This is a genomic window from Shewanella sp. H8 (assembly GCF_040285065.1).
GTDB lineage: Bacteria > Pseudomonadota > Gammaproteobacteria > Enterobacterales > Shewanellaceae > Shewanella > Shewanella polaris.
Genome location: NZ_CP157213.1, coordinates 2,652,884 through 2,768,226, shown reverse-complemented (window position 1 = coordinate 2,768,226; position 115,343 = coordinate 2,652,884). Strand labels below are relative to the sequence as shown.

General features: G+C 40.4%; 99 protein-coding genes and 7 tRNA genes (2 of these 106 running past the window's edge). 73 read left to right on the top strand and 33 right to left on the bottom strand.

Features of this window, described 5'->3' with window-relative positions; genetic code table 11:
- The 5 genes from ABIS04_RS12030 to ABIS04_RS12010 all read left to right on the top strand — a co-directional run.
- On the top strand, positions 1-150 hold the 3' portion of the coding sequence (locus ABIS04_RS12030; RefSeq protein ID WP_350431210.1) for a hypothetical protein. The gene continues 102 nt to the left of window position 1, outside the view; only the last 150 of its 252 coding nucleotides appear in the window; its start codon lies off the left edge, out of view; its stop codon occupies positions 148-150.
- 282 nt (positions 151-432) lie between these two features.
- A complete protein-coding gene (locus tag ABIS04_RS12025; protein ID WP_350431209.1) occupies positions 433-690 on the top strand; it encodes a type II toxin-antitoxin system Phd/YefM family antitoxin in 258 nt (85 codons plus the stop codon).
- Entirely contained in the window at positions 678-977 is a 300-nt protein-coding gene (locus ABIS04_RS12020; RefSeq protein WP_350431208.1) for a type II toxin-antitoxin system RelE/ParE family toxin, read from the top strand. Before ABIS04_RS12025 ends, ABIS04_RS12020 begins: the two co-directional genes overlap by 13 nt.
- 514 nt (positions 978-1,491) lie before the next feature.
- A complete protein-coding gene (locus ABIS04_RS12015; RefSeq protein WP_350431207.1) occupies positions 1,492-1,710 on the top strand; it encodes a hypothetical protein in 219 nt (72 codons plus the stop codon).
- A gap of 185 nt (positions 1,711-1,895) precedes the next feature.
- On the top strand, positions 1,896-2,249 hold the full coding sequence (locus ABIS04_RS12010) for a hypothetical protein (RefSeq protein WP_350431206.1): 354 nt from the start codon (positions 1,896-1,898) through the stop codon (positions 2,247-2,249).
- Between the two features lie 350 nt (positions 2,250-2,599).
- On the opposite strand, the gene ABIS04_RS12005 is transcribed toward ABIS04_RS12010, so the two are convergent.
- The gene (locus ABIS04_RS12005) at positions 2,600-3,535 is read right to left on the bottom strand and encodes a LysR family transcriptional regulator (RefSeq protein ID WP_137226696.1); all 936 of its coding nucleotides are present in this window, start codon (positions 3,533-3,535) and stop codon (positions 2,600-2,602) included.
- Between the two features lie 124 nt (positions 3,536-3,659).
- On the opposite strand from ABIS04_RS12005, the gene ABIS04_RS12000 reads away from it, so the two are divergent.
- From ABIS04_RS12000 to ABIS04_RS11980, 5 genes are all read left to right on the top strand, one after another.
- Positions 3,660-4,685, top strand: coding sequence for a zinc-binding alcohol dehydrogenase family protein (locus ABIS04_RS12000; protein WP_350431205.1), 1,026 nt, complete (start codon positions 3,660-3,662; stop codon positions 4,683-4,685).
- A gap of 76 nt (positions 4,686-4,761) precedes the next feature.
- Positions 4,762-5,052: a putative quinol monooxygenase gene (locus tag ABIS04_RS11995; RefSeq protein ID WP_350431204.1), complete on the top strand. Its 291-nt coding sequence runs from the start codon at positions 4,762-4,764 to the stop codon at positions 5,050-5,052.
- A gap of 139 nt (positions 5,053-5,191) precedes the next feature.
- Positions 5,192-6,661 carry an ATP-binding cassette domain-containing protein gene (locus ABIS04_RS11990; protein ID WP_350431203.1) on the top strand — a complete coding sequence of 490 codons (1,470 nt, stop codon included), beginning with the start codon at positions 5,192-5,194 and terminating at the stop codon, positions 6,659-6,661.
- 193 nt (positions 6,662-6,854) lie between these two features.
- Positions 6,855-7,400, top strand: coding sequence for a thioredoxin family protein (locus tag ABIS04_RS11985; protein WP_137226701.1), 546 nt, complete (start codon positions 6,855-6,857; stop codon positions 7,398-7,400).
- Positions 7,401-7,686: 286 nt separating this feature from the next.
- Positions 7,687-8,343, top strand: a complete 657-nt coding sequence (locus ABIS04_RS11980; protein WP_350431202.1) for a nitroreductase family protein — start codon at positions 7,687-7,689, stop codon at positions 8,341-8,343.
- Between the two features lie 140 nt (positions 8,344-8,483).
- Here the strand turns inward: ABIS04_RS11980 and ABIS04_RS11975 are convergent, their stop codons facing one another.
- Positions 8,484-9,773, bottom strand: a complete 1,290-nt coding sequence (locus tag ABIS04_RS11975; protein ID WP_350431201.1) for an alpha/beta fold hydrolase — start codon at positions 9,771-9,773, stop codon at positions 8,484-8,486.
- 221 nt (positions 9,774-9,994) lie between these two features.
- Between ABIS04_RS11975 and ABIS04_RS11970 the strand changes: the two genes are divergently transcribed.
- From ABIS04_RS11970 to ABIS04_RS11930, 9 genes are all read left to right on the top strand, one after another.
- Positions 9,995-10,639, top strand: a complete 645-nt coding sequence (locus ABIS04_RS11970) for an MBL fold metallo-hydrolase (protein WP_137226704.1) — start codon at positions 9,995-9,997, stop codon at positions 10,637-10,639.
- A gap of 120 nt (positions 10,640-10,759) precedes the next feature.
- Positions 10,760-11,779, top strand: a complete 1,020-nt coding sequence (locus ABIS04_RS11965) for an XdhC family protein (protein WP_350431200.1) — start codon at positions 10,760-10,762, stop codon at positions 11,777-11,779.
- Positions 11,780-11,790: 11 nt separating this feature from the next.
- Positions 11,791-12,399: a nucleotidyltransferase family protein gene (locus ABIS04_RS11960; protein ID WP_350431199.1), complete on the top strand. Its 609-nt coding sequence runs from the start codon at positions 11,791-11,793 to the stop codon at positions 12,397-12,399.
- 25 nt (positions 12,400-12,424) lie between these two features.
- On the top strand, positions 12,425-12,877 hold the full coding sequence (locus ABIS04_RS11955) for a (2Fe-2S)-binding protein (RefSeq protein ID WP_350431198.1): 453 nt from the start codon (positions 12,425-12,427) through the stop codon (positions 12,875-12,877).
- 2 nt (positions 12,878-12,879) lie between these two features.
- Complete coding sequence (locus tag ABIS04_RS11950) at positions 12,880-15,123, top strand: molybdopterin cofactor-binding domain-containing protein (protein ID WP_350431197.1); 2,244 nt, start codon at positions 12,880-12,882, stop codon at positions 15,121-15,123.
- Between the two features lie 254 nt (positions 15,124-15,377).
- Positions 15,378-16,823: a methyl-accepting chemotaxis protein gene (locus tag ABIS04_RS11945; protein ID WP_350431196.1), complete on the top strand. Its 1,446-nt coding sequence runs from the start codon at positions 15,378-15,380 to the stop codon at positions 16,821-16,823.
- Between the two features lie 301 nt (positions 16,824-17,124).
- The gene (locus ABIS04_RS11940) at positions 17,125-17,796 is read left to right on the top strand and encodes a hypothetical protein (RefSeq protein ID WP_350431195.1); all 672 of its coding nucleotides are present in this window, start codon (positions 17,125-17,127) and stop codon (positions 17,794-17,796) included.
- Positions 17,797-17,798: 2 nt separating this feature from the next.
- Complete coding sequence (locus ABIS04_RS11935) at positions 17,799-20,132, top strand: EAL domain-containing protein (protein ID WP_350431194.1); 2,334 nt, start codon at positions 17,799-17,801, stop codon at positions 20,130-20,132.
- A gap of 55 nt (positions 20,133-20,187) precedes the next feature.
- Positions 20,188-21,408 carry a hypothetical protein gene (locus ABIS04_RS11930; RefSeq protein ID WP_350431193.1) on the top strand — a complete coding sequence of 407 codons (1,221 nt, stop codon included), beginning with the start codon at positions 20,188-20,190 and terminating at the stop codon, positions 21,406-21,408.
- Between the two features lie 275 nt (positions 21,409-21,683).
- Here ABIS04_RS11930 and xthA read toward each other — a convergent pair whose 3' ends face one another.
- From xthA to ABIS04_RS11885, 9 genes are all read right to left on the bottom strand, one after another.
- Positions 21,684-22,502 (bottom strand): exodeoxyribonuclease III, encoded by an 819-nt coding sequence (gene xthA / locus ABIS04_RS11925; RefSeq protein ID WP_350431192.1) that lies wholly within the window; start codon positions 22,500-22,502, stop codon positions 21,684-21,686.
- Positions 22,502-22,801 (bottom strand): YciI family protein, encoded by a 300-nt coding sequence (locus tag ABIS04_RS11920; protein ID WP_350431191.1) that lies wholly within the window; start codon positions 22,799-22,801, stop codon positions 22,502-22,504. The genes xthA and ABIS04_RS11920 overlap by 1 nt, the downstream gene beginning before the upstream one ends.
- Positions 22,802-22,835: 34 nt before the next feature.
- Entirely contained in the window at positions 22,836-23,387 is a 552-nt protein-coding gene (locus tag ABIS04_RS11915) for a septation protein A (RefSeq protein ID WP_350431190.1), read from the bottom strand.
- A 420-nt stretch (positions 23,388-23,807) separates the two neighbouring features.
- The gene (trpA, locus tag ABIS04_RS11910; RefSeq protein ID WP_350431189.1) at positions 23,808-24,611 is read right to left on the bottom strand and encodes a tryptophan synthase subunit alpha; all 804 of its coding nucleotides are present in this window, start codon (positions 24,609-24,611) and stop codon (positions 23,808-23,810) included.
- Positions 24,604-25,815, bottom strand: coding sequence for a tryptophan synthase subunit beta (gene trpB / locus ABIS04_RS11905; RefSeq protein ID WP_350431188.1), 1,212 nt, complete (start codon positions 25,813-25,815; stop codon positions 24,604-24,606). Before trpB ends, trpA begins: the two co-directional genes overlap by 8 nt.
- A 57-nt stretch (positions 25,816-25,872) precedes the next feature.
- On the bottom strand, positions 25,873-27,276 hold the full coding sequence (gene trpCF, locus ABIS04_RS11900; RefSeq protein WP_350431187.1) for a bifunctional indole-3-glycerol-phosphate synthase TrpC/phosphoribosylanthranilate isomerase TrpF: 1,404 nt from the start codon (positions 27,274-27,276) through the stop codon (positions 25,873-25,875).
- The gene (trpD, locus tag ABIS04_RS11895) at positions 27,269-28,312 is read right to left on the bottom strand and encodes an anthranilate phosphoribosyltransferase (RefSeq protein WP_350431186.1); all 1,044 of its coding nucleotides are present in this window, start codon (positions 28,310-28,312) and stop codon (positions 27,269-27,271) included. Before trpD ends, trpCF begins: the two co-directional genes overlap by 8 nt.
- Positions 28,312-28,914 carry an aminodeoxychorismate/anthranilate synthase component II gene (locus tag ABIS04_RS11890; RefSeq protein WP_350433430.1) on the bottom strand — a complete coding sequence of 201 codons (603 nt, stop codon included), beginning with the start codon at positions 28,912-28,914 and terminating at the stop codon, positions 28,312-28,314. Before ABIS04_RS11890 ends, trpD begins: the two co-directional genes overlap by 1 nt.
- Positions 28,915-28,943: 29 nt before the next feature.
- The gene (locus ABIS04_RS11885; RefSeq protein ID WP_350433429.1) at positions 28,944-30,500 is read right to left on the bottom strand and encodes an anthranilate synthase component 1; all 1,557 of its coding nucleotides are present in this window, start codon (positions 30,498-30,500) and stop codon (positions 28,944-28,946) included.
- Positions 30,501-30,963: 463 nt separating this feature from the next.
- On the opposite strand from ABIS04_RS11885, the gene ABIS04_RS11880 reads away from it, so the two are divergent.
- From ABIS04_RS11880 to scpB, 4 genes are read left to right on the top strand one after another with little or no spacing between them, the layout of a single operon-like run.
- Entirely contained in the window at positions 30,964-31,824 is an 861-nt protein-coding gene (locus ABIS04_RS11880; protein ID WP_350431185.1) for a PHP domain-containing protein, read from the top strand.
- Positions 31,821-32,441 (top strand): L-threonylcarbamoyladenylate synthase, encoded by a 621-nt coding sequence (locus ABIS04_RS11875; protein WP_137226719.1) that lies wholly within the window; start codon positions 31,821-31,823, stop codon positions 32,439-32,441. Before ABIS04_RS11880 ends, ABIS04_RS11875 begins: the two co-directional genes overlap by 4 nt.
- Before the next feature lie 33 nt (positions 32,442-32,474).
- Positions 32,475-33,263, top strand: coding sequence for a ScpA family protein (locus ABIS04_RS11870; RefSeq protein ID WP_140234501.1), 789 nt, complete (start codon positions 32,475-32,477; stop codon positions 33,261-33,263).
- A 23-nt stretch (positions 33,264-33,286) separates the two neighbouring features.
- A complete protein-coding gene (gene scpB, locus ABIS04_RS11865; RefSeq protein WP_137226721.1) occupies positions 33,287-33,919 on the top strand; it encodes an SMC-Scp complex subunit ScpB in 633 nt (210 codons plus the stop codon).
- Positions 33,920-34,028: 109 nt separating this feature from the next.
- Here the strand turns inward: scpB and ABIS04_RS11860 are convergent, their stop codons facing one another.
- A complete protein-coding gene (locus tag ABIS04_RS11860) occupies positions 34,029-34,952 on the bottom strand; it encodes a LysR family transcriptional regulator (protein ID WP_350431184.1) in 924 nt (307 codons plus the stop codon).
- 192 nt (positions 34,953-35,144) lie between these two features.
- Between ABIS04_RS11860 and ABIS04_RS11855 the strand changes: the two genes are divergently transcribed.
- The 5 genes from ABIS04_RS11855 to ABIS04_RS11835 all read left to right on the top strand — a co-directional run bounded on the left by ABIS04_RS11855 (position 35,145) and on the right by ABIS04_RS11835 (position 41,455).
- A complete protein-coding gene (locus ABIS04_RS11855) occupies positions 35,145-36,224 on the top strand; it encodes an efflux RND transporter periplasmic adaptor subunit (RefSeq protein ID WP_137226723.1) in 1,080 nt (359 codons plus the stop codon).
- Positions 36,225-36,227: 3 nt separating this feature from the next.
- Entirely contained in the window at positions 36,228-39,293 is a 3,066-nt protein-coding gene (locus ABIS04_RS11850; RefSeq protein ID WP_350433428.1) for an efflux RND transporter permease subunit, read from the top strand.
- A 464-nt stretch (positions 39,294-39,757) separates the two neighbouring features.
- Positions 39,758-40,630, top strand: coding sequence for a 23S rRNA pseudouridine(2605) synthase RluB (rluB, locus tag ABIS04_RS11845; protein WP_137226724.1), 873 nt, complete (start codon positions 39,758-39,760; stop codon positions 40,628-40,630).
- A 193-nt stretch (positions 40,631-40,823) separates the two neighbouring features.
- Positions 40,824-41,153 carry a hypothetical protein gene (locus ABIS04_RS11840; protein WP_140234500.1) on the top strand — a complete coding sequence of 110 codons (330 nt, stop codon included), beginning with the start codon at positions 40,824-40,826 and terminating at the stop codon, positions 41,151-41,153.
- Positions 41,154-41,369: 216 nt separating this feature from the next.
- Positions 41,370-41,455 (top strand) — tRNA-Leu (locus tag ABIS04_RS11835).
- 619 nt (positions 41,456-42,074) lie between these two features.
- Here ABIS04_RS11835 and ABIS04_RS11830 read toward each other — a convergent pair.
- Complete coding sequence (locus ABIS04_RS11830; RefSeq protein ID WP_350431183.1) at positions 42,075-42,350, bottom strand: HU family DNA-binding protein; 276 nt, start codon at positions 42,348-42,350, stop codon at positions 42,075-42,077.
- A 338-nt stretch (positions 42,351-42,688) separates the two neighbouring features.
- Here ABIS04_RS11830 and ABIS04_RS11825 point away from each other — a divergent pair, with 338 nt between their 5' ends.
- From ABIS04_RS11825 to rplY, 3 genes are all read left to right on the top strand, one after another.
- Positions 42,689-44,038 (top strand): L,D-transpeptidase family protein, encoded by a 1,350-nt coding sequence (locus tag ABIS04_RS11825; RefSeq protein ID WP_350431182.1) that lies wholly within the window; start codon positions 42,689-42,691, stop codon positions 44,036-44,038.
- Between the two features lie 267 nt (positions 44,039-44,305).
- Positions 44,306-44,857 (top strand): DUF882 domain-containing protein, encoded by a 552-nt coding sequence (locus ABIS04_RS11820; protein WP_140234498.1) that lies wholly within the window; start codon positions 44,306-44,308, stop codon positions 44,855-44,857.
- Positions 44,858-44,973: 116 nt separating this feature from the next.
- Positions 44,974-45,261 (top strand): 50S ribosomal protein L25, encoded by a 288-nt coding sequence (rplY, locus tag ABIS04_RS11815; protein WP_137226729.1) that lies wholly within the window; start codon positions 44,974-44,976, stop codon positions 45,259-45,261.
- A gap of 69 nt (positions 45,262-45,330) precedes the next feature.
- Here rplY and ABIS04_RS11810 read toward each other — a convergent pair whose 3' ends face one another.
- Together ABIS04_RS11810 and ABIS04_RS11805 are read right to left on the bottom strand one after the other, a co-directional pair.
- The gene (locus tag ABIS04_RS11810; protein ID WP_350431181.1) at positions 45,331-49,254 is read right to left on the bottom strand and encodes a translocation/assembly module TamB domain-containing protein; all 3,924 of its coding nucleotides are present in this window, start codon (positions 49,252-49,254) and stop codon (positions 45,331-45,333) included.
- Positions 49,251-51,041 carry an autotransporter assembly complex family protein gene (locus ABIS04_RS11805; protein ID WP_350433427.1) on the bottom strand — a complete coding sequence of 597 codons (1,791 nt, stop codon included), beginning with the start codon at positions 51,039-51,041 and terminating at the stop codon, positions 49,251-49,253. The genes ABIS04_RS11810 and ABIS04_RS11805 overlap by 4 nt, the downstream gene beginning before the upstream one ends.
- Before the next feature lie 188 nt (positions 51,042-51,229).
- Between ABIS04_RS11805 and ABIS04_RS11800 the strand changes: the two genes are divergently transcribed.
- The 3 genes from ABIS04_RS11800 to hrpA all read left to right on the top strand — a co-directional run bounded on the left by ABIS04_RS11800 (position 51,230) and on the right by hrpA (position 56,830).
- Positions 51,230-52,264, top strand: coding sequence for an isoaspartyl peptidase/L-asparaginase (locus tag ABIS04_RS11800; RefSeq protein WP_350431180.1), 1,035 nt, complete (start codon positions 51,230-51,232; stop codon positions 52,262-52,264).
- Positions 52,265-52,460: 196 nt separating this feature from the next.
- The gene (locus ABIS04_RS11795; RefSeq protein WP_140234490.1) at positions 52,461-52,877 is read left to right on the top strand and encodes a CBS domain-containing protein; all 417 of its coding nucleotides are present in this window, start codon (positions 52,461-52,463) and stop codon (positions 52,875-52,877) included.
- Positions 52,878-52,954: 77 nt separating this feature from the next.
- Complete coding sequence (hrpA, locus tag ABIS04_RS11790) at positions 52,955-56,830, top strand: ATP-dependent RNA helicase HrpA (RefSeq protein WP_350431179.1); 3,876 nt, start codon at positions 52,955-52,957, stop codon at positions 56,828-56,830.
- A gap of 792 nt (positions 56,831-57,622) precedes the next feature.
- On the opposite strand, the gene ABIS04_RS11785 is transcribed toward hrpA, so the two are convergent.
- Positions 57,623-58,063: a hypothetical protein gene (locus ABIS04_RS11785; protein WP_140234488.1), complete on the bottom strand. Its 441-nt coding sequence runs from the start codon at positions 58,061-58,063 to the stop codon at positions 57,623-57,625.
- Positions 58,064-58,820: 757 nt separating this feature from the next.
- A complete protein-coding gene (locus ABIS04_RS11780; RefSeq protein ID WP_140234487.1) occupies positions 58,821-59,600 on the bottom strand; it encodes a hypothetical protein in 780 nt (259 codons plus the stop codon).
- A 388-nt stretch (positions 59,601-59,988) separates the two neighbouring features.
- On the opposite strand from ABIS04_RS11780, the gene cysB reads away from it, so the two are divergent.
- The gene (gene cysB / locus ABIS04_RS11775; RefSeq protein WP_350431178.1) at positions 59,989-60,966 is read left to right on the top strand and encodes an HTH-type transcriptional regulator CysB; all 978 of its coding nucleotides are present in this window, start codon (positions 59,989-59,991) and stop codon (positions 60,964-60,966) included.
- A gap of 91 nt (positions 60,967-61,057) precedes the next feature.
- Here the strand turns inward: cysB and purN are convergent, their stop codons facing one another.
- Positions 61,058-61,702, bottom strand: coding sequence for a phosphoribosylglycinamide formyltransferase (purN, locus tag ABIS04_RS11770; protein WP_350431177.1), 645 nt, complete (start codon positions 61,700-61,702; stop codon positions 61,058-61,060).
- Positions 61,703-62,740 carry a phosphoribosylformylglycinamidine cyclo-ligase gene (gene purM, locus ABIS04_RS11765; RefSeq protein ID WP_350431176.1) on the bottom strand — a complete coding sequence of 346 codons (1,038 nt, stop codon included), beginning with the start codon at positions 62,738-62,740 and terminating at the stop codon, positions 61,703-61,705.
- A gap of 241 nt (positions 62,741-62,981) precedes the next feature.
- Here purM and upp point away from each other — a divergent pair, with 241 nt between their 5' ends.
- On the top strand, positions 62,982-63,608 hold the full coding sequence (upp, locus tag ABIS04_RS11760) for a uracil phosphoribosyltransferase (RefSeq protein WP_137226740.1): 627 nt from the start codon (positions 62,982-62,984) through the stop codon (positions 63,606-63,608).
- Positions 63,609-63,677: 69 nt separating this feature from the next.
- Here the strand turns inward: upp and ABIS04_RS11755 are convergent, their stop codons facing one another.
- Entirely contained in the window at positions 63,678-65,000 is a 1,323-nt protein-coding gene (locus tag ABIS04_RS11755; RefSeq protein WP_350431175.1) for a Na+/H+ antiporter family protein, read from the bottom strand.
- 482 nt (positions 65,001-65,482) lie between these two features.
- Between ABIS04_RS11755 and ABIS04_RS11750 the strand changes: the two genes are divergently transcribed.
- Positions 65,483-66,088, top strand: coding sequence for a peroxiredoxin (locus ABIS04_RS11750; RefSeq protein ID WP_137226743.1), 606 nt, complete (start codon positions 65,483-65,485; stop codon positions 66,086-66,088).
- 62 nt (positions 66,089-66,150) lie between these two features.
- Here ABIS04_RS11750 and rnt read toward each other — a convergent pair whose 3' ends face one another.
- A complete protein-coding gene (gene rnt, locus ABIS04_RS11745; RefSeq protein WP_350431174.1) occupies positions 66,151-66,813 on the bottom strand; it encodes a ribonuclease T in 663 nt (220 codons plus the stop codon).
- Between the two features lie 187 nt (positions 66,814-67,000).
- On the opposite strand from rnt, the gene ABIS04_RS11740 reads away from it, so the two are divergent.
- The 15 genes from ABIS04_RS11740 to ABIS04_RS11670 all read left to right on the top strand — a co-directional run bounded on the left by ABIS04_RS11740 (position 67,001) and on the right by ABIS04_RS11670 (position 77,572).
- Positions 67,001-67,870 (top strand): OmpA family protein, encoded by an 870-nt coding sequence (locus ABIS04_RS11740; protein WP_350431173.1) that lies wholly within the window; start codon positions 67,001-67,003, stop codon positions 67,868-67,870.
- Between the two features lie 1,601 nt (positions 67,871-69,471).
- A complete protein-coding gene (ybgC, locus tag ABIS04_RS11735) occupies positions 69,472-69,873 on the top strand; it encodes a tol-pal system-associated acyl-CoA thioesterase (RefSeq protein ID WP_350433426.1) in 402 nt (133 codons plus the stop codon).
- Positions 69,863-70,552, top strand: coding sequence for a protein TolQ (tolQ, locus tag ABIS04_RS11730; protein ID WP_140234479.1), 690 nt, complete (start codon positions 69,863-69,865; stop codon positions 70,550-70,552). Before ybgC ends, tolQ begins: the two co-directional genes overlap by 11 nt.
- The gene (tolR, locus tag ABIS04_RS11725) at positions 70,552-70,980 is read left to right on the top strand and encodes a protein TolR (protein WP_137226748.1); all 429 of its coding nucleotides are present in this window, start codon (positions 70,552-70,554) and stop codon (positions 70,978-70,980) included. Before tolQ ends, tolR begins: the two co-directional genes overlap by 1 nt.
- On the top strand, positions 70,981-71,943 hold the full coding sequence (tolA, locus tag ABIS04_RS11720) for a cell envelope integrity protein TolA (protein ID WP_350431172.1): 963 nt from the start codon (positions 70,981-70,983) through the stop codon (positions 71,941-71,943).
- Positions 71,944-71,985: 42 nt separating this feature from the next.
- Entirely contained in the window at positions 71,986-73,314 is a 1,329-nt protein-coding gene (gene tolB / locus ABIS04_RS11715) for a Tol-Pal system beta propeller repeat protein TolB (protein WP_140234477.1), read from the top strand.
- A 23-nt stretch (positions 73,315-73,337) separates the two neighbouring features.
- Entirely contained in the window at positions 73,338-73,874 is a 537-nt protein-coding gene (gene pal, locus ABIS04_RS11710; protein ID WP_137226751.1) for a peptidoglycan-associated lipoprotein Pal, read from the top strand.
- 56 nt (positions 73,875-73,930) lie between these two features.
- A complete protein-coding gene (ybgF, locus tag ABIS04_RS11705) occupies positions 73,931-74,668 on the top strand; it encodes a tol-pal system protein YbgF (protein ID WP_137226752.1) in 738 nt (245 codons plus the stop codon).
- Between the two features lie 414 nt (positions 74,669-75,082).
- Positions 75,083-75,158, top strand: a tRNA-Lys gene (locus ABIS04_RS11700).
- A gap of 125 nt (positions 75,159-75,283) precedes the next feature.
- Positions 75,284-75,359: transfer RNA gene (locus ABIS04_RS11695), tRNA-Lys, on the top strand.
- Positions 75,360-75,469: 110 nt separating this feature from the next.
- Positions 75,470-75,545, top strand: a tRNA-Lys gene (locus ABIS04_RS11690).
- A 43-nt stretch (positions 75,546-75,588) separates the two neighbouring features.
- Positions 75,589-75,664 (top strand) — tRNA-Lys (locus ABIS04_RS11685).
- Between the two features lie 125 nt (positions 75,665-75,789).
- Positions 75,790-75,865, top strand: a tRNA-Lys gene (locus ABIS04_RS11680).
- An 87-nt stretch (positions 75,866-75,952) separates the two neighbouring features.
- Positions 75,953-76,028, top strand: a tRNA-Lys gene (locus tag ABIS04_RS11675).
- A gap of 392 nt (positions 76,029-76,420) precedes the next feature.
- Positions 76,421-77,572, top strand: coding sequence for a DcaP family trimeric outer membrane transporter (locus ABIS04_RS11670; RefSeq protein ID WP_350431171.1), 1,152 nt, complete (start codon positions 76,421-76,423; stop codon positions 77,570-77,572).
- A 74-nt stretch (positions 77,573-77,646) separates the two neighbouring features.
- Here ABIS04_RS11670 and ABIS04_RS11665 read toward each other — a convergent pair whose 3' ends face one another.
- Both ABIS04_RS11665 and ABIS04_RS11660 read right to left on the bottom strand, forming a co-directional pair.
- On the bottom strand, positions 77,647-77,907 hold the full coding sequence (locus tag ABIS04_RS11665; protein WP_140234475.1) for a GrxA family glutaredoxin: 261 nt from the start codon (positions 77,905-77,907) through the stop codon (positions 77,647-77,649).
- A gap of 79 nt (positions 77,908-77,986) precedes the next feature.
- A complete protein-coding gene (locus tag ABIS04_RS11660; protein WP_350431170.1) occupies positions 77,987-79,714 on the bottom strand; it encodes a DEAD/DEAH box helicase in 1,728 nt (575 codons plus the stop codon).
- A 235-nt stretch (positions 79,715-79,949) separates the two neighbouring features.
- Between ABIS04_RS11660 and ABIS04_RS11655 the strand changes: the two genes are divergently transcribed.
- Positions 79,950-80,354, top strand: a complete 405-nt coding sequence (locus ABIS04_RS11655) for a hypothetical protein (RefSeq protein WP_140234473.1) — start codon at positions 79,950-79,952, stop codon at positions 80,352-80,354.
- A 99-nt stretch (positions 80,355-80,453) separates the two neighbouring features.
- Here the strand turns inward: ABIS04_RS11655 and acs are convergent, their stop codons facing one another.
- The gene (gene acs / locus ABIS04_RS11650) at positions 80,454-82,406 is read right to left on the bottom strand and encodes an acetate--CoA ligase (protein WP_137226757.1); all 1,953 of its coding nucleotides are present in this window, start codon (positions 82,404-82,406) and stop codon (positions 80,454-80,456) included.
- Positions 82,407-82,661: 255 nt separating this feature from the next.
- On the opposite strand from acs, the gene ABIS04_RS11645 reads away from it, so the two are divergent.
- Complete coding sequence (locus ABIS04_RS11645; RefSeq protein WP_350431169.1) at positions 82,662-86,084, top strand: PAS domain-containing hybrid sensor histidine kinase/response regulator; 3,423 nt, start codon at positions 82,662-82,664, stop codon at positions 86,082-86,084.
- A gap of 295 nt (positions 86,085-86,379) precedes the next feature.
- Here the strand turns inward: ABIS04_RS11645 and bioA are convergent, their stop codons facing one another.
- Positions 86,380-87,714 carry an adenosylmethionine--8-amino-7-oxononanoate transaminase gene (gene bioA / locus ABIS04_RS11640; protein ID WP_350431168.1) on the bottom strand — a complete coding sequence of 445 codons (1,335 nt, stop codon included), beginning with the start codon at positions 87,712-87,714 and terminating at the stop codon, positions 86,380-86,382.
- Positions 87,715-87,826: 112 nt separating this feature from the next.
- Here bioA and bioB point away from each other — a divergent pair, with 112 nt between their 5' ends.
- From bioB to bioD, 4 genes are read left to right on the top strand one after another with little or no spacing between them, the layout of a single operon-like run.
- Positions 87,827-88,879: a biotin synthase BioB gene (gene bioB, locus ABIS04_RS11635; protein ID WP_350431167.1), complete on the top strand. Its 1,053-nt coding sequence runs from the start codon at positions 87,827-87,829 to the stop codon at positions 88,877-88,879.
- Positions 88,880-88,885: 6 nt separating this feature from the next.
- The gene (locus ABIS04_RS11630) at positions 88,886-90,091 is read left to right on the top strand and encodes an 8-amino-7-oxononanoate synthase (protein WP_350431166.1); all 1,206 of its coding nucleotides are present in this window, start codon (positions 88,886-88,888) and stop codon (positions 90,089-90,091) included.
- 21 nt (positions 90,092-90,112) lie between these two features.
- Positions 90,113-90,871, top strand: a complete 759-nt coding sequence (locus tag ABIS04_RS11625) for a methyltransferase domain-containing protein (RefSeq protein WP_140234468.1) — start codon at positions 90,113-90,115, stop codon at positions 90,869-90,871.
- A 4-nt stretch (positions 90,872-90,875) separates the two neighbouring features.
- A complete protein-coding gene (gene bioD, locus ABIS04_RS11620) occupies positions 90,876-91,586 on the top strand; it encodes a dethiobiotin synthase (protein WP_137226763.1) in 711 nt (236 codons plus the stop codon).
- Positions 91,587-91,685: 99 nt separating this feature from the next.
- Here the strand turns inward: bioD and ABIS04_RS11615 are convergent, their stop codons facing one another.
- The 3 genes from ABIS04_RS11615 to ABIS04_RS11605 all read right to left on the bottom strand — a co-directional run bounded on the left by ABIS04_RS11615 (position 91,686) and on the right by ABIS04_RS11605 (position 94,629).
- The gene (locus ABIS04_RS11615; RefSeq protein WP_137226764.1) at positions 91,686-92,711 is read right to left on the bottom strand and encodes a GGDEF domain-containing protein; all 1,026 of its coding nucleotides are present in this window, start codon (positions 92,709-92,711) and stop codon (positions 91,686-91,688) included.
- Positions 92,712-92,844: 133 nt separating this feature from the next.
- Positions 92,845-93,753, bottom strand: a complete 909-nt coding sequence (locus tag ABIS04_RS11610) for a DUF481 domain-containing protein (RefSeq protein ID WP_140234467.1) — start codon at positions 93,751-93,753, stop codon at positions 92,845-92,847.
- Positions 93,754-94,200: 447 nt separating this feature from the next.
- The gene (locus tag ABIS04_RS11605) at positions 94,201-94,629 is read right to left on the bottom strand and encodes a DUF413 domain-containing protein (protein ID WP_137226766.1); all 429 of its coding nucleotides are present in this window, start codon (positions 94,627-94,629) and stop codon (positions 94,201-94,203) included.
- A 108-nt stretch (positions 94,630-94,737) separates the two neighbouring features.
- Between ABIS04_RS11605 and ABIS04_RS11600 the strand changes: the two genes are divergently transcribed.
- Positions 94,738-95,592, top strand: coding sequence for a LysR family transcriptional regulator (locus ABIS04_RS11600; protein WP_140234466.1), 855 nt, complete (start codon positions 94,738-94,740; stop codon positions 95,590-95,592).
- Between the two features lie 16 nt (positions 95,593-95,608).
- On the opposite strand, the gene ABIS04_RS11595 is transcribed toward ABIS04_RS11600, so the two are convergent.
- Complete coding sequence (locus tag ABIS04_RS11595; RefSeq protein ID WP_137226768.1) at positions 95,609-95,980, bottom strand: diacylglycerol kinase; 372 nt, start codon at positions 95,978-95,980, stop codon at positions 95,609-95,611.
- A gap of 327 nt (positions 95,981-96,307) precedes the next feature.
- Here ABIS04_RS11595 and ABIS04_RS11590 point away from each other — a divergent pair, with 327 nt between their 5' ends.
- Both ABIS04_RS11590 and ABIS04_RS11585 read left to right on the top strand, forming a co-directional pair.
- Positions 96,308-97,156, top strand: a complete 849-nt coding sequence (locus ABIS04_RS11590) for a DNA ligase (protein ID WP_140234465.1) — start codon at positions 96,308-96,310, stop codon at positions 97,154-97,156.
- A 133-nt stretch (positions 97,157-97,289) separates the two neighbouring features.
- A complete protein-coding gene (locus tag ABIS04_RS11585; protein WP_350431165.1) occupies positions 97,290-97,787 on the top strand; it encodes a low molecular weight protein-tyrosine-phosphatase in 498 nt (165 codons plus the stop codon).
- 89 nt (positions 97,788-97,876) lie between these two features.
- Here ABIS04_RS11585 and ylqF read toward each other — a convergent pair whose 3' ends face one another.
- Positions 97,877-98,818, bottom strand: a complete 942-nt coding sequence (gene ylqF, locus ABIS04_RS11580; protein WP_140234463.1) for a ribosome biogenesis GTPase YlqF — start codon at positions 98,816-98,818, stop codon at positions 97,877-97,879.
- 132 nt (positions 98,819-98,950) lie between these two features.
- Positions 98,951-99,790 (bottom strand): 2OG-Fe(II) oxygenase family protein, encoded by an 840-nt coding sequence (locus ABIS04_RS11575; protein ID WP_350431164.1) that lies wholly within the window; start codon positions 99,788-99,790, stop codon positions 98,951-98,953.
- A gap of 158 nt (positions 99,791-99,948) precedes the next feature.
- On the opposite strand from ABIS04_RS11575, the gene ABIS04_RS11570 reads away from it, so the two are divergent.
- Both ABIS04_RS11570 and ABIS04_RS11565 read left to right on the top strand, forming a co-directional pair.
- On the top strand, positions 99,949-100,866 hold the full coding sequence (locus ABIS04_RS11570) for a bifunctional methionine sulfoxide reductase B/A protein (RefSeq protein WP_350431163.1): 918 nt from the start codon (positions 99,949-99,951) through the stop codon (positions 100,864-100,866).
- 321 nt (positions 100,867-101,187) lie between these two features.
- A protein-coding gene (locus ABIS04_RS11565) for an IS3 family transposase (RefSeq protein WP_350431162.1) occupies positions 101,188-102,416 on the top strand; the annotation gives its coding sequence in 2 pieces (ribosomal slippage) (positions 101,188-101,539 and positions 101,539-102,416; 1,230 coding nt in all).
- Between the two features lie 53 nt (positions 102,417-102,469).
- On the opposite strand, the gene rne is transcribed toward ABIS04_RS11565, so the two are convergent.
- Complete coding sequence (rne, locus tag ABIS04_RS11560; protein WP_350431161.1) at positions 102,470-105,883, bottom strand: ribonuclease E; 3,414 nt, start codon at positions 105,881-105,883, stop codon at positions 102,470-102,472.
- 626 nt (positions 105,884-106,509) lie between these two features.
- Here rne and rluC point away from each other — a divergent pair.
- Together rluC and ABIS04_RS11550 are read left to right on the top strand one after the other, a co-directional pair.
- The gene (rluC, locus tag ABIS04_RS11555) at positions 106,510-107,466 is read left to right on the top strand and encodes a 23S rRNA pseudouridine(955/2504/2580) synthase RluC (protein WP_137226775.1); all 957 of its coding nucleotides are present in this window, start codon (positions 106,510-106,512) and stop codon (positions 107,464-107,466) included.
- A 31-nt stretch (positions 107,467-107,497) separates the two neighbouring features.
- Positions 107,498-108,151 carry an HAD-IIIA family hydrolase gene (locus ABIS04_RS11550; RefSeq protein WP_350431160.1) on the top strand — a complete coding sequence of 218 codons (654 nt, stop codon included), beginning with the start codon at positions 107,498-107,500 and terminating at the stop codon, positions 108,149-108,151.
- Positions 108,152-108,336: 185 nt separating this feature from the next.
- Here the strand turns inward: ABIS04_RS11550 and ABIS04_RS11545 are convergent, their stop codons facing one another.
- Positions 108,337-108,957, bottom strand: coding sequence for a nucleoside triphosphate pyrophosphatase (locus tag ABIS04_RS11545; RefSeq protein ID WP_350431159.1), 621 nt, complete (start codon positions 108,955-108,957; stop codon positions 108,337-108,339).
- 247 nt (positions 108,958-109,204) lie between these two features.
- Between ABIS04_RS11545 and yceD the strand changes: the two genes are divergently transcribed.
- From yceD to fabF, 8 genes are all read left to right on the top strand, one after another.
- Positions 109,205-109,729 carry a 23S rRNA accumulation protein YceD gene (gene yceD / locus ABIS04_RS11540; protein ID WP_137226778.1) on the top strand — a complete coding sequence of 175 codons (525 nt, stop codon included), beginning with the start codon at positions 109,205-109,207 and terminating at the stop codon, positions 109,727-109,729.
- 18 nt (positions 109,730-109,747) lie between these two features.
- Entirely contained in the window at positions 109,748-109,918 is a 171-nt protein-coding gene (rpmF, locus tag ABIS04_RS11535; RefSeq protein ID WP_137226779.1) for a 50S ribosomal protein L32, read from the top strand.
- 15 nt (positions 109,919-109,933) lie between these two features.
- Positions 109,934-110,962 carry a phosphate acyltransferase PlsX gene (plsX, locus tag ABIS04_RS11530; RefSeq protein WP_140234457.1) on the top strand — a complete coding sequence of 343 codons (1,029 nt, stop codon included), beginning with the start codon at positions 109,934-109,936 and terminating at the stop codon, positions 110,960-110,962.
- A gap of 8 nt (positions 110,963-110,970) precedes the next feature.
- Positions 110,971-111,930 (top strand): beta-ketoacyl-ACP synthase III, encoded by a 960-nt coding sequence (locus tag ABIS04_RS11525; RefSeq protein ID WP_140234456.1) that lies wholly within the window; start codon positions 110,971-110,973, stop codon positions 111,928-111,930.
- A 36-nt stretch (positions 111,931-111,966) separates the two neighbouring features.
- Positions 111,967-112,893 carry an ACP S-malonyltransferase gene (gene fabD, locus ABIS04_RS11520; RefSeq protein ID WP_350431158.1) on the top strand — a complete coding sequence of 309 codons (927 nt, stop codon included), beginning with the start codon at positions 111,967-111,969 and terminating at the stop codon, positions 112,891-112,893.
- A gap of 10 nt (positions 112,894-112,903) precedes the next feature.
- The gene (gene fabG, locus ABIS04_RS11515) at positions 112,904-113,650 is read left to right on the top strand and encodes a 3-oxoacyl-ACP reductase FabG (protein WP_137226783.1); all 747 of its coding nucleotides are present in this window, start codon (positions 112,904-112,906) and stop codon (positions 113,648-113,650) included.
- Between the two features lie 163 nt (positions 113,651-113,813).
- Positions 113,814-114,047 carry an acyl carrier protein gene (gene acpP / locus ABIS04_RS11510; RefSeq protein ID WP_011496723.1) on the top strand — a complete coding sequence of 78 codons (234 nt, stop codon included), beginning with the start codon at positions 113,814-113,816 and terminating at the stop codon, positions 114,045-114,047.
- A 163-nt stretch (positions 114,048-114,210) separates the two neighbouring features.
- Positions 114,211-115,343 carry the 5' portion of a beta-ketoacyl-ACP synthase II gene (gene fabF, locus ABIS04_RS11505; protein WP_137226784.1) on the top strand. Its footprint extends 109 nt past the window's final position, so 1,133 of the gene's 1,242 nt are visible here — the first part of the coding sequence; its start codon is at positions 114,211-114,213; its stop codon lies beyond the right edge, outside the window.

Sequence of the window (115,343 nt, the reverse complement as noted above, 5' to 3'; positions counted from 1 at the left end):
AGCCAATGGGGGCGACGACAATATAGCAAACGACTTGGTTGTATTGAGCCTGTGTTCGGGATATTACTGTTAAAAAAGACAAAATCACTTGACCTTACGAGATCAAGTGAAAGTACATGCCCAATGGCAACTATATTGCCTTGTTCATAACATAGAAAAGTTGCAAAACACGATGCACTAAGTAAGGGGTAATCCTATTTAACCTTAAAAAGACCTTTAAAACCTCACTCGCTCAGCGATAAAATATTCATAAAATTAATCGGTTAATGTTAAGTTCTGCTAAGCTAAATGATTGAATTAAAATAAAAACTCAGATATCGTTTGTCCATTAATAAAATAAATTTTAAACGAGTAATTCTACCGGTTCGTTAGCTGTAATTCCCAAAATGGTTACCGAGTGCTACTATAGTGATACATTTAAAAGGGGGTATTATGAGAGTAGAACTAGTAACAACACTGAAACGTCAAGCCACGAAAATATTGTCTGAGCTTCACTCTTCTAAAGAGCCGGTCTTAATTACTGAGCATGGACAGCCTTCTGCATACCTTGTAGATGTTGACGATTTCGAATTTATGCAAAAACGTATGCAAATTCTTGAGGCTCTTGCTAAAGGAGAGCAGGCAATCAGTCGCGGAGATACTATGCCTAATGTTGAAGCGAAAGAGAAAATGAATAAATGGCTGAAATAATTTGGACAAACCCTGCACTAGAGGATCTGAATGATATAGCTGAATATATTGCTTTGAGTCATATGATATCAGCTAAAAAGTTAGTAGTTAAAATATTCGATAATGTTGAACGACTTGAAGCGTTTCCTGAATCAGGCAAGAAACCAATAGAGTTAAGTAATCTTAACTATCGAGAGGTTGTCGTTAACCCATGTCGCATATTTTATAAAGTAGAGACCGATAAGATTTTTATTTTACACGTTATGAGACAAGAGCGTGACTTGCGAAAATTTTTATTGCTGTTGTAACATACTGCTAACTAATAAAGATATGCCGCGCGAAGCCGCGTCCATATCCCAAGTGTTGAATAAGCCCGAACAAGTGAGATGTGACTCTTTATTGTGTCAAAAACAGTTCGAGAAAACGCGCTGTTTGTTGTGATTGTTAGCCACTTTTCAATAGTCAGCAAGTTCCCTTAGCCTCTTTGCCAATTATGTAACTCGCTATATTTCAATATCTTGAACTAATCCTCCACGGTATTCAGTTTAGCCATTATCCTTATTATCATTTTCAACGTTAGGTTGTGAGCAATAAGTTTGTCGGTCATTCCACTATGCCCGTTATCATAAAATTGGGTGGCATAGTTAACTACTAAATCAATAACCTGATTCCAGCTTGATAACAATCAAGCCACTAGCGCTGTGTTAGATTTGTCGCATTGCTCACCATTATCCATTTAGTGCTTAGTTTGTTGATAATTCTTATTCAATTTATACATTTGAATAGTGCAGAATATTATCGCAATCAAAGCTAAAAGCAGTTATGTTAATTATCATAAAATTGGGTGGCATAGTTAACTATGTACTGAAACAGTTGAAGAAAGGGTTTGAAGACACTGTTGATGAAATGGATATTGAACTAGAAAAAGTTCATGAGTCCATCAAGAGTGAAATGAAAAGTAAATACGATACTGCTGTTCATTCACTTACCTATAAAAGCCAAGCTAAACTAGAAAATAAGTCTGAAGAAAAGGTCTTATAACGAGGCGTTGAGGCTGTAGAATTTCTCTTTATTTTTAAGAAAAACAGCCTGTTTTATGGGTTCAAAATGCATTACCTAGTGCCTTAAAAGCGTTTAGGATTGATTTCAGGAGCTCGTTTTTTAATTGAATTTGGCTGTTAGAGTAATTCTACAGCTTAGTTAACTTACTTAATCATGGAGGATTTATGAACATCAAAAAGTGGGTGTGGGAGATTTCGACAATATCGGTTGTCTGTGTATTGCTACTTAACCCAGAGTTAGTGTCTTTAGCTTTGTTTGTTGACGCTGTTGGGCTTGATATATTCTTATTACTTATTGAAGTACAGATAGTGGCTGTAAGTGGGTATTACTTTCATACTTGGTTTAAGCCCATATTGATGCTTTTCTATAAATGTTTACTTAAAGTTGATCCCTATTTTTTTATCCCAACGAAGGATTCTGTTGGCAAGTATCCGATGATTTTGTGCCATGCAGTCCCTTTTTTGATGTTACTAATTATAGGTGTCACTGTCGCTAAACCAGTGATAGATATGGCGTGACGTAAGTTAACAAACCTCAGAATTAAGATTTTTCAAGGCTTTCATGCGATTTGCTGAGCAAATCGCCCGACAGCACTTGGTTCACTTATTAGAGGGGCGTTACCCATAGAAATTTTAACCTGAAACTCACGAATTAGAATTAATGTTCTAACTCGGAAATGTCCAAAAATGAGTTTGAAAATGTTCAAACTTTATTATCGAAAAATGACATTCGTCCACGGAGAATATATCAAGCTATTGCGCAGTTACCGTATATGACAAGTTTAATTTTCATCAAGCATTATCGCAATCGTGCATTTATGGCCGTAACTCATAACTGATTGAGTCATGCCTTTATACAAACCTGCTTATCAATCCAACACGCTTTTATCCAATATGCCTTTCTCAATCAGTTGCTGCAAAATACTGTGGGTCTTTTGCTTTAAGGTATCACGCAGTAACCGCGCAGCAGGGGTAATAGATTGTCTGCTAGGGAATATTAACCAAAGTTCGGTCGGTTTTGCTTGGTATTCGGGTAAAATATGTACCACATTTTCGGCAAGTAAGTCGCTCGACATATCAAGACAAGATTTAAGCCCAATGCCTTTACCTGAAAGGCACCAACGATGAACCAGTTCACCGTCGTTAGAGACTCGATTACCTTTCATTTTGATTTTGTACTGTTCATCATTGCGATAAAAATCCCATACATCATAAGTAATATTATTGAGTTGATATAACAATCCGTTATGGGAGGCTAGGTCTTGTGGGTGTATAGGGGTGCCATTTGCTTCAAGGTAGGCTTTGGAAGCACATAACAACCTAGGAATATTACAGATTTTAAAGCCATATAAATTAGCGTCGTTTGGCGAACCATATCGCAGGGCTAAATCGACTGAGTCACGATAAAAGTCTAAATTACTGTCATTAATGTTGGCATGTAGGCTGATTTTTGGGTGAGTCGCCATAAATTCATCAAGCCAAGGGATAACAATATTACGACCAAGATCCGATGATATGGCTAAGCGTAAGTCGCCATCAATAATGTCCAGTTCACCTTTCATGTTCTGCTTTGCTTGCTCCAGCATCAACATGGCTTGTTCGCACTGTGGGATGTACTTTTCGCCAGCGCTCGATAAACGTAATTGTCTGGTAGTGCGGATAAATAACTCTACGCCTAAGTTAGCTTCTACTCGTTTTAATGCTGCGCTAGCCGTTGCTGTACGCATGTCTAAATTGGTTGCTGCAGCAGTGATGCTGCGAAACTCGGCTACTTTTAGTACTACGTATAAGTCTTCTAGAAGCATGATTATCCATTTTTATTTGATAATGTTTCTATCATTATGCTGTTTATGAATAGTAAAACAAGGGCTAGTATTGTTTCATCAAGTTTGAACACCGTTTGCTGATTAACACAACAGGAATCACATTATGAAAGCCATTGGATATACACAATCTCTTGAAGTCTCTAACCCAGAATCTTTAATCGATGTCACTTTAGCGCAACCTATTGCGACAGGTCGTGATTTATTAATCAAGGTGAGTGCTATTTCGGTTAACCCTGCAGATTACAAAGTACGTTTATATATGCCGCCAACAGACGGTGCAGTAAAAGTGATTGGTTGGGATGCTGTTGGTGAAGTGATTGCTACTGGCGATAAAGCCAGCCAATTTAAGCCGGGTGATGTGGTTTATTATGCGGGTGATATTACTCGTCAAGGTTGTAATGCAGAATACCAATTAGTTGACGAACGTTTAGTTGGCTTTAAGCCAAAAAGTTTACCAAATGCAGAAGCTGCCGCATTGCCTTTAACAGCCATTACCGCATGGGAACTGTTGTTTGAGCATTTAGCCATTAAGCAACAAAGCCCAGCGTCGACTGATAAATCAGACGAAGTCATTTTAGTTGTAGGCGCTGCTGGTGGTGTAGGCTCTATTTTTGTTCAGTTAGCGAAAGCTATTACAGGAGCAACTATCATTGCCACAGCGTCACGTGAAAGTTCAAGTGCATGGGTTAAAAAGTTGGGTGCCGATTATGTTGTTGATCACACCAAACCGCTTGCTGCACAAATTGAAGCGTTGAACATTAGCCCTGTTACTCACGTGGCAAGCTTAAACAGCACCGATAGCTATTTTGAAAGTTACACTGAATTGTTAGCACCATTTGGTAAGATTGCTATGATCGACGATCCGGAAGCTCTTGATATCACAAAGTTGAAGCTAAAGAGCTTGTCATTACATTGGGAGTTTATGTTTGCTCGTTCAATGTTTAATGCTGCAGATATGGATGAACAAAGTCGTTTATTAAACCGTGTGGCAGATCTTGTAGACCAAGGTTATATTCAAACAACGTTAGGTCAGCACATGGGCACGATTAACGCAGTTAACTTGCGTGCTGCTCACAAAGCATTAGAAACGGGTCGTTCTATCGGTAAGATTGTACTAGAAGGCTTTTAGTCTTTTATAAAGTCTGCTCTAATCTCATATTTATAAACAGTTTATTTATTGATTTAATGATTAAAAGGAACATAACATGTCAAAGTTAACTATCGTAGCCAACATTAAAGCTAAAGCTGACAAAGTCGATTTAGTTAAAGCTGAGTTGTTAAAATTAATTGAGGTGACTCGCGCCGAAGTTGGTTGCATTAGCTATGACTTACACCAAGATAATGCCAATCCTGCACATTTCATGTTTTATGAAACCTGGCAGAATCGTGAATTATGGCAAGCTCATATGGGTAATCAACATTTAGCGGATTATGTTGCCGCGACAGAAGGTGCAGTAGTCGAATTTACCTTGAATGAAATGACGATAATCGATTAAGGCTTGCGATAACTGAGTTTTACAAGATTAACTGAAAAGCAGACCATAAAAATGGTCTGCTTTTTTGTCGATTTAATAAACCTACTTATGAGACACTCTGGTGATAAATGAGTACAAATAGACAAGGGTAAGCGCCAAAATGGAAATCCGGTTTACACAACTGCAATGTCGCTCGTCTAGTATCACGATGGACATTGAAGATTGGCTAATTAAATCGCATCAATCTTGGGGAGTGTTTAGTACCGAAGGTGACTTAGGCGCCTTACTGGGTAAATTGTTAACTCAGAAACCGCCAGATAAAACCTGGGGATATTCCGGCCAACTATCGGGTCTTGAGCATTCGCAAGTCGCCTTGGTGTCGCTGCATGAACAGCAACAATTACTTGAAGATATTCTTGAACAAGATGACAGCGAGTCTTTAGGTTATATCGATCCTAAAACCACTGTTTATGGCGTAATATTTGCCCAATGTAATGATGACGCACTGGCTCATCGTTTATTGGCGAAATTGGATCTTACTCGGTTAAGTGATAGCCAGTTTACTCAGCTTTCTACCGGAGAAAGCCGTTGCGTGATGCTTGCCCGTGCGCTGGCGACAAAGGTGCCATTTTTAGTGCTCGACGAACCCTATGCCGGGCTAGATGTGGCTCATAGGCAAGCGTTAAGCCAATATTTACAGCTGTTATCGCAAACTGTGCAAATGTTGGTGGTGGTCTCTCGTGAGCAAGATATGCCAGATTGGATAGAGCATGTTGCCCTGTTTAACCATGGTAAATTAGACAGTGTAATGGCTAAGTCTGAGTGGGATAACCATCCGCTTATCACTCAATTAACCGCGCAATCTGGCCAACAAAGTGAAGATATGCTGGCGCTTATTCGTCGTCACCGTCACACCCCAACATTTGCAAATCCGGTTTTTCAATTGAACAATGGCCGAGTCGCTTACGGTGACAAAGTCATTTTCTCTGGGGTGAATTGGCGCATCAATAATGGTGTTCATTGGCAAGTTAAAGGCCCTAATGGCTGCGGTAAAAGTACTTTGCTTGGGCTTATTTTTGGCGATCATCCACAATGCTACAGTAACGATATTGATATTTTTGGTAAAAAAAGAGGCTCTGGTGAGAGTATTTGGGAGATAAAAAAGCACATCGGCATGGTGTCATCTGCGTTGCATTTACAGTATAGGGTTAATTGTAGTGCGCTTGATGTGATTGTATCGGGCTTTTATGACTCTATTGGCTTGTATCAGCAACCGTCGAAACAACAAGTCGCTATCGCAACGGAGTGGCTAGCGATTTTACACATGAGTCATTTGAGTAAATCGTCATTTCGACAACTAGAATACGGTCAACAGCGATTATTATTAATCGCCAGAGCCATTGTTAAACAGCCAACCTTACTTATCCTCGATGAACCTTATCAAGGTTTAGACTATCTAGGGCGTAGATTAATCAAGAATGCCCTTGAACTTATTGCAAAAGAACACTTAACTCAATTGCTATATGTGTCACATTATCAAGAAGATAGCCTTGATAGTATTCAACACTTTATTGAGTTTATCGCCGATGAACATCAAGGCGGTTATCGTGCTGTGGTCACAAATGCCTAATACTTAACTGGCAAAACTCTTTAAACAGCTGGCATTAGTCGGCTGTTTTTATTTCAGATGATTTTCCAATGATAATTGATAATCTTTCAATTATTACGCCGTATATGACAATTAAATTATCGGATATGATAACCAAATTAATGTAGTGACAGACTTACCAAGTTACTCATGCTAACCGTAAAGGATATGACCTATGTTACTCGATACGCCTATTTGTGATTTTGGCTGGAAAGCACCTGATTTCACACTTAATACGCCTAATGGTGACGCTTTTACCATGAGTGAAAATTTGGGTAAAAAGGGCTTGTTAATTATGTTTATTTGTAATCATTGTCCCTATGTTAAAGCCATTGCGACTCGCTTAGCCGAGGATACAAAACAATTAATGGCCGAAGGCATTAATGTATTGGCAATAATGTCTAACGACTATGAAAATGTTGAAGCGGATTCACCGCAGAACATGTTGCGCTTTGCTGAGTTGCATGGGTTTGAATTTCCGTATTTAGTTGATGAAGACCAGCAAGTAGGCAAACAGTATGGCGCAGTATGTACCCCTGACTTTTTTGGGTTTAATCACCTTGGTGAATTGCAATATCGTGGCCGTTTAGATGATGCACGTTTGCACGATGATCCAAATCGAGAACCAGAGCTTTTGAATGCCATGCAAATGATCGCTGGGATTGGTAAAGGCCCTAAGCAACAAACAGCCAGTATGGGGTGCTCAATTAAATGGCGCTAAATAGCTTTTAATTGAATGCAAACCTTGAAAAAACCTTTTTAAGCACAACAACAGGGTGACAATGTATTGATTTAGTTATCTTGTTAACCAATTGTATTTATTGTATTTATTGTTAATTTGTTAATTTGTTAATTTGTTAATTTGTTTTTAGTTTTATGCTTTTCCTCGTTTGTTGTTCACGACTCTTTGTCGTGATTAACAGGGCAAGCTAATCGATAATATTATTATTTGATATCGTTAACTGCCAGTCCTTTTAATGATTGTTAAAATAAAGATGGAGCACCACATGACCAATGCCATTATTGCTGATTTAGAAAAACGTTACACAACCAAACGTTATGATCCGACCAAGCGCGTTCCAAAACAAGATTTAGACGTGATTTATGAAGCAATGAGATTGTCACCTTCATCGATTAATTCTCAACCATGGAAATTTATCGTGATTGAAAGTGATGCGGCTAAACAGCGCATGTATGACACTTTTGCCAACAAGTTTCAGTTTAATCAACCGCATATTAAAGCAGCTTCGCATATTATATTGTTTGCTTATAACCCTAAGTATACCCGTGAAGATTATGCCAAGGTTGTTGATAAAGGTATTGCGGACGGTCGTACTAAGCCTGCTGATCGTGAAGCTGCGTTTGGGGCATATGCATTTGTAGATTTAAATACCGACGAAGCGGGCAACAATGGTGCTTGGACTAAATCACAAACCTATTTAGCCTTGGGTAACACTATGCATGCTGTTGCACGCTTAGGTATCGATTCAACACCGATGGAAGGGGTTGATAGCGAATTGATAGGTCAAGTTTTTGAAAAAGAATTGGGCGGTTATATTTGTGACGTGGCACTCGTGTTGGGTTATCACAGTTCGGAAGAAGATTATAACGCTGGGTTACCTAAGTCGCGTTTAGCGAAAGAACAGGTTATTCAAATATTGTAATTAATTGATTTTGGCTTGCAGCAATATAAAATTATTTACAGGCTATAAAAACGGCTTAAACGTTTAACGTTTAAGCCGTTTTTTATCTTACTCTTTTAACTTAACTATTTTTATCATCAATACTTTTAGCGTAAATTCTTCTAACGTAAGCAATGACCTCGGTTAAGGCTTATCAGTTTATCTAAAATGCGCTCGCCATCCATACGGATACCATTATGTTCATATTCTGAGGTGAGCCAATATTGTAGCTGTCCGACTTGTTGGGTGGTTTCTAAGCTGTATTGCATTTCCACAAACATGTCGTTGCTATAAATGGCTGCCGCCACAGGGACTTTATTATTAGCCAATTTTTCAAGGTCATATAATGCTGGCCAGTCTTTCTTTGTGGCGATTAACTCTGCAGCAGGCTGCAAAGGAATTAATGCTTCAAACTGGGCAAACATCCATGGATAAACCATTTCACCAGTAAACAACAAAGGTTTATCTGGATGGTAATTAAATTGCTCAAACTGCGACCGTACTCGATGAGCAGCCCACGATGACGCATTATGTTGACAGTAAATCGACTCATGCATTAAGGCAAAAATTGGATTGGTATTGTAACTAAGTAATTGACTGAATTGATGTGCAAATAACGGGTTTATATCGACACCGTGAGCCGTTTCTATTAAGGCTTGTTCAAGCAAGTAATAAACTGCTTCAGGCCCTTGTTCCATGCCAATATTAACGCCTAATAACTGCAGCATTTCTACTGTCAGTTGTTCACCTGTTGCTAAGTAGACTTTGTTTTCATAAAGGTACTTGGCTAAGTTATCAACCAGTAATCTCGCGTCACTAAAACGATTAAAAAAGTCTTTGTTTTTAGCTATAACGCGTTGATATGTCGCTTGGTAAACTTCATCTGCAGTACGGGTCAGCGAAGGAATGCCACCAGTAATATAGGCTTCTTTCAAACCTTCTGGCGCGGCAGATAAATAATGCAATACACAAAATCCACCAAAGCTTTGGCCTAAAATGGTCCAGGGTTCGTCTGGTGACAATTTTGCGCGAATATACTCTGCATCGCGAATAATATTATCGGCACGAAAAAAGCTTAGATAGTCAGCTTGAACAGTGGCGCTCATGTCACTTAAGCTGGTGGCATTGACTGGGCTTGATAATCCAGTGCCGCGTTGATCAAGCAGTAATACCCGATATTCTTTTAGTGCTCTTTTTATCCAACCACTATTGCTAATCGGCCTTACGGCTCCAAAGCCTGGTCCGCCTTGAAAAAACACTAAGTATGGTAGCTTTTTATGTTGGTTTTCTATGCTGGATATTTCACGGGCGAAAACGGTTATTTGCTTACTTAGGTTTTGTTGGTAATCAAGCGGCACAGAGAAAAAATGTTTACGGGCAACGATGTCTGCTAAGGTGAGATCAATCTGCATATAATGGCTATTCCGTCGTTATTAATGATGTTACTAAATTTATCTTGTGGATATGATATATGAACGCATGTACGAGCGCGAACAAGGTTATTTAATTAGCCCGTTAATGATTAACAATCAGTCACTAGACGTAAATCACTTTAAAGAGCTATCTAGATCACATCTGCCTAAGTAGAATTAACGGATAATCAGCAAGTGTTTTTTAAAGAACGAGGTTGTCGATGAAGTATCAAATCATCCCCGTAACGCCTTTTCAGCAAAATTGTAGTGTCATTTGGTGTGAGAAGACCTTAAAGGCTGCGGTTGTTGATCCCGGTGGTAACATTGATCGGATTTTAGCTGAGGTGACTAAGCTAGGCTTACATGTTGAAAAAATACTATTAACCCATGGTCATATTGATCATGTCGGTGCCGCTGCGGCGTTATCGAAACAATTAGCTGTCCCGATTATTGGTCCGCACATTGCTGATAAATTTTGGTTAGATAATTTAGTCAAACAAAGTCAAAACTTCGGTTTTCCGCGTGTAGAAGCCTTTGAACCAAACCAATACCTGAATGATGGTGACGAAGTGAATGTAGGTGAGCAACATTTGCAGGTGCTTCATTGCCCAGGACATACCCCTGGTCACATCGTTTTTTATGATAAAAAGGATAGTTTAGCTTGGGTGGGTGATGTGCTTTTTAGGGGCTCAATTGGTCGCACCGATTTCCCACAATCTAATCATCAAGATTTACTTCACTCTATTACCACTAAATTGTGGCCATTAGGGCAAAATGTCAATTTTATTCCCGGTCATGGGCCTATGTCGACGTTTGCCGATGAACGCCGAAACAACCCCTTTGTTGCTGATCAGTTATTTGATTAATAATTTGTTATAAAATCAGATCATTGAGGTTATTTTTAATACCATGAATGATTGATTCTTTGCATTGTAAAGCCAGTCTGTTAGCTTAATAGTCTGCGTTTATTATGATGGACAGTTCTCATGGTTCAACACCTTGTTGATTTACTCGATGCCTGGTTACCTTCTTATCAAGAAGACTGGGTTGTAGCAGTGTTAACTCAAGTGCAAGGGTCTTCTTATCGCAAGCCCGGCGCTATCATGTTATTTCATCCGATGGGGAAAAGTTTAGGCATGCTAAGCGGAGGTTGCCTTGAAGCTGATCTTCGTCGTCATGCCCAGCGAGCGATTCAAACCCAACAGGTTATTCAATTAACCTACGATGCGACCGACGAGTCTGATACCAGTTATCAACTTGGTTGTGGTGGTATTGTCAATATTATGATGGTGTCGGTAAATAAAGCTAATAATTACTTAAGCTTACTGCACGTACACGATGCATTAATGCGGGGAGACAGCGGAATTTATCAGTTGGATATTGTCGATGACGGTGTATCGAGCAATAAGATATCGGGCTTATTTATTGAGCATCCAAATGATTCGGCCACACCAATAACCCTCAATACTAAAACCATTAAAGTGACAGAGCAGGGTAAAACCTTACTGCAGATCCCTTTGCGTCCTCCGGTGCATATTGGTATTTTCGGTGGTGGTTTAGACGCGCAACCTGTCGCGCTAATGGCGCAAACCATGGGCTGGAAAGTCTCGGTGTTTGACGAGCGCACCGCTTATGCGCGTAGCTATGATTTTCCGGGTTGCCAAATTATCAAACAACCGACTGCCAATGTAACTAATCACTTACTCAGTGATTTAGATGCTGCTTTTTTGATGAGTCACAATCTGCAAATTGATGCCAAGACCCTTAAAGTATTGCAGACACAACCTTTAGCCTATATCTCGTTACTTGGGCCAGTGCACCGCCGCGATAAAGTATTAGCAATGGCTGATCTTCGTTTGGATGATTTTAGTGGTTATTTCTCCGCTCCTGCAGGGCTTGCATTAGGCGGTGAGCTTCCTGGTTCAATAGCATTAAGTGTTTTATCTCAGTGTCACGGGGTGCTATATGGCAGTCAGCTCACTAGTCTTGATAGTGTGATGCTGTAATGATGGGCATAATGAAACCTAATATCGTTACCGTGATTTTAGCTGCGGGGGCTAGCAGCCGATTTAATGGCCGTAAAATAACGGCCAAAGTGCAGGGCGATCAAAGCTTGCTGGCCCATAGCATTACAACCCTAAATCAAGTGACAACCGCAGCAGGTATTCAAACACCTGCGGTGGTGTTGGGTGCACACCTTAATGACGAGATTATGGCAATAACTTCGACATCACATCGAATTATCAATCATGATTGGCAACAAGGATTATCCAGCTCTGTTAAACAGGCTGCTCAATATGCTATTGATCATCATGCAGAGGCTTTATTGCTGGTGTTGGCCGACCAAGTGGCGATAACCGCTCAAGATTATACTCGGCTTGTTGATGCTTATTACCAAAATGGTCTAAGTAGTTGTGCTTTTTATCGGGAAAATGTTGGTGTACCCGCTATATTTTTAGCAGAGGATTTTGCCGCGTTAATGTCAATTGAAGGTGATAAAGGCGCTAAAAGTATATTAAAACGCCATGAAAAAAATAATAGTTTGAACATATTAACGATGGAACAAGCCCAATTTGATATTGATACCCCAGCTGATTTAACGCGATGGTTAAACCAAGTGAGTTAAGTTTCGGCCCAATTAAGGAATGATTATGACAAGCCCAACCCAAAAATTAATGGTCAATGGTAAGGACTTTACCCTTGATGCCGATCCTAATATGCCTGTGCTATGGGCTTTACGTGACATTCTGGGCTTAACGGGCACTAAGTTTGGCTGTGGTGCAGGTTTATGTGGCGCGTGCACGATTCATGTTGATGGCAACCCAATGCGCGGCTGTTTAACCAGTTTAAAGCAAGTGCAAGGCAAGCAAGTTACCACTATTGAAGGTCTTGAAGCAGAAAAGTTAAAGCAAGCTTGGTTGGAGCACAATGTGCCTCAATGCGGTTATTGTCAGGCGGGGCAATTGATGTCTGCTGCGTCGCTATTAAAAACCACAGCTAAACCTACAGATGCACAAATTGACGATGCAATGTCGGGCAATATTTGTCGCTGTGGTACTTATCCGCGGATTAAAGCGGCGATAAAATCGGCTTCGGAGGCATAACCATGACTACATTTACTGCAGTTGAAAATATTAGTCGTCGCCATGTGCTTAAACTATTTGGTGCTGTTGGCGGTGGCTTAGCCCTCGGCACATCCAGTTTAGCGTGGAGCCCAATGGCGCTGGCACAAGACAAACAAGCCTTAATGAACCTATTTGTCGCGATTGGTGAAGACAACAAAGTCTATTTAACCTGTCATCGCTCTGAAATGGGTCAAGGTATTCGAACCGGTATCCCGCAAATTTTAGCTGATGAATTAGAAGCTGATTGGGATAAGGTTGTGGTGGTGCAAGGCCTAGCAGATAAACGTTATGGCAGCCAAAATACTGATGGTAGCCGCAGTATCCGTAAGCATTACCATCGCATGCGCCAAATGGGTGCCACCGCGCGTACTATGTTAGAACAAGCGGCGGCACAACAATGGAAAGTGCCTGCTGCGGAGGTATATGCCAAAGCTCATAAAGTGCATCACAAAGGCAGTAACAGAAGCCTTGCTTATGGCGATTTAGCACTGGTAGCGTCGACATTGCCAATGCCAGAATTAGACTCCGTGGTGTTAAAAAATGCTAGTGATTTTACTCATATTGGCAAGTCACACACTATTGTCGATATGGATGCGATGCTAACGGGTAAAGCGATATATGGATATGACATTAAGCTAGATGGCATGTTGTACGCTAGTATTACTCGCCCACCAGTATTAGGCAGTGATGTGGTAAGTGTTGATGACACCAAAGCCCGCAGTATTGCCGGCGTAGTTGATATCATTACCTTGCCAGCACCACAAGGTGCACCGTTGTTTCAACCTTTGGGCGGCGTAGCTGTAATCGCTACCAACAGTTGGAGTGCGATTGAAGCGCGCAAAGCATTAACGATTACCTGGTCTAAGTCGATTAATGATGGTCATGATTCAGAGTTATATTTACAAGGCTTGGTTGAGCGAGTTAACCAGCCGGGGAAAGTGATACGCAAACTCGGTGATTCGATCACTGAGTGGCCTGCAGAGCAAACCGTTAATGCAGTGTACACAGTCCCTTACTTAACCCACGCCATGATGGAGCCACCCGTTGCAACTGCAAATGTGACGGCCGATGGCTGCGAATTATGGGCATCGAGCCAAACGCCGCAAAGTACTCAACAGAATGTAGCTGGAGCATTAGGGCTTAAAGAAGAGCAGGTTACGGTTAATGTGACCTTATTGGGCGGCGGTTTTGGACGTAAATCCAAACCTGATTTTAGCGTAGAAGCAGCTATTTTATCGCAAAAGTTAAACAAGCCTATTAAGGTGTGTTGGAGCCGCGAAGATGAAATTCAAAATAGCTATTACCATGCGATTAGTGCGCAAATGTATCAGGCAAAACTGGATAACAACAATATGCCAATCGCATTGTTAGCGCGGACAGGTTTTCCATCTATTAGTTCAACATTTGCTGAGGGCGTAGAATATCCGTCGGCTGGTGAGTTAGATCTAGGCTTTAGTGATGTGCCATTAGCGCTGGGACATGTTCAGTTGGAAGCCGTAAAGGCAGAGGCGCATACTCGTATCGGTTGGATGCGCTCTGTGTGTAACATTCAACACGCTTTTGGTATGGGAAGTTTTGTTGATGAGTTAGCCGTTAAAGGTAATAAGCCTTGTATACAAATGTGGCGTGATCTTTTGGGTAAACCACGGATAGAAACATTTGAAAACCAAGCTTTTAAATACGGTAACTATGGTGAGGCGTCAGGGGATCATCCCGTGGATGTGGCTCGATACCTTAAGGTATTAGATACGCTTGAAACTGAGTTAATCAACGCGCCAAAAGCGGCTAAAAATCAAGGCTGGGGAATGTCCATTCACCGCAGTTTCGTGAGTTATGTCGCAGTAGCAACGTTGGTCGAAGTTGTCGATAACAAACTTAAAGTGATTAAATCGATAGCGGTAATGGATGCTGGAACTGTGATTAACCCTGATCGGGTAAAGTCGCAATTAGAAGGTGCGATTATTTTTGGGTTAAGCTTGGCAATGATGGGCGAAATTAGCTTTAAAAATGGCAAAGTGGAACAAACTAATTTCCATAATTATCCGTTATTGCGTATGCCGCAAAGCCCAGATATTGAAACGCATATTATAACGTCTACCGCTAAACCTGCAGGTGTGGGTGAACCCGGTGTGCCGCCAGTAGCACCAAGTTTAACCAATGCTATTTTTGCTGCCACCGGCGTAAGATATCGCGATTTACCGCTCAATAAATATTTATCTGTTTAGCCAGTTTTGTGAGCCACGATACTTAAGTTTTATTCACATAAGTCGATAATAATTAAACAAAATGCCTGAGTATATTTGCACTTAGGCATTTTTATTGTTTATGACAAATATAGTTATAATTACGTAAGTTGAATGACGAGTGAATGTGGACAACCAGAGTCAACTATAATATTGATTCACGAGTATGTGGCCGTTTTCGTTTATGTAGCCTTATTCTCACTTTGAGGTAGTGGCAAATTGTTTAGGAAGCTTATATGAAGCAAATCCAGTTTAGAAAAATTGATGGTATTTTGATCAAATTAAGCCTCAATGGAAAATTTTGGGTGGTGTGTTCACTTGTTGCATTGATCACCAGTGTAATTGCATTAATGAATTATCAACAAACCCAAGAATTAATTGAGCAAACATCGTTACAGCGTGCTCAAGCAAGTGTTGACAGTTTCGCCTTGGTTGCCAATAACCAAGGTTTACGTAACGATGCCCTTACACAATTTGCCCAAGATAACCAATTGCAGTTATCTAGCCGTGATAACACGGTTCGAAGTGGTGATGTGGTAACGACGTCTGCAAGCGTTGGCGATAAGTATTTAACTAAAAGTCAAAATGTTCAGCAATGGGAACAAGAGCCGCTAAGCCAAACGAATTTAATGTTGATTTTGGCTTTGGTTGGTTTATTGCCGTTATTTCAACTGAGCTATTGGATTTCCACCTCATTAGGGGGAGGCTTATGGGATATTTACCAAGCAATTAAACGTTTAGCTGATGGTGACTTAACCGTTAGGTTAAACTTTTTTGGTTCTGATGATTTCAGTTTAATTGCTAATGAAATTGATCGCAGCGCAGATAACATGAGTGAAATGGTTGGTGCTATCCGCAGTAATGCTGAAACCTTGGCTGTTGCCGCTAACGAGTTTAATCATCAAGCCAGTACCAATGACGAACTAATTGACCAACAACACCATTTCTTAGATTCAGTGGCTCACGCCATGGATCAAATGACGGCGGCCATTGCCGATGTGTCACATCATGCAAGTGATGCCTCATTAAATACTAAGCAAAATGCTACACACATAGGTGAAAGCCAAAGTAAGATTAATGATGCGGTTAAACGTATTAGTTATTTATCTGAACGTATAGCTGAAGCATTTTCATCTGTAGAGCAACTCTCCCGCGATGCTACCCAAATTAATGATGCCGTTACCACCATTGATAGTATTTCTGAGCAAACAAATTTATTAGCATTAAATGCTGCTATTGAAGCTGCTCGTGCTGGGGAGCAAGGTCGTGGTTTTGCGGTCGTGGCGGATGAAGTACGTACTCTTGCTGGGCGGACACAAAAAGCAACCGTAGAAATTCAAAAAATGATTGAAGGTTTACAACAAGGTTCCAAAAAGCTCACCACTATTACTACTGTTATTGTGACAGAAGCAGATCAAGGTAGTGCGAGTATTAAAGCTGTCGGTGATGATATTACTCATATGGCTGATTCTATTAATGCGGTGTTTGATATGAGTAGCCAAATAGCTGCTTCGGCAGAACAACAGAGTGTGTCTGCCGGTGATATTGCCATGCAACTTAATCAAATTCGTCAGCAATCGGATACTATTCGTAGTACTTCCAAGCAAGCTGGTATATTAGCTCAAGATTTGAATAAATCTTCTAAAGGTTTAGGAGTAATTTTAAGCCAATATAAAATTTAGTTTAGTCTGTCTTACCTTATCTTAGAGGATTATTGATATTTTTTTGATTAGCTTGAAATAAAGTACTAAGGTATCTGGTCTGTTGTTAACAAGTTGTTAGGCTGAATTCATTGTAATATGAAATTTAGCTATGTTTTGCAGATTAAGTTAACCGCATTTAATTTAATCCGTTCGCTTAACAACGTTTATTTTTATAACAGCATGATTAGATACCGATGAATAACAACCGCTTGTATGCCTTGATGGCAAACTTGTTAGGTGCTTTATTGCATGATCAGGCAAACGTCATTTAGGAGTATCAATGATCATTACCACAACGCGCGTAATCGTGCTGACTTTAACCAGTTTATTATTTAGTACCAGTGCCGCGATAGCGGCTTCGCAAAATATAACGGTGTTAAATACCCAAGGACTACCAGCAGAAAACATGGTGGTGTATCTGCTTCCCAATAATCCAGCCCATATAGTTGCCAGCACACCGCCCCAAAAAGCTGAAGTGCATCAAAAAGATAAACAGTTCTCTCCCTATATAACTATTGTACAAAAAGATAATGATGTGGCTTTTGTCAATGAAGACGATATTACTCATCATATTTATTCGGCACTAGGGCCAAAACGTTTTGCATTTAAATTACGTCATAATCAAGAGCAGCAAGTGTTGAGATTCGAGCAAACAGGACACGTGTCGATGGGGTGTAATATTCATGACTGGATGTCGGGTCATTTGTTGGTTGTCGACACACCTTTTTATGCAGTGACTAACCCACAAGGTCAGGTAACATTTGCAGATTTACCCGTCGATGACTTCCAAGTTGTTGTATGGCATCCACAGTTAAAATTGACTGATAATCAACAAATTAAAATGTTCCATTTACCCAGTGATAACAACATTACTATCTCTTTACAGGCTGAATTTGATAGTATTCCGGCTCAGAAAAGTTTAGATGAATTTGAATTTTTAGAAGGATACTAGTATTGGCATTTTTTAATCGCCTGCAAACTCGGATTTTTGCTTTTTTTGTCCTGTTAATTATTGCTGTATTAAGCTTGTCTTTTTGGTTGTCTTATCAAGCAAATCAAAGATTAGAGCAACAATATGTGGCGAGCCAACTTGACGTCGCCAGTCTTGTTTTTGAATCGCAATATGATAATCGAAGCTATTATTTGGCGGCATTCGCAGCGACGGCAGCAAAAGACTTCGGCTTAAAAGATATTTTTATTGATGGTGATAACCGTAGTTTTTTAGTTGCACTCAATAATCATCGTAGTCGAATCAATGCTTCGCTTGCAATGGCAGTATCTGCGGAAGGTAAGATTATTGGTCAGCTGGTCGCATCACAAACAGACAAGGGCCGTGAAGTGGTTGCTTTGGGCTCTGAGCAAAATAGTACGTTTCGCTATCTGTTAGGTTCTGAGTTTGAAACATTAAGTCCATTTTATTTATTAGATAATAAGTTATATCAAATTAAGTTTTCTCCACTCACCAGTGGTGGCAATAGTGTTATCGGTTGGGTTGGATTTGGTTTTCTCGTCGACGATGCATTGGCCAATTCGTTGTATAAACTCACTGGGTTAAATAGTGGTTTTATCCTAACCTCGGCGGATAAAATGACGACAATTGGCCACTCTGGTGAGTCGTTGTCAAACGATGAAAGCATGTTGTTATCCAGCTATATCACTGATCAAAAAAGCAATCTCGATTATATCTTGTGGAAACAGTCTTTGGGTGATGTTGATGGACAAGCTCTGCATGCTTACATGTATAAATCGCGTTCAGACTTACTGGCTTCCATAGACTCGCAGTGGTTACAACAAGTGGCAGTGCTGGTATTAATGTTACCCGTTTCTTTGTTATTGGCATTTTTGATTTCGGGCAGTATTACTCGACCGATTAAACAATTAATTGCCCAAGCCCGCTTTATTGCCAAAGGTAATTACGACTCGAATGTTACTGTCGACTCAAGTGTTGAGTTACAACAATTAGCTAACGAGTTTACCTCAATGCAGCAAGCTATTTTAGCGCGTGAAAAAGCCATTGAGCATCAAGCGTTTCATGACCCGTTAACCAATTTAGGTAACCGCAACGAATTACAGCGCAACATTGAACCTTGGTTGGTTTCAGGTTCAAAAATGGGACTGTGTTTAATTAATATTCGCCGTATGACCGAAATTAATGTCACTTTAGGTCATGAAGTGGGTGATGAAGTGATTAAAGAGGTGGCTAAGCGTCTATGTGAGATTAATTCTGATGCCTTTGCTTACCGGTTGTCAGGTGATGAATTTGTTCTGGCATTTAAGCATTGTGAGCATCAATCGTTCGATGTTTTGTTATCTAAGTTACAGCAACAGATTGGTCAAGATTATCATTACAAAGATGTGATGTTACATTTACAGTTTACTGCTGGCGTGAGCTTTTATCAGCCAAATATCGATATTGTAACCTTACTAAGACAAGCCGATACCGCCTTGCAGCACGCTAAAGTAAATAAGCGTGATTACCAGATCTATGATGCTAATATTGATAAAAATAGCATTGAACGTTTTCAATTAATTAATGAACTCAAAGTGGCTATTGAGCAAAATCAGTTAGTATTGTATTACCAACCAAAATTAAACTTAGCCAAACAAAAAATCACCCATGTTGAAGCATTAGTTCGTTGGGATCATCCTGCTAGAGGCATTATTCCACCCGATACGTTTATTCCTATTGCTGAAAAAACCATGCAAATGGATGCGTTGACACGTTGGGTTATTACCGAAGCAATGGCTCAATATCATCGCTGGCAATTATTGGGCATTGATATGTGTATTGCCGTTAATATTTCGGCTGAAAATTTAAAAGATGAGCAATTTTGCCATTGGGTCATTAATGCACTCGCGGAGCATCATGTTCCTGTAGCTGCAATGACGTTAGAGATCACCGAGGATGCGGTCGTATCAGATCCTGAACTGGCGATAAAGCAGCTCACATTATTACGAAATAATGGACTGACACTATCAATAGATGACTATGGTACGGGTTATTCTTCACTGGCACAGTTGAAGCAATTACCGGTTGATGAGCTAAAAATTGATAAGTCATTTGTGCAAAAGTTACTAGAAAATCAAGCTGACCAAATTATTGTGCAATCAACACTACAACTTGCTCATAACTTGGGGCTTAAAGTGGTTGCCGAAGGCATCGAAGACAAGGCTACGTTAGAGTGGTTAACCGATCTAAACTGCGAAATGGGCCAAGGGTTTTATTTGTCTCGGCCGCTCCCTGAGCGCCAGTTTAATGATTGGTTAACACAATCAGATTATCAATAGGAGAGTGATCATTATTTACTCATTATATACAAGGATAGTGTGCTGTTTACTGTTTGTGAGTAGCAGTGTGTATGCCGACTCTATTGATCTGAAGAACGTTGAGCATGATTTCAGTGGCGTAATTGATGTTCGTGCCGGTTATGCCGATAGTATCGATTCTTATTTAGAGGGTGGATTGGGCAAGTTTGGCGCAGACAATGGCGCGCAATTAGCGTTATCACAACTAGGATTAAATTATCACATCCAATGGGGTGATGCTTGGTCGAGTCGCATAGCGGCTAATGGCTATGTTGATGGGATCAATAATGGATTGGGCATCACCGAAGCGTTGGTCCGTTATCGTGATATTCCAAGTGAATCGGGCATTCGCCTTGATGTACAATTTGGGCTGATGTACCCGAAAATCTCGTTAGAAAATGTTGCAACAGCTTGGGCATCGCCTTACACGTTAAATTACTCAACGTTAAATAGCTGGCTCGCTGAAGAAGTCAGACACATTGGTTTATCGACAACCATTGAGTCTTTAGGCAAGTATCGTCAGTCAGAGCATGATTTTTCATTAACAGCTGAAGCCTTTATGTTTAACGATACCACTGGTGCCATGTTGGCTTGGCATGGTTGGACTCAAACCTCAAGACAAACATTAGTGCAAGAAACGCTTCCCATCGCAGCCATTCCAGCAATGGAAACTGGCGGTATGTTAGAGGCTCAAGCTGCTAATTCGGATCCTTTTACTGAACTTGACGATCGTATTGGTGGGCATGTGTTAGCCAAGTGGACTTGGCGTAATAAAGGCAGTGTTCAAGCAGGTTATTATGACAATAATGCTAACACGCTTATCGTTAAACAAGGTCAATATGTGTGGTTGACTCAGTTTGGTCATGTTGGCACAAAATGGCGTTTACCTTACGGAATAAGCTTAATTGGTCAATTTATGCAGGGTTCTACCTTGATGACCAACACAGAAGGTTATCCTGTGGTTGATAATGATTTTCAATCGGGATATATCTTACTCAGCAAGCGTTGGTCGCAACATAGAGTTAATATTCGTGTTGAAGATTTTTCTGTCACCGATAATGACAGTACGCCATATGATAATAACAACGAAGATGGCCAATCATTGACACTGGCTTACCAGTACCAATTAGACCGACCATGGTTTATTCAATTTGAGTACAATCTTATCGATTCAAATCGACCCGCTAGAGCTTACCTTAATGAATCTATTGATTTAGTCGAACAACATTGGCAATTATCCAGTCGCTATTTCTTTTAGATCACTGAACATAAAATCTATATAAACTAAAACCGTGTTTTCCTGCTGGCGCTGTGCGGTTTTGCAAGTACTCTAGGCATAAAGAGTAACCATAGAGAGTTGTCATAGTGATTGGTCGTTGAGATTAGCTGAGAGGGTGTTCTAAAGGCAAATTCGCTACTAAAAATGCGCTAGAAGTAAGATGAACTTATAGCTTTTATAGCTTTTATGGCTTTTAGTAGCGAAATTATCGAGTTGATATGTTATTTGGTTAACCTATAACTAGGTTGTTTAACTTATATTAGCTTTTCGCTAAAGGTGCTCCAAATTGGCGCATGATCTGATGGTTTCTCAATACCGCGTAAATCGTAATCCACGTCAGATTCAATTAAGCGTGGGACCATAGGTTCAGTCACCAAAATAACGTCTATTCGAAGGCCGCGGTTATCAACAAAACCTTTGCTGCGATAATCAAACCATGAATAACGTTCTGTGCGAGTAGGGTGTAATTGACGAAAACTATCGATAAATCCCCATTGTTCTAGACGCGCTAACCATTCACGTTCTTCAGGTTGGAAGCTACATTTACCCGATTTTAACCAACGCTTAGCGTTAACGTCACCAATACCAATGTCTAAATCGGTTGGAGATATATTAATATCACCAATAATCGCAATATCTTCACTAGGATTATGATGCTTTTCTAAATACAGCATTAAGTCTTGATAAAATTTACGCTTAGCCGGGTATTTTGTTTCGTGATGAATACTTTCACCTTGAGGGAAGTAGCCATTGAATACCGTTAATATACGGCCATTGTCTTGCTTAAACTGACCAATGATCAGGCGACGCTGGGCATCTTCATCATCTGTTTCAAAACCTTTAATAACACAAATAGGTTCTAATTTGGATAGCATCGCCACACCATAGTGCGCTTTGCCACCATGATAATGAACTTTATAACCCATAGCTTCTACGTCAGCGACAGGGAACGCGTCATCATGTACTTTGGTCTCTTGCAAGCCAATAATATCTGGAGAATGGCTGTCGATCAGTGCTTGTAATTGATGTAAACGAGCACGTATCCCATTAATGTTAAAAGACACTATTTTCATTATGGAAGTACTCGCTTAAATGGCTTAACGATGACACTTTTGTATACACCAGCAGCGATATAAGGGTCTACATCGGCCCAAGCTTGTGCGTCTTCTAGTGAAGGAAACTCTGCAACAACTAAAGAACCCGTAAAACCTGCTTCTCCAGGGCTTTCATTATCAATCGCAGGATGTGGTCCGGCAGTTAATAAACGGCCTTCATCGGCTAAAGCTTGTAAACGGGCTAAATGTTCAGTACGAACAGATAAACGCTTTTCTAAACTGTTTTCGACATCTTGAGATGAAATCATATACCACATATAGCAGCTTCCTTTACTTTATATTGTTGAATAATTATTGACCATCAGTTGGTTGCGAGCTGTCTTCTTCCATATTTTTATACAGGTAGACTACCGTAATAACAGTGTTAATTAAGGTGAGGGCCGTTAAGCCAAAGACTTTAAAGTTAACCCAGGTTTCTAAAGGTAAATTGAACGCAATATAAATGTTGGCTAATCCGCATAAGACAAAAAATCCAACCCAATACCATGTGAGTTGAGCCCATATTTTATCATCAACTTTCATTTCTTTACCTAACATGCTCTTAAGCGCAGGTTTGCCCATCATTTGAGAGACAATTAACCCAATAGCAAATAAGGCGTAAACAATGCTGACTTTCCATTTGATAAAGGCATCATCATGGAAAAATAGTGTAAGAGAGCCAAAGACAGTCACCAAGGCGAATGTGGCTAAATGCATTTTTTCAATTTGTTTATAAAGCAGATAAGTGATGACGAGTTGAATTGCTGAAGCCGCAATTAATACCGCTGTTGCAGTATAAATGTCATAGAGTTTATAGACCGCGAAAAAAATGACTAAAGGTAAAAAATCTAACAGTTGTTTCATAAAGATCTCAGGTTAAAAAAGCGAGTGATGATGTGGCATTGCCACCGCAATAATCATCGATTGTAGCATGATGTTATCCCTATTCACATTAACAAGGATAACGAAAAATGATTAATCATAGGCCATGTTGCAAGGGAATGTTAATAGCAATCATCAACAGGTTTGATGATTGTCCGCACTTTATATGCGCTCCTAAAAGTCACTTTTATGTGTTTTTATTTAGGCTCAGTAAGTTACGGTGGTCACTTTTAATCAGTGTTTGTTATCAGTCGCGCTTTGGTCTCTATTCATAGTAAAGCTATAGCTTTCTATGCTGCTGATATTCATTATCGGAAAGTGAAACTGTATTATGGATGGATTAATAACTAAAAAAAGAGCCGAATTAACGGCTCTTTTTGGACTATTGTCATCAATGATAGTCTAGGTTGCGGCTTTCATTGTTGCGGTAAATTCAGCAAGTTTGGCCAATAAGGTAATTTCATCATGTTGGTGTGCAGCAATGATCTTAACCACAGCAGAGCCTGAAATAGCGCCTGCTGCGCCCGCCTTGATGGCAGCACGTACTTGTTCTGGTTCGGCAATACCAAAACCTAGTAGTGGTGGCGGCGCATTGAACTCGGCGAGTTGTGCCAAAATAGTTTCAATCGGTTGACCTGCTTTTGATTCAGTACCCGTGACGCCCGCTCGTGATAGCAGATAGGTGTAACCTTCACCTTGTTCACTGACCATTTTTAAGGTATCTGAATCAGCATTAGGCGGTGCAATAAAGATAGGTGCGATACCATGAGCTTTTGCGGCCTTACTAAAGGGGGCCGATTCTTCAACAGGGACATCTGCAATCAACACTGAATCAACACCTGCAGCCTGTGCTTTGGCATAAAACGTATCAATACCATTAGCAAAAACTAGGTTGGCATACAGTAATAACCCAATTGGTAGATCTGGGTGTTGGGCACGAATTTTAGTGATGATATCAAAGCAATCACTTGGGGTGGTACCTGCGGCTAATGAACGTAAATTAGCACCTTGGATCACTGGGCCATCAGCTAAGGGATCTGAAAAAGGAAAGCCTAATTCAAGGGCATCCGCGCCATTTTCCACTAAGGTTTGAATAATTTTTAACGATAATTCAGGGCTTGGGTCGCCAATGGTCACAAAAGGAACAAACGCACCTTTATCTTGTGCTTTCAGTGCCGCAAATGCTGCTTTATAACGGTTACTCATTGCCGCTCTCCTGTGTTTTTTGTTTGGCTTCTAAAATATCTGCGACAGTAAATATATCTTTGTCACCACGGCCGGATAAATTAACCACTAAAATCGTTTCTTTGGTGGCTTCTTTAGCCATGCGTACGGCATAGGCTAGGGCGTGGGCAGACTCTAATGCAGGAATAATCCCTTCGCAGCGAGCGAGTGTTTGAAACATCTCAAGTGCTTCATCATCGGTAGCTGACTCATAACGTGCACGACCAATAGAATTTAAATATGCATGTTGTGGTCCTACCGATGGGAAATCCAGTCCGGCAGAAACCGAATATGATTCTTCTATCTGGCCATCTGTGTCTTGCATTAATGGCGATTTCATTCCGAAGAAAATGCCGGTTTTACCATGTTTAAGCGGTGCGCCGTGCATCGGAGTATCAATGCCTTTACCTGCAGGTTCTACGCCAATGAGTTCTACTGACGGTTCATCAATAAAATCAGCAAACATGCCAATAGCGTTTGAGCCTCCGCCTACACAAGCGATAACGGCATCGGGTAAACGTCCTTCTCTTTCAAGAATTTGCTTTTTAGTTTCTTCACCGATCATCCGTTGAAATTCACGAACAATGGTTGGGAATGGATGCGGGCCTGCTGCGGTACCGAGCAAGTAATGGGCTTTTTCATAACTTCCAGACCAATCACGCATTGCTTCATTACAGGCATCTTTTAGGGTTGAAGACCCCGATGTTACAGGAATCACTTCAGCGCCCATTAATTTCATTCTGAACACATTTGGCGATTGACGTTCGATATCTTTTGCACCCATGTAAACTTTACATTTTAAGCCTAAAAGTGCACAGGCTAGGGCTGTTGCTACACCGTGTTGGCCAGCCCCTGTTTCGGCAATGATTTCTTTTTTACCCATTCGCTTAGCTAAAAGAGCTTGGCCCAATACCTGGTTGGTTTTGTGGGCACCGCCGTGGAGTAAATCTTCACGTTTGAGGTAAATTTTTACCATTGGGTTTGGACTTAAATTTCGGGTGAGGGTTAGCGCTGTTGGGCGTCCGGCATAGTTTTTCAATAAATCGGTAAATTCAGCAATAAAGCTTTCATCTTGTTGAGCTTCAACAAAGGCGGTTTCGAGTTGCTTTAATGCAGGCACTAAAATCTGTGGTACGTACATACCGCCATATTCGCCGAAATAAGGGTTAAGCTTGAGCTCGGTCATAAATATTCCCTTCGAGTAATCATGTTTTTAACTAAAAATAGTGTCGTAAATATAAAATTAATTACGGCGTAATTGGGTAAATGCGGCAATGAGTTTTTGGTGGTCTTTATGTCCAAGGCTAGATTCTACTCCTGAATTTAAGTCGACCCCATAAAATCCTTGCTGGCTTGCAAGATAAACATTGTCTGGGGTTAATCCACCCGCCAACATCGCATCTTGTTTATCATCAATATCGGCTTGCCAATTAAATGTTTGTCCTGTGCCGCCAAATTGTTGTGCTGATTTGCTATCGTATAAATAACGATTGGCACCCGCTGGCTTTTGGCTCATTTCGCCACTTTGACTATCAACAGCGACGGCTTTCCAAATCTCAGTGCTGAGTTGTTGTTGAGCCAGTAATGCTGTTAACTGTTTTATTTCAAGTTCAGTTTCATCGCCATGTAATTGCACCGCAAATAATTCAAGTGTTTTGGCTAAGTTGGCAATGTCAGCAACGGGATGATTAACAAATACCCCCACCATATTTAAGCCAATATTGCGTTGGTGCATTTGTGCGACTAACTCAGTTGCCACTTCAGGAGTAACCGCTCTTGGTGATTTAGGATGGAATATTAATCCGCCAAACACGGCACCTGCCTTTGCGACTGCCTCAATATCGTCAATTTGAGTTAAACCACAGACTTTATTGTTACCAAAAACAAGTTGTCTGCACGCTAAATCAATATCGTGTTGCGCCATAATGGAACTGCCAACAAGGTAACCGTCTACTAATGGATTTAAACGACGAGTTTGCTGGTGGTTGTAAATTCCCGATTCGCTTATCACTACTCTGTCTGCAGGGATCTGTGGCGCTAATAACTCTGTTGTCGCAAGCTCCGTGCTTAAGTCGCGTAAATTGCGGTTGTTAATACCAATAATCGGCGCATTAAGATCAATTGCCCGAGCCAATTCAGCTTCGTTACTGACTTCGGTTAAGGCATCCAATTGATATTTTGCGGCTTCATCGGCTAATAAACGATATTGTGCATCATCAAGTACTGACAACATCAGCAATATGGCATCTGCGCCTTGATGGGCTGCCAATTTTACTTGGTATGGGTCGACAAAAAAGTCTTTACAGATAATCGGTTGAGTTACCCTTGCGCGCACTTTTGGAATGTAGTCCATGTCACCTTGGAAAAACTGTTCGTCGGTGAGCACTGAAATACCTGCAGCGTAATGAACATAAATATCTGCAATGGCTTCAACATCAAACACTGGGCGAATAAGCCCTTTAGAAGGGCTGGCCTTTTTACATTCAAAGATGAACTGAGCATTAGGCGCTTTTAGGGCGTCATATAAACTACGATCTGATATTTTAGGCTGTAAACTGGCTTCTGGAAAACGCAGTTTAAGTGCGGCAATATGCGCCACTTTTGTATCAACAATACGGGTTAGTACATTACTTTCTGGCTTACTCATTATGTTCTCCAGCTTGGCTCGCGGCAGCTAAATCGGTTAATAAGGTAAAGGCTGCACCGCCCGCAAGTGTATCAAGCGCTAGTTGAGTGCCCGCTTGAACTGAGTCGCAAACACCACTGATATACAAAGCACAACCGGCATTAATGGCCACCGCATCTCGATGAGCTGGCAGGCCTTTGCCTTGTAAAATGGCTTGGGTTATTAAGGCATTGTCTGCCGGTTCGCCACCCGTTAGCTGTGCTATGTCTGCACGTTCAACCCCTAGATCTTCAGGGCTCAGCTGGTAAGTACGCACTACACCGTCTTTTAGTTCTGCCACATGAGTATTATCGTGAAGGGCTACTTCATCTAAGCCACTGCCATAAACCACCATAGCGCGTTTTACCCCAAGGGCATGCAGCACGTGGGCAATGGGTTCAATAAGTTCAAGTGTGTAAACACCTAGTAACATAAACTCTGGGCTGGCAGGGTTAATTAGCGGGCCTAGCACATTAAAAATGGTTCGCGTTTTTAACGCTTGCCTTACTGGCACTGCATGTTTAACTCCACCATGGTAATGCGGTGCGAATAAAAAGCATAAACCGAGTTTATCTAAACATTGGCTTGCTGCTTCTGGTTCCATGGTGAGTGCGATACCGCAATGAGACAATAAGTCGGAAGAACCAGACTTACTTGATACGCTGCGGTTACCGTGTTTCGCCACTCTTGCGCCCGCTGCAGCAGCAACAAACGCGGCAGTGGTTGATATATTAATGGTGTTGTAACCATCACCACCCGTACCAACAATATCAACAATACCAGTGTGTTTTGAGGCATCGCTACGTGGGAATGGTTTGGCTGCTTGGCGTAATGCGTCCGCGGCTCCAGCTATTTCATCAATGGTTTCGCCGCGCATTTTCAGCGCCACTAACATACCCGCCATTGTTGCTGGTTGCATATCACCTTGAATAATAGCGCTAAACACTTGTGCCATTTGCTCGCGATCTAACGACTTACCTTGGTAAAGGCGGTCAAATAAAGCTTGTAGATTATCCATTATGCGCCTCCAGCAAAAGTATGTTCTTGGGTTAAGTAGGCCAATGTTTGTGTCAGTAATTGGCTGCCTAATGTGGTTAAAATGGATTCTGGATGAAATTGAAAACCGATTGCTTGATCTTGTGGGTGCTGTATTGCCATTGGCATGCCATCTGTTGTGGCAATAATGTCTAAGCATTCAGGTACTATTGTCGCCACTAAGCTATGATAACGGGCAACTGGTAATGGTGAGGGTAAATTGGCAAATACACCTTGACCATTATGGAAGGTTGGACTGGCTTTACCGTGGACCACAAATGGCGCGCGCTCAACTTTTCCGCCATAGTATTCAACCATTGCTTGTTGACCTAAACAAATGCCAAGCATCGGTACTTTACCTGCCACTTTACCTATTAACTCCATCATGCAGCCTGCTTCATGAGGCGCACCTGGCCCTGGCGATAATACTAATGCTGTTTTACCAGTTTCATTCATTAGCTTTTTAGCGACATAATCGGCACTGACATCATTACGATAAATGATCACTTTACAGCCAAGGCTACGGAATTGGTCGACTAGGTTGTAAGTAAACGAATCGAAGTTATCGAGTAAGTATATTTTCATCTGTTGATCAGTTTGTGTGGTTGCGTTGCTCATAGACCACCTCCCATTTTTATCGCTGAGATCACCGCTTGGGCTTTTTGACGAGTTTCATCTGCTTCGGCTTGGGGATCTGAATCAAATACCACTCCAGCACCCGCTTGTATATGGGCAACATCATTTTTAACAAAGGCGGAACGAATAACAATGCAGGTGTCCATATCGCCTAAACCATTGAGGTAACCTACTGCGCCACCATAACTACCACGGCGAGCTTGTTCTGCTTGGCGAACTAATTGTGATGCACGTACTTTTGGTGCGCCAACTAAAGTGCCCATGTTCATACAGGCTTGATAAGCGTGTAGGGCATCCAAATCTAAGCGTAACTGACCAGTAACGCGACTGACTAAATGCATCACATGCGAATAACGATCGACTTTTAATAGTTCTGTGACTTTACGGCTACCGCTTTGGCTGATGCGGGCGATGTCATTACGAGCTAAATCGACCAGCATTAGATGTTCAGACAACTCTTTCTTATCTAAACGCAGTTCAAGTTCGATACGGCTATCTAGGTCGAAATCAATTTCACCCTGGGCATTTTTGCCACGCTGACGAGTACCAGCAATGGGGTAGACTTCAACTTGATTACTGGCGGCATCGTATTTAAGGGCACTTTCTGGTGATGCACCAAATAAGGTGAAGTCAGGGCCTCTGAAATAGAACATATAAGGGCTTGGGTTGGTGAGTCTCAATGCTCGGTATGCCCCAATGGTATTAGGGCAGGGTAGGCTGAAGCAACGAGATGGCACCACTTGAAAAATATCACCTGCGACAATGTGTTCTTTTAAATCAATAACCGTTTGTTTAAATTGCTCGTCAGTGATGTTGACTATTGCGTCGGTTGCTACTGGTACTAACGGTTCAATATCATCTAATTGTGCACATTGTTGTATGACATGTTGAACTTGCTGAGAGAGTTGGTTTTTAATGTCTGTATCTTGATTAAATTGATGACTGACAATCTCAGCTTGTTGAGTTTGGTGGTCTATTAAAATAAGTGTTTCAGCAAGATAGAATAAATAGTCGGGGCAGTCATTATGCGCATTGGGCGCCGCTGGAAGTGGCTCCACGGTATCAATCAAGTCATATGCTAATACGCCACCTAAAAATAAATCTTCGAATTTAAGCGGGTTGTTGGTTTGAATGTGTTTGATAAACATTCTTAAGCCATCAAGAGGCGACGTAGACTTTAAGCGTGCATCTTCGTCTTGTAACTCGGTGGCCTTTTTCAACGTGATGATTAAGGTATCATTATCTCGTTGTTGCTCTGCATCATTGAAAAAGTTGGCAATTGGCGCTAACAAGGCCGCGCCATTGTGAGTTAATGCGCTAAACGTGAGTTGATAACCGTCACAACGGATCATCATAGCAGCATGAGTTAATACGATGCTTTTTAAGTGGTCTTTACTTTCGACCTCAGCTGATTCTAATAACATGGTATGCGGCGCGTTGCCGGTAACTTGCTGATACAGCTTTAGCGGATCAGTGTGGTAGGTTAACGGCTGTGTTTGCGTGGTAACCTGAGCGAGCTGGTTTAGTTTGGTCATTGTTGTAGTCACTGTGTAGCCGCTCCCTGTGTCATTGTATTATTCATTTGTTGGCCTTTAAATGTAGTGTAACCCGAGTGACAATGTTGAATGGGCCAAATAACAAGAAAGCCCACATCTCTGCGGGCTTTCTGGTAAAATCTTGTCTCTTAAAAATGAGCACAACGCTTCACACAACCCGTTAATTTGGGAAGTGCCACCACCAAGTAATGTGTAATGAAGCAAAACAGTGTGTCATTGTTAATAGCATCTTGAGTTGGTATTTAATACCTATAGGAAAACCCAGCTGGAGATTAATGTCAATTGAATATTTCTCAAAAGTTGTTAAAAAATGATAATCAGGATAAATCTGGTCTATTTATTGAGCGTTTTAACTAACTAAAGAGCAAAAAAGTTATCAATTGCCATCATTTATTCATAAATCCAAGCAGTATTTATACCGCTACTCTTGTACAATAACCATATGATTACAGAGACTCTCTTGGCCGATCTTCACAGCCACACGACCGCATCAGATGGTCAACTAACACCAACAGAATTATTAACTCGCGCTATTGAAAAAGGCGTTGAGATGTTTGCTATTACTGATCACGACACTGTCGGCGGATTAGCAGAAGCGCATCTTGCTAATAAAGCACATGAGACGCCTTTAAAACTCATCAACGGTTGTGAGATTTCAACTCGTTGGAACAGTTTTGACATTCATATTGTTGGATTAAACTTGGATATTGCTCACACGGGATTGCTTGAGTTTTTAATTCATCAGCGCCAATTGCGTGAAGTGCGAGCCCAAGAGATTGGCGAACGTTTAGCTAAAGCTGGTATTGAAGGCGCCTATGAAGGGGCCAAAGCTATTGCAGGCGATGCCGCACTGAGTCGAGGTCATTATGCTAGATGGCTAGCTAATAATGGGCATGCTTCAGATATGCCTAGTGTATTTAAACGTTATTTGGCACGCGGTAAAACGGGCTATGTACCCAATAATTGGGGCGACATGGCCAATGCGATAGAACATATTCATCAGGCGGGTGGCGTAGCGGTATTAGCCCACCCTAGCGGTTACAAATTATCGGCCAAATGGCTTAAACGCTTAGTGCGTGAATTTGCAGAGGCCGGTGGCGATGCGATTGAAGTTATTTTAGGCCAGCAAACATTAGACGACCGTAATAATTTGATCGCATTAAGTAAGCAAAATAACCTACTTGCTTCTGTGGGGAGCGATTTTCACTTTCCCAGTAATTGGATCGAGCTAGGTAAAAACTTATTCCAACCTCAAGGTGTGGAATGGGTTTGGCAATCACAACATTGGACGGAAAGAGCATGAGTCAATTTTTTTATATTCATGATGAGAACCCACAAGCTCGGTTAATAAACCAAGTGGTGGATATTCTTAAACAAGGCGGAGTCATTGTTTATCCTACAGACTCAGGTTATGCATTAGGTTGTATGATTGGTGAAAAAAATGCCATGACGCGTATGGCACGTATCCGCCAGATTGAAAACGACGCTAATTTTTCATTAATGTGCCGGGATTTATCTGAGTTGGCTAATTTTGCCCGCGTTGATAACCAAGCATACCGTCTATTAAAAAGCTGTATGCCTGGGCCATATACGTTTATTTTCAAAGCGACAAAAGAAGTACCTCGTCGTTTACAATGTGACAAAAAACGTACCATTGGTATCCGTGTTCCGAATAATATTATAGCGTTGGCAATACTTGAAGCATTGGGTGAGCCGATGATGACCACCAGTTTGGTGATGCCAAATGAACAATTTGCCGAGTCAGATCCAGAGCATATTCGCGATATACTCGATCACCAGGTAGACGGTATAATTCATGGCGGTTATTTACCTGAAAATCAAACCACTGTAATTGATATGTCTGAAGGTGAAATGGTGATATTACGTCATGGTGCTGGCGATACCAGTGCATTTGAATAAACTCACACTATTGATAAATAGACAAGGATAAACATGCAAGGCAGTCAGCAAAGCCTGCCATTGGCAGTAATACGTGGCGAAGTGCTTGAAAGCATGCCGTTAGACTTGTTTATTCCACCAGAGGCCTTAGAGGTGTTTCTTGAAACATTCGAAGGCCCACTGGATCTATTATTATATCTAATCCGTAAGCAAAAATTGGATGTGGTTGATTTACCCATCCAACAAATTACCCAACAATATTTAATTTATATCGACATTCTTACTGAAGCTCGGATAGAACTTGCTGCCGATTATTTGGTGATGGCGGCAACGTTAGCAGAGATTAAATCGCGGTTATTATTGCCTAAAATGGCCAATGAAGATGACGAGGAGGAAGATCCTCGTGTGGTACTTATACGGCAATTAAAAGCCTATGAAGTGATCAAACAAGCGGCTGCTGATATTGATGCATTACCGCGTATTGAGCGCGATGTATTTCAGGCATCTGTTTCTGCCGCGCCAGATATTAAACCAGTGATAGTGCCGCCTGATGTCTCGTTGGTGGATATTGCCCGTGCGTTTGGCGAAGTGCTGAAACGCATTGATGCCAACGAAGATCATCATGTTAAACGTGAACATTTATCAACACGGGAACGTATGAGCCAAATTTTAGCTAAGTTATCCAGTACTGAATACATTGGTTTTGAGTGCTTGTTTGATGTCAGCGAAGGCCGTGCTGGTGTTGTGGTGAGCTTTTTAGCCCTAATGGAGTTAGTCAAAGAGTTATTAGTTGAGCTAGTACAAAATGAACCCTTTTCGCCAATTTATGTAAAAGCTTTTTAACTCACTTATATTCGAAGAGATCCATGAAGCCAATTAATCCCATCCAGCTTAAGCAACTTATTGAAGCCAGTTTATTTGTCTTAGGTAAGCCGTTGTCGGTAAAAGTTATCAAAGAAACTGTGTTAGCTGAGTTTAGTGTGTCACGCTCGCGGATTCAGGAAACGCTAGATGAATTACAACTCGATTATCAAGACCGGGGCGTACAACTGGTTAAAATAGCCAGTGGTTATCGATTTCAAACTCAAGAAATACTCAGTCCATTTTTACAACCATTATGGCAAGACAAAGCACCTAAATACTCGCGAGCGACACTTGAAACCTTGGCTGTTATTGCATATCGCCAACCTGTTACGCGCGGCGATATTGAAAATATCAGAGGTGTTGCCATTAGCAGCAATATTATTAAAAGTTTAGTGGATAGAAATTGGATTAAAGCTGTTGGCCATAAAGAAGTACCGGGTAGGCCGTCATTATATGCAACCACCAGTGCATTTCTTGATTATTTCAATTTAAGCAAACTGGCAGATTTACCTGCATTAACTGATGCCAGCTCTCTACATGCGTTATTTGAAAAAGCCCAGTTAGCGATGGATGAGCCCGAAGATGAGGCCAATAGTGAAGACAGCACCGAAGATGGCCTCAATAATGTTGAATAAATTCAAGGGCGCTATTACGGCCATCAACAAAGGTTTCATCTGTGTTTAGGTATCAGTAATACAATTGTTCAAATGACAACAATGTAAACCAGATACATTAGCCGCTGGATTAAATCCATGTCTTACTATTGATGACCAGGGTTTCGTTCGTTTGAGTGGATGACTCGGTAAGCATATAATCAAGTAAGCGTTGTCCAGCTAGGCTTAAAAAGCGCCTTGATGGGTACACTAAAAATACTACGCCAATGTAGGGGGGCAAATCATCAAATAAACGCACTAATTTCCCTTGTTGTATGTCTTCTATACATAAACCTTGTGGTAAGTAACCGATCCCTCGACCTAACCTAGTCGCTTCATAGGCAAGTTGAATACTATTAGTGCATAAATTGCCTTTAACGGCTTGCATGGCATCATTTGCTAGCGGCACTTGACTAAAGGTTTTCCCATTAGGGAAGCGAAATAAAATTGAGTTATGCTGTTCAATATCAGTTATGGTCACTGGCATACCCGCTTTATCCAGATATTCAGGGCTGGCAAAGAAACACATTTCTTCACTGATAATGGGCTTTGCCACCATATCTAATTCAGTAAACGTTTCGTTCACCATAAATGCGATATCAATATTATTTCGGACCATATCTAATGGTTCAGTGCTGGTGATTATTTCAATCGAAAACTTGGGGTTTTGATCCATAAAGGCAAAAATTTTATTAACTACATCCATTATCTGTGGAATTGGAAACATCAAAATACGTAAATGGCCGGTTAATTCCGCCTTGTTGTCGGTAATGTGGGAGAGGGTTTGTTCTAGATCCGCTAGCATCACCAAGGTTTTTTCGTAGAAATGACTGCCCGCTGAGGTCAGTGTTATTGCGCGGCTTTGACGATGAAACAGCTTTAAATTTAATGATTCTTCTAATGATTGCAACCGTCTACTGACGGTCGATTTAGGTAAATTCAACAAATTAGCGGCTTCAAGTATGCTGCCTGTTTCGACAATTCGATGAAATAATGCAATGTCTTCGGTTTTCATATTGATTGCTCGGATTATGCTTGATAAGTCAAACTCAAATAATGGGATTGATGTTCCCAAATAAACCCGTTTATTGCAACTATAATTCAGCGTATGGTTCGGCGTAATTGTCTATAAACTGTTGTCTCTAAAAAGGGGCAATTGAGTTGTAACCCAGTCTGTTTAAATTTCTGTCATCAAGGATCAGAATCGATGAGATATCACTTAACATTGCCGTTGGCATTGCTTATTTCTACTGTTTTAGCTGGTTGTGCACCGGCCGAAATTGTCGTACAAGAAGTACTTGTGCGTCCCGTAAAATTGTTTGAAGTGGCGACCTCTGCAGGTAATACTGTCCGCCAATTTCCTGCGAGAGTAGAAGCTAACAGTCGTGCAGAATTATCATTTCGGATATCAGGTCAATTGGTTAGACTCGATCTTGTTGAAGGGCAGCACGTTAAACAAGGTTTTTTATTGGCTCAATTAGATGATCGCGATGCGCATAATAATTTAATGACTCGTGAAGCTGAGTATGACTTGATGTTAGCTGATTTTACCCGTAATCAAACTTTATTAGATCGTAAACTGATTTCTCAAGCTTTATTCGACAGCAGTAAAGCTCAACTTAAATCAGCTAAAGCAGCCCTTGCGGCAGCTAATGATCAAGTTAGTTATACGCGTTTAGAAGCCCCTTTTAGTGGGACTATCGCAAAACGATTAGTGGATAATCATCAAATTGTACAAGCTAATCAAGGCGTTTTGACGCTGCAAAATAACCAATTACTTGATGTCACGATTCAAGTACCAGAAGCAATGGCGGCAGTATTGACTCAAGATATTGCCCATGGTTTAGCTGCGAAAGTGCGGTTTAGTGCACTAGACGGTATGTCGTTCGATGCTAAATTTAAAGAATATTCAACCCAAGTCACTCCCGGCACCCAAGCTTATGAAGTGGTCTTTTCATTACCACAACCTAAGAATGTGCAATTACTGCCTGGTATGAGTGCTGAGTTGACGCTAGCAACCATCAATGAGTCATCACAAGGCTTTACCGCGATAGTGCCTATTTCTGCAGTAGACAAACAAGATGAAAGTGGTGATGTGATGGTTTGGCGTTATCAGGCTGAAAGTGGTGACATTAATCCAGTGAAAGTCACCCTGGGTCGAGTTAGCAATAATGGCGTAGAAGTATTAACCGGATTGGAAAAAGGCGATGTTATTGTTGCTGCCGGTTTGTCGCAATTATCTGAAGGCATGAAAGTAAAGCCTTTACGCTGGCAACGAGGAGTGTAGTTGATGAATGTTGCTGAGTATTCCATCAATCACAAAGTGATTAGCTGGATGTTTGCGTTTTTGCTGCTTATTGGTGGCAGTGTGGCATTTACCGGATTAGGACAACTAGAATTTCCTGAATTTACCATTAAACAAGCATTGGTTATCACCGCTTATCCAGGTGCATCGCCCGAACAAGTTGAAGAAGAAGTGACCTTGCCACTTGAAGATGCTTTGCAGCAGCTTGATGGCATTAAGCATATCACCTCTATCAATAGCGCTGGATTATCACAAATTCAGGTAGAAATTAAAGACAGTTATGACAAGCATCGCTTACCCCAAGTATGGGATGAGTTGCGTCGAAAAGTTAACGACACCATAGGCTTATTACCACCGGGAACGGCCAAACCCAAAGTGATTGATGACTTTGGTGATGTTTACGGTATTTTACTTAACTTATCAGGTAACGATTTTAGCAACCGAGAGCTGACCAATTATTCAGATTATTTACGTCGTGAATTAGTATTGGTTCCCGGGGTTAAAAAGGTGTCAGTAGTAGGCAACTTGACTGAGCAAGTTGTCATTGAAATTTCTCAGCAAAAACTCTCGGCTTTAGGGTTAGACCAAAACTACATTTATGGATTGGTGAACAATCAAAACGTGGTATCAAATGCCGGCAGTGTTGTCATTGGTGATAATCGCATTCGCTTGCATCCTACTGGCGAGTTTAGTTCAGTGGAGGAATTGTCTCGTTTAGTGGTTAGCTCACCGGGTAGCACTGAGCTTATCTACTTAGGTGATATTGCCAATATTGAAAAAGACTACGAAGATACGCCGAGTGTGTTGTACCACAACAGAGGTGAGTCGGCGTTATCACTGGGTATTTCTTTTTCCAGTGGAGTAAATGTAGTCGATGTCGGTCAACGTGTTAGCGAACGTTTAGTTGAAATAGAATCACAGCGACCATTAGGGATGAACCTTGATAAGGTTTATAACCAAAGTTTAGCTGTGGATGACACTGTGCAAGGTTTTTTGATTAACCTGCTTGAATCGATTGCGATTGTCATCGCAGTGTTATTGTTGTTTATGGGCCTAAGATCGGGTCTATTAATGGGCCTCATTCTACTACTCACTATTCTGGGTACTTTTATTATTATGAAAGTATTAGATATTGAATTGCAGCTGATCTCTCTTGGTGCCCTCATTATTGCATTAGGCATGTTGGTCGATAATGCCATTGTTGTGACTGAAGGTATTTTAATTGGCTTACAGCGTGGTAAAACCCGTTTAGAAGCTGCCAAACAAGTTGTGTCGCAAACGCAGTGGCCATTGTTGGGGGCAACGGTAATAGCCATTATAGCTTTTGCACCGATTGGTTTGTCACAAAATGCGGCTGGTGAGTTTTGTCGTTCATTATTTCAAGTGTTGATGATTTCACTGTTTATCAGTTGGATAACGGCAATTACCTTAACACCCTTTTTCTGTAATTTGTTGTTCAAAGATGCTTCACCGCAAGCTGAACAAACCGATCCCTATAAAGGTTGGCTGTTTACCACTTATCGAAGTTTTCTTTATTTTGTTCTGCGTTTTCGTTTGGTGACATTATCAATTGTATTGGCAATGTTAGTGACCGCAGTGATCGGCTTTGGTCACATTAAAAACGTATTTTTTCCAGCATCGAACACGCCAATATTTTTTGTTGATGTATGGATGCCTGAAGGGACAGACATAAAAGCCACTGAACGTTTTACTAGCGAAATTGAGAAAAAACTGCTGCAAGAAAGTGAACACAATGATACTGGTTTAGTGCATCTTACTTCAGTGATTGGCCAAGGTGCGCAGCGTTTTGTGTTACCTTATCAACCAGAAAAAGGTTATCCAGCCTTTGCCCAGCTAATCATTGAAATGCGCGATTTAGCCGCGGTTGAAGCTTATAAACCACAACTTGAACAATTATTAAATAGTCATTTTCCACAAGCTCAATATCGCTTAAAAAATATGGAAAACGGTCCGTCACCAGCGGCTAAAATTGAAGCGCGTTTCTACGGTGAAGACCCTCAAGTACTGCGTCGTTTAGCAATACAAGCAGAAACAATCTTCCGCAATGAACCTACAATGGACGGTGTTCGTCACAATTGGCGTAATCAAGTCCCGGTGATCCGTCCGCAACTGCAAAATGCGCAAGCGCGTGAAACGGGGATTAGTAAGCAAGATTTAGATAACGCTTTACTGGTTAACTTTAGCGGCAAACAAATCGGCTTATATCGTGAGACTAGCCATTTATTACCGATTGTCGCTCGAGCTCCCGCTACTGAACGTTTGCAAGCCGATAGCTTGTGGAAAATGCAAATATGGAGCACAGAGAACAATATCTTTGTTCCTGCATCGCAAGTGGTTAGCGAATTCAGTACCGAATGGGAAAACCCTTTAATTATGCGCCGTGACCGTATTCGTATGTTGGCGGTATTGGCAGATCCTAAATTGGGAACTGACGAAACAGCAGACTCGGTGCATAAAAAAGTGAGAAGCAAAGTTGAGGATATTAAGCTACCCGCAGGTTATCGCTTAGAATGGGGCGGGGAGTTTGAATCAGCAGGTGAGGCACAAACTGCGGTATTTAGTTCAATTCCTTTGGGCTATTTAGGAATGTTCTTAATCACCGTTTTTCTGTTTAATTCGGTTCGACAACCCTTGGTTATTTGGTTCACTGTACCATTAGCGGTCATCGGCGTTTCAGCTGGTTTGTTGATATTTGATGCCCCATTCAGCTTTATGGCATTACTGGGGTTACTGAGCCTCTCAGGGATGGTCATCAAAAATGGTATTGTGTTGGTTGATCAAATCAATATTGAACTTGATGAAGGTAAAGAGCCCGGATTTGCACTGGTTGATTCGTGCGTGAGCCGTGTTCGCCCTGTGATGATGGCTGCGATTACCACTATGCTGGGGATGATCCCATTAATCAGTGATGCATTTTTCGGTTCTATGGCAATCACTATCATCTTTGGTTTAGGTTTCGCTTCACTATTAACCTTAGTAGTGTTACCTGTAATGTACAGCCTAGTGTTTAACCTTAAAGTGATCCGCTAAAGTGTCATATTAAACTGTTTATTAAGTGATTAAGGCTGTTGACGGATAACGTTAGCAGCCTTTTTATTGGCTGATCTATTCTGTTGGTTTTAGTGTACGCAGAAGCTAAAAGGGCTAAATAACCCTAACTCGAGAGATTACTGGTGTATAAAATTATCTTGCCGTTATCTGGGTTATATCGGTTCATAACAGGGCAGGTATAACGTGTTAATAAGCCTTATGAGCAAGAAAGAGTAAGTTTGATATTGGAGACATTAAAGTGATTGATTTTCATGTGCTTATGTCATCTATTTTCCCTATTTAAGCTTAATGATGGTATTTTTTGCTCAGCAGCTCTATTCAGCGTATAATCTACGCACTTTTCTAAATTGTATGCGCTCCATGCGGGTACAATCCTAAAAGATAATGGAACGAGAATTAATAACATCTTGTTTTTCATATTAAATCCTTTAAAGAGTCCGCTAATGAGTGAAAAATTGCAGAAAGTCTTGGCCCGTGCAGGCCATGGCTCCCGTCGTGAGATGGAGGCATGGATTGCTGCAGGCCGAGTTAGTGTTGACGGTGAAATTGCTGGTTTAGGTGATCGTGTTGAGGTTGATGCCAAAATACGTATTGATGGCCGAGCTATTTCATTAAAATCAGCTGACGACATTATTTGTCGTGTACTGGCATACCATAAACCTGAAGGCGAAATTTGTTCGCGCAAAGATCCTGAAGGTCGTACTACCGTATTTGAACGTTTACCTAAAGTGCGCGATGCTCGTTGGGTTGCGGTAGGACGTTTAGATATCAATACTTCAGGCTTACTATTATTTACCTGTGATGGTGAATTAGCTAACCGTTTAATGCATCCTTCAAATGAAGTAGAGCGTGAATACGCTGTGCGTACTTTTGGTGAAGTGCCAGAAGCCGCAGTACAGCGTTTACGTACCGGTGTGACGTTGGAAGATGGTCCCGCACAGTTTGATAGCATTAAAGCTGCAGGTGGCGAAGGCATAAACCAATGGTGGCATGTTACCCTTCGTGAAGGACGTAATCGTGAAGTACGTCGTTTGTGGGAATCACAAGAAATCCAAGTCAGTCGTTTGATCCGCGTGCGTTATGGCCAAGTTGAATTGCCAAAAACATTACCACGAGGTGGCTGGATTGAACTGCCTATTGACCAAGTTAACTACTTACGTCAACTTGCTGGGTTAGAACCTGAAACTCGTTCAGTTTTAGGTACAGACAAACACAGTGTTGCTCGTTCTAAAGTTAAAAGTGCTAAAATCCGCCGTGCTGTTCATAAGCATAAAGTGGTTGGTAAGCATGGTAAACCGACTCGTCAACGTACCTAATATCACTATGTAGGTTAATTTACAGAAGGTCGCAAATGCGGCCTTTTTTGTTATTTTTTTCCAATGAAAATTAATTATTGCTTACCTACTTGTCAAAAATAATTTCTCAGATATGATTCTCAAAATTTACACATCATTGTGCTGTTTTCGACGATTTATGCGCCGCAGCATTTACATTGTTCATTAGGAATATATGAAAAAATTATTGTTAGGTTTATTGGTCTCGTTATTGGTAGCTTGCGCATCTGCTCCTAGCTGGCAAGGTATGTCTGAACGTGAAATTAGCCAATGGAAAGCGATAGGCTTTGATTCAACCCAAGCGCAAAATTGGCGTGTAAGAGGCTTTGGTCCGACAGAGTCAGAAGGGTGGATAAAAGCCAACTTTACATTAGACACGGCAACTATTTGGGCCAAAGAAGCGTTTAATGTTGAAGAAGCGCAAGTGTGGAGTGAAGCCGGTTTTGAAATTGAAGAAGCTGTCAATAATCGCAGTAAAGGCTTAACGCCTGTGAGAGCTAATTAATCATATTCTGTGCTAAGGACTTCGTTTTGTTGTATTTTACGTCGGATTGGCGTTTTTTGAAGCATTCAGTTCGATGCAATGAATATTTTTGTTGCTTGGTCCCAAAAAATCATTAAAGTATGCACCACGTTAAACGGGACGCGATAGCAGCTCTATTTATTTAACGTGAATGCGAATTAAGTGGCTTGATATTTTTTATCAAAACACGATAAGTTTGCCCGAGTGGTGGAATCGGTAGACACAAGGGATTTAAAATCCCTCGCTGAATAAGCGTGCCAGTTCAAGTCTGGCCTCGGGTACCATTATAATCTCTAGCAATAGAGAGTGGTGTAAAAAGCCTCAACATTAGTTGGGGCTTTTTTACGTCTGAAATTTAATAAATAACATTGAAAGCTAAAATCCCTCGTGCTCTTGTTGAACATCAAGCGTGCCACTCTTTGTTATCAAGAATAGTCTGGCCACGGGTACCATTATAATCTCTAGCAATAGAGAGTGGTGTAAAAAAGCCTCAACATTAGTTGGGGCTTTTTTACGTCTGAAATTTAATAAATAACATCGAAAGCTAAAATCCCTCGTGCTCTTGTTGAACATCAAGCGTGCCACTCTTTGTTATCAAGAATAGTCTGGCCACGGGTACCATTATAATCTCTAGCAATAGAGATTGGTGTAAAAAAGCCTCAACATTAGTTGGGGCTTTTTTACACCTGAAATTTGGTTGTGAATGGTAATAAGCGATAGAAGTAGTGAGAGCGATAAAAGCGAACGAGCCTTGAGCTAGGGCGCTATTTACCTCGCTAGTTCGCTACGCGGCTATAAGAGCGGTTGATTGCAGTTATGAGAGTATAACTGGGTAACTACAGTTATAGACTCTAGTCACGAAGCATTCTCGCACCTAGGAATTTATAATCTCTGGTGCCTCAGCTAGTCGTTAATCAATGCTTTTAATACGGGAGATACTTTAAAGCTGGGTTGATTAAATCCTTCAATATCAATGGCTTCACCCGTTTGTGGATTACGACCTACTTTAGGTAAGTGAAACCGCAATTCAAAGGTGCCGAATTGTGGAATATAAATTTTTTCACCTTCAGCTAAACCTTGATGAATAATCGCTAGGATTTGCTCTAGTTGCTGCTTAGCTTGAGCTTGCGGAATGTCCATCTTATGGGCCATGGATTGGGTTAGTTGCTTTTTATTCATGAGAATCACTTTGATTTAATACTTCTTATTCCCCTTATAACAATTCAGCATGGTCCTTCCTAGTTGTGTATAAATAAATTAATGTTAAGTGGTTACTTTTTATCTTTCTGATTGATTTTTGTGCTGATAAGTGACGTTTTGGTATTAATTTTTGTTACTTTAATGTGTCGATCATTCAAACAGTTTTATTATTTGCCATAATGTCTATATCGATTTCACTTAAGTGAAAAACATGCCAATATTGATGGGTAGCGCCAACGGGGAAGAGTATGTTCAGCAAACCTAAGCATTCTGTAATCGTAAGCATAATAAGCATAATAAGCATATTACTTTTGTGTATGTCGCCATTTACTGCGGCCAGCACTCAAGATCAATATGTGAATTTGACTCAGCACTTACAATTACAGTATTTGGCTGAGCCCACCGCACAACGTGCTCAATACTTAGCGATATTACAAACGGGTTCTGCTGCTGAACAATTAGAATATATTGATGAAATTCAGCATAGTGTTGCCGATTTTTGGCATAGTAAACAAGTGCCATTGGCATTCGACTCAATAAATGACATCGCCTCATTGTTAGAAAAAAATATTGCACTGGAACCCACAGCAGATGATTATCTTGGGGTCATAAATTCTCTACGTAAGTTAATGTGGTTGTCACAAACCCAAGATTGGCAAGCTATTGAGCCTGGCGGTCTGTTGCGTCCTGGGGATAGCCACCCAAGTATTAAGCAAATTAATCAACGGTTGTGGTTATTGGGTGATGCGAACGAATATGTTACTGACGAAGTTATTTATCAACCGACATTGGTACAAAGTGTTAAGCGATTTCAATCTCGTCATGGGTTAAAGGCTGATGCTGTTATTGGGCCTAAAACGTTATACTGGCTAAATCAAACTCCTTTGCAACTCGCTTCTTTATTGGCAATAAGTTTTGTTGAAAAAACGACCTATGTAAGCCAACTATCTCAGCCTTATTTGTTGATTAACATTCCCGCTTTTCAAATGGTGTTAGTTGATCACAATCAAGTGGTGTTGGCATCCAAAGTGATTGTGGGTAAGTCATATAGACAGACTCCAGTGATGAATGGGCAAATTTCAAATGTCATCATTAATCCGACTTGGACGGTTCCTCGACAGTTATTACGCCAAGACATTTTGCCGCAAATTAGGAGAAACGGTCATTACTTTGCCGATAAACATTTTGATGTGTTTGATTATGAAGGCCATCGTATTGATAAAACACCCGAACAATGGCAGCTGGCTGCAGCAGGGAAGTTCCCTTATAAAGTTGTACAACGTCCTGGTGGTGGTAATGCATTAGGCCGTTATAAATTTTACTTTCAAAATAATCAAAGTTTGTATTTACATGATACATCAGCCCCAGAGCTGTTTTCACGTGCGGAACGAGATATATCATCAGGTTGTGTGAGAATTGAAAAAGTACAACAGTTGGCAGATTGGTTTGCAAACCACTTAGTCCTTGATAAGCGTACTTGGAATCGCTTGCAGTCTAATTATACTCAAACTCAATGGTTTTCTCTATCGTCCACGTTACCTGTACACATGGTGTATTGGCGTGCTTGGGTGGATGAGCAGCAAGCCGTGCAGTATCGTGATGATATTTATCAGTTAGCACCAGCAGAACCTGTCAATTTATTAAGCCATAAAGTCTCCAAAAAATAAATTGTGCAATAACTATCAATTAATGAAGTAAAGTTAATCACGGTTTACTTTGTCTCTAAGTAATTGAGCTTTATCACTCTATTATGCAAGAGAACATATTTATTAAGTTACTTATATATCAGCAGACTTGCATTTATGAATATTAATGGTTAATTTATTCATCAAGTGGATAAAAAAGCAACAATTAGCTCAATAGCATTGTAAAGATGAAATTGTGATTTTGAAGCTTATATGTATTGTAATTCAGATAATTAAAGTGGTGTATAAATGACAATCGAGTGCCTAACTCGTCGGCAGTTATTATTAGGCTTAAGCGGTGCCGCAGTGGTGACTTTGTTACCTAATACCGCGCAAGCAAGTCGTTCAACTCTGGGTGTTAAAGATTTACGTTTTTATAACCTTCATACCGGTGAAAGAAGTCAGGGCAGTTTTTGGGTTGATGGTCAATATCAACCAGAGACGCTGACTGAATTTAATCATGTCCTACGTGATCATCGCCAAAACGTTGCAGCACCTATAGATAAGCGAGTATTCGAATATCTATATAAATTACAACTCGCTTTAGATCATCATGATGAAATTAATGTAATCTCTGCTTATCGTTCACCAAAAACAAATCAGATGCTTGCTTCTCGCAGTAACGGGGTTGCCAAGAAAAGTTATCATATGAAAGGCATGGCGATGGATATTGCATTACCAGGTGTGAAAACTAAGCATTTGCGTGATGCAGCCGTATCACTTAAGTTAGGCGGCGTTGGATTTTATCCTCGAGATGGTTTTGTACACATTGATTGTGGCCCCGTGAGACGTTGGGGGTAATGAATATACTTGTGGGTTTAGAGTGACTATGGTAATATCCGCGCGCTTTATTTGAGTCATCGTTGGTCGAAAATGATGACGCCTTCATACTATTTTAATTATTAAGTGAGTGACTTATGTCTTACACAATCAACGCAGAAACCCGCACAAACATCGGGAAAGGTTCGAGCCGCCGCCTACGTCATGCTGGTAAAGTTCCTGCAGTAATTTATGGTCCAGGTAAAGAGCCTGTATCAATTATGTTCGAACACAAAGCTATCGTTAACATCCAGTTAAACGATGACTTTTATACAACTGATTTAACTATCGTAATCGACGGTAAAGAAGTTATAGTTCGCACTAAAGCTATCCAACGTCATGCATTCAAGCAAATGGTTGAACATATCGACTTTATGTTTGTTTAATTGCTGAGTTGAGAAAAAGCGCCTAAGGGCGCTTTTTTTGTGGCTGAATTTTATTCTGAATACTAAAAACTACTCGATTTCGAAGCTATAGTAGATATCCAGTGATTGACTTAAGGTGCTCGACACGCTTTCTAAATACAATTGTGAAAACAAATAATATCGCACTGTCATTTCATAACCTGGGTTGAATACTCCCACACCATACTTAACCATCAAGTCTTCGCCAATATAACCACTCACAGCCACTTTACCATCATCATTGGTATCAAGCTGTACGTTGGAAAAACCAAACCGCTCAATCAATCCTGATGCGGTGCTGCCAATACTATTCATTGCTCCACCATCAAATTGTGAACCTAAACTGAGTGCCGCTCCCATCATTAATGAATTGCTTTGTTGGTTAGTTGTGCTGCTAAATCCTTTACCGGTCAAAATATAAGAGAGTATTTCAGCTTGTTCTTTCACTGGACTAGAGAATAAAGTCACAATTGGACGCATTGGGGTTCCGGTGACTCGAACACCTGCTGTTACGTCGCTGTCTTTAATCTCTCTAGTCGCTTCTATATTTAGATTAGGTAATGAAATTGGGCCAATAAATTGCACTTCACCGGTATCAATACTTAAGGTTTGTCCCATAAACTTATAAGTACCCTTGGTAACTTTGATATCACCAAATAGCATGGGGGGCTTAAAAGCTTGTTGTTGTAATACTAGATCACCTTCTAGCTTACCTTTAAGACCCATACCGTCAATGGTAAGGTTTTTACCGACATTGATGTTGAGATCAGCCGTAACAGCGTAAGGGCTGGTTTTAACGGTTTGTTCAGATACTGAATCGTTAAATACCACATCGTTTGATATCGCAACGCCTCCCTCAGCTAATTGAATAATTTTTATTTGGCCAGATGGAACGTTTACTTTGCCTTTTATTGCCAACAGTTGCTCATTAAAGGTGATATTAATATCTGGAGAAACATCCAATATTGCCATTGGTGGTTGAATCACCGCTAAATTATTGCCTTTAATATCAATATCACCGCTAAATTTTCCTTGTGGCCAAGCAAGTGTTCCTTGAGTACTTACTTGCCCATCACCCATATGCCATTGTCCATTAAGTTGTCCTTGCTGGCCTTCAAGTGCCAGTGACAAGTAGAGTTTATCGATGAGTGTAGGGTTTGTTGATAAAGCAAATGCACCGTCGCTGAGCTTGATATTACCCGATAGGCTTGGGTCCATAAGAGTTCCGGAGACTATTAATCGACTGGATAGAATGCCTTCTAAGGTTTCTAGCTTAGGGAAGAACTCTCCAAAAGGGGCCAGATTGAGATCATTAACATTGATGGTACCTTGTAAGGTTCGATCGGGAGTGATGTTGACACTCAATTGACTTTGCCAGCTGGCGATGCCGGATGAATTAAAACTTAATGAACTATTAATTTGTTTTTCATCAAGGGAGGCTTGTAATAGTAATTGCTGGTAGTCAATGCTAATGGTGTTGTTTTTGGTACGGCTTAGCTTAATATTGCCTGGTAAAAGCGTAAATTGAACATTGGCTGTCGGCTTTTTACCTTTAGCCCAATTAACTTGGCTGGTTAATGCCGCTTCACCACTCCAAGTAATTTTTTTAGACAAAATGGGTGCTAATAATTGTCCTGGGTTACCAGAGAAATTTATATTGGCTTGGCCGGTATTGCCCAAATTAACATCGTTGACTAAACATAATTTATTATGTGGATGTACTAAGCAGAAGTGACTCACGCTACCACGGCTATTGAGCTGATCCCAACTGGCTGTAATTGGGTTATCTTGCTGCCATTTTCCAAGGGCATTACTAATACTGAGCTCTGTTAGTGTGGCATCAAACTGTTGTTTATCAATATTACTATGACTGGTCATTTGTGTATTGATAACCACATCACCTTGGGTGTTGAGTTTACTTTGTTGTTGCTGTTGGTTTCCATCACTGATGAATACGATATCTGTAAGTTTATAGCTGTCCCACACGAGATTATTTGTGTGCAGCTCGGCTTTATATTGATGTTGGGAATAAGGGCGGTAATTGCCGTGTAAGTCGAGGCTGTCGATTTTGCCACCTTGGTAACTAAACTTACTGATTTGTGCATTAAGATCAACGATTGGATCAGCACTATTCCCCGTTACGTTAACTTTGGCAAAAATATTACCTTGGCCACCATTTAGCCACTGACTAACATCGGGAACGCTTAATTCGGCATTGATGTTCCAAGCTTTATCTGCTTGACCATTGATAATGAGCTGAGCTCCTAGCGCGTTTGCCTGAAGGTTGTTAGCGTTAATAGCAATGTCTTGATTTAAAGAAATATCACCTTGTAAATTTAACGGATAACCATTTAAACGCCCCGTTAAGTTTGCCTCTTGAATGGCCACTTGCCATTGTTTATTCGCTAGGGTGCCACTGTTATTAAAGTGGCCGCTAAATTTACTTTGAATGGGTTTTTGCTGATTAATATAATCAATATATTGCAACTGAATATTATCGGTAAGCACACTGGCTTGCCAGGTTATGTCATCTTGATATGACAGTTCTCCAGTGAGATCTAGATTTCCTGCAATTGACTTTACATTCAGTTTGTTGATACTCAGTTTTTGCTTACGGTTAACGACATCAGCAATAATAGCTAAAGTAGGGTGATACGGCGTTGTGAGTTGCCCTTCAAACTGTGCTTCTTGGTTCTTAATATCTCCTTTACTGGCAAAACGACTGATGTTGCTAGTATATTGCGGATTTTTTAATGGCCACTGTAACGCCGCGTCGGTAAGCGTTACTTGGTAATTAAGTCCTGGTGTGGTGAGATTGATTTCAGCATCAAGCTTAAAATAATTATCGCCTTTAGCAATGGCGTTGATATTTAATTTGCTCAAGTCTTGGGTAAGATCAACACTAAGTTGTTGCTGTTGAAGACCCGGTAATTCAGGCAGGTTTTCGATATTGGCGACTAATTTTAAGGTGACAGGGTAATGATCTTGAAACGCAATATCACCGATAACACTTACATCACCATCGTCATGTTGAATAGTTAATTGGGTTATTCCAAGTTGAAACTGGTGAAAACTGGCGGCTAAACCAATATGACTAAAATGGTCGCTACGTTGACCTATCGTAAGCTGAGTTTCAGTGGCATTAAATTGTTTTACATTAATAGGAAAAGGCATAAAAACCTGTGGCAAGTTAGCCAGCGGCCATACGTTTTTATCGGTATCACCAGATCGATTAATCGCTTTATTATCTTGTTGATTTATTTGGCCTGTAGTCGATGCCGTTGTGCCTGTTGCTTCGGTCGTTATAGGAATATTAACTACTAATCCTTGGCTTGTAAGTGATTCAACTACAAGGCCAGTGTTATTCCATATAGCTTGAGTCATTAACTTGTCGGCATGAAATTTCATTCTATTCACAGCAACATTAACCTGTGTTAATTGGGCCTTGCTGAGACTAATGTTGATGGGTAATTCAAGCTCTGTTAAAAGATCTTCGCTTTGGTTTGTGTCACTAACGTTTGCTGAGGTTGGAATATCATCTGTGACAATATTTACATCAATCTTTGATGCGCTTAAATTTGTGACACAAATCTGTTGATTAATGAGACACCTTGGCAGCCAACCTAGTGTTAAATCATCAGCATTAACGCTAATGCCTGGCATTGACCAAGACAAGTGATGCAGGGTGAGATCGCCATTTAAGGTGCCTGAAGCATATTCAACCTCGATATCACTAACAAATTGGTTGGCTAGCATCACGCCTATTTTACTGCCAAATGGAGTGCCAATAATGACAGCAAACAACATCAATAATGCCAAAGGGACGTAGATGAGTATTCGAGTATAAAGCTTAAAATTCCGCCAAATTTTTGCCGATAAGCTTGTTGAAATTTTGGCCTTTTCGTCACTTGAATCGAGCTGTGGCTGTAACTCGGTATCTTGCTGATTTTTCTTGTCAGTATTTTTATGTATCATAAATCAGTCCCCATGGTTAAATGGAAACGATATGAACGTGCAACGGTCTCGGTTTCTTTTAAGCCAAAACCTAAGTCCATGCGAATGGGGCCAATGGGTGAGATCCAATGTACACCACCGCCAACAGATACCACTGGTTCAAATTGTTGTGTATCAAAAGCATTACCAGCATCGACAAAAGTGGCCACTCGCCAAGTCGGGGTAAGATAATATTGATATTCTATACTGCCAATAGCCAAATAACGTCCACCAACAACTTGCCGAGATAAGCCTCCGTCGTCGTTGGTATAGTCTATATAAGGCCCTAACTCTTGATAACTATAACCTCGTATACTTTGGTCACCACCGGCAAAATAACGTAGTGATGGTGGAATATAATCAATATCATTTTTATCGGCAATATTGGCTGCTAAATCAATTCTGGCGACAAAACGGTGTTTATCAAATAAGGTCTCTATCCATTTAAATCGGGCTTGTAAACGAGCAAGTCGAATGGTCGACCCTAAGGAAGGATCTGCATATTCAATGCTGTATGTCTGACGATAACCAGACTTGGGATCGAGCGTGTTGTCACCTCGAACTGTTTTGGTCAGGTTATAGCTTAATAAATAAAAGCGTGGATCATAGTCAGTATCCAGTTGAGTATAAAACTCTCTCATTGATTCAATTGAATAACCATGTAGCCAATTATTTTTAGACCGTCTTTGGCGAGTTAAGCCGATTAAGTACTTTTTAGACTCTAGCTGGCCTGTATTACTAAATTCACGTTTGTCGGCATCATAATCTTGAGTAACGCCATAGGTGTCACGTAATAATCCTAGTTTTATTTTCAACTGGTCATCCAAAGGATGGGTCAATGGGATGGTATAAGTGGTTAATATTTTGGGTCTTTCTGGCGACCATTCAGCACTGGTTTCTTGATAATGACCATAGCTATTTATTTGTGGCGTGCGCCATGTAACACGCACTCGAGGATCGACTGCGTTTTCGGTGCTATTGCCAATATCAGCACCTAAACCGACATCAATAAGATGACTAGGACGTGGGCTCAACTCTACTTTAATGGGTACTAAGCCTGTATCTATCTTGTCTAACTGAGGTAATACTTTGATATTGCTAAAGTAACCAGTATCTAATAAATTGCGATTAAACTCAGTGAGTTGTTGTGTCGCGTAAGGGGCGTCTGCATCAAAAGGGATTAAGGATTCGAGAAGATCGTCGTGTAGTGTACTGCCTTCAAAATCGACATGACCGAATAAATAGCGTTTCCCCGAATCAAACTGCAAATTAATTTGAGCGGTATTTAAGTCACGGTTAATATTAATTTCAGCTTTAGTGTATTGGCCATCAAAATAACCACGCGCCAGCGCTAATGTTACCAGTTGTGATTTAATTAAATCATATACCCCGTGGTTTAAGGTGTCGCCGGGTTTGACTTTTAAACGATTAAGCCACAACGAAAAGGTATCGTCTTCCAGCATCTCACCTTGGAAACGAATATCTATCCATTGAATAATTACAGGGTCTCCTAGGGTGATATTGAGGCTTAACTCCCAAGGTCCATTATCATTTTCTTTAACATCGACATCTAAAATACCATGGTAATAGCCCATGGATTCAAGCGCATCTTGGGTGTTATCGTCCACGGTAAATAAGAAAGCTCGACGCTGAACCTCGTTTTCTGGCAACGTGCCTAAATGAGCAAAAATATTCTTTTCAATTTTTTTGTTAACGCCCGAAACCTTAATCGTTAACCAATTATTATCAGCCAGCACAAAGCCTGACATCATTAATGTCAACGAAAGTAATATAAACTGACTAAATTTAAGACATTTTGTAGACAAGTTAAGCTATCTTTTCCAAAATTGATGATAATGTCTATTGTCGCTACAAAGCATAAAAGTCGCAATGATATGATTGAAATGACAAGTAGAAATAGTCATAAAGATAAACCACTTTAAAGGACTTAACTAACATGAATAAAGTATATTTAACGATTGCGCTCTGTTTAAGCCTCACATCGACTGTCAATTTTGCTGCTGATGATAAACCGTTTGCTATTGCAATCCATGGTGGTGCAGGCACTATTTCAGAAGCTAGTTTAAGTCCTGAGTTACAACAAAATCTTCGCGACAAGCTTAAGCAGGCTGTGGATACAGGATATAAGGTGTTGGATAACGGTGGTGACAGTCTCGATGCCGTTCAAGCTGCAATAAATGTATTAGAGAATAGCCCGCTATTTAATGCTGGGGTCGGTGCTGTTTATACCTTTGATGGTGGCCACGAGTTAGATTCTTCTATAATGGATGGTAACACCATGAATGCAGGTGCTGTGGCTGGGGTTAAACATATTGAAAACCCAATTGATTTAGCGCGCAAGGTGATGGATAAGTCACCCCATGTGATGCTTTACGGACAAGGGGCGGAAGAGTTTGCGTTAACACAACAATTTAGCTTGGTGGCTAACAGTCACTTTGATACCCCACATCGTTATGCGCAATTGTTAGATGCTAAAGCGAGTATTATTAAAGCCGAACAAAATAACGGCGGTGATTATCAAGCATCAGTTGAACAATTACCCGCTAATTATAAATACGGCACGGTAGGCGCTGTAGCACTTGATAAACAAGGCAACCTTGCTGCTGGTACGTCAACCGGAGGCATGACAGCAAAACGTTTTGGTCGTATTGGTGATTCCCCTGTTATTGGTGCCGGAACCTATGCTGAAAATGGCGTTTGTGCTGTATCAGCGACAGGTCACGGTGAGTATTTTATTCGTTATAAGGTGGCGGGTGACATATGTGCGAAAGTGAAATACCAACAGTTATCGATTATTCAAGCCGCTGATGAAGTCATTAACCAACGCTTGCTCTCGGCAGGTGGAACTGGTGGGGTCATAGCCATAGACGAACGAGGCAATATCGCTACACCATTCAATACCGAAGGTATGTACCGTGCAACACGAAGCAAAGGCCAACAGGCGAATATTATGATCTGGCGTGACAAGTAAGTTTTAGCCGCTTTGAATTAAGCATTGTTAATACTATTGCCAAATACAGTAGGTTAATACAATCGGTTTTATTATCTATCCATTGGGCCATTATTGACTAGACTTAATCAAGTGAGTATTCATAGGTTGATTCATTATGAATTGAATAACGAGTTTTACTAAGCACGTTGTCAATTAGCGTGCATTTGGGGGAAATATGGATTCAATTAAAATTAAAGATTATATGGATAGACGTCCAATACTTTTAACCGCTGAGATGTCGCTGGCAATTGCTGTTGAAAAATTACTTGATAGTAATAAAAATGGGGCTCCAGTTGTTGATCATTTCGGCAAGCTAGTCGGTTTTTTGTCGCAACAAGATTGTTTATCAGTAATGTTAAAAAGCAGCTACCATTGCGATATGACAAGTACCGTACAAGATTGCATGAAAAGCCCTGTTTTGACGGTTGCGCCGGATGACAGTATTTTAGAACTCGCGGAACAAATGTTGGGTGCAAAGCCGAAAATTTATCCAGTATTAAAAGAGGGAAAAGTCATTGGTACCATAAATCGCACCAATGTGCTTAAGGCGATGAATATTTACATGCAGCAGTGTTACTTATCTCCAGCTTAACAATCGTTAAAATCAATACCATTATACTGTTTTCCTTGCTAGGATCGCTTTTTTCGATGTAAGCAAGGGAACCAGTTTTGAATTCGGACCTTCACCCGCTATCTAAAGCATATCTCAATCTTTGTTATCAAACCGATGCTGCTAAAATTCGTCGTCGTTTGTATCGTGTTAATAAAGAAGCTGAGTCTGAAAAAAAATCCCAAACGTTAGCGCAGTTAACCGAAGCTGCCCAGCGAGCTTATGCGAAAGCGCAACAGCGCTTACACTCTAGACCCACCATCAGTTACCCTGATGAACTTCCTGTGTCACAAAAGCGTGATGATATCGCCTCAGCTATTGTCAACAATCAAGTAGTGATTGTTGCGGGTGAAACGGGCTCGGGTAAAACAACCCAGTTACCTAAAATTTGTCTTGAACTGGGTTTAGGTACACGAGGTTTAATTGGTCATACTCAACCACGTCGTCTTGCCGCTCGAAGTGTTGCGAATCGTATAGCCGAAGAACTTAACAGCCCATTAGGTGAAGTTGTTGGCTTTAAAGTTCGATTTGCTGATGCCATGAGTGACCACAGTTACATTAAATTGATGACTGACGGTATTTTGCTAGCGGAACTCACTTCAGACCGATTTCTCAACCAGTATGATGCCATTATTATTGATGAGGCACATGAACGTAGTTTAAACATTGATTTTATATTGGGGTACCTTAAACAGGTATTAAAGAAACGTCCTGACTTAAAAGTGATTATTACTTCGGCGACCATTGATGTAGATCGTTTTTCAAAACACTTTAATAACGCGCCTGTTATTGAAGTGTCTGGGCGTACTTTTGAAGTTGAAACTCGTTATCGCCCTTTAGTGCGTGATACTGATGAAGATTTAGATGTCAGTGATGGTATTTTTGCCGCCGTAGATGAGTTAATGGCTGCGGGGCCTGGCGATATATTGATATTTATGAATGGCGAGCGCGAAATTCGCGATACCGCAGATTTACTTAATAAACAGCAATATCGCGATACTGAAATTTTACCTCTTTACGCGCGTCTTTCTTATGGTGAACAATCTAAGGTCTTTAAAAGCCATATTGGTCGCCGTATTGTATTGGCCACCAACGTTGCCGAAACGTCATTAACCGTGCCTGGGATCCGTTATGTTATTGACCCTGGTACCGCACGCATAAGCCGTTATAGTTACCGTACCAAAGTACAGCGTTTACCGATAGAACCTATCTCACAAGCCAGTGCTAATCAGCGTCAAGGACGTTGTGGGCGTGTTGGTCCGGGTATTTGTATTCGACTATACGATGAAATGGATTTTATTCAGCGTCCCGAATTTACAGATCCTGAAATTTTGCGTACCAATCTAGCTTCTGTCATTTTACACATGTTGTCGATTGGTTTAGGCGACATAGCCGGATTTCCATTTATTCAGCCACCGGATCAAAAACACATTAGAGACGGTTTTTTATTGCTTGAAGAGTTGCAAGCTGTGAAAAAATCTCGTGATGAATTAGTCCTAACTCCATTAGGCAAAGATCTATCTAAAATCCCACTTGATCCGCGTTTGGCTAGAATGGTCATTGAAGCGAATCAATTAGGTTGTCTACACGAAGCATTAGTTATTACTGCTGGTTTGTCGATTCAAGACCCACGAGAACGTCCCGCAGAAAAGAAACAAGTGGCCGACGAGTGCCATCGTCGTTATGCTGATAAAGACTCTGATTTCGCCAGTTGGGTTAAATTATGGGACCACGTTAAAGATCAAAAACGAGAGTTGTCAGCCAGTCAATTTAGAAAACAATGTCGCGATGAATATTTAGCCTATTTACGAGTACGCGAATGGCAAGATCTGTATACCCAAGTGAAACAAGCTGTACATGAATTGAAATGGCGTATTAATGACAGTGCTGCCAGTTACGACCAGTTGCATAAAGCATTATTGTCAGGCTTGCTAAGTCATGTTGGTTTTAAAGGTGAAAACAACGAATATTTAGGGGCTCGAAACCGCAAGTTTTTTGTATTTCCTGGATCGCCATTAGCTAAGAAAGGTCCTAAGTGGATTATGGCCGCTGAGTTAACTGAAACTTCACGGTTATTTGCTCGTTGCTGCGCTAAAATTGAGCCTGAATGGTTAGAGCCACTAGCCGCGCATTTAGTGAAAAAGAATTATCTTGAACCTCATTTTGAAGCCAAAGCAGGCAGCGTTATTGCACTTGAAAATCAGGTGCTTTATGGCTTAACCATAGTCAACCGCCGTCGAGTGCAATATGGTCCTATCGATGCCGTAGAAGCCCGTGAAATATTTATCCGTAGCGCCTTAGCAGAAGGGCAGTTGCAAACAAAAGAAGCTTTTTTTGTTAACAACCAAAAGTTACTTAATGATATCGAGTCTTTAGAGCATAAATCTCGTCGACGCGATATTTTGGTCGATGAACAAGTTCTAGTGGACTTTTACGAACCATTGGTGCCCGAAGGGATTTATAACGCACCATTGTTTTTTGCATGGTGGAAAAAAGCCCGTCAACAAACCCCTGATTTACTCGATTACAGCCAAGCATTATTAATGCAGCGTAGTGCCGACCATATTTCGGCTTTGGACTTTCCAGAAGTATGGCATAAAGGGAATTTGGCTTTAACAGTTAGTTATCACTTTGAACCTGGCAATGCGGATGATGGTGTATCGGTGCACATTCCGGTGGCACTCATCAATCAAATTGACGACAGTGATTTTGATTGGTTAGTACCAGGGTTACGAGAAGAGAAGCTAATCGCATTGATTAAGTCTTTGCCAAAAAACTTACGGCGCAATTTTGTACCTGCTCCTGACTATGCCCGGGCATGTTATCAAGCAATGAAGCCGTTTGAGTTATCAATGCTTGATTCCATGTGTAAACAATTGCTGCGCATGAGTGGCGTGCGTATTTCTGCTGATGATTTTGATTTAACTCAATTAACAGAACATCTTAAGATGAACTTTAAGATTGAAGATGATCAAGGTCGTTTAGTTGCACAAGGCCGTGATTTAGAACTGTTAAAAGGTCAATTGCAAGGTGTTGTCGCCAAAGCAATCCGTAAAGTCGCAGACAAAGGTATTGAGCAACAGGCCATCACTACGTGGTCATTCGGTGATTTACCCGCTCAATATCAGCAGCGTAAAGGTAACTACGAAGTTAAAGCATATCCGGCATTAATTGACAACAAAACCGATGTGGCGATTAAGTTATTTGATGATGAACATGAAGCAAAGCGACATCATCGAGTCGGTCTACGCAGATTGTTATTGATTAATATTCCCTCGCCAGTGAAGCACTTGCAGCAAGCATTGCCTAATAAAGCTAAGCTTGCGATGTACTTTAATCCTTTTGGACAAGTACAGATATTAATTGAAGATATTATTAATGCAGCAGTACAGCAGTTGCTAGATCAAAAGCAATTAGATATTCGTAACGAACAACAATTCGAGCAAGCAAAAGAGTGGGTTCGCCAAGAACTCAATCCTACTGCGGAAATTCTTGCATTGAACGTAGAGACAGTTTTGACCATTTATCAACGAATTAAAAAACGTTTAAAAGGAAAAATTAGCTTTGATATTGCGTTTGCAATGAGTGATATTCAAACTCAGCTGGATAGCCTAGTTTATAAAGGATTTGTCGAAGACTGTGGCTGGCAACGATTAACTGACGTAGCCCGTTATTTAAAAGCTATTGAGAATAGACTGGAAAAGCTGCCAGTTGATCCCACGCGCGATAGATTACATATGCACAGTATTGCTAAAGTTCAAGAGGCGTTAACCGCTCAATTAGCCAAAGTGCCACGTTCGCAACCGATCCCTGAAGCATTGATTGAAGCCCGCTGGATGATAGAAGAGTATCGGGTGTCATGCTTTGCTCAAGTACTTGGCACCGCTTACCCAATTTCAGAAAAACGAGTGTTAAATCATATTAGCCAAGTGTAATCGTAATCAATTTTGTTAATTCATGAAGATGTAAATTAAACCGATGTTACTTAGGTGATATCGGTTTTTTATTGTTTATGCTTTTGAGTAAAGCTTTTAAATTCAACTTATTAATTATCAAATTGGTTTAAGTAGTTCGGAGGTTTTTTAAGTGAAAATTCAGAATAGCTTTCATTTTAATGTTTTAATTATTAAATGACTTTCACGATTATTAGAAATAAGCACCGATTTAAGGCGTTTTACATACTATCCTCACAACAGAACTGAAAGTTTTTCGTAATTATGGTTTAAATGTGATCTGACTATTGATATACTCTAAGGCAAGAATAACGTGATTGTTAATCTTCTCTCTGTAAGGTAAATGTCATTCCTAACATCAGTTTGTTGTATGTATATAACATCATGTAGTTGAATAAAATAAGACAGGCCTTCCCCTACAAAACGACCTAAAAAGATTGGAGTTATTATGGAAGTTCATGAATACGAAAATGCTTACTATCAAGTAAAAGATGACGTGTTAGAGTCTTTACCTTCTGATGAAGAATAAGACGATTGAACGAGCATATTGATGTTATGACTAAAGAGTCGGTACATTAAATACTCCGGCATCGAAATAAAAATAGCAGCTTAGGCTGCTATTTTTATTGGGTTGTTGATGTCTTTCATGATCAATTTAATCAGGATGATGCCTAAATAATAGGTGCCGTTTTGCTATTGGCACTCGATTATGTTTTGCTTTTGAATATTATTAGAATACCAATACCAATACCAATACCAATTAACGACAAAATATCAACCTTCAATACGACCTTTTTCAAGTAATATATCAACAATAATCCAAGAATTGGCGTTTTTATGGAGACGGATTGTACGATCGTCAATCCAGTTTTCGCCGCCTTTTAACCCTTCTATTTTGACTTTTACAGTAACATCATCGGTAAATTTTCGGAAAAAGTCGATATCAATTTCATCAATAGAGATAGTGACCTGACTCATGGATAAACCTAATACATGTCTTTGCACCTGTGATGCAATATGATAATGATCCATTATTTCTTTGAGATCTGGGGCGACAAACCTTTCTGCTTTCTTAACATCACGTTCAACATAAATAGCATTAAAGAAACCAAGTGTAACTTGTTCTGGTGAGAGTAGATCATCTGATTGACTGCATGCAGTGAGGATGAACAACAGAAACAAAGGCAACATTTTTATGGAAGTTATTTTTAGCATAAAGCCCTTTTACTGTTTATATTATTTTGTTGCTAGTATCCTGATTTATGCCATCGCTGACAAGGATAGGTATAATAAAAATAATACGAGTATGGAACATGATATCAAAACATTTAGGTTCTAAATCCTAAATTATTGGTTTGGTACTTTCGTTTATTGATACTAAATGATATCAATGTTGAGTAGTCCACTTGATGATTAAACAGTGTCGGAGCAAGGTTATTAGGTGTTCTAGTATGATAAATTCCATATTCCGTAACTGACTAAACAATGTTTAGTTTACTACTTGGGATATGGTTGAATAATATTGGGTTGTGATAATAGGCATTGAAGAAGCGATTATGTGTTCGAATAGTTGAGAAAGTGAGCACTTTGATTAGAATGACTTGACGCAATAAATAAGGCGTGTCATATCTTATTAAAATACGGTTAGACAAGGATACACAATTTATAAGATGTTACTTTATAAGTTATGGGTGATTAGCATTTTATAAGGTACTCTTATTAGCATAAAGGAGTAATCTTTGAGCATTAGGTTCTTTATTACTCCTAATTTGTGATACCGGATGTCTAAAATTGTTATCCACAAATTCTGTGGACAACTTTGTTTATCTTCCTAGGTTGCTTTAGTAACCTTATGTATTTATTTGTATTTTTTTTATGGTTAAAAAATAACGCAAATTTAGTGTCAGATTGACTTGGCTATAATAAAAAAGCCTCTAAATGAGGCTCGTTTTATTCATTGATGACAATCAACTTACCATTTCTTTTTAGGTTGGAACAACATATCCAGATCATCGCCTTCTTTTTTCTGTTTTGGTGCGCTTGGCTCACTATTCTTTTGAGCTCCCATTATTTCATCGAGCAATAATTTCGCCTCATCTACTTTGCGGGCTATAAAAGGATCATTAGGCGTCTGCGCTTTGATGGTGTGCAATGTGTTTAAGGCTTTAGTGACCATCTGTTTGCTGGAACCGTATTGTTTCATAAAACATGCGGCACGAGCTCGACTAATCATCGACTCAACATTGATCCTCAATTGCAGGCTATCAATACGCATTTCTTCTTGTACAAAAATAGAGGGGTCAACTTTTCCTTTATTATGTTCAGCTCGTAAAATAGCTTTAAGCTTTTTAAGGGTTTTTACTAATTCTAAAACTTGTCTATCATTATCAGGTAAGCGAAAATTCTCAATAGCAGGGACTTGGGCTGGTGAACTTGATACTGTGGATATTTGCGTTTTTATATCAGCTAAACGGCGTTCATAATCAGACTTTAGTTGACCAGAAGAATGGACAATTGATTGCTCTAAAGCATCTTTAATTCGACGATAAAGTACTAGCATTATATGGCTAGAAGATGGGGTCATACCAGTATTAGATAAGACATTATCGGTTTCGTCTATGATGGCTCGTTGTCGAGACATTTCTACTCTACGCTCGGCTTCTGCGCGTTCTTTTTGTTGCTGGACAATACTAAAGCCGATTATCAGCAGTAATAGCGCCCCAATAAGAATTAATATCAAAATTAAGGACATAAAGGTTCCGTTTTATCTTGGATATCACATGGTTAATATAGCCAAATAGCTATAGCTACAAGTTGTTTTGATACTGGATGAAATAATAGAAATAAAATTTCATCAAAAAGAATCTATATCTTAGCGTAAGTTATCGCGGCTGTCGTTGAATAATAAGTCATTTTGTTGATAAATCATTAAACTGTTAACTGTCTATGTTTATGAAAAGCCAACTCAATTCATAACAGCACTATTATTACTTGCTCGTTATTACTATTTACATTACATTTCATTTACTATATAACGTTTTATTATAGTTGAACAATCGTTCCTGCTCAGTGAAATAACATAGATTTTTTCTTATTTGCATATCATGCGGATGAGTGACGGTTAAATCAAGGATAAAACCATGAAACTGCAACAACTTAGATATATTGCAGAGGTTGTTAAACATAACCTTAATGTGTCATCTACGGCTGAGAATCTTTATACTTCACAACCGGGTATTAGCAAGCAAGTCAGAATGTTAGAAGATGAACTAGGCATTCAAATATTCGGTCGCAGTGGTAAACATTTGACTCATGTGACGCCTGCGGGACAACAAGTTATTGATATTGCCAATGATATACTCGGCAAAGTCGATAGCATCAAGAAAGTGTCCGAAGAACATACTCAGCCTAATCAGGGCGAGTTAAATATTACCACCACTGACACTCAGGCTAGATATGCTCTGCCACAAATAATTAAAGAATTTATTAAGCGGTATCCTAAAGTGAATTTGCACATGCACCAAGGTACGCCATCACAAATTAGTGAGCAGGCTGCTAGAGGCGATGCTGATTTTGCTATTGCTACTGAAGCAATGCATTTATATACCGATTTAATCATGTTGCCTTGTTATCATTGGAATCGCTCAATTGTTGTAACTCGTGATCATCCGCTTGCTAGCCAATCGGCAAAGATTAGCATAGAAGATTTAGCGACATATCCATTGGTGACTTATGTATTTGGTTTCGATAAGGCATCTGAAATTGAGAAGTCATTTAAACGTGCAGATCTGGATCCACGAGTCGTGTTTAGCGCAACGAGTGCCGATGTGCTTAAAACCTATGTTCGTTTAGGATTAGGAGTTGGGGTGATTGCTTCTATGGCAATTGATCCGGCGGTAGATAATGATTTAGTGGCGATTGATGCGAGTCACCTGTTTGCTCACAGTACAACTAAGATAGGTTTCCGCCGTGGTAGCTTTTTACGCAGCTACATGTATGACTTTATGCGAAATTTTGCACCGCATTTAACCCGCGATGTAGTTGAGAAAGCGGTTGGACTTCGCGATCAACAATTGATCGATGAAATGTTTGCTGACATGGTGTTACCTGTTCGCTAGTTATTATTTACGAAAGCTAATCCATAAAAAAACCTCGCTAATTAGTGAGGTTTTTTATGGATAATAAAGACTTAGTATGAATTATTTGATTTTAGTCTGGTGCGTAACCTGTCAGACCAATTAACTCTCCATCCAAATAGGCTTTACCATCTGTCATAGCTAAACGTCCTAAGCTGAACCATTTCACTACAAGAGGGTAAATGGCATGTTCTTGTTCGTGAACACGTTCGGCTAAGACTTCCGCATTATCTTCAGGATAAATAGGGACTTTAGCTTGTAATATCACTGGACCAGCATCGAGCTCTGGAATAACAAAATGAACGCTAGCGCCATGTTCCTTGTCCCCTGAGTCTATAGCACGTTGATGTGTGTGTAATCCGGTATACTTAGGCAATAATGATGGATGGATATTAATCATTTTACCGAGAAAATGGCTGACCAATTCATCAGTTAAAATACGCATAAATCCAGCAAGAATAACCAGATCTGGTTGGTATTTTTCTATTGCCTTTAATAAGCGCGCATCGTAATCGCTGCGAGCTTCATTGGTATAAGGAATCACACAACTGGTATCAATCTCGCTTTGATGAGCACGAATTAATCCATAAGCATCCGGTTTGTGGCTGATAACACCAACAACGTCAGCATTTAGGTTATCGTCACAGCCATCGATGATAGCTTGAAGATTGCTGCCACTACCGGAAATCAGTACCACAACACGACAGCTTTGGCTCATTTAAATGATCTCCACTTGCTCTTCGTCGTCTTGACGAGTTGCAATTTCACCTATTAACCAAGCATTTTCGCCTTCAGCAGTTAATAACGCTAATGCTGCATCAACTTTATCTGTAGGTAGCGCAATGACCATACCAACACCACAGTTAAATGTGAGGAACATTTCATGTTGTGCAATATTGCCGTTTGTCATTAACCAGTCGAACACAACAGGCCACTGCCAAGAGTTACCTTTAACGACTGCTTTGCAATCATCCGGGAGGACACGTGGGATATTTTCCCAGAATCCACCGCCGGTAATATGTGCCATTGCGTGAATGTCTGATTGTTCAATCAGTTTCAATAAAGACTTAACATAAATTTTTGTCGGTTCGAGTAAATGGTCAATTAATGGCTTTCCGGCAAGGTCTTGTTGTGGATCTGCTTTGCTGACTTCTAATACCTTACGAATTAACGAGTAACCATTTGAATGAGGACCACTTGAGCCGAGAGCGATTAATGAGTCACCCGCTTTGACTTTTGTGCCATCAATAATGTCTGCTTTTTCAACAACACCAACACAAAATCCTGCAAGATCGTAATCTTCGCCTTCATACATGCCTGGCATTTCAGCAGTTTCACCACCAATTAATGCACAACCTGACTGGAAGCAACCTTCTGCTATGCCACTGACAACTGAAGTTGCAGTTTCAACATCAAGCTTACCTGTCGCATAGTAATCGAGGAAGAAAAGTGGCTCAGCACCTGAAACAATTAGGTCATTGACACACATAGCAACTAAATCAACACCGACAGTGTCATGCTTTTTATAATCAATGGCTAACCTTAATTTGGTGCCAACACCATCAGTGCCAGAAACGAGTACTGGGTGTTTATATTTAGTCGGTAATTCGCATAGTGCGCCAAAACCACCTAAATTGCCCATAACTTCTGGACGGCGAGTGCGTTTTACCGCAGATTTAATGTTGTTTACCAACGCATTACCAGCATCAATATCAACGCCAGCATCTTTGTAACTTAGGGGGGTAGTAGTGGTCACGGAGGATCCTCTAGGGTACATCGTTTTATGGAATTTTATGCGCCAATATTCTACCAGTTTGTGTTGCTCGTCGAAAGTCATGTTTTTACTTTATCCTATAAAGAAAACGATGAATTGCCTATTATTTATCGGTTTAGGTCACGATTTACAGCAATTTTGAAACTTTATGTTTTATACAAGGGATAAATCGACTAACATTTGTCAAATTTGCCTGAAATAGTCAGAAATCTAGGAGAAAGAAATGAAAGTCGTTGAAGTAAAACATCCTCTGGTTCGTCATAAAGTTGGTTTAATGCGTGAAGCGGATATCAGCACCAAACGATTTCGTGAACTTGCCACTGAAGTTGGCAGTTTATTAACCTATGAAGCGACAGCTGATTTTGAAACGGAAACGGTAACAATTGAAGGCTGGAATGGCCCCGTTACTATCGAACAACTTAAAGGTAAAAAAGTTACTGTAGTGCCTATTTTACGTGCGGGTTTAGGCATGATGGATGGTGTTCTTGAGCATCTCCCTAGTGCGCGTATTTCTGTTGTCGGTATATATCGTGATGAAGAAACACTTCAGCCTATACCTTATTTCGAAAAAATAGTCAGTAATGTTGAAGAGCGTATCGCTTTAGTTGTTGATCCAATGTTAGCAACCGGTGGTTCAATGATTGCGACTATTGATTTGTTGAAGAAGCGCGGTTGTAGTTCAATTAAAGCGCTAGTGTTAGTTGCTGCTCCTGAAGGTATTAAAGCACTAGAGCTTGCACATCCTGATATTGAATTGTACACAGCAGCAATTGATGATTGCTTAAACGAACAAGGTTATATCTTACCTGGTTTAGGTGATGCTGGTGACAAAATATTTGGTACTAAATAATATTATAACGTAATTATTTAATATAAAAATGGGAGCCAATTGGCTCCCATTTTTATATCTGTATCATGATTACAACACCATCGCCGCAATCCAACCGAATATCAGCAAAGGAATGTTGTAGTGAATGAAGGTTGGGATCACACTGTCGCGAATATGGTCATGTTGACCATCCGCATTAAGACCAGCAGTGGGACCTAATGTTGAATCTGATGCAGGTGAACCTGCATCACCTAGCGCAGCAGCCGTTCCCACCAACGCGATTGTAGCCGCGGGAGAAAAACCAAAGCTGAGTGCTAACGGGACATAAATGGTAGCGATAATGGGAATCGTTGAGAACGAAGATCCAATTCCCATGGTAATTAATAATCCGACAATTAGCATCAATAATGCGGCTAATGCTTTGTTGTCACCTATGATGTCGCCTAAAGAGGTTACCAGTGTGCCTACTTCTCCTGTTGATTTTACTACAGCAGCAAAACCTGCCGCTGCAATCATAATAAAACCAATATTGGCCATCATAAGCACGCCTTGATTGAACAAATCTTTGCTCACGTCATGTTTAATGATCCCAGAAAAACGGAAAATAACAAATCCACTTAAGGCGCCAAATATCATTGAGTCAGTTTGTAACTGAACCACTAAAGTGACCACAATTGCCGAGAGTGAAATCAGCAAGCTTTTACGGCTGATAGTGACTGTGACATCGTCATTGAGCACGGGTTGCTCAATCAAATATTGTCTAGGTTTACGATAACTGATAAATATTGCGGTCAGTAAACCTACAACCATGCCTGTAGCGGGTAATAACATTGCTTTAGGAATTTGTTCTGCTATTGCATTTAACCCATTGGTGTTTAAATTTGCTAACAAAATATCATTAAGAAAAATCCCACCAAAACCGATAGGTAATATCATATACGTGGTCACCAAACCAAATGTGATAATGCAAGCAATAAGGCGGCGGTCTATATGCAGTTTGGAAATGACATGCAATAACGGTGGAATAAGAATAGGGATAAAGGCGATATGAATAGGCAAAATATTCTGCGATGAAACTGCCATTAATAATATTGTGGCTAATAATAACCAACGCACAACGATAGTATTACTGCTATTGGGTTCTTTCCCGAGCTTTTTTATAATAAAGTGAGAAATTAACGTTGTTAAGCCTGAATGCGACAACGCAGCAGCAAATGCGCCAAGTAATGCATAACTTAATGCGATTTGAGCACCGCCACCGAGGCCGTCATTAAAGGCTGCGATTGTTTGATGAATATCTAATCCACCGACTAAACCTGCCGCCACAGCACTAATTGTTAATGCCACTACAACGTTAATTCGAATAAAGCTTAAAAACAACATTAAGCAAACCGCGATAACAACCGCATTCATAATTATAATTCATAAAAGTAAGTGAGGCGGGTATTCTTGACTGTCTCACCTCTATTTGTCCAGCCTAGATGCATTTTTTCGTTGTTGATGCTTGTTTTGGCGGGTTTCTTCGTCAGAATTACTCGAAAAATGTGATGTAAACAATATTGAGAGTACTTTACCCTTGAGTCATGGATAACTAAAATCAGATTTAATTGTTATATTGGGTTCTCATCTTACGTTAAAAAGCCACTTTTTATTTTTCGATAATTAATTTGTCATACAGTAATTTTATATTGGTGAGTCTGTATGTTTTATTTTTCAGCAGGTAAACCAATTTTCATCTGAAATAACTTATAAGTCAGCTAATTTAGATGTATGGTATACGACTGATATAAGTCCCAACGGTATAATGAATTGCTAAGTTGATCACAGTTAGTTATCAAGCTAGCCATGAAATAATTCCGTTGTTGAGTGTTTAAGCCATTAAATGGAGATAGATAATGAGCGTATTAGTAGGCCGTCCAGCCCCAGATTTTACAGCCGCAGCCGTTCTTGGTTCTGGCGAAATTGTTGACACATTTAACCTTGCTACCGCAATTAAAGGTAAGCCTGCAGTTATTTTCTTCTACCCACTTGATTTTACTTTTGTATGCCCATCAGAGCTAATTGCTTTTGATCACCGTATGGAAGAGTTCACTAAGCGTGGTGTTGAAGTGATTGGTGTTTCTATTGATTCACAGTTCACTCATAATGCATGGCGTAACACTCCAGTAGACAAGGGTGGTATTGGTCAAGTTAAGTACACTCTAGTTGCTGACGTTAAACATGAGATTTGTAAAGCATATGACGTTGAGCATCCAGAAGCGGGTGTTGCTTTCCGTGGTTCTTTCTTAGTGGACAAAGAAGGACAAGTTCGTCACCAAGTGGTTAACGATTTACCATTAGGCCGTAACGTTGACGAAATGATCCGTATGATTGATGCACTTCAGTTCCATGAAGAGCACGGTGAAGTTTGCCCTGCTGGCTGGTCAAAAGGCGAAAAAGGCATGACAGCTAGCACTGAAGGTGTTGCTGCGTACCTAAAAGATAATTCAGCTAAGCTATAATTTAGCTGGTTGAAATTAAAAAAAAGCTGCTTCGGCAGCTTTTTTGTTGAGTATTTATTACCTTACTCTTGTTCTGTTGTTTCGGCATCAGCGCTGACCAGCGGCCATCCACCTAGGGCTTTCCAACGGTTTACAATATAGCAAAATAATTCAGCAGTGCGTTCGGTATCATATAATGCAGAATGTGCTTCTTTATTATCGAAATCAATCCCTGCCATTTTACAAGCTTTAGCTAGGACTGTGTGACCAATGGCTAGTCCGGCAAGCGTTGCGGTATCAAAACTTGCAAAAGGATGAAAAGGAGAGCGCTTCAAGCTGTTTCGTTCAATAGCCTTGTTAATAAACCCTAAGTCAAAAGCAGCGTTGTGAGCAACAATAATACAGCGATGACAATCTGCTGCCTTTTGGGCTTTTTTAACTTCTTTAAAAATTTCTAAAAAAGCGACTTTTTCGTCTACAGCACCGCGAAGTGGGTTAGTTGGATCTATACCATTAAATGCTAAAGATTCTGCTTCTAAGTTTGCACCCTCAAAAGGCTCAATATTAAAATGGAGGGTTCTATCGAGTTCAATGACCCCATCACTATTCATTTTTAATAAGCTGACCGCAATTTCAAGCAACGCGTCTGTATTGGCATTAAAACCCGCAGTTTCAACATCGATAACAACAGGGAAATAACCACGGAAGCGGTGTTTAAACTTGTTAGCGTCGCAAATATCAGTCATTACAGTCTTTATCCTCAATAGCTATCATTTATCGGTGCAAATGATGTAAGCCGGGTATTATGCGCAAACTCAAGCGCAGTGTCATGTCTGATTGTGATTTTTATCCTCGATTAAGCATGATTGTTTACTAAAGTAACTGACTTTGTAGCCGATAATAAAAAGGTAATCAGATATAAAGGGTAGTTTTATGTGGCGAAAACTGATGGTCCTCGCAAGTTTGTGTCTTTGCTCAACAGCTAATGCTGATTTGAGGTATTACGTTGCGTCACTTGAAAACTCAGCTTGGCGTATTGGTGAGAATAATCCAATTGAGTGTCGTCTTGAACATGATATTCCTGATTATGGTCGTGCGGTATTTACGAGCAGAGCTGGTAAAGATTTGAATTTAAATTTCACTTTAGATATGTGGCTTAAACCTGATTCTGTCACCAAAGCGACATTAATTAGCCGTGCTCCTAGCTGGCGCCCTGGTCATAATTCCAAAGAGATCACTCAGCTGACTTACAATAAGCAATTTAATGGTGAAGTGCCAAAAAAAGCAGCTTGGTCGATGTTGAGTGAGTTGAGTCAAGGAATGGAGCCGACGTTTTATTATGCTGATTGGTATAACCACAACTCTAAAATTGCAGTGGGGTTGTCTTCGGCTAATTTTGGCGGTAAATATCGTCAGTTTCGTGCTTGTTTAGCTAATTTATTACCTTACAGTTTTGATGATATTGCGTTTACTGTATTGAATTATCAAGAAGGTGGGGTTGATCTTACTCGTTCATCTAGACAACAATTGCAAAAAGTTCAACGTTACTTGTCTTTTGATCCAGAGGTTGAACTTGTACTTATTGATGCTTATACCGACAGTTATGGTGGACGCTCAGTAAACCAAAGAGTGTCGGATAAACGTGCCGATTCTGTGAAAGACATTTTAATTGCTAGCGGTATCCCCAAAGATCGAATTCATTCCGCTGGACATGGTGAAAAACGTCATGTTACGGGTAATGATCTTGCTGAAGACCGACAAGTGAACCGTCGTGTTGTGATTAAAATAACTAAGCCTATATAATGCTATTTCAGCTTTTTAGTTTCTGCTAGTAAAATACAATATTAAATCTCTTTTATACAATAAAGTTATTCGTTTTTAACAATTGTTGTTGAGGTAATCGTTAATATAAAATCTGATTGTTGAACACCTGCATAAGAATCTCACTTCGAGATGCCCAAATTTAGACTCCAATATTGAGATGATGGCATATCCACTAGATGCTATTATTCATCAATTCATCAGTACTTTGCATAATTCAAGTAATGACTTTGTCCATTAGAATCTATGTTTAATGAATCTTGCTTGGCATAATCGGTTTTGAAGCTCAATCAATGTCAGTTACTTGCACCTTTAGATTACTACGTTGAGTAATCTAAATACACTTAGGACCTTTACACTGATGAAGTTTGAATTGAAAAAACTCAAAACGTTTTAGTAATTGCTCAAATAGGTAATATGAGTGATATTTTTGCAAAAAAGGATAAAAAAAACCCACTTAATCCAAGTGGGCTAAATAATTTGCAATCAACAAATTTAAGGAAGGAAGTCAAGCATAAGAACTGGGTTTAACTGAGGTATTTGGTTACATCAGTGTAGAGTTCTTTGTTTTCAACATCTGAATCAGACGTGTCCTGAAAACAAGGTAATAATAGAATGAATATACTAATGTGACAAACGAAAAAAAATACCATTTAGCATTATAAAAACTAATGAATTAATGGTTGTTTCAATATATATCTTTCAATTTAGTTGTCTATCTCATTGGTTTTCGGTTTGTTATCTATATTCTCTGCATAACTATTCGGATTAGTTAAAGGTGTAACAATATTATTTAACAAATGGCACATCATGCTCAGGGTGATTAGGTAAATTTATTGATTCGTTATTTTATTTAAGCTCCAGTATTATTATCAATTATTGGATGACTGTTTATCATCTTGACTTGATGTTTGATAGGTTTTGCGTTAATGCTTGGCTGAATATGAGTTAAGTATACCTGCCTTGGGATAACCTATGAGTTGTCGTCATTGGTTAAATGATCTCTCATCAAGAATGGATAGGTAATTGTCTTTGGTGATCAATTATTGTGGACTAAAAATGTCTGGCCTCTGTTTTAAAGAAAATATTTGTTGCTTACTGATATCTTGATACTGTTTGGTTGCCTTAAAACATTGCAGGCATCTTAGCTTGTTTAATACCGCGCTAGACATTTCAGTTGAAAACTCTTTTGGAAAACATATCAGCGTACCTAGCAGAGAGAAATGCCAATAATTGATGGCAGTTACTAATAAAGGTAATATTAAGTTGATTTATTATCTGCCTGTTATGCTCCTTCAAATGCCTTCATTTATAGTGTCCTATTAATGTTAAGTCGATTCAATAATAAGGTGCTATCAACCAAAATTAGTTAACGTGGTGTAGCGTATTTTGTTCAATAGATTGTTAATTTTTTGGAGAAATACATTAATAAAGCTTCATCTATTACCGTTATTGAGGTTTTTCGAGTGTTTTAGCGCATTTTGAACAAAATAAAGTCTATTTTTCACTTGGTGCATTATTCACAAGCGTGATGGTACTAGGTATAGTAAGCCAACTTTTACAACCAAAAAATTGATGTTCAAATTATGTTTGTTTGGCCTATTTCAGTCTATTACGAAGATACCGATGCCGGTGGTGTTGTGTACCATTCGAACTACTTAAATTTTTTTGAACGGGCCAGAACCCAATGGTTAAAAGCCATGGGAATTCGCCAAGCTAAACTGTTGGCAGAAGATATTGCTTTTGTCGTTAAACATGTCGATATAGATTTTCGTAAAGCGGCAAAATTTGAACAAGACTTATTGGTTGAATCCAAGGTTATAGAATTAAAAAAAGTGTCGTTGGTGTTTCACCAGCGCCTAGTTGATAATCAAGGTGATTGCTATTGTGAAGCGACAGTGGTTGTCGCGTGTATATCTTTATCACGTATGCGTCCCCGCGCTATCCCCCTAAATATTGTTCAGGAGTTTGACAGTGCACGCTGAAATTTCATTTATTGGCTTGTTTTTAGAAGCCAGTGTATTAGTAAAGTTAGTTATGCTGACCTTATTGGGATTATCCATTGCCTCATGGGCCGTGATTATTCAACGCAACAAATTATTAAACTCCGCAAGAGTAAAATCACTACGTTTTGAAGATACGTTTTGGTCTGGTGTTGATTTAAACCGTCTTTACAAAGAACTGATTGCCCGTGGTAGTGCTATTTCAGGTTTGGAGTCGATGTTTGTTGCTGGTTTTAAAGAATATACTCGTTTGAGCAAAGTAAACAGTAAAGCTCCAGAAGCCGTGATGGATGGTACTACTCGAGCTATGCGAGTAAGTTTGTCGCGTGAAATGGAAAAACTTGATAATCATTTGCCATTATTGGCAACTATTGGGTCAACTAGTCCTTATATTGGTTTATTTGGTACTGTATGGGGCATTATGAATTCCTTTATTGCACTTGGTGCTGTAGAAAATGCCACATTAGCGATGGTTGCACCGGGTATTGCAGAAGCATTGATTGCAACAGCAATGGGTTTGTTTGCTGCTATTCCAGCCGTAATTGGTTATAACCGTTTTACAACGCAAGTTGATAAAATTGAAATGACTTATGCAAACTTTATGGAAGAATTCTCAAACATATTGCAACGTCAAGCATATAGCGAGAAGGAAGCTGTTTAATGTATCAGCGTAAACGTCGTCGTCCAGTTGCTGAAATCAACGTGGTACCTTATATCGATGTTATGTTGGTGTTGTTGATTATTTTTATGGTGACAGCGCCTATTGTATCGCAAGGGGTAAAAGTGGAATTACCTCAAGGTAATGCGGAATCGTTACCTCCTGATAGTAAGCCTCCGATTGTGGCATCCATTGATGCAGCGGGACAATATTTTTTGAATATCGGCAGTAGTTCTAATTCAGATGCTATGGACTTAGAGCAGGTATCTACTGAAGTTGGAGCATTAATTCAACTTGAGCCATTAAGGCCTGTGGTTGTAAAAGCCGACCGCACTATTCCTTATGAAAGTGTTATTCAACTAATGATTAGCTTGCAAGGTGCTGGAGTACCGGCTGTAGGGCTAATGACCGATTCACCAAAGGAGAAATAGGTGGCTGGAAAATCAGATTTAACCTTACCCGTTGCTATTTCTGCTGGTATCCATATTGGGTTTATTGTCATTCTTGCTTTAGGCATCAGTTTTGAGGATAAGCCCAAACAAATGCAAACGGCAGCGGCAAGTGCGCCGGCTGTAAAAGCTATTGTGATTGATCAACAGAAAGTTAATGAAAGAGTTGAGCAATTAAAGAAACAAAAACAAGATGTGGCTAAGCAAGAAAAAGCCCGTCAAGCTGAGTTAGAACGTAAAGCATTAGAAGCACGTCGAAATCGTGAGCGCGAACAAGAAAAAATTAAAACCTTAGAGATTCAGCGCAAACAAAAAGAGCAGGAAACTCAAAAGGCTAATGATGCTGCTAAAGCCGCTCAAGCAAAACAACTGTTAGAAAAAGACCGAGCAGATAAAGCTGAAGTGGTGCGTAAGCAGAAAGAACAGGAACAAAAAGTAGCAGAAGATGCCGCTAAACAAGCATCTGAAAAACGTAAGCAGGAAGAAGCCGCGGCTAAAAAAGCGCAAGAAGAGCGTCAGCGTGCTGATGATGAACGTAAACGTAAAGAAGATGCTGAGCGTAAACGTAAAGCCGAAGCTGATGCCAAGGCACGTCAAGAGCGTGAGATGGCTGAAGCCATGGCTGCAGAACAAGACTCGCTATCTAAAACGCGCAATAAACAAGTTTTATCTGAGGTAGAGAAATATAAAGCAATGATTATTGCCACAATTCAACGTAACTTGGTGGTAGATGAATCCATGAGAGGTAAAAGTTGCCGGGTGTTTATTCGCTTAGCGCCAGACGGATTTGTTACAACCAGTCAAACATTGGATGGTGATCAGGTTGTTTGTCGTGCAGCAAAAGCGTCAATAAATAAAGCGGGACGTTTACCTGTATCGCAAGAACCTGCTGTATATCAACAATTAAAAGAAATTAATTTAACCGTTTCACCGGAATTTAATTAATATAAATCGTATTCTATGATGGAATTGAGTTAAAGGAGTCGCATGAAAAACTTGGCTAAATGGCTAGCACTGACTTTACTAGTGTTAACTACACCCGCTCGCGCAGCGCTAGATATTGTGATTACTGAAGGGGTCGATGTCGCAAGACCTATCGCTGTAGTCCCTTTTGTATGGTTGGGAGAAGGTCCAGCACCGGCATCTATTTCTGATGTTGTCGCATCTGATTTGGCTCGCAGTGGTACATTTAAAACACTTGATGTGCGTGCATTACCACAATCAACTATTTCATCTGTGAATGGTTTTATTGCTCAGAGTTGGGTTAACGTAGAGGCTGAAGCGGTTGTTCTTGGTTCGGTTAAGCCCTATGGTACCGATCAATATTTAGTCAGCTTTGAGTTGATTGATTTAGTTAAAGCACAACTCCAAGCCGGTAACGGACCACAGAATAACAACGAGTTATTACTTGAAAGCCGTGAAACAGTGATCAGTGCAAATCAATTTAGACAATATGGCCACCGTATTAGTGATATTGTTTATGAAAAGCTTACTGGTATTCGTGGTGCATTTTTAACTCGTATTGCCTACGTTGTCGTTAAGCCTGGTCAAAAAGCACCTTATCATCTAATGATTGCAGATTATGATGGTTACAATGAACAAATGTTATTACGTTCACCAGAACCGTTAATGTCACCAACGTGGTCCCCAGATGGACGTCGTTTAGCTTATGTTAGTTTTGAAAACAGAAAAGCGGAAATTTTTGTTCAGGATATTTATAGTCAAACTCGTACTTTGGTGAGTAGTTTTGATGGGATAAATGGCGCGCCTGCATTCTCTCCAGATGGCAAAAAATTAGCAGTGACCTTGTCAAAGGACGGTCAGCCAGATATTTATATCATTGATATAGCGACCAAAGCTGCTCGACGCATTACTGAACATTACGCAATTGATACTGAGCCTTCTTGGTTCCCAGATGGTAAATCGATTTTGTTTACGTCAGAACGAGGTGGGAAGCCACAGTTATATCGCGTAAATTTAGATACAAATAAAGTCTCGCGTATGACTTTTGAAGGAGAATGGAACCTCGGTGGTTCAATTACCCCAGATGGTCGTAGTATGATTTTTGTAAACCGTACGAATGGTAAATTTCATATTGCCCGAATGGATCTTGCAACACGCTTTATGCAGGTGCTTTCATCAACCCAACTTGATGAATCGCCAAGTGTTGCTCCTAATGGCACTATGGTTATCTATGGTACAACCCATCAAGGTAAACAAGTGTTAGCTGCTGTTTCTATGGATGGCAGATTTAAAGCAAGATTGCCAGTCGGCCAGGGCGAGGTGAAGTCACCAGCATGGTCTCCGTTTCTCTAAATAGATATTGATAAGGATTTAAAATGGATCTGAATAAGTTGTTTAAGGCTATGTTGGTTGCAGTTCCGCTTATGGCACTGAGTGCCTGTAGCTCAACTTCAGACTCTGAAACTGATGCTAGCGGTTCGATGAGTGGTACTAGTAGTGAATACGGTGCCGGTGGCGTTGAAACTGGCGGTGTAGCACCTGTTTTAAGTGCTGTAGAGCAACAACGTTTAAAAGAACAAGAATTGCGTCGTCAAAATATCATTTATTTCGATTTTGACCGTAGTGAAGTTCAAAGCGAAAATGCTGAAATCATTCAAGCACATGGTAATTATTTAGTTGAACACCCAAATGTCCGTGTTCTGATTGAAGGTCATGCTGATGAACGTGGTACGCCTGAATACAATATCGCGTTAGGTGAACGTCGAGCTAAAGCGATTGCTAAGTATTTACAAGGTATGGGTGTACAGCCTAGCCAAATGAGTATTGTCAGCTATGGTGAAGAAAAACCATTAGATTACTCTCGTACAGATACCGGTTTTGGTAAAAACCGTCGTGGTGTGTTAGTTTACTAATAGTTAAAGATGTAAGGCCAACCGGTAACGGTTGGCCTTTTTTAGGAGTAAAAAAAATGAAAAAAGTCATATTAGTTGCGGCAATGTTATTCACTACCGCGACTGCGTTTGCTGCCCCAGCACCTGTTTCGGATGCATCGAATGGTTCAAATGATGATCGAATCGCTAAGTTAGAGCGCATCATTAAGGCAAAGCAACAAGGTGACTTTGACATGCAACGCCGTATGGATGCACTGCAAAATGAAGTGTTGGATTTACGAGGCATTACTGAGCAGCAAAATTATCAAATGAATCAAATGATACAGCGTCAACGTCAACTGTATGAGGAAATTGCTAATCTTACTGCTAAGTCATCAACCCCAACAGCTACCATTCCAGCTGATGCTACTACGGTGGCTGCAGCTAGCTCAACTTTGGGTGAAACTGGAAGCTATGAGGCTGCTGTCAATTTGGTGTTAAAAGAGCGCAAATATGATGAAGCAATACCAGCATTTCGTAATTTTATTGCTACATATCCAGATTCTAACTATGCAGCAAACGCTAACTATTGGTTAGGTCAACTTTTATATAATAAAAACGAATACAGTGACGCGAAACAAGCGTTTAGTACAGTGGTTACTAAATTCGCAGACTCTAATAAGCGTAGTGACAGTTTAGTCAAACTGGGAATGATCGCAGAAAAAGAAAATGATTCAGCAGGTGCAAGAGCCCTCTATAATAAAGTGTTAAAAGAATATGCAGATAGTGCATCCGCTCGCCTTGCACAACAGCAATTATCGGCACTGAAAGGCTAATTAAGACAAAAAACAGCCTCTTAGTCTGTTTTTCATGCAAACAACAAGAAATTATAAATTTGCGCTTGCATGAGAAATTGAAAAAGGTATTATAGGCGCCCTCAGAACGGCATAGCTTTCTGAGGGGATTAAAAGCATTAACCGATGTGTATATTTACAAAACTGAATGGATAGTTAGTTCAGTTGGTCTTGAAATAGAGACGGTTGGCTTTTATTCCAGCAAGAATATGAATTCATGCAATACCAAGATGGGTCGTTAGCTCAGTTAGTCTTGAAATAGAGACAGTTGGCTTTTGTACCAGTAAGAATAGTAGTTCTTGCAACACCAAGATGGGTCGTTAGCTCAGTTGGTCTTGAAATAGAGACAGTTGGCTTTTGTACCAGTAAGAATAGTAGTTCTTGCAACACCAAGATGGGTCGTTAGCTCAGTTGGTAGAGCAGTTGGCTTTTAACCAATTGGTCGAAGGTTCGAATCCTTCACGACCCACCACTTTCTAAATAGTGTCTAAAGAATTTAAGTGCAGTACCAAGATGGGTCGTTAGCTCAGTTGGTCTTGAAATAGAGACAGTTGGCTTTTGTACCAGTAAGAATAGTAGTTCTTGCAACACCAAGATGGGTCGTTAGCTCAGTTGGTAGAGCAGTTGGCTTTTAACCAATTGGTCGAAGGTTCGAATCCTTCACGACCCACCACTTTCTAGATAGTGTCTAAAGAATTTAAGTGCAGTACCAAGATGGGTCGTTAGTTCAGTTGGTCTTGAAATAGAGACAGTTGGCTTTTGTTCCTCTCGCAACACCAAGATGGGTCGTTAGCTCAGTTGGTAGAGCAGTTGGCTTTTAACCAATTGGTCGAAGGTTCGAATCCTTCACGACCCACCACTTTTTAAATAGTGTCTAAACAATTTAAATGTTACACCAAGATGGGTCGTTAGCTCAGTTGGTAGAGCAGTTGGCTTTTAACCAATTGGTCGAAGGTTCGAATCCTTCACGACCCACCACTTTCTAAATAGTGTCTAAAGAATTTAAGTGCAGTACCAAGATGGGTAGTTAGTTCAGTTGGTCTTGAAATAGAGACAGTTGGCTTTTGTACCAGTAAGAATAGTAGTTCTTGCAACACCAAGATGGGTCGTTAGCTCAGTTGGTAGAGCAGTTGGCTTTTAACCAATTGGTCGAAGGTTCGAATCCTTCACGACCCACCACTTTTTAAATAGTGGCTAAATAATTTAAACGTTGTACAAATGGGGCATTTACTCCAGTAAGAATGAATATTCTTGCAACACCAAGATGGGTCGTTAGCTCAGTTGGTAGAGCAGTTGGCTTTTAACCAATTGGTCGAAGGTTCGAATCCTTCACGACCCACCACTTAATTATCCTTTCCACTAATTTATCCCTCAATAATATAAAGTCAGTAAAAACTTCAGCAACTTTTGTTCTTTCTTCGTCGTTAAATCAATAACTATCAATATATCTATCACAGCTTCAATCACTAAAATTCAAACTTCCTCTGTATTTTTTCAAGCCATTAAGTCTATTTAGGTTTGTAATCATTCAACTTTAACTTTCTATAACGGATGTTTACGAACTTACCATTGTATTTTAATTTCACCCTCGAATTGAACATTGGGTTGCCATACAAAATCATGCTTTAGCTTTTGCTTATCTACTTTTGTCTCATAGACCTATTGCTAATGTTACTTGTTTGTTAATTAGCTCATATTGCTCAAGATTAGAACAATATAAATAGGGAGATAATAATGAAAAAACTAAAGTTAAATCTTTTTGTTGCAAGTGCTTTATTGGCTATGAGTGGGGGAGCTCAGGCTGCAACCGATATGACATTTGGTGGCTACATAAAGGCAGATGTGATGTTTAGTGACTACGGTAATGGGGCCCCTGATTCTGGTTCTCTTTCTCGTCAGTTTTATGTTCCAGGTACTATTTATGGGACGGAAGGTAATGGTAAGCAAGTTGTTGACTTTCAGGCTCGTGAATCTCGCTTTAACTTTAAAACGGTAACTGATATCGATGGGCATAAGTTAACTGGTTTTATTGAGTTAGATTTTATGACTCACAGTGATGGTAATGAGCGAGTATCGAATAGTTACTCACCAAGAATCCGTCATGCATTTATGAGCTATGACGAATGGACCGTCGGCCAAACATGGTCCACATTTCAAAACCCAGGAGCCTTACCTGAAAACCTTGATTTTGTAGGTGCACCTGAAGGCACACCCTTTGTAAGACAATCACAAGTTCGTTATACCAGCGGTAATTGGCAATTTTCTATTGAAAACCCAGAAACCACTGTAACTCCTTATGGTGGTGGCGCACGTATTACCAGTGGAAGTGGTGTTATTCCTGATTTTGTGGGTCGTTATAACTTTAGTTCTTCAAATGGTTCGACTTTCTCCGCTGCGGCGATTGTCAGGCAACTTAACGTTGAGCAAGTCGTTGGTGGTACAGCTTATGACGCATCCGAGTTAGGTTATGGTGCCAGTTTTGCCGGTGTCATCCCTGTAGGTAAAGACGATTTTAAGTTTACCGCAACTTATGGTGAAGGCCTTGGGCGTTATATGGCATTAAACTATGCTAATGCTGGTGTAATTGATGCTAAGGGTGATATTCAAGCGATAAAATCATTTGGGGGTTTTGTCGCTTATCGTCACTGGTGGACGGAGCAATGGCGTTCAAGCTTTACGTTCTCAGGTTTTTCTGCGGATAACGATGTTGCGTTAACAGGTGAGGCTGTTAATAAAGAAGCGTATTCAGCATACGTGAATTTATTGTATTCTCCGTCAAAACCGCTCACGTTTGGTGTTGAATTTATGCATGCGTTGAACGAGCGTGAAGATGGTATTGATGGTGATTTAAACCGAGTGATGTTTTCTGCAAAATACGTACTGTAGTGTGATGGTATAAAACAAAAGGCAACCGTATGGTTGCCTTTTTTAATTACTGTATAAACTAATCAATTAAGGGATTAATTTAATAGGTTATTTTGGCGAACATACGCTTCAAATTCAGTGCAACCACCAATAGGTTGTTCATCAATAAAGATCTGCGGTACTGTTTCAACTGTTTTACCTACACTCTTAGAGAGATCTGCTTTAGAGATACCCTCTGCATGAATATCGATATACTTAAATTTAAAATCTTCACTTTGTGCGGCTAACTTTTCAGATAATTCAACGGCACGGACACAATATGGGCAAGCCGGACGGCCAAAAATAACGACAAACATGGTGACTCCTGTTTAATGATATGAGCAATTTATACCATATGATCTTTTTAAATCATAATTCAGGGCGATTAATTTTGTTTTAACTCATATCGATTTGATATTTTCCTTGATAATCAAAAAATGATTCGATTAAATCCCATCGGTGTTTATTTTTTTTTAAGAGTAGTAAATCGGGTTTTCTAAAGCGATCTTTGTCAGCTAAAACGTCGGCGATGGTGTTGTAGTGTGGGTGTGGTAATCCTGGTGTACGAGTATGACTGAGTACAAATACTGCGTAAAAAGCCCGTTGCTGTGCTTTGGTTGAAAACTGAAAACTTTGTTTAAAATCATTACCCTCAATATCGATATATTGGATTAATAATTTACCGTCTTTATCCTGTAGCAGCATTTCTTGGCATTTAAATAAATGATGGTGTTGTGCATTTAACACTTGCTTAAGTCGTTTGTCTGGATCAATTAACGTTGAATTACACTGTTGGCAAATGCGCGCCGCAATATCGTTTTCGGCGCCACAGTCTGGACATAGTTTAGATCTGAATCTAAAGTCACATTGCTCTGTATCATTAATAAGGCCCTGACAGCGTCGCCCAAAATGCTCAATGATGTCACCTTCTGTATCGACTAACCCCCAAAATGTGTTGGCAAATTGACATACCGGGCAGTGTACTTGTACTGGGACCGATTTACTGTTGGGTTTAGGTTGACCCACCTCGGGATAAAATAAATCATAACCATTTGCGGCGTAGTCAATGACAAGGCAATCAGTTTTATTTGCTGCCAACCGCAAACCTCGGCCAATCATTTGTTGGAATAAGCTTACTGATGCTGTAGGGCGAAGTATGGCAATAAGATCAACGTGTGGCGCATCAAAACCTGTGGTTAATACAGCAACATTGACAATAAATTTAAGCTTTTTAGATTTAAAACGTTCAATGATGTCATCACGGTCTGCATGTGGTGTTTTTGCAGTTATTAAAGCAGCGTCATCATTCATTAACATCATTATTTCATTTGCATGACGTACCGTCGCGGCAAAGATAAGTACTCCTTGGCGGTGCACTGCTAGTTGCTTGACTTGTTTAATGATTGCGGTGGTGGCTCTGCCTTGGTGATGTAGTAAATTATCAACCTCAGCTTGTGGGTATTCATTGGTTTCGGGTGGCGCTAAGCTACTGAAATCATATTGAGCACTGAATCCATCAAAAATAGTAGGCTGAGTTAAATAGCCTTTTTTGATTAATGGTCGCATCGGTAATTCAAAAATACATTTTTCGAATATCGGTTTATCGGTATTACCGACTTTACCGTGATAATGATGACGATATATCCAACCTATGCCTAGTCTATAGGGCGTCGCAGTAAGCCCAAGTAATTTTATATTTGGATTTTTAGTGCGTAAGTGAGTAAGCAACTGTTGATATTGACTAGTCGACTCATTACTGACTCTATGACATTCATCAATAATAACTAATGAAAAAGGTTGGTCGAATTTGGTTAGTGCTCTGGAGGCTGATTGAACGCTAGCGACAACCGTTTTGCCGTTGGCTTTTTTTTGTTTAAGCCCAGCTGAATAGATACTAGCATCTTGTGTCAGCAGGCCAACTTTTTCAGCATTTTGTGCCACTAATTCTTTAACGTGGGTTAGCACTAATATATTACCAGTTGCAATTCTTGCCAGTTCGGCAATAACGATGCTTTTACCTGCACCAGTAGGTAATACTAATACGGCTGATTGTTGGCTTTGCTTAAAATGCGTTACAGCGGCATCTACAGCTTGCTGTTGGTAATCTCTAAGGCTAATGGTCATATGTGTGTTGGTTATGTTTGTGAATGTATGTGAAGTGATGGATCTTATTTGGCAACAGAATAACATAGACCTTCAAGGGTATTTAGCTAGATAATGTTAAATAAGCGTTATTTGTAGTCGATTAATTCGTAGTATTTTGCGAGTTAACCACTGTTTTATCTGTTGGCTTAGTGTAGATTTATCACAAATGTCAGGTAATTATTATAATAAAATCGAAAAATTAGGAGTATACCGCATGAAATATTTATCATTACTTGCATTGCTAGTCGTAAGTCACTGCGCCATGGCGGAGCAAGGATTGGTTGTAGAGATATCGATTGAAGAACATGCCGCACAATCTCAAGATGTGACTATTTCAGTATCCAAAATCGTAATGGGCTTTAATGAATCCGTATCGCTTGATGTTGAAGGGGATTATGGCGTGACCATTGTTTCTGAAAAGTCACAAGCATCTAAAGTTAATTTAGTGGTGAGCTTAAGTGACCAATCTAATGGTGCTCCTGAATTATTAGGTGATAAGTCTCTTAAATTGAATGTTGGTAATTCAGCAAACTATCAGATAAGCCATAATGACCATTCATACAAAGTCACTATTGACACCCGTTACGGTGAATTACCTGCAGTGGAAGAACAAAAATAATCACAATTAATGAATAAAAAAAGCCCCTCAAGGGAGGGGCTAAGAGAGAAATTGGTCAGGATTTCTCTGGGTGGGTAGGACATCACAAATTGGTATGTATTACTCAGTTTTGTTTAAGCGTGACTCAATCAATGTATCAATTACTGCTGGATCAGCCAGAGTTGAAGAATCACCTAAGTTAGTCACTTCGTTTGCTGCAATTTTACGTAAGAATCGACGCATAATTTTACCTGAACGCGTTTTGGGTAAACCACTTGCCCATTGAATCAAATCCGGTGTGGCGAGGGCACCAATTTCTTTACGTACCCATTGACGTAATTCTTGGCGTAATTCTTCTGTGGGTTCAACTCCGCGAGTTAAGGTCACATAGGCGTAAATACCTTGGCCTTTAATGTCATGTGGATAACCCACAACGGCCGCTTCAGCAACGAGATTATGTGCCACTAATGCGCTTTCGACTTCAGCGGTACCTAATCTATGGCCTGACACGTTAATCACGTCATCAACACGACCAGTAATCCAATAGTAACCATCTTCATCACGACGCGCGCCATCACCAGTAAAATACATGCCGCGGAATGTTTTAAAATACGTTAGCGCAAATCTATCATGATCACCGTAAACGGTACGCATTTGTCCTGGCCATGAGTCTAGAATAACCAAATTACCTTCTGTTACGCCTTCAACAATGTTGCCCATGTTGTCGACTAAAGCAGGTTGTACACCAAAAAAAGGTCGTGTTGCGGAACCTGGCTTGGTGTCGGTAGCGCCCGGTAATGGACTAATCAAAATGCCACCGGTTTCGGTTTGCCACCACGTATCAACGATAGGGCATTTTTCATGACCGATCACCTCATGGTACCAACGCCATGCTTCTGGATTTATGGGTTCGCCTACTGATCCCATAATGCGTAACGAGTCGCCTTTATAGCTGCTAAACTGTTCTTTGCCTTCAGCCATAAGCGCACGAATTAATGTCGGTGCTGTATATAGAATATTAACGTTATGACGGTCAATCATTTCACCAAGGCGGGCAGGTGTTGGGTGATTAGGTACACCTTCATGAATTAATACTGTGGCAGCATTGGCAAAAGGACCATATACCATATATGAATGACCAGTAATCCAACCTACATCAGCAGTACACCAATAGACTTCATCAGCCTTGTAATCAAACACATATTCGTGTGTCATTGATGCATATACCATATAACCGCCAGTGGTATGCAGCACACCTTTAGGGTTGCCAGTAGAGCCTGAGGTATAAAGTAAAAACAATGGGTCTTCGGCGTTCATTTCAGCGGGAATACAATGCTCAGAAGCAACGTCCATAAGTGAATCCCACCAAATATCTCGGCCTTCAACCCAATCTATGTCACCACCGGTGCGCTTTAATACGATGACTTTTTCAACACAAGTCACATCAGGGTTTGATATTGCTTCATCAACGCTACGTTTTAAAGGAATTTTACGACCACCACGAACACCTTCATCTGAGGTGATGATGACTTTTGATTTACCGTCAATTACCCTTGCTGCAATTGAATCTGGTGAAAAGCCACCAAACACCACAGAATGAACTGCACCAATACGAGCGCAAGCTAACATAGCGACGGCCGCTTCTGGCACCATAGGCATATAAATCGTGACGATATCGCCTTTATTTACGCCTTGACTGCGCAGGGCGTTGGCAAATTTACAGACGTCTGCATGTAATTCAGCGTAAGTTATTTTACGCTGTTCATTAGCGTCATCACCTTCCCAAATAATCGCGAGTTTATCGCCATGTTCTTCTAAGTGACGATCTAAGCAGTTAGCAGATGCGTTAAGCGTGCCGTCGTAAAACCAGTTAATTGATAAGTTATGATCGTCAAAAGAGGTTTTTTTAATTTTGGTATAAGGTTTAATCCAATCAATACGTTTGCCGTGTTCTCTCCAAAAACCTTCTGGATTAACGATGGATTCCTGGTACATTTTCTTATATTGATCGTTATTAACCAGTGCGTTTTTTGCAATGTCACTAGGAACTTTGTAAAGAGACTGCGAGCTCATAGGGCTTCCCTTTCTAAAAATGGCGTGGTTAAAGTATCATCTGCAACCGACTACCAACACTATTAGACCTTGGTCTAGTTTTAAAATATCCTTAATATTTAGTCTGTTGCACATGGTAGAATCATAAATCTTGGTGATAGTTTGTGCCACAATTACTCATTTTATCTAATGTAGGTTGTTTTACGTTCAACGTGTTAAGTTGTGATAAAAATAAAATAGATGGTTAATAACAATAAAACGATAGCGGAAGATTGAATGAATTTAACTTTAATAGTAGCAATCATTGCGGTGTGTTACGTGTCATTGTTATTTACTTTGGCGTGGGGTGCTGAACGCTGGTTTAGTAAGATAAGCCAAAAAGTCCAAGTATGGATTTATGGTCTCAGTCTTGCTGTGTATTGTTCATCATGGAGTTTTTTAGGCACAGTAGGGCAGTCTGCAAACGATTTGTGGTCTTTTTTACCGATTTTTGTGGGTCCAATTTTGGTATTTACCCTTGGTTTTGGCATGCTGCGAAAAATGGTCGTGGTATCTAAAGCACAAAACATTACTTCTGTTGCCGATTTTATTGCAGCCCGTTACGGTAAGTCACAGTTACTGGCAGCAATTGTTACCCTCATCGCCTTATTTGGCATCATGCCTTACATCGCTTTACAGCTTAAAGCGATGGTGTTTAGTCTTAATTTATTTCAGCCTGATGATAATCCATTAAGTCCGATCGTTGTGCCGTTATTGATCACCATGCTTTTAGCGATTTTTGCTATTTTATTTGGTACTCGAAAATTAGATGCAACAGAGCATAATCCCGGAATGATGGTCGCAATAGCGTTCGAGTCGTTAGTCAAATTAGCCGCATTTATCATTGTGGGTGCGGTAATCAGTTTTGGTTTTTTCGATGGCTTTGGGGATATCTGGCAACAAGCATCTGCCAAAGGACTCATTGAGAATAGTCATTTACGTCTGGAATCATTTTTGCCAGAGTTATTTGTCGGAATGGCAGCATTTTTGTGTATGCCGAGACAATTCCATGCGATGGTTGTTGAGTGTGGTGGCGAACATATTTTGCAAAAATCACGCTGGATTCTACCTATTTATTTAGCGTTGTTTGGCATGTTTGTCGCGCCGTTGGCATTAGCAGGTAAAGTATTGTTAGGCGATTCTGTTTCTGCCGATACCTATGTGATTAATTTACCGCTTGCGCTCGATCAACCCTTATTGGCTGTCATTGCATTACTTGGTACTTTATCGGCCGCTACCGGTATGGTGATCGTTGCTGTGGTGACGATTAGTGTGATGGTCAGTAACGAATGGTTGGTGCCGTTTTTATTGCGTACAGGGCAGATTCGAGAAAAAAACTTTAGTCAGTTCTCGCAATTGTTATTAAATGTCCGTCGCTTTGCCATTGTGGTGATTTTAGGTTTTGGTTATCTAAGCTATTTAACCTTGGCAGATAGCGATTCGTTGTCGCATTTAGGCATGTTGTCATTTGGGGCGTTTTCTCAGTTAGCCCCTGCATTGGTCGGCGGTTTATATTGGAAAAATGGTAATCGTGCTGGAGTATATTTTGGCCTCGCTGTTGGTTTTTGTTTGTGGTGTTTTATTTTACTACAAGGCGCTGGTCAAGCTCGATTCATTGGCGGTGAGTTTGATTTACTCAATAGTATTACTCCCAATGTCAGTGACACATTAATTGCGTTACTTGCAAATGTGGTGTGTTACGTACTCGGCTCTATTTGGTTCAGAGCTGGTGTTGCTGAGCGCATTCAAGCAAGTAACTTTGTTAAGCCTTGGTCTTCAAAGCAAGGTGCTAACAAGCGTCAGGGGCCTATATCGCAACAAGATTTACTTATTTTAGCTAGCCGTTTTGTTAGTCCTACCCGCGCTTATGAGAGTTTTAGCCGTTTTTCGCCCGATGCAGTAAAAAGTGACAGTTGGTATAAAGCCGCGCCAGAGGAGTTAATCGCCCACACCGAGCACATGTTGTCAGGGGTACTCGGGGCATCAAGTGCTTCGTTAGTGATGGACTCGGTCCTACAAGGGCGAGATCTGGCGTTAGATGAAGTATTTAGCCTAGTAGATGAAGCTTCATCAAAAATTATGTTAAGCCAAGATATGCTGCGTGGCGCTATTGAACATGCCTATGAAGGCATGAGTGTGGTTGATAAGGATCTTAATCTCGTTGCTTGGAATTATCGCTACGCGGATTTATATCAATACCCAGAAGGTTTTTTACAAAAAGGTATGCCCATTGCTGATGTGGTTCGATTTAATGCTTCTCGCGGCTTTTGTGGTGATGGAGATATGGAGAATCAAATCGCAATTCGAGTGCAGCACATGCGTAATGGTACCGCGCATACCTCAGAACGCGAACGTAGAGATGGTAAAGTGATTAAAATTCAGGGTAATCCAATGCCCGATGGTGGCTTTGTGATGACATTTACCGATATTACTCAGTATCGCTTGCAAGAAAAGGCATTACTTGAAGCCAATGAAACCTTAGAAAGTCGTGTGCAAGAGCGTACCTATGAATTAGCGATGCTAAACAGTGAATTACTTGAGTCAAAAGCCCAAGAAGAGCTCGCTAATGCCTCTAAAACCCGCTTTTTAGCCGCTGTAGGGCATGATTTAATGCAGCCATTAAATGCTGCTAGATTGTTTACTGCGTCATTGTCGCAATACCCAAACTTAGACCTTGAAGCTCGTACGACGTTAACACACGTTAACAGTTCGCTAAAAACTGCTGGTGAGTTACTGACGGATTTATTGGATATCTCAAAATTAGATTCTGGCATGGTGGATGTTAATCGCCGTGATTTTGCCATCTCTGAGATTATCAATGGTTTATCTATTGAGTTTGATGCAATGGCAGGGGATAACCAAATTTCGTTTTCTATGGTGCCATGCTCAGCTACGGTAAATTCTGACCCGTCATTGTTACGCCGAATATTGCAAAACTTTTTAACTAATGCTTATCGTTACGCCCGCGGAGGCAAAGTCTTATTTGGTTGTCGTCATCGCGGTGATTTTATCGAGATCCAAGTATTGGATACTGGCTGTGGAATTGATGAGTACGATACTCAAGAAATATTTAAAGAGTTTAAACGCCTAAATCATCCCAGTAGCCGTAATGTCAGTGGTTTAGGGCTAGGCTTAGCCATTGCTGATAGAATAAGTAAAGTGCTCGATCACTCCATTCAAGTGCAATCAGCGCTAGGACAAGGCTCCATGTTCTCTATTATTGTGCCGCTAGGACAAACTGTTAGCCAAGTGAAAAATAAACCATTGCCGACATTATTACAGCCTCTAGCAGGCGTTAAAGTGTTATGTATTGATAATGAAGAAGCAATTTTGGCTGGACTTGAGTCATTATTAAGTCGTTGGCAATGTGAGGTTATTTGTGCAACAGATCTTGCTGATGCACGGATTAAGTTGGGACTTAAAGGTGTCGCCCCAGATATTATTTTAGCAGATTACCATTTAGATGATGACCAAAATGGCGTTGATGCTATGGACAATATTCGTTCACGCTATGGTGCCCATTTACCGGGTATTCTTATTACCGCAAATACCAATAAAGACTTGGTAGATGATATTGAACGACGCGGTTATCACTATATGGCTAAGATGGTTAAACCTGCCGCATTGCGTGCGTTAATTTCTAGTTTGGTTAAAAAGTAATTGATCAAACAGATTTGCGGATAAAACATATTAAAACTCGCATTGTACTCGAACGCGCTAAATGGTTTTTAGGCTATCCATTATCAAAATTAAAATGGCTCGATGATAATGAGCATGACGGTGAAATGGTGTCAGAGCGCGCAACTGTGTGATTTATAAATCGGGCCGATGAGAGAATCTACGGCCCTTATTATTAATCAACTAACTAATTTATTAACTTTATACCCCAAGTTGAAGTAAATTAGCTTTTGATGGCCTCAAGCCTGAACTCCAAAATATATTTATTTGAATGTGACTAACCGTGACTAATAAATTGAGCCGTAACGGGGGTAGTATCAATGCCTTTTGCGACCGTGAGCATCGCCGCGGTCAATTTACTTAATTGCTTAGCACTGATGGTGTAGGGCGGCATAAGATAGATATATTTATTAAACGGTCGAACCCAAACACCAAGATCAACAAAGGCTTGTTGTAATTCGGCTGTGTTCACTGTATTGACCATTTCAATCACCCCAACAGCCCCTAGCACACGAACATCATTCACTTGAGGTAAATCAATCGCACTAGCAAGTTCTTGATTGAGCTGAGATTCAATGTTTTCAACTTGTTGCTGCCAATCGCCTTTAAGAAGTAAGTCTAAGCTTGCTGTTGCTGCTGCACATGCCAATGGATTACCCATAAACGTAGGGCCGTGCATAAATACACCTGCAGGTGAGTCACTAATGCCATTAGCAACTTCGTCACTGCATAAGGTGGCGGCGAGGCTAATATATCCTCCAGTTAAGGCTTTACCTACACATAAAATATCCGCTTCAATATTGGCATGCTCATAAGCGAATAGGGTACCGGTTCGACCAAAACCGGTGGCAATTTCATCTAAAATCAGTAGAACATGGTATTGGTCGCAAAGTTGACGCAGTTTACTTAAATAAGCGGGCGAGTAAAAACGCATTCCGCCAGCACCTTGCATGATGGGCTCAATAATAACAGCCGCAATGTTTTGATGGTGTTGAGCAAATGCAGCCTCTAATGCAAGCGTATCGGCTTGGTTCAGCGGCTCATTAAACTTAGATGTTGGTGCCGGGATAAATACTTGTTTAGTGACATTATTGCCAAACATGGTGTGCATACCGCCATCAGGATCGCACACGCTCATCGCCGCAAATGTATCACCGTGATAACCACTTTTTACCGTCATAATCCGTTGTTTTTGTGGTTGATCCCGTCCTTGCCAATATTGCAGCGCCATTTTTAAAGCCACTTCTACTGCAATTGATCCTGAATCGGCTAAGAAAACCTTAGTTAAGTTATCACTGGTCATTTGCACTAAACGTTTTGATGCTTCAATAGCTGGCTGGTGGGTTATGCCGCCAAACATCACGTGACTAAGCTGTGAAAGTTGCTGTTGCATCGCCGCTAAAATGGTTGGATGACTATAACCGTGTACGCATGACCACCACGAACTCGTACCATCAATGAGTATCTTGCCACTGTCTAATGTCAGCTCACAGCCTTGAGCTGAAACGACTCCATATACAGGCAGAGACTGGGTCATAGAGGTATAAGGATGCCAAATGTGTTGTTCATCGAAAGTGTAATCAATAGTGGTATTTAGGTCGGAAAGTGCCATAATTATAGGTGCTCGTTTTTTGACCGCTTGTAAAGCGTGAAGTAATAGCTGCGTTGACAGTTTACGGGCTCAGGGTATCCTAGCCAACATAAAATAAAAAAAGGAATGATCCATGTCGTTAGCTGAAGTTCGTCACGATTGGCAAAAATCACAAATCGAAGCATTATTTGCGTTGCCTATGAATGATTTATTGTTTAAAGCGCACAGTATTCATCGTGAAACATTTGACCCTAACGAAGTGCAGATCAGCCGTCTTTTATCAATTAAAACGGGTGCATGCCCTGAGGACTGTAAATATTGTCCACAAAGCGCACGTTACGACACTGGTCTTGAAAAAGAACGTTTACTTGAAATTGAAAAAGTATTAACAGAGGCTAAAAGTGCTAAAGCAGCAGGAGCATCACGTTTTTGTATGGGGGCCGCTTGGCGTAATCCACGTGACAAAGACATGCCATATTTAACGCAAATGGTAAAAGATGTCCGTGCCTTAGGTATGGAAACTTGTATGACATTAGGTATGTTGTCGTCTGAACAGGCTGATACATTAGCTGATGCGGGTTTAGATTATTACAACCATAACCTTGATACCTCACCTGAATATTACGGCGACGTTATCACCACTCGCACTTATCAAAGCCGTTTAGATACATTAACAAACGTACGTGCTTCTGGGATGAAGGTATGTTCTGGCGGCATTGTGGGTATGGGCGAGCAAGCAACCGATCGCGCAGGTTTACTGCAACAATTGGCCAATTTAGAACAACATCCAGATTCTGTACCAATCAACATGCTGGTTAAAGTGGCCGGTACGCCGTTTGAAAAAATAGATGATCTTGACCCACTTGAGTTTGTGCGCACTATTGCAGTAGCGCGTATTATCATGCCTAAATCACGGGTGCGCTTATCTGCTGGACGTGAAAGCATGAGTGATGAACTGCAATCAATGTGTTTCTTTGCTGGTGCTAACTCTATTTTCTACGGTTGTAAGTTGTTGACGACGCCTAACCCTGAAGAAAACGATGACATGAGTTTATTCCGACGTTTAGGGTTACACCCAGAGCAAGGCCCACAAGCCAATATCGAAAATGATAGTGCATTATTAGCCAAAGCCAGCGCTAAACAAGATAAGTCGACTAAACAGTTTTTTGATGCCGCGGCGTTATAATTTTATATGACGGTATCAGGACAACCTGTCATTGGGTTGCACCCATTAACTCAGAGGATAAGTGATAAGCTTGCTGAACTGCAGGCTACTGGCCTTTTACGCCAACGACATATGATGGCAACAAAACAGCATGCGGTGATTGATTTTAGCCATAATGATTACTTAGGCTTAGCCCGTGAACCCGCTTTAGCTTTAGCACTTTATGCTGGGGCACAGCAACATGGTGTCGGCAGTCGCGCATCACCTCTTGTGAGTGGTTATAACCAAGCTCATGTAGCGCTTGAAAAACGTTTATGTGAGCTTACTGGTCACCAAGCTTGCATGTTATTTAGTTCCGGTTTTAGTGCAAACAGTGCGTTAATGAAAACCCTATTTAACAGTGATGACATTGTAATAGCCGACAAGTTGGTGCATGCCTCTGTCATAGATGGGTTGCAAGACAGTGGCAGTAAAATTCGTCGTTTTTTACATAACGATATTAGCAGTGCAGAGCGCCTTATTGAACGTAATCCTCATACTGCTGTTGTTACCGAAAGTGTGTTTAGTATGGATGGCGATATTGCGCCGATTTCTGAACTATCTGCGCTATGCCAACAGCATGACTGTTGGCTGATTGTCGATGATGCCCACGGTTTTGGTTTGCTGCCTAGCTCATTTGTTAATGCCGATAATGTTGATATTCAGGTGGTAACATTTGGTAAGGCATTAGGGGGCCAAGGCGCGGCTATTTTAGCCTCGCAAGAGGTGATTGATTACTTAATTGCAACTTGTCGTGAGTATATTTATTCTACTGCGTTGTCGCCATCTAATGCTCAGTTAGCCTTAGCTGCGATAAATTGGCAACAAGCTAATCCACAGCTATTGACACAACTAAAGGCTAATATTGCATTGTTTAGGCAACTTGCAGTGGAAAACAAACTTAATATTACATCTTCAACGACCGCTATTCAGCCGATTATGATCGGTGATAATCATCGCGTAATGGCAATTGCAGAGCAGTTAACACAACAAGGTTTTTTGGTGGGTGCTATTCGTTCACCAACGGTACCAAAAGGGCAGGAGCGTTTACGTGTGACGTTAAATGCACAACATCAAGCTATTGATATTTATGAACTTGTTGCCGCAGTAGCTGTTCTTATTCATAAACATGATAATAATTCGATGCAGGCTGTATTAGTTCCACAAGCAGTTGATAAATCAGTAGTCAAATAAGTCGTACCTTTGAGAGCCCCCATGACGTTAGATAATCCGGTTGCAAACACATTTTCAATAGCTGCTGCTCAATACAAGCAACATGATGTATTGCAACGCATTAGCGCCAAACAGTTGCTACAACAGGCTAACTTGTGTGGCACCTTACTTGATGTCGGAGCCGGTCCCGGGACATGTTTTAAAGCTTTTGAACGAGTAAACCAAATAGTTGCAGTTGATATCTCTCATGGCATGCTTACACAGTTGGTTCAACAGCATCCTGATTATTTGCCTCTTTGCACTGATGCCCAAGCACTAGGTTTGCAAAGTGATTCTATTGACAATATCTATTCCAATTTAGCCTTACAGTGGTGCCAAACCTTACCTAAAGCGTTTGCTGAGTTTCATCGAGTATTACGATCTGGAGGTGAATGTTACCTCAGCGTAGTGGTAGATGGCAGTTTAGCTGAATTGGAAAGCTTAGGTTTCCACGTCAATCAATTTGATTCAGTATCCACGCTTAAGACTGCATTTAACGTATCTCAAGTGACGCCGGATGACTGGCACAGCGTCGATATTAAGGTTGAGAGTATTAAGGTTTATTTCGATGATTTACGCAGCTTACTATATTCAATAAAAGGTGTGGGGGCGTCATTTGATCAACATGGTGCAGGTAAGCAGCGTCACGCGCTCACCAAGCGACAATGGCAGCAACGTGTCGCGTTGGCAGAAAGTCTGCGTACCGATAAAGGCTTGCCATTAACTTATCAAATTGCGTATATCCATGCTAAACGAGGCTGACGCTATGCTATATTTTGTGACAGGAACCGATACTGACAGTGGTAAAACCTTAATTTCGGCAGCTCTTTTAGCTAAAGCCCAAGGCGATAAATGTGGTTTTAAACCGATAGCTTCAGGATGTGTTCCCACCGACGCAGGATTGCGTAACAGTGATGCTTTAATGCTAATTGCGCAGTCGAACATGGATTTGCCATATTCGGCGATTAATCCTATTTGTTTTGAGCCTGCTATTGCACCGCACATTGCCGCTAAACAAGTTAATCAGATTTTAACGGCACAAACAGTACTTGATGCTATGTATCATCCGGCGATGCAACAAGCTGATTTTGCATTAATTGAAGGCGCTGGTGGTTGGCGTTTACCATTAGGTAATGGTGAGTTTTTGTCTGATACCGTTAAATTATTGCAGGCCAAGCTACAAAAATCTCGACTAATTCAAGGTCAACTGGCGGCAGCTAACGTTGGTGTTATTTTAGTTGTAGGCATGAAGTTAGGCTGTTTAAACCATGCATTGTTAACTCAAGAGGCGGTACTGGCCGACGGATTAACGATAGCAGGGTGGGTGGCGAATCAAGTCGATATTGAAATGGCTTTTATTGACGACAACCTCAACAGTTTACAGCAAATGATGCAGGGACCATTTTTAGGTTATGTGCCTCATTTAAAAGCGGCTACAGCGGATAATGCCGCTGCTTATCTGCAATTACCGAAATAATCCGCAGTAGAAAATATTAAGCCCAACTTTTTCTGCTGTTAGCTTTTCAGTATGAGCATGCAAAAGTGGGCGAACAATCAATTGATATTAGCAGAAAGGTTAATTTGCGATTGGCATCACTCTGTTACGACCCAAACGCTTTGCTTCGTAGAGTAACTTATCTGTTGCTTCAATCAACTGGGATACATTTTGTTTCGGCTTCCACTCACATACGCCAAAAGAGGCGGTAATTGAGTCGATGACTTTGTCACTACGCCTATCTTTAACACTGAGTTTCTCTAGTGCTCTCCGAATCCCTTCTGCTAGCTGTCTGGCTACTCTAAACTGGCTACTTGGTACAATAATGGCGAACTCTTCACCACCAAAACGATACAGTTTAATCCCGTCGCGGCAAGCTTCTTGAATCCGTTTTGCGACTGTTTTCAAGACTAAGTCACCAAGTTGATGACCAAAGGTATCGTTGAATACTTTAAAGTGGTCGATATCAATGATAATCAAACATGTTCCAGCAGGAGATAAACTGACTTGTGCTTCAATGTCGTGGTCAAATGCGCGGCGATTTAATACATTAGTTAATGCATCAAATAACATGTCTTTTTCGGACTCTGCTAAGCGAGTTTTGAGAATATTAATTTCGGATTGGGCTTTTTGTAACTGTTCAGTAAAACTCTCGGTACTGGAACGAATGTTAGATGATTCTTTAACAATACTTCTAATAACACCGATGACTTGTTCGAGTGAGAAGCCTTGGTTTTCAAGGTCATTTAATTTTTTAAAATCTTTCTCTATTTGAGTTTGAAAGGTTTCGGTGTCTAAATTAGTATCTTTAAGTGATTGAGATAATTCGCATACCATAGCATCAAGGTTTTTGCGCATATCACGCACATTAAGCTCAACCGGATCTGCCACATGCTTTCGGTATAATAATTCACTGGTCACGGGTGAATAAGTTTGATTCTGTTTGACTGCGGTATCCAATTCTTGGTTAAGTAATGGATTTTGCTCACCGACATAAGCATACCAAAGTGCATAATTTGTTGGTGTAGTGGGGATTTTGTATTTTAACATTAACGGCACCGCTTTTTTTAAATTAGCAGCAGCGGTTTGCAATAAGGTGTTAGACATTAAGTGCCTCGTGAGCAGGACAATGAAAAGACATTAAGATGAATTTAGTATAGTAAAATAAATAATAGGACATTATCATTTTGCCAATCACAAAAAAAGCATCATAAGATGCTTTTTATTGAATAAACGAAGGCTAAAATGCATAAGAAATAGCAAACATGGGGCCTGTAAAACTGTAGTTAATATTGTGATCAAAAGTTTTTATATTATTATCATTTATTCTACGTTGTTTTTCTATTGAGATATCAACATCATAATAATTGTAGGCTAGTTTCAGTGACCAGTTGTCACAAATTTTTGCTTCAACACCTAAACGGACATCGATTAACGACCCGTCAACATCGTCATATTTAATGGTAAAATATTGTGCATGTGCAGAAAATGTTAAATCTGGATAAAACTCGTAAGAACCATAAACGCCTAAATTTGGTAATGGTGCAGTAACGCTGTAATCAACGACGTTTGGTGTAGCGACCACATTACTACATTGACTTGTTAAGCTTGAATCTAGCGCACATGTGCCTATATTTCCCTGAAATTCAATTTCGACAAACATAGTGTGTAAACCCACGGAAACTCCTACTGCATAATTTGATCCTTGCCAAATATCATAACCGTAGCCGATACGTAATATATCAATGTTGAATTCGGTATTAAGGGCTGCTCCTGTTTCAATCAAATAGTCCTGACCGTCAATATCTTCAAGGATAAAGTCCTGACTTATTGAGTTGTTATTAGCTTCGCGATCTAAGGATTTCCAATCGATGAAAAGTTTATGTCGTTGATTAAATTCGTAGGTAAATTCAAAGTAGGGTAGGTATTGTTCTTCAGCGAGTAAAAATTCATCTTCAAAATCTATTAGAAAAATACCACCATTTTTAGGATTTGTGACAGCCATATTTGAATCGGAGTTAGCATAAAACACACCTATGTCTATGGTGTATTTATCTGTTGTTGATGAATGGTCACTCTGGCTCTGAGCTGAAATCGCCGTCTGAGTACCAAATAACATTATGGCAATACAAAAAAAAGGTTTAATCATTGAAACTCCGCATTTATTCTTTTTTACTAGTGTCACAAGATATGCGTCTTCATATGATGCTGTTGTCGTATCTGATACCTAATTTATGTAACGATGATATCCAAAAAGGGATGTTAAATGCATCAACATAAACAATAGACCAGGATAAATAGGACAAACAGTTCGATATACATACTAGCACTTTGCCATTAAATGTGAAGTTTTTGTAGCGAGTTGTTGTGCTAAATCAAGTTTTCATTGGTAGTTTGAGCTCAAACACGTAAAAGTACCCATTTTAGTGTCAAAGTGTGATGTGACAGTGAGTTGTGAATAAATAGATAAAATATAGAATGATTTTTTGGCCAAATGCACCTAAAAGTAGAGTAAATAATAGACTCTACTTTTAGGTAGTTGTGAACTAATTGTTATGCATTGTAAGCGATTGCTTTGGTTGCTTAAATATTGAATCTATTCAGCTTCATCGGTGTCAGATGCATCACTTTCAATATCGTCAAATTCTATTTCGACTTTAGCGCTAGAGGGAGTATGAATCGTGCCTACAACAGCATAAAAGGGTTTGCCTTTTGCTAAGCGACAATATTTAATCCACAATAATTCCATTGCGGTTGAGGCGGGCAATTTACCTTGGGAAACTTGTACAAATTGATCTTCATCAACGTTACATGGAATTTGACTACCTTCAGCCAAATTTTTCATTGCTTGACCGTGTTGTTCAAGCAAATCCGCTTCTTTACTGGTAAAGTCACCACAACGTTTAAATCCTTTAGGGAAATTAACGTCATCATAGAAGCGTTTAGAAGAGTGAAAGCTGTCATTGGTCCCATTGGTATGAGCTCCAATAGCTTGTTTCGCATTGATAAATGATTGCTGAGACATGGCTAATACCTTCCAGATTATGAGATATAAAGATTTGCAACTGGAGTATTGGCTAGTATTATCATTTTTTAAATCAAAATATTTTGTCCTTATTGGTAAAGAATTTTTATGGATACAGATTTATTAAAAACCTTCTTAGAAGTATCTCGAACTAGGCACTTTGGTAAAGCGGCAGAAAACCTTTATCTCACTCGAAGCGCTGTTAGTTTTAGGATAAAACAATTAGAAAATATTTTGGGTATAGAACTTTTTGAGCGCTTACGTAACAATATTCAACCAACACCTGCAGGTGAAAGAATGCTTGGTCACGCTGAAGCGGTTCTTAATGCTTGGGAAAGGGCAAAACAGGATATTACTTTAAACCAACAGCACAACGCTCAATTGACATTATCTACTGGTAATAATATTTGGGATTCGTATTTTCAAGGCTTTTTACAGCCATTACATTTGTGCTTAGAAGGTGTTGCTTTAAGAACTGATGTTTTGTCTACATTGGTAATGAACCGCCAACTAATAGCACGCACTTTAGATATCGCAATCACTTTTGATCCCCCTAAATTGGACGAAGTGACATTGGTTAAGCTTGCTCAAGTCAAACTATACTTAGTGTCTAAACAACAGAACGTTAATCTAACTCAAACACCTAATTTACCTTATGTTAAAGTGGATTGGGGGACAGCCTTTAATATTACCCACGCTCAAGATTTTACGATGTTACCGATACCGGTATTACATACCAGCTCTGCCCGTATGGCCTTGGATTTTATCCTCAATAATGGTGGTTGTGCATTTTTACCTGAGGCACTTATTCAACCCTTGTTAGATAATCGCACATTATTTTATGTGAATGATGCTAAATGTATTCGCCGACATGTGTATGCTGCTTATTGGGCCGAAAATGAACGACTGGCATATATTGAAAAAGCTATTTCAATTTTGACGCTCAATGAAAGCACCGATTAGTTATTTTGGGTGTCGATTAAGACAGTAATGGCCAAATGATGATACCCCATGTGAACGCGCACAATACTAAACTGATAAAGACTGCTGCTGACGCAATATCTTTTGCCTGTCCACTGAGTGGGTGGATCTCATCACCAACCCGATCAACTACCGCTTCAATAGCTGAGTTCAATAATTCAACAATCAATACAATTAACACGGCCATAATAAGTAAAATACGTTCAGTACTGCTGATGTTGAGTAGCAGTGCAACGGGTAGCATTAGGCAAGCAAGCACTGTTTCTTGTCTAAATGCCGCTTCGTTTTTCCATGCTGACTTTAGACCTAATATTGAAAACCCTGTAGCTCGAAATACGCGTTTTAGACCATGATTGTTCTCTGGTTTCATTTGGCTCATTATCTTTTTGATTTTAATTCTGTAGATTGTAACATTCCGTTCATATGCTTCCAGCAGTAAATTATCTCAAATGTTGTATATCATTTTGGGTTGAAGTTTTGGGTGGACAATCCATTCGAATGTACTAGGCTTTGCTGTGTCCATTTTAACGTTGTTAGGATAATGAAAGTTTGATGCTCGATTGTAGAAAAGCAGATAAATTACGAGTGTCGAAAGGCATATAAATATTTTTATTAATAAATACATTATGTGCCGTTAAAAATGTACAGCTACGGTAAGTCAGTACTTAAAGGATCTCAACTATCGCAAGGATTGCATATGAGTAAGATAATCTATTTTATATTTTTGATATTATTTGGACTATATTGTTTCCCCACACACTGTGAAGTTTTACCCACACCTCCCATTCAATTAGCAACTCAATATGATCCAGATATAGAGATATCTAAGTATTTAGTCAGCGAAAAACTTGACGGCGTTCGGGGTTATTGGGATGGCAAAAGAATGTTGACTCGCAGTGGCCGAAACATAGTATTACCTGACTCATTTATCATTGGGTTCCCTAATGTCGCTATTGACGGTGAACTTTGGCTCGGCCGTAACCATTTTGAACAGATTTCGGCCTTAGTTCGACGCCAACAAGTCCCTGAAGAAGACTGGCAGGAAGTTAAGTTTATGATGTTTGATTTGCCACAGCATTCTGGCCCTTTTATTGAACGCTATTTAGCGATGAAAATGTTGGTAAAAAGTGCGAACTCTAAACATTTACAGGTTATTAAGCAGGATACAGTGGCTTCAGCTGAAGCTCTATTTTCACAGCTCGATTCTGTCGTTAATGCTGGCGGTGAAGGATTGATGTTACATTATCAGCAAGCTTATTATGCCGTTGGTCGTAGTGAATATATTGTTAAACTAAAACCAAAATATGATGCTGAAGCGATAGTGATTGGCCATACACAAGGGAAAGGTAAATATCGTGGCATGTTGGGAGCTTTGGTCGTAAAAACATCTTCTGGCATAGTGTTCAATGTAGGTAGTGGTCTAAGTGATAAACAACGAGAGAACCCACCTTTAATAGGATCTACCATTACCTATCAATATTTAGGCTTAACTCAAAAAGGCACACCAAGATTTGCCACATTTTTGCGTGAAAGGCCTAAACAATAATTCGTTTGTCTGATAAGCACACTATAGTCGGTTTTGATTTAGAGATCATATTCTGATTAACCTTGTAAGTTTGATTATATTCATCACCATTTAGTTTCTAATGTGATGATTTTGAGTGATTAAGGCGCAATGAATGATTAAAGATGTTTATCTAGCAAAAATAAACTCCGTGCTATTCGTCTGTATGGGTAATATATGTCGCTCTCCCACTGCGGAGGCAGTATTTAAACAACAGGCAGAGATACATAATTTACAACTTAATATCGACTCAGCTGGAACCATGGCTTATCACAAGGGTAATGCACCTGATCATCGTAGCGTCGTTGCCGGGGTTAAACGTGGATTAGATTTTTCGGGTATGAAAGCGAGGCAAGTCAGCAATAGTGATTTTGAAGATTTTGATCTTATATTGGCTGCTGATAAAGCAAACTTAGCAGATTTGCTTGAGCGTTGTCCTGTAAATTATCAATATAAATTACATTTAATTTTGGCGTTTGCTGACAGTGAGGAACAGGAGGTGCCTGATCCCTATTATGGCGGTGAGATGGGGTTTGAATTGGTTATCGATTTACTTGAAACCAGTCTTACAGCATTAGCTGCTCAACTGGTTTCTGTCAAAAATAGATTCTGATTAAATATGGTGTATGTAACTAATCACTAAAACCAACAGCTAAGGTTGTTATTCTAAAAGAGTTATTACCAAACTAACTATGCACAAAGTTAATCGTTATGACGCTTGCCAGAACGTTTTAACTTTTCTTGCTCAATCTTTTGTTGCTTCAAGGCTTCTTTTTCAGCCATCTTACGTGCCACTTCAGTTTTTTCTTTTTCAGCCATTTCGGGAGTTTCAAGGCTTAATAAGCCGATTTTCCCTGAACGGTATTCATGCAGTAATAGTTCTGACACTTTATGGTAATCAACTCGTCCGCCAGGACGAAGTGCTCCGCGAGAGCGACTAATGGCTTCGAGTAATTCAATATCGGTGGCTGGTAGCGATTTAAGCTTATATCGTTCACAAATTTCGTCAGGGTAAGCTTTAAGAAAATAATCGGCAGCAAACATGGCGACATCTTCATATTCCATCGCGGTATCTTTGATTGCGCCGGTGACAGCAAGTCTATAACTGCTGGCTTCATTATCCACTTTCGGCCATAAAATCCCTGGAGTATCAGACAGCACAATTCCGTTACGTAAATTAATACGCTGCTGATTTTTGGTGACCGCGGGTTCATTACCAGTTTTGGCAATAGTTCGGCCTGCTAACGTATTAATAATTGTAGATTTACCGACGTTAGGAATACCCATTATCATGGTACGGATGTCTTTTTCCATGGTGTCACGATGTGGCACCAGTTTACGGCAAAGATCTGGAATACTTCTTACCATTCCTGGTTGTAAAGTGGTGATTGCTGATGCCTGAACGCCTTGTTCACGCTCTAAATATTCAATCCACCGAGCAGTGACTTCAGGATCGGCTAAATCAGATTTATTGAGCAATTTAATACAAGGTTTATCACCACGGAGTTGCGACACCATAGGATTTTCACTGCTGTAGGGAATACGTGCATCTAGCACTTCAATAACGAGATCCACTTGAGGCATTGCCTCTTCAATCTCTTTACGTGCTTTGTGCATGTGTCCTGGATACCACTGAATTGCCATGATGTTGCCTTATAATCGAATGCTAGAACGAAGAAAAAAATCTAATCAATATAATGGGCATATTGTACCTTGTTAGATAACTAAAAGCATAAAAAAAGCGCCCTAAGGCGCTTGGTATCTATGCAAATCAGATTAAATAACGCCTAACTCACGTAATCTTTCCATTAAGTAACTGTTGGCTGTGTAGCGCTCAGATAACACCACTTCTGGATTGGGGTGTAAAAATAAAGGTAGTGAAATTCGAGACTTAGTTTTATCAGCACCTTCAGGATTAATGACTCGGTGAGATGTCGACGGGAAGTAACCACCTGAAGCTTCTTGCAACATGTCACCGATGTTAATAATGATGCTGCCAAAGTCACTGGGAACATCAATCCATTCACCGCTTTGGGTTTTAACTTGTAACCCTGGTTCATTTGCTGCAGGTAATAAGGTGATGAGATTAATATCTTCATGTGCGGCAGCGCGAATAGCGCCCATTTCTTCATCACCTTTCATTGGTGGGTAATGTAAAATGCGCAATAAAGTTTGTTGGCTTTGGGCAATCATGTCTGGCAATGGAATAGTATATTTCACTGCCACTTCTGGTGGTGTGTATTGCTCAATCCAGCTCAGTAACTCTGATGCTAAGGCATTGGCATGATCATAATAGGCAAGAATATTTGCTTTTAATGAATCAGGAATACGGCCCCAAGGATACACGTGATAATACTCTTTAATATCTTTTACGTTGTTGCCTTTGGCTGTTTCAGAAATTGATGCTGGAAAAAAACCATCATGAGTTTCTGCTTTAAACAAAAAGTCATGTTTTTGTTCGGATTGAAAGAAACTGTACCATTCTTTATAAATATCTTCGACAAGTTGCTTTTGAATAGGGTGGTTTGATAATACCCCAAAGCCCGTTTCACGAAGAGATTCAACAAAGCGCTCAGCACTATCTGGTGCAAGGTAATCAATTGTATTTAGTTTCATTATGTATTTCTTATTAGTGTGTTGACCCACTGCAATGGTAACCTTAGTCACACTTTGTCGCAATTATTTGCGCGTCTTCGCTTTGCAATGGTTGAACTGATGCCGCAGATCTCACGTATTGTTTATTTAAGCGATAAGTAAACTCAATGAGAACAGTAATGAATAATTTAACTGAATTTGAAAAATACGTTATTGAACAGAAAGGCACTGAACGTCCTTTTAGTGGTGAATATGTCGATCATGATGTTCAGGGCATGTATTTGTGTAAAAAGTGTCTTGCACCTTTATATAAAAGTGAACATAAGTTTAATGCTCATTGTGGCTGGCCTGCATTTGACAACGAAATTGAAGGAGCGGTAAAGCATACTCTTGATGCCGATGGTCACAGAACCGAAATTACCTGTGCACAATGTGGCGGTCATTTGGGCCATGTATTTGAAGGTGAACATTTAACAGAAAACAATATTCGTCATTGTGTCAATTCTGTGTCGATGGTGTTTACACCATTGGATGAACTAAGCCAAGTAAGCTCTGCTAGTACGCCAAACGAGAAAGCAACCTTTGGTGCAGGGTGTTTTTGGTGTATTGAAGCCATTTTTTCGCAGCTTAAAGGCGTACAGAGTGTTAAGTCGGGTTATTGTGGTGGCGACGCCAAAGATGCCAATTATGATGCGGTCTGTTCTGGTCGTACGGGTCATGCTGAAGTAATACAAATTGAGTTTGATCCCGCAGTGATTAGTTATGAGACTTTATTAGCAGTGTTATTTGAAAGTCATGACCCAACGACATTAAATCAGCAGGGTAATGACAAAGGGCCACAATATCGTTCAGCTATTTTTGCTCATAATAGTCAGCAAATTGATGCTGCTAATCGTTTTATTAACGCATTAACGGAACAACATATATGGTCTAAACCGATAGTGACCGAAGTGAGTGCATTTGATACTTTTTATCCTGCTGAGAATTATCATGAAGACTACTTTGCCAAACACGGTGAGCAGCCTTATTGTCAATTAGTGGTTAAACCTAAGTTTGATAAAGTCATGAGTAAATTTGCCGATAAACGTAAAAATTAACCTTGAATTTAATAAAAAGGGGCAACGATTGCATATACAATCGCTGCCCCTTTTTTGATCTGGATCTTTCAATCAACTCTAATCCATTAATGTCACATTTTTTATGCTATCTAACTAATGTCTAGCACGGGCTGACAACCAAGATATTATCGCTGAACTAAGTGCATTCAATTCACTTGAGCATATTAGATCTGATAATTGTATCAGCATGCGCTCTTCGTAAATGGATATATGACAAATAAAAAAGCCATGCAGAGCATGGCTTTTTTGTTAAGGAGTCTGTCCCGTCCTGAGATAAGTTGACACATTGGAGACTTATCTATGAAACCTTCAGTATTAATCAATATAAAACGTACTCAACGAGATTACACATTAGGCTTTAAATTAGCGGTTGTTAGTCAAGTAGAAAAAGGCGAGCTAACGTATAAGCAAGCTCAAGACCACTATGGCATTCAAGGGAGAAGTACCGTCCTAACATGGTTACGAAAACATGGTAGATTAGATTGGTCCCAGCCGATTGAGCATTCACCTATGTCCAAATCTACAGAAACACCCGCCCAGAAAATCAAACGATTAGAGAAACAAGTCTCCAATCTCGAAATGAAAAATATGATTTATGGCGATATGGTCGAGTTACTTAAAAATGAGTACGGTATTGATTTAGAAAAAAAGTACTTAGCCGAACGCTCTGGCTTGCCAAAGAAAAAGGCACTGTAAAGCTAGCGACAGCGAGTCGGCAGTTTAACCTATCAAGACAAGCTGTTTATCAATGGAAGCAGCGCTTAGCAGCAAGAGCTGACATGTTAAAACCGGTGATGACGATGGTTATGTATTGGCGTCAGTTCATGCCCAGAGTGGGTACGCGTAAGCTTTATCAACTCATCAAGCCACAGTTACTTGAACAAGGCATAAAGCTAGGTAGGGACGGCCTATTTCAGTATTTAAAACAACACAATATGTTAGTAAAGCCTAGGAAGAATTACACCAAGACAACCCATAGCCACCATTGGTTGAGAAAACACCCAAACTTACTCAAAGACAGAGTGGTGAAGAGCGTTGAAGAGGTATTTGTCAGTGACATAACCTACGTAAAATCAGACGAAGGAACTCACTATTTATCATTAGTCACAGATGCATATTCAAGAAAAATAATGGGTTATGAATTAAGTGATGAAATGAAACAGTGTGATGTTGTTAAAGCATTGGAGATGACGATAAAGAATCGTCAGACAACCAGTGATGTCATTCATCATTCAGATAGAGGGATACAGTACTGCTCAGCAGAATATCAACGTAAATTGGCTGCGAATGCGATAAGGCCATCGATGACAGATGGATATGATTGTTATCAGAATGCGTTAGCTGAGCGAGTGAATGGTATTTTGAAGCAAGAGTTTTTACTTTACCGCTGTCGTACGATGAAGGAGCTGGCAATACTCATCAAAGAATCTATTAGGATTTATAACGAGTTAAGACCGCACCTTAGTTTAGGAATGAAAACCCCAAACGAAGTGCATGAAAAAGCCAGTCGGGAGTTCCAACTGGCTTAATAAAAACCGTCAACCTATTTTAGGACTAGACAGTCAAAAGATACCTTAAGATGTTACTTACCAGGGCGAGCCATGCCAGATGATGCACTATTACCTTGGGCCACTTTTTCGACGTTGGCTTCTGTTGTTTGTGCTTCATAAGAACGTCCTTGCGGAACAGCTTGTTGTTCACGAACATCGACTGTTGGCTTAGTCATATCTGATGACACCATTGAACCAAAACGACTGGTTTTAACAACAGTTTTAGGTGCAACGTCGGCCGGTGCAGTTTCAATCACATCGACTTTAACTTCTGGTGCGGTTTCTGGTTTAGCCTTGCGTGTAATTGCAGCAGGTTTTGCCATAGGCGCGGAAGCATTTGACGCAACCGCTTTTTCACGTTCAATGTTTCGTGCTGGTTCTGCACTGATGGGTTCTGCTTTAACTTCCACTTCAGCCGTTACCGATACAACAGGTTGCTCTACAACCTTGGTTGGTTCAATCACTTTTTCAGCCGTTGGTTGTACAACTGGCTCAACAGCTTTAGCTTCTACGACATTTTCAACAGCTTTAGTTTCAACTGTTGATTCTACGACAGGAGTCTCTACCGCTTTCGTTTCAACTTTTGCTTCTACAGCAGGAGTCTCTACCACTTTAGTTTCTGCTACCACTTCAACTGGAGCGACTTGTGTTTCTGTTTTCGTCTCGTTCACTTTCACTTCGGTAGGTTGGTCTGCTTTTGTTGCAGGCAGTTTACTTTGTGATTGCTCGGCATCTAGTTGCTTTTCTAGCTCATCAACAGAGGTAAATACTGCAGGTTGAGTAGTGTCACTTTCATCACGACGACGACGTTGACCAGCAGCACGAAGGTGACGCGGACTACGACGACTACGACGTTGACCTTCGCGACCTTCAGCTGAGTCATCATCATTTTCTGCAACCGTTTTCTCTTGGCTTGCAGTTTCTTCAGTAGACGCATTTACGGCGGATGATTGTTCATCAGTCTGTTCAGCATTTACCGTGTCGGTTTTTGCTAGTGTATCTGTGCCAGTTTGGTCATGACCAGCTTGCTGAGTCATGTCAGTTGTTGATAGCGTCGGTGCTATTTCGGCGTTATCTGCAGCAGTTGAAACTGCCGTATTTTTCACTTCAGCAGACGATTCACTTCGGTCTTTTCTTGGCTGACGACGGCTACGAGTAGCTTTTGCTTCTGTTTTTTCTTCAGTTGCTTTGGCTTCTACTGTATTGGTTTCTGACACATTAGCGGCTATCGCTGCTGTGTCTTTATCGATGTTATCGGTGGTGTTAGTGTCAGTTGCTTTTACAACTGACTCTTCATTTTGCTCATTTTCAATACGAACTTTACGACGAAGGTTACGACGTTGACGACGCTCTCGTGCGGCTTCTTGCTTAGGCGACTTTTCAGTACTGACTTTAACTTCAGCAGTTTTAGCCTCAGCAACTTTAGTATCAGTAGTTTGCGGTAGTGGCTTATCTACTTTTTCAGTTTGTGGTTTGTTGCGTGCGTTGTCGTCTTGAGTATTGGTTTTGCTATTTCGATCATTACGCTTGTTACGAGTACGCGGTTCTACACCATCTTTTGGCTTATCACTGTCATTACGCTGACGACGATTGTCATTACGACTGTCATTGCGTTTGTCATTACGATTAGCGTTATCGTTGCGGCTGTCATTACGACGTGGACGACGATTATTTGTCTGACTATTGTTTTTAGTCGGAGTGCTTGGTTTAACTTCTGTAGTGTCGGTGTTGCTATCAGAAAATAATGCACTAATAGCGGATACGATACGAGCAAAGAAACCAGGTTGAGTTGGCGCTGCAGCGGTAGGTGTTTTCGCAACTGGAGTAGCAGCTACTGCTGCTTCTGGTGCTTTTTGTGGTGACGCGAAGCCTTTTAACGCTGGTTCTGGCGAAGCTGCACGTTCAAGTTTACGAGGTTCATACAGATTTGCAGCAGGCTGTTCTACACGCTTGTAGCTTGATTCACAGACTTCGTCATCACTTTTACGACGAACGACACGGTAGTCAGGTGTTTGCATATTAGCATCTGGGATGATGTACACTTCAACTTGATGACGTTCTTCTGTAATACGAATTGCTTTACGTTTTTCATTTAATAAGAATGCCGCCACATCAACAGGCACAATAGCTTCTATTTGGGTGGTATTCTCTTTAATCGCTTCTTCTTCCATTAAACGTAGGATAGAAAGCGCTAATGATTCAGTACTTCGAATCGTACCTTGACCATGACAACGTGGGCATATATGTGCCGCTGACTCTTCAAGTGAAGGACGTAAACGTTGGCGTGACATTTCCATTAAACCAAAACGAGAAATACGGCCTAATTGTACGCGTGCACGGTCATGATGCACTGCATCACGTAAACGGTTTTCAACTTCACGCTGATGACGCACGGGTGTCATGTCGATAAAGTCGATTACTACCAAGCCACCTAGGTCACGAAGACGTAATTGACGAGCCACTTCATCGGCCGCTTCAAGGTTAGTGTTTAATGCTGTTTCTTCAATATCGCCGCCTTTTGTTGCACGGGCAGAGTTGATATCGATAGACGTTAATGCTTCTGTTGGGTCAATAACAATTGATCCGCCTGAAGGCAAACGAACTTCCCGTTGGAACGCCGATTCAATTTGTGATTCAATCTGGAAGTGAGTAAATAGTGGCACTTCAGAATCGTATAGTTTTACGCGTTCTACAAAGTCAGGGCGAACCAAACCAATGTGCATTTTGGCTTCTTCGAAAATACGTGGGTGATCGATAAGGATTTCGCCAACATCACGACGTAAATAGTCACGAATAGCGCGTACAATCACGTTACTTTCTTGATGAATTAAGAATGGTGCTGCTTTACTTTGAGCGGCTTCTAGAATGGCATCCCAATGATGTTGAAGTACTTTTAAGTCCCATTTTAGCTCTGTTGATTCTTTTCCTACACCTGCAGTACGAACAATTAAGCCCATACCATTAGGTACATCTAACTCAGACATCGCTTCTTTGAGTTCGGTGCGTTCATCACCTTCGATACGACGAGAAATACCGCCAGCACGAGGGTTATTAGGCATTAAGACTAAGTAAGAGCCTGCAAGACTAATAAAGGTTGTTAGTGCTGCGCCTTTGTTGCCACGTTCTTCTTTATCAATCTGAACGATAACTTCTTGGCCTTCCTGAACAACTTCTTTAATGTTTGGGCGACCTTGGAATGAATAACCTTTAGGGAAGTATTCGCGACCAATTTCTTTTAGGGGTAAAAAACCGTGACGATCTGCACCGTAATCAACAAATGCAGCTTCAAGTGACGGTTCTACTCGAGTGATTTTACCTTTGTAGATATTAGATTTTTTCTGTTCGTGACCTGGACTTTCGATGTCTAAATCATACAGCTCTTGCCCATCTACTAGGGCTACGCGCAACTCTTCTGATTGAGTTGCATTAATTAACATACGTTTCATGATGACGTGATTCTTCTGAATGAGGTCATCAAACAACACGATTTTTCTGCATTACGGGCCTGAATTAATCGGTATAACCTCACGGTTAGATCCAGGCAATTAGGTGCTCATTACTGTAAAACGCAGTCACTGCGTGTCGCATCCTATTTATGGCTCATTTTCTAATGTTTACAAAAACAAGGAATTGGTTGAGTTTCAACCAACCCCATAAATTATGGTATTTTAATCCGTTAATGCCCAAGTCGAATCGGTTTGTTTGATAACAAGCTAAAATGTTGTTCGAATTTGGGGCGATTTACTACAGTTAAATTAAAATCTTTACTAAATACTTACGGTTTAATTGTACAAACGGTTTTTGTCGTTTTTTAATGAATACAATTTGCAAATCAATGAGTTGCTACCGGTAAAGTCTGTTTTTTTAACTGTTAGTTTTTCGCATTTGGTGAAAGTTGTGAACACTTTATCCACTGTTTACTCTCAACCTGTGGGCAAATATAGCAACAATCGTTATTTTCAGCAATCAAAAGCCCATATTCTTTCATGTATTTATTTCAAGTCTTATGTGGCAATAGCCAAGCATTTACAAGATAAGGTACACTATTGGGGTCCCCACTATATGGCGCATCATGAATACTGAAACTACTCCCCAAGTTGAATACGTGACTATCGACGAAGATCATTTTGAACAACGAATCGATAATTTTTTGCTAACTAAATTAAAAGGTGTTCCCAAAAGTATGATCTATCGGATCGTACGTAAAGGGGAAGTGCGGGTGAATAAAAAACGTATTAAACCTGACTACAAATTACAAATAGATGACATTGTTCGTATACCACCCGTTCGAGTTGCAGAAAAAGACAATCGCAAAGCACCTTCGCCTAATTTATCGAGAGTGTCGCAGCTTGAAGACCGTATTATCCATGAAGATAATCATTTAATTGTCCTAAATAAACCTGCTGGTATTGCCGTGCATGGTGGTAGCGGTGTTGATTATGGTGTGATTGAAGGTTTGCGTTCACTGCGTCCGCAGCAGAAGTTTTTAGAATTAGTACATCGATTAGATAAAGATACCTCTGGCGTTTTGCTTGTGGCTAAAAAGCGCAGTGCGTTAAAGCATTTGCATGAGCAATTACGCAGTAAAACCATGCAAAAAGATTATCTAGCTCTGGTTCGAGGTGATTGGCAAGCAAGCGATAAAGTGGTTAAGGCACCATTATTAAAAATCACCTTAAAGTCGGGCGAACGTATCGTACGGGTTAATAAAGAGGGTAAAGAGTCGGAAACTCGTTATAAAATCATGCAACGTTACCAGGGTTGTACTTTGGTTAAGGCGAGTCCTGTGACTGGACGTACTCACCAAATTCGGGTGCATTGTCAATATGCTGGCCATGCAATAGCTTGCGATGATAAATACAGCGAACAGCAATTTGATGACAGTATGCGTGTATTGGGACTAGACCGTCTTTTTTTACATGCGGCGGAGCTTAAATTTACTCATCCTGAAAATAATGAAATCATGCGAGTTAAAGCGCCTTTAGATCCAGTGTTACTCAATACGCTTGATAAATTAAAAAGAGTCTAGCACCCACAGCGGTGTGTAAATGAAGTAAGGAATGGTATTGGATAGTCAAGATAAGGCTTTTGAGCTGGTCATTTTCGATTGGGATGGCACACTCATGGATTCGGTAGGTCACATAGTGTCTTGTATGCAAGATGTAGCACGAGAGCTTAGTTTGCCTATTCCATCAGAACAGCAAGTGAGAGATATTATCGGCTTATCTTTACCTCAAATAATGCCGATTCTATTTGCTGAGTATCAGAATCATCAGCAGATTATTAGTTGCTATCGACGACACCATATTGCTAATGAGCAACCTACGCCTTTATTTGAGGGCGTCGAATCGCTGATCCGCAATCTACATGCCGCAGGTTATCAATTGGCTGTAGCGACGGGTAAAGGACGCGAGGGGCTAGATAAAGTACTTGAACTCACGGGATTAGGTCAGTATTTCCATGCGACACGTTGTGCAGATGATGCTGAAAGTAAGCCGCATCCTGAGATGTTATATTCGCTATTGACTCATTTTGATATTACTGCGGATAGAGCCATTATGATTGGTGATTCGGTTCACGATTTAACTATGGCCAATAATGCGGGTATGGCGGGTATTGGCGTGAGTTATGGTGCCCATAGTGAATCAAGATTGAGAACGTTAAAGCCACGCGCAATTGTCGACCAGCCACTTGAGATACGTCAATATCTTTAACTTTGTTGGCTTATGTTTATGATTGAACTTGACCACGACAACTATAGCAGCGTCGGATAGTACGTACTGTCGACGCTGTATATCATTAGCTTACTAATTTTCTGCGCTGCATGTCCTGTTATTTTACACGTATGTTCACATTTCTAAAGTTAACCATTTCCTCATAATTAACCGGCATTAAACCATTATTTTATGGAGTGTTCAGATTCTTTGCTGAGTACATCAACGCCGTGCTGTTCTAGTAAATAAATAAGCTTAATCAATGGCAGGCCGATTAAACTATTAGGGTCATCACCTTCTAAACGATCAAAAAGAGCAATACCTAATCCTTCACATTTAAAACTCCCAGCACAATAAAGAGGTTGTTCTGCGTCGATGTAATAGCGAATTTGCGCAGCAGATAAATGCTTAAAATGTACTGTAAATGGTTCAACATACGATAACATTTGTTTAGTGACATTATTGAACACCGCAAGACCAGTATAAAAAGTGATTGCTTGGCCTGAAGCAGCGCTTAATTGAGCTATCGCATTGTCGATTGTATTTGGCTTGCCGATAATCTGACCGTTAATTAACGCAACTTGATCTGAGCCAATAATGAATTGTGTCACCGGTGTTTGACCAATTAAGTTTGCGCCAGCTAATGCTTTTTGTTCTGCCAACCTTTTCACTAAGGCTAATGCTGTTTCATCTTTAAAAGGCGTTTCATCAATATCAGGATTAACACAGTCAAAAGGTAACATTAATTTTCGCAATAATTGCTGACGGAAAGGTGAGGTTGATGCAAGTACAAGTTTGAATTTCATTGGGTTTGTTTCATTATTTCTTGGCTAATAACAGAATATTAGTCAGTTTACTGTATTCATCAATGTAAATGGATCATTTTTCTCGAGTAATGCTTGTGTGATGGGGCTGGGTTCGGTAAAATTTGCCAACTTTTAAATTTAATGCCGGATTGAAGAGTATCTAAAGTTCATTTTTAGGTGAGGTTACCGTATTTTTACGGAAATTTTCTTTGACTCCAGCGTTTTCAAACTATAATATGCGCGCCTTATGCAAACAGTAAAGATACCGGTTTCAATTGATCCTATACGCGCTGCCTCGAGTAGTCTTCGATATGAAGGTTTCATTTTAGGTAAGCAATTAAAGCGATTAAGCGAGTTATGTGCCGGCGACTGTTCCGACGTAGTTGTGTCGTTAGAATGTGGTGTCGATTTACAGGGGATAGTCTACCTTCGCGGGAAGGCTGTGACGGAGCTCACTCTGCTATGTCAACGCTGCATGACACAATTTACTACTGAGGTTACGGTCGACTTTTGTTTTAGTCCTTGTAAGACTGAGGCAGAAATCGATGAGCTCCCGGATGCGTATGATCCAATTGAGTGTAATGAGATTGGCGAAGTACGTCTGCATCAATTGATTGAAGATGAATTGATAGTCGCTATGCCTATTATTCCGATGCATGATGATAGTAATTGTAAGTTGGGATCGAAAGATATAGTTGTAGGCGAGATCGAACCCGCTCATGAGGAGCGTCCAAATCCGTTTGCAGTGTTAGAAAAACTGAAGAGCAAGTAATCGTAGGAGACAGGTCCAATGGCTGTACAAAAGAATAAAAAATCACGTTCAAAGCGTGGTATGCGTCGTTCACATGATTCATTGAGCACTGCTCAATTGTCAGTAGACGCTACTAGTGGTGAAATTCATCAACGTCACAATGTGACTGCTGATGGTTTTTACCGCGGTGTAAAGGTTATCAACAAGTAATTTGTTGTTAATCTAATGAAAGATCTGACGCTTGCGTTAGATGCGATGGGGGGCGATCACGGTCCCCACGTAACAGTGCCTGCAGCCTTGCAGGCATTGAAATTTCACACAAGTTTAAAAATTATTTTGGTTGGTAATGAAACCGAAATAGAAAAATATCTACCTCAAACATCCTCTACTGATTTAGCTCGCATAGAAATTATCCATACCACTGAAGTTGTCACCATGAGTGATAGGCCAATTCATGCTTTGCGTTCGCGTAAAAACAGTTCCATGAGAATTGCGCTTGAACTTGTTCGTGATGGTAAAGCCACTGCTTGTGTCAGTGCCGGTAATACCGGTGCATTAATGGCAATGGCTAAAGTGCTATTAAAAACCTTACCTGGTATTGATAGGCCCGCTTTGGTGTCTTGCTTACCGACCATGACAGGAAAGCCTGTTTATTTGCTTGATTTAGGTGCAAATGTCTCTTGTGACTCCGATACCTTATTCCAGTTTGCAATAATGGGGTCGGTATTATGTGAAGCAGTCCATAAGAAACCCCGTCCTAAAGTGGCATTACTTAATGTCGGTATTGAAGCGATTAAGGGCAATGATCAAGTTCAACAAGCAGGGCAAATTCTTCAACAGACTGAACAAGTCAATTATATTGGCTTCGTTGAAGGGGATGAAATTTATACTGGTAATGTTGATGTGATTGTCTGTGATGGCTTTGTCGGCAATATTACTTTAAAAACGTCAGAAGGGATTGCCAAGTTATTAGTTCACCAATTAAAACGTGGCTTGAATGATGGTTTTTTTGTTCGTTTACTCTCCAAACTCATCGCTCCTCGTATACAAGCTGTTCTCAATAAGATGAACCCCGACCACTACAATGGTGCAAGTCTGATAGGATTGCGCGGAATAGTAGTAAAGAGTCATGGTAACGCGGATGAAGCTGCATTTTTACAAGCATTAAATTTAGCAGCAACAGAAGCAAAACGTCGTCTTCCTGAAATGATTAAAGATCGTTTGGAGTCGATTCTTTTAGACATCAATAGCTGATCTCATATATGCACACAAAAATTCTCGGAACAGGTAGCTATCTACCTGTGCAAGTTCGTAGCAATCAAGATCTCGAAAAAATGGTTGAAACCAGTGACCAATGGATTGTTGACCGGACCGGTATTTCAGAGCGGCGCATTGCTGCATCAGACGAATCGGTTTCAACAATGGGTTATCAAGCGGCATTAAAAGCACTTGAAATGGCTGGGATCGATGCAAGCGAGCTTGATATGATTGTTTGCGGAACCACAAGTGCATCAAATGCATTTCCTGCTGCCGCATGTGAAATTCAAGCCCTATTAGGCATTAAAAATATTCCAGCCTTCGACATTGCCGCTGCGTGTTCAGGTTTTATTTATGCTTTATCGATTGCGGATCAATTCGTAAAAACAGGTTCGGCTAAAAAAATACTGGTTATTGGCTCTGATGTATTGTCACGAATGTGTGATCCTGCTGATCGCTCAACTGTCATATTATTTGGTGATGGGGCTGGTGCCGCTGTTATTGGTGTAAGTGATACTCCAGGTATCATTGCGACACACATTTATGCTGATGGTAGCCAAGGGGATTTATTAAAATGCTCTTTTCCTCCTCGTGCGAATGAAAGTTCTGAAGCTGTAGGCTTTATGACGATGAAAGGCAACGATGTGTTTAAAGTCGCAGTTACACAATTGTCTAATGTGGTTACTGAAACCTTGCGTCTTAATAATGTCGATAAATCAGAAATTGATTGGCTCGTGCCACATCAGGCTAATTTTCGCATCATTAATGCCACGGCAAAAAAACTGCACATGAGTTTAGATAAAGTCGTATTAACCTTAGCGAAACATGGCAATACATCTGCTGCCTCTGTGCCTATTGCATTAGATGAGGCTGTGCGTGATGGCCGAATTCAGCGTGGACAATTATTATTGCTTGAAGCGTTCGGTGGCGGTTTTGCATGGGGCAGTGCATTAATTCGTTTTTAATATTTACTTTTTAATTCTTTATACAGGTAAGCGTTTATGGAAAATGTTGCTTTTGTATTTCCTGGCCAAGGTTCGCAGGCCGTAGGAATGTTAGCCGAATTGGCTCAGTCTAACGATATTATTGGGAAAACCTTCGCTGAAGCGAGTGAAGTGTTAGGCTACGATTTATGGGATTTAGTGGCCAATGGTCCAGCTGAAATCTTAAATGAAACAGACAAAACTCAACCTGCGTTGCTGACAGCAAGCGTGGCTATTTGGCGAGCATATCAAGCGTCAAATAAACCATTGCCATCTTTACTTGCTGGCCACAGCCTTGGCGAGTACTCCGCATTAGTGTGCGCCGGTGTGATGGCATTTACTGATGCGGTTAAATTAGTTGAATTGCGTGGTAAGTTAATGCAACAAGCGGTTCCTGCTGGTTCTGGCGCCATGTATGCCATTATTGGTCTTGATAATGATGCTATCGCTGAAGCGTGCACAGAGTTTGCTCAAGGCGATGTGGTGAGCCCTGTTAACTACAACAGCCCTGGTCAAGTCGTTATTGCTGGCGAAAAAGTCGCTGTTGAACGAGCTGCTGCTGCATGTAAAGCTGCTGGGGCTAAAATGACAGTGGCCTTGCCTGTGAGTGTGCCATCACATTGCTCATTAATGAAACCAGCCGCTGATGAATTAGCTAAAGCCTTACTTGAGGTGACATTCTTAGAACCTACAATCAATGTTATTAATAACGTAGATGTCGCAATGCCTACAAGCGCACAAGCAATCAAAGATGCATTGGTGCGTCAATTGTATTGTCCTGTACGTTGGAGCGAAACAGTAGAGTTTATGGCTACACAAGGCGTTACACAGCTAATAGAATGTGGACCAGGTAAAGTATTAACCGGTTTAACGAAAAGAATTAATAAATCGATAGCCGCTAAAGCGGTCAATGATGTTGCTTCATTTGCAGCATTAGTCGAATAAGGGAGTTGATATGAGCTTTAGCATTAGTTTAGAGGGTAAAATTGCCTTAGTCACAGGAGCCAGTCGTGGTATTGGTCGTGCAATTGCTGAATCATTAGTTCAAGCTGGGGCATTAGTTATTGGTACCGCAACCAGTGAGAAAGGCGCTGCAGCGATTCAAGCATACTTAGGTGACAAAGGCTTTGGGATGGTGTTAAATGTCACCGATTCTCAGTCAGTGGCTGATTTATATAGCCAGATCAAAGAAAAGGCTGGTGATGTTGATATTCTTGTCAACAATGCTGGTATTACCCGTGATAATTTATTAATGCGGATGAAAGATGATGAATGGCAAGATATTATTGACACTAATTTGACATCATTATTTAAATTGTCTAAACCAGTAATGCGATCTATGATGAAAAAACGTTTCGGACGAATTATCAGTATCGGTTCAGTTGTTGGTACAATGGGCAATGCCGGCCAAGTAAATTACTCGGCGGCTAAAGCTGGTTTGATTGGATTTACAAAATCTCTTGCAAGAGAGGTTGCATCTCGTCAAATAACAGTGAATGCTATCGCACCTGGATTTATTCAGACCGATATGACAGATGAGCTGACAGATGAGCAGCAACAAGCTATTATGTCGCAAGTTCCGATGGAACGATTAGGGCAAGCACAAGAAATTGCCAATGCAGTATTGTTTTTGGCCTCGGATTCAGCTGCTTACATCACAGGCGAAACCTTGCATGTGAATGGCGGTATGTACATGGTTTAAGAGCGATGGGTAGGCAACTACCTTCATTTGAGTCAGTGTTAGTGACAATTCAATGTTAATTTTTGTGGTTAGACCACAAAATCTAAGCTTGCATTGTTATCTAATTCGAATAAACTACTCGCAATCTTACGCAAGTGCGTAATTTGAATAGGAAAGAAAACTAATGAGCAACATCGAAGAACGTGTAAAGAAAATCATCATTGAGCAACTTGGCGTTAAAGAAGAAGACGTTAAATCAGCTGCTTCTTTTGTAGACGATTTAGGTGCCGATTCTCTAGACACTGTTGAATTGGTTATGGCTCTAGAAGAAGAGTTTGATACCGAGATCCCTGACGAAGAAGCTGAAAAGATCACTACTGTTCAAGCAGCGATCGATTACGTTTCTAAAAATCAGTAATCAAGAATTCACAAAAAAAGGCGGCATTTATGCCGCCTTTTTTTGTTTAAAACATTTGTAAACGCTCGTTTCATTTAATTGCAAGAGAACATCCTTCCTTAACTTTCTTTAGCTATATCGCAATAAATGGCATCGTGGCAGATTTTATTTAAAGGTGAATATCATGTCTAAACGTCGTGTCGTCATCACAGGTCTTGGTCTTGTGACTCCAGTGGGTAATGATGTCGAGTCTACTTGGAATGCCTTACTGGCTGGTAAGAGTGGTATTGCTCCCATTACTAAGTTTGATGCGAGTGAGTATGGCACTCGTTTTAGTGGTTCAGTGAAAGATTTTGACGTCGAACAATACCTAAGCAAAAAAGATGCCCGTAAAATGGATTTGTTTATCCAATATGGCATGGCGGCGGGTATTCAAGCCGTTAAAGATTCAGGCTTAGATATGAGCCAAGAAAACCCCGCTCGCATCGGTACCGCTATTGGCGCGGGTATGGGCGGAATGTGGTTAATCGAGCAAGGCCATTCAGCATTATTAAACGGCGGACCACGCAAAGTGTCACCCTTTTTTGTGCCAAGTACTATTATCAATATGATCGCAGGCCATTTGTCGATTATGTATGGTATGACAGGCCCCAACTTTGCGGTTACCACTGCGTGTACTACGGGCGTACATAATATCGGTTTTGCAGCACGCACCATTGCCTATGGTGATGCCGATGTGATGGTCGCTGGTGGCGCTGAAGATGTGACTAGCCCACTAGGTGTTGCTGGTTTTAGTGCCGCTAAAGCATTATCGACGCGTAATGACGATCCCACTGCAGCAAGTCGTCCTTGGGATAAAGACCGTGATGGCTTTGTTATTGGTGATGGCGCAGGTGTTATTGTTATGGAAGAGTATGAGCGAGCTAAAGCGCGTGGTGCTAAAATTTACGGTGAGTTAGTTGGTTTTGGTATGAGTGGCGATGCATTCCACATGACATCACCTCCAAGTGACGGTGCAGGCGCAGCGGCTGCGATGGTTAATGCCATTAATGATGCCCAAATAGAGAAAGAGCTTGTGGGTTATATTAATGCCCATGGCACCTCAACTAACGCTGGTGATAAAGCCGAAACGGCTGCCGTTAAATCGGTATTTGGACCACATGCCTACGAGGTATTGGTGAGTTCGACTAAATCAATGACGGGGCATTTGTTGGGCGCAGCTGGCGCAGTTGAAGCCATTATTACTCTGCTTGCATTACGCGATCAACACGTACCGCCAACAATCAACTTAGATAACCCAGATGAAGGTTGCGACTT

Bases quoted from the DNA above. Each gene is read 5' to 3' on its own strand.
- ABIS04_RS11840 (WP_140234500.1), top strand. From the start codon at position 40,824: ATGAAAAAATTATTGTTAGGTTTATTGGTCTCGTTATTGGTAGCTTGC.
- ABIS04_RS11810 (WP_350431181.1), bottom strand. From the start codon at position 49,254: ATGATACATAAAAATACTGACAAGAAAAATCAGCAAGATACCGAGTTA.
- plsX (WP_140234457.1), top strand. From the start codon at position 109,934: ATGAAAGATCTGACGCTTGCGTTAGATGCGATGGGGGGCGATCACGGT.
- ABIS04_RS11875 (WP_137226719.1), top strand. From the start codon at position 31,821: ATGAGTCAATTTTTTTATATTCATGATGAGAACCCACAAGCTCGGTTA.
- rnt (WP_350431174.1), bottom strand. From the start codon at position 66,813: ATGACTGATATTTGCGACGCTAACAAGTTTAAACACCGCTTCCGTGGT.
- ABIS04_RS11880 (WP_350431185.1), top strand. From the start codon at position 30,964: ATGATTACAGAGACTCTCTTGGCCGATCTTCACAGCCACACGACCGCA.
- trpB (WP_350431188.1), bottom strand. From the start codon at position 25,815: ATGACCGAGCTCAAGCTTAACCCTTATTTCGGCGAATATGGCGGTATG.
- ABIS04_RS11955 (WP_350431198.1), top strand. From the start codon at position 12,425: ATGACAAGCCCAACCCAAAAATTAATGGTCAATGGTAAGGACTTTACC.
- ABIS04_RS11780 (WP_140234487.1), bottom strand. From the start codon at position 59,600: ATGTCCTTAATTTTGATATTAATTCTTATTGGGGCGCTATTACTGCTG.
- ABIS04_RS11525 (WP_140234456.1), top strand. From the start codon at position 110,971: ATGCACACAAAAATTCTCGGAACAGGTAGCTATCTACCTGTGCAAGTT.
- ABIS04_RS11615 (WP_137226764.1), bottom strand. From the start codon at position 92,711: ATGTCTAACACCTTATTGCAAACCGCTGCTGCTAATTTAAAAAAAGCG.
- ABIS04_RS11585 (WP_350431165.1), top strand. From the start codon at position 97,290: ATGATTAAAGATGTTTATCTAGCAAAAATAAACTCCGTGCTATTCGTC.
- ABIS04_RS11570 (WP_350431163.1), top strand. From the start codon at position 99,949: ATGAATAATTTAACTGAATTTGAAAAATACGTTATTGAACAGAAAGGC.
- acpP (WP_011496723.1), top strand. From the start codon at position 113,814: ATGAGCAACATCGAAGAACGTGTAAAGAAAATCATCATTGAGCAACTT.
- ABIS04_RS11990 (WP_350431203.1), top strand. From the start codon at position 5,192: ATGGAAATCCGGTTTACACAACTGCAATGTCGCTCGTCTAGTATCACG.
- ABIS04_RS11820 (WP_140234498.1), top strand. From the start codon at position 44,306: ATGACAATCGAGTGCCTAACTCGTCGGCAGTTATTATTAGGCTTAAGC.
- ABIS04_RS11830 (WP_350431183.1), bottom strand. From the start codon at position 42,350: ATGAATAAAAAGCAACTAACCCAATCCATGGCCCATAAGATGGACATT.
- ABIS04_RS12020 (WP_350431208.1), top strand. From the start codon at position 678: ATGGCTGAAATAATTTGGACAAACCCTGCACTAGAGGATCTGAATGAT.
- fabD (WP_350431158.1), top strand. From the start codon at position 111,967: ATGGAAAATGTTGCTTTTGTATTTCCTGGCCAAGGTTCGCAGGCCGTA.
- rluC (WP_137226775.1), top strand. From the start codon at position 106,510: ATGAATACTGAAACTACTCCCCAAGTTGAATACGTGACTATCGACGAA.
- ABIS04_RS11800 (WP_350431180.1), top strand. From the start codon at position 51,230: ATGAATAAAGTATATTTAACGATTGCGCTCTGTTTAAGCCTCACATCG.
- ABIS04_RS12015 (WP_350431207.1), top strand. From the start codon at position 1,492: ATGTTAATTATCATAAAATTGGGTGGCATAGTTAACTATGTACTGAAA.
- rpmF (WP_137226779.1), top strand. From the start codon at position 109,748: ATGGCTGTACAAAAGAATAAAAAATCACGTTCAAAGCGTGGTATGCGT.
- ABIS04_RS11915 (WP_350431190.1), bottom strand. From the start codon at position 23,387: ATGAAACAACTGTTAGATTTTTTACCTTTAGTCATTTTTTTCGCGGTC.
- bioD (WP_137226763.1), top strand. From the start codon at position 90,876: ATGCTATATTTTGTGACAGGAACCGATACTGACAGTGGTAAAACCTTA.
- ABIS04_RS11665 (WP_140234475.1), bottom strand. From the start codon at position 77,907: ATGTTTGTCGTTATTTTTGGCCGTCCGGCTTGCCCATATTGTGTCCGT.
- ABIS04_RS11975 (WP_350431201.1), bottom strand. From the start codon at position 9,773: ATGCAGATTGATCTCACCTTAGCAGACATCGTTGCCCGTAAACATTTT.
- ABIS04_RS11855 (WP_137226723.1), top strand. From the start codon at position 35,145: ATGAGATATCACTTAACATTGCCGTTGGCATTGCTTATTTCTACTGTT.
- rne (WP_350431161.1), bottom strand. From the start codon at position 105,883: ATGAAACGTATGTTAATTAATGCAACTCAATCAGAAGAGTTGCGCGTA.
- ABIS04_RS11750 (WP_137226743.1), top strand. From the start codon at position 65,483: ATGAGCGTATTAGTAGGCCGTCCAGCCCCAGATTTTACAGCCGCAGCC.
- bioB (WP_350431167.1), top strand. From the start codon at position 87,827: ATGTCGTTAGCTGAAGTTCGTCACGATTGGCAAAAATCACAAATCGAA.
- ABIS04_RS11740 (WP_350431173.1), top strand. From the start codon at position 67,001: ATGTGGCGAAAACTGATGGTCCTCGCAAGTTTGTGTCTTTGCTCAACA.
- ABIS04_RS11995 (WP_350431204.1), top strand. From the start codon at position 4,762: ATGTCAAAGTTAACTATCGTAGCCAACATTAAAGCTAAAGCTGACAAA.
- xthA (WP_350431192.1), bottom strand. From the start codon at position 22,502: ATGAAAATAGTGTCTTTTAACATTAATGGGATACGTGCTCGTTTACAT.
- cysB (WP_350431178.1), top strand. From the start codon at position 59,989: ATGAAACTGCAACAACTTAGATATATTGCAGAGGTTGTTAAACATAAC.
- bioA (WP_350431168.1), bottom strand. From the start codon at position 87,714: ATGGCACTTTCCGACCTAAATACCACTATTGATTACACTTTCGATGAA.
- ABIS04_RS11590 (WP_140234465.1), top strand. From the start codon at position 96,308: ATGAGTAAGATAATCTATTTTATATTTTTGATATTATTTGGACTATAT.
- ABIS04_RS12010 (WP_350431206.1), top strand. From the start codon at position 1,896: ATGAACATCAAAAAGTGGGTGTGGGAGATTTCGACAATATCGGTTGTC.
- ybgF (WP_137226752.1), top strand. From the start codon at position 73,931: ATGAAAAAAGTCATATTAGTTGCGGCAATGTTATTCACTACCGCGACT.
- trpA (WP_350431189.1), bottom strand. From the start codon at position 24,611: ATGAGTAACCGTTATAAAGCAGCATTTGCGGCACTGAAAGCACAAGAT.
- ABIS04_RS11600 (WP_140234466.1), top strand. From the start codon at position 94,738: ATGGATACAGATTTATTAAAAACCTTCTTAGAAGTATCTCGAACTAGG.
- rplY (WP_137226729.1), top strand. From the start codon at position 44,974: ATGTCTTACACAATCAACGCAGAAACCCGCACAAACATCGGGAAAGGT.
- tolB (WP_140234477.1), top strand. From the start codon at position 71,986: ATGAAAAACTTGGCTAAATGGCTAGCACTGACTTTACTAGTGTTAACT.
- ABIS04_RS12025 (WP_350431209.1), top strand. From the start codon at position 433: ATGAGAGTAGAACTAGTAACAACACTGAAACGTCAAGCCACGAAAATA.
- ABIS04_RS11940 (WP_350431195.1), top strand. From the start codon at position 17,125: ATGATCATTACCACAACGCGCGTAATCGTGCTGACTTTAACCAGTTTA.
- ABIS04_RS12005 (WP_137226696.1), bottom strand. From the start codon at position 3,535: ATGCTTCTAGAAGACTTATACGTAGTACTAAAAGTAGCCGAGTTTCGC.
- tolR (WP_137226748.1), top strand. From the start codon at position 70,552: ATGTATCAGCGTAAACGTCGTCGTCCAGTTGCTGAAATCAACGTGGTA.
- trpD (WP_350431186.1), bottom strand. From the start codon at position 28,312: ATGGATAATCTACAAGCTTTATTTGACCGCCTTTACCAAGGTAAGTCG.
- ABIS04_RS11945 (WP_350431196.1), top strand. From the start codon at position 15,378: ATGAAGCAAATCCAGTTTAGAAAAATTGATGGTATTTTGATCAAATTA.
- ABIS04_RS11885 (WP_350433429.1), bottom strand. From the start codon at position 30,500: ATGACCAAACTAAACCAGCTCGCTCAGGTTACCACGCAAACACAGCCG.
- ABIS04_RS11795 (WP_140234490.1), top strand. From the start codon at position 52,461: ATGGATTCAATTAAAATTAAAGATTATATGGATAGACGTCCAATACTT.
- ABIS04_RS11960 (WP_350431199.1), top strand. From the start codon at position 11,791: ATGAAACCTAATATCGTTACCGTGATTTTAGCTGCGGGGGCTAGCAGC.
- ABIS04_RS11550 (WP_350431160.1), top strand. From the start codon at position 107,498: ATGGTATTGGATAGTCAAGATAAGGCTTTTGAGCTGGTCATTTTCGAT.
- ABIS04_RS11860 (WP_350431184.1), bottom strand. From the start codon at position 34,952: ATGAAAACCGAAGACATTGCATTATTTCATCGAATTGTCGAAACAGGC.
- ABIS04_RS11595 (WP_137226768.1), bottom strand. From the start codon at position 95,980: ATGAAACCAGAGAACAATCATGGTCTAAAACGCGTATTTCGAGCTACA.
- ABIS04_RS11655 (WP_140234473.1), top strand. From the start codon at position 79,950: ATGAAATATTTATCATTACTTGCATTGCTAGTCGTAAGTCACTGCGCC.
- ABIS04_RS11785 (WP_140234488.1), bottom strand. From the start codon at position 58,063: ATGCTAAAAATAACTTCCATAAAAATGTTGCCTTTGTTTCTGTTGTTC.
- ABIS04_RS11890 (WP_350433430.1), bottom strand. From the start codon at position 28,914: ATGAAAATATACTTACTCGATAACTTCGATTCGTTTACTTACAACCTA.
- ABIS04_RS11630 (WP_350431166.1), top strand. From the start codon at position 88,886: ATGACGGTATCAGGACAACCTGTCATTGGGTTGCACCCATTAACTCAG.
- ABIS04_RS11605 (WP_137226766.1), bottom strand. From the start codon at position 94,629: ATGTCTCAGCAATCATTTATCAATGCGAAACAAGCTATTGGAGCTCAT.
- pal (WP_137226751.1), top strand. From the start codon at position 73,338: ATGGATCTGAATAAGTTGTTTAAGGCTATGTTGGTTGCAGTTCCGCTT.
- ABIS04_RS11645 (WP_350431169.1), top strand. From the start codon at position 82,662: ATGAATTTAACTTTAATAGTAGCAATCATTGCGGTGTGTTACGTGTCA.
- ABIS04_RS11660 (WP_350431170.1), bottom strand. From the start codon at position 79,714: ATGACCATTAGCCTTAGAGATTACCAACAGCAAGCTGTAGATGCCGCT.
- ylqF (WP_140234463.1), bottom strand. From the start codon at position 98,818: ATGGCAATTCAGTGGTATCCAGGACACATGCACAAAGCACGTAAAGAG.
- ABIS04_RS11545 (WP_350431159.1), bottom strand. From the start codon at position 108,957: ATGAAATTCAAACTTGTACTTGCATCAACCTCACCTTTCCGTCAGCAA.
- ABIS04_RS11950 (WP_350431197.1), top strand. From the start codon at position 12,880: ATGACTACATTTACTGCAGTTGAAAATATTAGTCGTCGCCATGTGCTT.
- ABIS04_RS11970 (WP_137226704.1), top strand. From the start codon at position 9,995: ATGAAGTATCAAATCATCCCCGTAACGCCTTTTCAGCAAAATTGTAGT.
- upp (WP_137226740.1), top strand. From the start codon at position 62,982: ATGAAAGTCGTTGAAGTAAAACATCCTCTGGTTCGTCATAAAGTTGGT.
- ABIS04_RS11625 (WP_140234468.1), top strand. From the start codon at position 90,113: ATGACGTTAGATAATCCGGTTGCAAACACATTTTCAATAGCTGCTGCT.
- ABIS04_RS11670 (WP_350431171.1), top strand. From the start codon at position 76,421: ATGAAAAAACTAAAGTTAAATCTTTTTGTTGCAAGTGCTTTATTGGCT.
- rluB (WP_137226724.1), top strand. From the start codon at position 39,758: ATGAGTGAAAAATTGCAGAAAGTCTTGGCCCGTGCAGGCCATGGCTCC.
- ABIS04_RS11920 (WP_350431191.1), bottom strand. From the start codon at position 22,801: ATGTGGTATATGATTTCATCTCAAGATGTCGAAAACAGTTTAGAAAAG.
- yceD (WP_137226778.1), top strand. From the start codon at position 109,205: ATGCAAACAGTAAAGATACCGGTTTCAATTGATCCTATACGCGCTGCC.
- ABIS04_RS11825 (WP_350431182.1), top strand. From the start codon at position 42,689: ATGTCGCCATTTACTGCGGCCAGCACTCAAGATCAATATGTGAATTTG.
- ABIS04_RS11965 (WP_350431200.1), top strand. From the start codon at position 10,760: ATGGTTCAACACCTTGTTGATTTACTCGATGCCTGGTTACCTTCTTAT.
- ABIS04_RS11980 (WP_350431202.1), top strand. From the start codon at position 7,687: ATGACCAATGCCATTATTGCTGATTTAGAAAAACGTTACACAACCAAA.
- ABIS04_RS11985 (WP_137226701.1), top strand. From the start codon at position 6,855: ATGTTACTCGATACGCCTATTTGTGATTTTGGCTGGAAAGCACCTGAT.
- acs (WP_137226757.1), bottom strand. From the start codon at position 82,406: ATGAGCTCGCAGTCTCTTTACAAAGTTCCTAGTGACATTGCAAAAAAC.
- ABIS04_RS11805 (WP_350433427.1), bottom strand. From the start codon at position 51,041: ATGTCAGGCTTTGTGCTGGCTGATAATAATTGGTTAACGATTAAGGTT.
- ABIS04_RS11575 (WP_350431164.1), bottom strand. From the start codon at position 99,790: ATGAAACTAAATACAATTGATTACCTTGCACCAGATAGTGCTGAGCGC.
- ABIS04_RS11610 (WP_140234467.1), bottom strand. From the start codon at position 93,753: ATGATTAAACCTTTTTTTTGTATTGCCATAATGTTATTTGGTACTCAG.
- fabG (WP_137226783.1), top strand. From the start codon at position 112,904: ATGAGCTTTAGCATTAGTTTAGAGGGTAAAATTGCCTTAGTCACAGGA.
- purN (WP_350431177.1), bottom strand. From the start codon at position 61,702: ATGAGCCAAAGCTGTCGTGTTGTGGTACTGATTTCCGGTAGTGGCAGC.
- scpB (WP_137226721.1), top strand. From the start codon at position 33,287: ATGAAGCCAATTAATCCCATCCAGCTTAAGCAACTTATTGAAGCCAGT.
- ABIS04_RS12000 (WP_350431205.1), top strand. From the start codon at position 3,660: ATGAAAGCCATTGGATATACACAATCTCTTGAAGTCTCTAACCCAGAA.
- ABIS04_RS11755 (WP_350431175.1), bottom strand. From the start codon at position 65,000: ATGAATGCGGTTGTTATCGCGGTTTGCTTAATGTTGTTTTTAAGCTTT.
- trpCF (WP_350431187.1), bottom strand. From the start codon at position 27,276: ATGAGTAAGCCAGAAAGTAATGTACTAACCCGTATTGTTGATACAAAA.
- ABIS04_RS11870 (WP_140234501.1), top strand. From the start codon at position 32,475: ATGCAAGGCAGTCAGCAAAGCCTGCCATTGGCAGTAATACGTGGCGAA.
- ABIS04_RS11850 (WP_350433428.1), top strand. From the start codon at position 36,228: ATGAATGTTGCTGAGTATTCCATCAATCACAAAGTGATTAGCTGGATG.